102 protein-coding genes, 3 tRNA genes and 1 pseudogene (1 of these 106 only partly in view) are annotated in these 112,788 nt (G+C 72.6%); 38 read left to right on the forward strand and 68 right to left on the reverse strand.

Annotation, left to right across the window (positions count from 1 at the left end; all coding sequences use genetic code 11):
* Positions 1-1,114, reverse strand: a 1,114-nt coding sequence (locus ACZ66Z_RS08310; protein ID WP_469933207.1) for an ABC transporter permease, incomplete at its 3' end; no start/stop codon positions are given.
* A 124-nt stretch (positions 1,115-1,238) separates the two neighbouring features.
* Between ACZ66Z_RS08310 and ACZ66Z_RS08315 the strand changes: the two genes are divergently transcribed.
* From ACZ66Z_RS08315 to ACZ66Z_RS08325, 3 genes are all read left to right on the forward strand, one after another.
* Positions 1,239-2,012 carry an aminotransferase class IV gene (locus tag ACZ66Z_RS08315; RefSeq protein WP_469933208.1) on the forward strand — a complete coding sequence of 258 codons (774 nt, stop codon included), beginning with the start codon at positions 1,239-1,241 and terminating at the stop codon, positions 2,010-2,012.
* Between the two features lie 329 nt (positions 2,013-2,341).
* On the forward strand, positions 2,342-2,896 hold the full coding sequence (locus ACZ66Z_RS08320) for a hypothetical protein (protein ID WP_469933209.1): 555 nt from the start codon (positions 2,342-2,344) through the stop codon (positions 2,894-2,896).
* A 90-nt stretch (positions 2,897-2,986) separates the two neighbouring features.
* Positions 2,987-3,604, forward strand: coding sequence for a class F sortase (locus tag ACZ66Z_RS08325; protein WP_469933210.1), 618 nt, complete (start codon positions 2,987-2,989; stop codon positions 3,602-3,604).
* A 58-nt stretch (positions 3,605-3,662) separates the two neighbouring features.
* Here the strand turns inward: ACZ66Z_RS08325 and ACZ66Z_RS08330 are convergent, their stop codons facing one another.
* Entirely contained in the window at positions 3,663-4,448 is a 786-nt protein-coding gene (locus tag ACZ66Z_RS08330) for a sulfite exporter TauE/SafE family protein (protein ID WP_469933211.1), read from the reverse strand.
* Positions 4,449-4,618: 170 nt separating this feature from the next.
* Here ACZ66Z_RS08330 and ACZ66Z_RS08335 point away from each other — a divergent pair, with 170 nt between their 5' ends.
* The 5 genes from ACZ66Z_RS08335 to ACZ66Z_RS08355 all read left to right on the forward strand — a co-directional run bounded on the left by ACZ66Z_RS08335 (position 4,619) and on the right by ACZ66Z_RS08355 (position 10,374).
* Entirely contained in the window at positions 4,619-6,037 is a 1,419-nt protein-coding gene (locus ACZ66Z_RS08335) for an NAD(P)/FAD-dependent oxidoreductase (RefSeq protein ID WP_469933212.1), read from the forward strand.
* The gene (gene nirB, locus ACZ66Z_RS08340; protein WP_469933213.1) at positions 6,034-8,553 is read left to right on the forward strand and encodes a nitrite reductase large subunit NirB; all 2,520 of its coding nucleotides are present in this window, start codon (positions 6,034-6,036) and stop codon (positions 8,551-8,553) included. The genes ACZ66Z_RS08335 and nirB overlap by 4 nt, the downstream gene beginning before the upstream one ends.
* A complete protein-coding gene (gene nirD, locus ACZ66Z_RS08345) occupies positions 8,550-8,894 on the forward strand; it encodes a nitrite reductase small subunit NirD (protein WP_469933214.1) in 345 nt (114 codons plus the stop codon). The genes nirB and nirD overlap by 4 nt, the downstream gene beginning before the upstream one ends.
* A gap of 37 nt (positions 8,895-8,931) precedes the next feature.
* Positions 8,932-9,516 carry a TetR/AcrR family transcriptional regulator gene (locus ACZ66Z_RS08350; protein WP_469933215.1) on the forward strand — a complete coding sequence of 195 codons (585 nt, stop codon included), beginning with the start codon at positions 8,932-8,934 and terminating at the stop codon, positions 9,514-9,516.
* Between the two features lie 93 nt (positions 9,517-9,609).
* The gene (locus tag ACZ66Z_RS08355; protein WP_469933216.1) at positions 9,610-10,374 is read left to right on the forward strand and encodes an SDR family NAD(P)-dependent oxidoreductase; all 765 of its coding nucleotides are present in this window, start codon (positions 9,610-9,612) and stop codon (positions 10,372-10,374) included.
* Between the two features lie 75 nt (positions 10,375-10,449).
* Here the strand turns inward: ACZ66Z_RS08355 and ACZ66Z_RS08360 are convergent, their stop codons facing one another.
* Positions 10,450-10,893, reverse strand: coding sequence for a group III truncated hemoglobin (locus ACZ66Z_RS08360; protein ID WP_469933217.1), 444 nt, complete (start codon positions 10,891-10,893; stop codon positions 10,450-10,452).
* Positions 10,894-11,084: 191 nt separating this feature from the next.
* Here ACZ66Z_RS08360 and ACZ66Z_RS08365 point away from each other — a divergent pair, with 191 nt between their 5' ends.
* Positions 11,085-12,242, forward strand: a complete 1,158-nt coding sequence (locus ACZ66Z_RS08365; RefSeq protein ID WP_469933218.1) for an alkaline phosphatase PhoX — start codon at positions 11,085-11,087, stop codon at positions 12,240-12,242.
* Between the two features lie 52 nt (positions 12,243-12,294).
* On the opposite strand, the gene ACZ66Z_RS08370 is transcribed toward ACZ66Z_RS08365, so the two are convergent.
* The 3 genes from ACZ66Z_RS08370 to dusB form a co-directional block, all read right to left on the reverse strand.
* Complete coding sequence (locus tag ACZ66Z_RS08370) at positions 12,295-13,329, reverse strand: ArsR/SmtB family transcription factor (RefSeq protein WP_469933219.1); 1,035 nt, start codon at positions 13,327-13,329, stop codon at positions 12,295-12,297.
* A 488-nt stretch (positions 13,330-13,817) separates the two neighbouring features.
* The gene (gene ppdK, locus ACZ66Z_RS08375) at positions 13,818-16,529 is read right to left on the reverse strand and encodes a pyruvate, phosphate dikinase (protein ID WP_469933220.1); all 2,712 of its coding nucleotides are present in this window, start codon (positions 16,527-16,529) and stop codon (positions 13,818-13,820) included.
* A gap of 357 nt (positions 16,530-16,886) precedes the next feature.
* Positions 16,887-18,023 carry a tRNA dihydrouridine synthase DusB gene (gene dusB / locus ACZ66Z_RS08380; RefSeq protein WP_469933221.1) on the reverse strand — a complete coding sequence of 379 codons (1,137 nt, stop codon included), beginning with the start codon at positions 18,021-18,023 and terminating at the stop codon, positions 16,887-16,889.
* 52 nt (positions 18,024-18,075) lie between these two features.
* Between dusB and ACZ66Z_RS08385 the strand changes: the two genes are divergently transcribed.
* Positions 18,076-19,524, forward strand: coding sequence for an MFS transporter (locus ACZ66Z_RS08385; RefSeq protein ID WP_469933222.1), 1,449 nt, complete (start codon positions 18,076-18,078; stop codon positions 19,522-19,524).
* Positions 19,525-19,560: 36 nt separating this feature from the next.
* On the opposite strand, the gene ACZ66Z_RS08390 is transcribed toward ACZ66Z_RS08385, so the two are convergent.
* Complete coding sequence (locus ACZ66Z_RS08390; RefSeq protein WP_469933223.1) at positions 19,561-20,469, reverse strand: helix-turn-helix transcriptional regulator; 909 nt, start codon at positions 20,467-20,469, stop codon at positions 19,561-19,563.
* Positions 20,470-20,570: 101 nt separating this feature from the next.
* Between ACZ66Z_RS08390 and ACZ66Z_RS08395 the strand changes: the two genes are divergently transcribed.
* From ACZ66Z_RS08395 to ACZ66Z_RS08410, 4 genes are all read left to right on the forward strand, one after another.
* Entirely contained in the window at positions 20,571-22,016 is a 1,446-nt protein-coding gene (locus ACZ66Z_RS08395; protein WP_469933224.1) for an MFS transporter, read from the forward strand.
* 53 nt (positions 22,017-22,069) lie between these two features.
* On the forward strand, positions 22,070-23,158 hold the full coding sequence (locus ACZ66Z_RS08400; protein WP_469933225.1) for an aldo/keto reductase: 1,089 nt from the start codon (positions 22,070-22,072) through the stop codon (positions 23,156-23,158).
* 16 nt (positions 23,159-23,174) lie between these two features.
* Positions 23,175-23,765 (forward strand): TetR/AcrR family transcriptional regulator, encoded by a 591-nt coding sequence (locus tag ACZ66Z_RS08405; protein ID WP_469933226.1) that lies wholly within the window; start codon positions 23,175-23,177, stop codon positions 23,763-23,765.
* A 149-nt stretch (positions 23,766-23,914) separates the two neighbouring features.
* Entirely contained in the window at positions 23,915-24,616 is a 702-nt protein-coding gene (locus tag ACZ66Z_RS08410; RefSeq protein WP_469933227.1) for a VC0807 family protein, read from the forward strand.
* A 76-nt stretch (positions 24,617-24,692) separates the two neighbouring features.
* Here ACZ66Z_RS08410 and ACZ66Z_RS08415 read toward each other — a convergent pair whose 3' ends face one another.
* Positions 24,693-26,072 carry a glycine--tRNA ligase gene (locus ACZ66Z_RS08415; RefSeq protein ID WP_469933228.1) on the reverse strand — a complete coding sequence of 460 codons (1,380 nt, stop codon included), beginning with the start codon at positions 26,070-26,072 and terminating at the stop codon, positions 24,693-24,695.
* A gap of 154 nt (positions 26,073-26,226) precedes the next feature.
* Between ACZ66Z_RS08415 and ACZ66Z_RS08420 the strand changes: the two genes are divergently transcribed.
* The 4 genes from ACZ66Z_RS08420 (at position 26,227) to ACZ66Z_RS08435 (ending at position 29,340) form a co-directional block, all read left to right on the forward strand.
* Positions 26,227-27,183 (forward strand): metal ABC transporter substrate-binding protein, encoded by a 957-nt coding sequence (locus ACZ66Z_RS08420; protein ID WP_469933229.1) that lies wholly within the window; start codon positions 26,227-26,229, stop codon positions 27,181-27,183.
* Positions 27,184-27,194: 11 nt separating this feature from the next.
* Positions 27,195-27,962, forward strand: coding sequence for a metal ABC transporter ATP-binding protein (locus ACZ66Z_RS08425; RefSeq protein WP_469933230.1), 768 nt, complete (start codon positions 27,195-27,197; stop codon positions 27,960-27,962).
* Between the two features lie 2 nt (positions 27,963-27,964).
* Positions 27,965-28,858 (forward strand): metal ABC transporter permease, encoded by an 894-nt coding sequence (locus ACZ66Z_RS08430; RefSeq protein WP_469933231.1) that lies wholly within the window; start codon positions 27,965-27,967, stop codon positions 28,856-28,858.
* Positions 28,859-28,929: 71 nt separating this feature from the next.
* Positions 28,930-29,340, forward strand: coding sequence for a Fur family transcriptional regulator (locus ACZ66Z_RS08435; protein WP_093876193.1), 411 nt, complete (start codon positions 28,930-28,932; stop codon positions 29,338-29,340).
* A 55-nt stretch (positions 29,341-29,395) separates the two neighbouring features.
* On the opposite strand, the gene ACZ66Z_RS08440 is transcribed toward ACZ66Z_RS08435, so the two are convergent.
* The 5 genes from ACZ66Z_RS08440 to ACZ66Z_RS08460 all read right to left on the reverse strand — a co-directional run bounded on the left by ACZ66Z_RS08440 (position 29,396) and on the right by ACZ66Z_RS08460 (position 33,217).
* Positions 29,396-29,911: a YcxB family protein gene (locus ACZ66Z_RS08440; protein WP_469933232.1), complete on the reverse strand. Its 516-nt coding sequence runs from the start codon at positions 29,909-29,911 to the stop codon at positions 29,396-29,398.
* 4 nt (positions 29,912-29,915) lie between these two features.
* Positions 29,916-30,740, reverse strand: a complete 825-nt coding sequence (locus ACZ66Z_RS08445) for an isoprenyl transferase (RefSeq protein ID WP_469933233.1) — start codon at positions 30,738-30,740, stop codon at positions 29,916-29,918.
* A 12-nt stretch (positions 30,741-30,752) separates the two neighbouring features.
* On the reverse strand, positions 30,753-31,502 hold the full coding sequence (recO, locus tag ACZ66Z_RS08450; RefSeq protein ID WP_469933234.1) for a DNA repair protein RecO: 750 nt from the start codon (positions 31,500-31,502) through the stop codon (positions 30,753-30,755).
* A gap of 71 nt (positions 31,503-31,573) precedes the next feature.
* On the reverse strand, positions 31,574-32,869 hold the full coding sequence (locus ACZ66Z_RS08455; RefSeq protein WP_469933235.1) for a S8 family serine peptidase: 1,296 nt from the start codon (positions 32,867-32,869) through the stop codon (positions 31,574-31,576).
* 132 nt (positions 32,870-33,001) lie between these two features.
* The gene (locus tag ACZ66Z_RS08460; RefSeq protein WP_469933236.1) at positions 33,002-33,217 is read right to left on the reverse strand and encodes a hypothetical protein; all 216 of its coding nucleotides are present in this window, start codon (positions 33,215-33,217) and stop codon (positions 33,002-33,004) included.
* Between the two features lie 350 nt (positions 33,218-33,567).
* Between ACZ66Z_RS08460 and ACZ66Z_RS08465 the strand changes: the two are divergent.
* The 5 genes and pseudogenes from ACZ66Z_RS08465 to ACZ66Z_RS08485 all read left to right on the forward strand — a co-directional run.
* Positions 33,568-33,816, forward strand: a pseudogene (locus ACZ66Z_RS08465) (helix-turn-helix domain-containing protein); the annotation flags it as partial.
* A gap of 258 nt (positions 33,817-34,074) precedes the next feature.
* Positions 34,075-34,986 carry a nuclease gene (locus tag ACZ66Z_RS08470; RefSeq protein ID WP_469933237.1) on the forward strand — a complete coding sequence of 304 codons (912 nt, stop codon included), beginning with the start codon at positions 34,075-34,077 and terminating at the stop codon, positions 34,984-34,986.
* A gap of 99 nt (positions 34,987-35,085) precedes the next feature.
* Positions 35,086-35,919: a hypothetical protein gene (locus ACZ66Z_RS08475; protein WP_469933238.1), complete on the forward strand. Its 834-nt coding sequence runs from the start codon at positions 35,086-35,088 to the stop codon at positions 35,917-35,919.
* 138 nt (positions 35,920-36,057) lie between these two features.
* Complete coding sequence (locus ACZ66Z_RS08480) at positions 36,058-37,431, forward strand: FAD-dependent oxidoreductase (protein WP_469933239.1); 1,374 nt, start codon at positions 36,058-36,060, stop codon at positions 37,429-37,431.
* A 140-nt stretch (positions 37,432-37,571) separates the two neighbouring features.
* Positions 37,572-39,281, forward strand: a complete 1,710-nt coding sequence (locus tag ACZ66Z_RS08485; RefSeq protein ID WP_469933240.1) for a LuxR C-terminal-related transcriptional regulator — start codon at positions 37,572-37,574, stop codon at positions 39,279-39,281.
* Positions 39,282-39,383: 102 nt separating this feature from the next.
* Here ACZ66Z_RS08485 and ACZ66Z_RS08490 read toward each other — a convergent pair whose 3' ends face one another.
* Together ACZ66Z_RS08490 and leuA are read right to left on the reverse strand one after the other, a co-directional pair.
* Positions 39,384-40,076 (reverse strand): TerB family tellurite resistance protein, encoded by a 693-nt coding sequence (locus ACZ66Z_RS08490; protein WP_469933241.1) that lies wholly within the window; start codon positions 40,074-40,076, stop codon positions 39,384-39,386.
* Positions 40,077-40,445: 369 nt separating this feature from the next.
* Positions 40,446-42,218, reverse strand: coding sequence for a 2-isopropylmalate synthase (gene leuA / locus ACZ66Z_RS08495; protein WP_469933242.1), 1,773 nt, complete (start codon positions 42,216-42,218; stop codon positions 40,446-40,448).
* A 334-nt stretch (positions 42,219-42,552) separates the two neighbouring features.
* On the opposite strand from leuA, the gene ACZ66Z_RS08500 reads away from it, so the two are divergent.
* Positions 42,553-43,605: a M4 family metallopeptidase gene (locus ACZ66Z_RS08500; protein ID WP_469933243.1), complete on the forward strand. Its 1,053-nt coding sequence runs from the start codon at positions 42,553-42,555 to the stop codon at positions 43,603-43,605.
* A 20-nt stretch (positions 43,606-43,625) separates the two neighbouring features.
* A complete protein-coding gene (locus ACZ66Z_RS08505; protein ID WP_469933244.1) occupies positions 43,626-43,877 on the forward strand; it encodes a protealysin inhibitor emfourin in 252 nt (83 codons plus the stop codon).
* 12 nt (positions 43,878-43,889) lie between these two features.
* On the opposite strand, the gene era is transcribed toward ACZ66Z_RS08505, so the two are convergent.
* The 6 genes from era to ACZ66Z_RS08535 form a co-directional block, all read right to left on the reverse strand.
* Positions 43,890-44,840, reverse strand: coding sequence for a GTPase Era (gene era, locus ACZ66Z_RS08510; RefSeq protein ID WP_469933245.1), 951 nt, complete (start codon positions 44,838-44,840; stop codon positions 43,890-43,892).
* Positions 44,841-44,861: 21 nt separating this feature from the next.
* The gene (locus tag ACZ66Z_RS08515; RefSeq protein ID WP_469933246.1) at positions 44,862-45,815 is read right to left on the reverse strand and encodes a DUF916 domain-containing protein; all 954 of its coding nucleotides are present in this window, start codon (positions 45,813-45,815) and stop codon (positions 44,862-44,864) included.
* A 66-nt stretch (positions 45,816-45,881) separates the two neighbouring features.
* Complete coding sequence (locus ACZ66Z_RS08520) at positions 45,882-47,216, reverse strand: beta-xylosidase (protein ID WP_469933247.1); 1,335 nt, start codon at positions 47,214-47,216, stop codon at positions 45,882-45,884.
* A 188-nt stretch (positions 47,217-47,404) separates the two neighbouring features.
* Entirely contained in the window at positions 47,405-47,884 is a 480-nt protein-coding gene (locus ACZ66Z_RS08525; RefSeq protein WP_469933248.1) for a hypothetical protein, read from the reverse strand.
* A gap of 224 nt (positions 47,885-48,108) precedes the next feature.
* On the reverse strand, positions 48,109-48,471 hold the full coding sequence (locus ACZ66Z_RS08530; protein ID WP_469933249.1) for a cytidine deaminase: 363 nt from the start codon (positions 48,469-48,471) through the stop codon (positions 48,109-48,111).
* Between the two features lie 97 nt (positions 48,472-48,568).
* Positions 48,569-49,390, reverse strand: coding sequence for a helix-turn-helix transcriptional regulator (locus ACZ66Z_RS08535; RefSeq protein ID WP_469933550.1), 822 nt, complete (start codon positions 49,388-49,390; stop codon positions 48,569-48,571).
* A 168-nt stretch (positions 49,391-49,558) separates the two neighbouring features.
* Between ACZ66Z_RS08535 and ACZ66Z_RS08540 the strand changes: the two genes are divergently transcribed.
* Positions 49,559-50,989 carry an MFS transporter gene (locus tag ACZ66Z_RS08540; protein WP_469933250.1) on the forward strand — a complete coding sequence of 477 codons (1,431 nt, stop codon included), beginning with the start codon at positions 49,559-49,561 and terminating at the stop codon, positions 50,987-50,989.
* 21 nt (positions 50,990-51,010) lie between these two features.
* Here the strand turns inward: ACZ66Z_RS08540 and ACZ66Z_RS08545 are convergent, their stop codons facing one another.
* The 5 genes from ACZ66Z_RS08545 to ACZ66Z_RS08565 form a co-directional block, all read right to left on the reverse strand.
* Entirely contained in the window at positions 51,011-51,364 is a 354-nt protein-coding gene (locus ACZ66Z_RS08545; protein WP_469933251.1) for an MmcQ/YjbR family DNA-binding protein, read from the reverse strand.
* Positions 51,361-52,656 carry a hemolysin family protein gene (locus ACZ66Z_RS08550; protein ID WP_469933252.1) on the reverse strand — a complete coding sequence of 432 codons (1,296 nt, stop codon included), beginning with the start codon at positions 52,654-52,656 and terminating at the stop codon, positions 51,361-51,363. The genes ACZ66Z_RS08545 and ACZ66Z_RS08550 overlap by 4 nt, the downstream gene beginning before the upstream one ends.
* Positions 52,657-52,660: 4 nt before the next feature.
* Positions 52,661-53,158: an rRNA maturation RNase YbeY gene (ybeY, locus tag ACZ66Z_RS08555; RefSeq protein ID WP_041129173.1), complete on the reverse strand. Its 498-nt coding sequence runs from the start codon at positions 53,156-53,158 to the stop codon at positions 52,661-52,663.
* A 12-nt stretch (positions 53,159-53,170) separates the two neighbouring features.
* Positions 53,171-54,208, reverse strand: a complete 1,038-nt coding sequence (locus tag ACZ66Z_RS08560) for a PhoH family protein (RefSeq protein ID WP_469933253.1) — start codon at positions 54,206-54,208, stop codon at positions 53,171-53,173.
* Between the two features lie 106 nt (positions 54,209-54,314).
* Positions 54,315-55,433 (reverse strand): carbohydrate kinase family protein, encoded by a 1,119-nt coding sequence (locus ACZ66Z_RS08565; protein ID WP_469933254.1) that lies wholly within the window; start codon positions 55,431-55,433, stop codon positions 54,315-54,317.
* Positions 55,434-55,688: 255 nt separating this feature from the next.
* On the opposite strand from ACZ66Z_RS08565, the gene ACZ66Z_RS08570 reads away from it, so the two are divergent.
* Positions 55,689-57,104 carry an MFS transporter gene (locus tag ACZ66Z_RS08570; RefSeq protein WP_469933255.1) on the forward strand — a complete coding sequence of 472 codons (1,416 nt, stop codon included), beginning with the start codon at positions 55,689-55,691 and terminating at the stop codon, positions 57,102-57,104.
* A 78-nt stretch (positions 57,105-57,182) separates the two neighbouring features.
* Here the strand turns inward: ACZ66Z_RS08570 and ACZ66Z_RS08575 are convergent, their stop codons facing one another.
* The 5 genes from ACZ66Z_RS08575 to ACZ66Z_RS08595 all read right to left on the reverse strand — a co-directional run bounded on the left by ACZ66Z_RS08575 (position 57,183) and on the right by ACZ66Z_RS08595 (position 62,016).
* Positions 57,183-58,193: an adenosine deaminase gene (locus tag ACZ66Z_RS08575; protein WP_469933551.1), complete on the reverse strand. Its 1,011-nt coding sequence runs from the start codon at positions 58,191-58,193 to the stop codon at positions 57,183-57,185.
* A 2-nt stretch (positions 58,194-58,195) separates the two neighbouring features.
* Positions 58,196-59,101: a ribonuclease Z gene (locus tag ACZ66Z_RS08580; RefSeq protein WP_469933256.1), complete on the reverse strand. Its 906-nt coding sequence runs from the start codon at positions 59,099-59,101 to the stop codon at positions 58,196-58,198.
* A gap of 3 nt (positions 59,102-59,104) precedes the next feature.
* Positions 59,105-59,464: a histidine triad nucleotide-binding protein gene (locus ACZ66Z_RS08585; RefSeq protein WP_469933257.1), complete on the reverse strand. Its 360-nt coding sequence runs from the start codon at positions 59,462-59,464 to the stop codon at positions 59,105-59,107.
* 120 nt (positions 59,465-59,584) lie between these two features.
* Positions 59,585-60,682, reverse strand: a complete 1,098-nt coding sequence (locus ACZ66Z_RS08590) for a tetratricopeptide repeat protein (RefSeq protein ID WP_469933258.1) — start codon at positions 60,680-60,682, stop codon at positions 59,585-59,587.
* Positions 60,679-62,016 (reverse strand): ATP-binding protein, encoded by a 1,338-nt coding sequence (locus tag ACZ66Z_RS08595; RefSeq protein ID WP_469933259.1) that lies wholly within the window; start codon positions 62,014-62,016, stop codon positions 60,679-60,681. Before ACZ66Z_RS08595 ends, ACZ66Z_RS08590 begins: the two co-directional genes overlap by 4 nt.
* 75 nt (positions 62,017-62,091) lie before the next feature.
* Between ACZ66Z_RS08595 and ACZ66Z_RS08600 the strand changes: the two genes are divergently transcribed.
* Complete coding sequence (locus ACZ66Z_RS08600) at positions 62,092-62,445, forward strand: hypothetical protein (RefSeq protein ID WP_469933260.1); 354 nt, start codon at positions 62,092-62,094, stop codon at positions 62,443-62,445.
* On the opposite strand, the gene ACZ66Z_RS08605 is transcribed toward ACZ66Z_RS08600, so the two are convergent.
* The 4 genes from ACZ66Z_RS08605 to hrcA all read right to left on the reverse strand — a co-directional run bounded on the left by ACZ66Z_RS08605 (position 62,442) and on the right by hrcA (position 66,529).
* Positions 62,442-63,185 (reverse strand): 16S rRNA (uracil(1498)-N(3))-methyltransferase, encoded by a 744-nt coding sequence (locus ACZ66Z_RS08605; protein ID WP_469933261.1) that lies wholly within the window; start codon positions 63,183-63,185, stop codon positions 62,442-62,444. The genes ACZ66Z_RS08600 and ACZ66Z_RS08605 overlap by 4 nt on opposite strands.
* The gene (locus ACZ66Z_RS08610; protein ID WP_469933262.1) at positions 63,182-64,273 is read right to left on the reverse strand and encodes a nitronate monooxygenase; all 1,092 of its coding nucleotides are present in this window, start codon (positions 64,271-64,273) and stop codon (positions 63,182-63,184) included. The genes ACZ66Z_RS08605 and ACZ66Z_RS08610 overlap by 4 nt, the downstream gene beginning before the upstream one ends.
* A 96-nt stretch (positions 64,274-64,369) precedes the next feature.
* On the reverse strand, positions 64,370-65,509 hold the full coding sequence (dnaJ, locus tag ACZ66Z_RS08615) for a molecular chaperone DnaJ (RefSeq protein WP_093876158.1): 1,140 nt from the start codon (positions 65,507-65,509) through the stop codon (positions 64,370-64,372).
* Positions 65,510-66,529, reverse strand: a complete 1,020-nt coding sequence (gene hrcA / locus ACZ66Z_RS08620) for a heat-inducible transcriptional repressor HrcA (protein WP_352017636.1) — start codon at positions 66,527-66,529, stop codon at positions 65,510-65,512. It abuts the gene before it with no gap.
* Positions 66,530-66,677: 148 nt separating this feature from the next.
* Between hrcA and ACZ66Z_RS08625 the strand changes: the two genes are divergently transcribed.
* Positions 66,678-67,406 carry an MBL fold metallo-hydrolase gene (locus tag ACZ66Z_RS08625; RefSeq protein ID WP_469933263.1) on the forward strand — a complete coding sequence of 243 codons (729 nt, stop codon included), beginning with the start codon at positions 66,678-66,680 and terminating at the stop codon, positions 67,404-67,406.
* Positions 67,407-67,416: 10 nt separating this feature from the next.
* Entirely contained in the window at positions 67,417-68,223 is an 807-nt protein-coding gene (locus tag ACZ66Z_RS08630) for a DUF3097 domain-containing protein (RefSeq protein WP_469933264.1), read from the forward strand.
* Positions 68,224-68,699: 476 nt separating this feature from the next.
* Here ACZ66Z_RS08630 and hemW read toward each other — a convergent pair whose 3' ends face one another.
* The 3 genes from hemW to lepA form a co-directional block, all read right to left on the reverse strand.
* Positions 68,700-69,941 (reverse strand): radical SAM family heme chaperone HemW, encoded by a 1,242-nt coding sequence (hemW, locus tag ACZ66Z_RS08635; protein ID WP_469933265.1) that lies wholly within the window; start codon positions 69,939-69,941, stop codon positions 68,700-68,702.
* A 52-nt stretch (positions 69,942-69,993) separates the two neighbouring features.
* Positions 69,994-71,865, reverse strand: coding sequence for an AMP-dependent synthetase/ligase (locus tag ACZ66Z_RS08640; RefSeq protein WP_469933266.1), 1,872 nt, complete (start codon positions 71,863-71,865; stop codon positions 69,994-69,996).
* Positions 71,866-72,086: 221 nt separating this feature from the next.
* Positions 72,087-73,952, reverse strand: a complete 1,866-nt coding sequence (lepA, locus tag ACZ66Z_RS08645; RefSeq protein ID WP_093876151.1) for a translation elongation factor 4 — start codon at positions 73,950-73,952, stop codon at positions 72,087-72,089.
* Between the two features lie 185 nt (positions 73,953-74,137).
* On the opposite strand from lepA, the gene rpsT reads away from it, so the two are divergent.
* Entirely contained in the window at positions 74,138-74,404 is a 267-nt protein-coding gene (rpsT, locus tag ACZ66Z_RS08650; protein ID WP_093876150.1) for a 30S ribosomal protein S20, read from the forward strand.
* Positions 74,405-74,876: 472 nt separating this feature from the next.
* On the opposite strand, the gene holA is transcribed toward rpsT, so the two are convergent.
* A complete protein-coding gene (gene holA / locus ACZ66Z_RS08655; RefSeq protein WP_469933267.1) occupies positions 74,877-75,866 on the reverse strand; it encodes a DNA polymerase III subunit delta in 990 nt (329 codons plus the stop codon).
* Between the two features lie 62 nt (positions 75,867-75,928).
* Between holA and ACZ66Z_RS08660 the strand changes: the two genes are divergently transcribed.
* Positions 75,929-76,171 (forward strand): hypothetical protein, encoded by a 243-nt coding sequence (locus ACZ66Z_RS08660; RefSeq protein WP_030684879.1) that lies wholly within the window; start codon positions 75,929-75,931, stop codon positions 76,169-76,171.
* A gap of 54 nt (positions 76,172-76,225) precedes the next feature.
* Here ACZ66Z_RS08660 and ACZ66Z_RS08665 read toward each other — a convergent pair whose 3' ends face one another.
* The 11 genes from ACZ66Z_RS08665 to ACZ66Z_RS08715 all read right to left on the reverse strand — a co-directional run bounded on the left by ACZ66Z_RS08665 (position 76,226) and on the right by ACZ66Z_RS08715 (position 89,012).
* Positions 76,226-77,110: a YceI family protein gene (locus tag ACZ66Z_RS08665; RefSeq protein WP_469933268.1), complete on the reverse strand. Its 885-nt coding sequence runs from the start codon at positions 77,108-77,110 to the stop codon at positions 76,226-76,228.
* 98 nt (positions 77,111-77,208) lie between these two features.
* Positions 77,209-78,018: an arylamine N-acetyltransferase family protein gene (locus ACZ66Z_RS08670; RefSeq protein ID WP_469933269.1), complete on the reverse strand. Its 810-nt coding sequence runs from the start codon at positions 78,016-78,018 to the stop codon at positions 77,209-77,211.
* A gap of 49 nt (positions 78,019-78,067) precedes the next feature.
* Positions 78,068-79,342: an MFS transporter gene (locus tag ACZ66Z_RS08675; RefSeq protein ID WP_469933270.1), complete on the reverse strand. Its 1,275-nt coding sequence runs from the start codon at positions 79,340-79,342 to the stop codon at positions 78,068-78,070.
* 5 nt (positions 79,343-79,347) lie between these two features.
* Positions 79,348-79,968 (reverse strand): winged helix-turn-helix domain-containing protein, encoded by a 621-nt coding sequence (locus ACZ66Z_RS08680; RefSeq protein WP_469933271.1) that lies wholly within the window; start codon positions 79,966-79,968, stop codon positions 79,348-79,350.
* Positions 79,969-80,011: 43 nt separating this feature from the next.
* A complete protein-coding gene (locus ACZ66Z_RS08685) occupies positions 80,012-82,558 on the reverse strand; it encodes a ComEC/Rec2 family competence protein (RefSeq protein ID WP_469933272.1) in 2,547 nt (848 codons plus the stop codon).
* Positions 82,555-83,274, reverse strand: coding sequence for a ComEA family DNA-binding protein (locus tag ACZ66Z_RS08690; protein ID WP_469933273.1), 720 nt, complete (start codon positions 83,272-83,274; stop codon positions 82,555-82,557). Before ACZ66Z_RS08690 ends, ACZ66Z_RS08685 begins: the two co-directional genes overlap by 4 nt.
* A gap of 458 nt (positions 83,275-83,732) precedes the next feature.
* Complete coding sequence (locus ACZ66Z_RS08695; RefSeq protein ID WP_469933274.1) at positions 83,733-84,578, reverse strand: DegV family protein; 846 nt, start codon at positions 84,576-84,578, stop codon at positions 83,733-83,735.
* 159 nt (positions 84,579-84,737) lie between these two features.
* Positions 84,738-85,499 carry a hypothetical protein gene (locus tag ACZ66Z_RS08700; protein ID WP_469933275.1) on the reverse strand — a complete coding sequence of 254 codons (762 nt, stop codon included), beginning with the start codon at positions 85,497-85,499 and terminating at the stop codon, positions 84,738-84,740.
* Between the two features lie 123 nt (positions 85,500-85,622).
* On the reverse strand, positions 85,623-88,496 hold the full coding sequence (gene leuS, locus ACZ66Z_RS08705) for a leucine--tRNA ligase (protein WP_469933276.1): 2,874 nt from the start codon (positions 88,494-88,496) through the stop codon (positions 85,623-85,625).
* A 298-nt stretch (positions 88,497-88,794) separates the two neighbouring features.
* A tRNA-Ala gene (locus ACZ66Z_RS08710) sits at positions 88,795-88,867 on the reverse strand.
* A 72-nt stretch (positions 88,868-88,939) separates the two neighbouring features.
* Positions 88,940-89,012 (reverse strand) — tRNA-Ala (locus ACZ66Z_RS08715).
* Between the two features lie 122 nt (positions 89,013-89,134).
* Between ACZ66Z_RS08715 and ACZ66Z_RS08720 the strand changes: the two genes are divergently transcribed.
* On the forward strand, positions 89,135-90,355 hold the full coding sequence (locus tag ACZ66Z_RS08720; RefSeq protein ID WP_469933277.1) for a glycosyltransferase 87 family protein: 1,221 nt from the start codon (positions 89,135-89,137) through the stop codon (positions 90,353-90,355).
* Here ACZ66Z_RS08720 and ACZ66Z_RS08725 read toward each other — a convergent pair.
* Positions 90,334-90,567, reverse strand: a complete 234-nt coding sequence (locus tag ACZ66Z_RS08725; RefSeq protein WP_469933278.1) for a hypothetical protein — start codon at positions 90,565-90,567, stop codon at positions 90,334-90,336. The genes ACZ66Z_RS08720 and ACZ66Z_RS08725 overlap by 22 nt on opposite strands.
* Before the next feature lie 71 nt (positions 90,568-90,638).
* Positions 90,639-92,138: an MFS transporter gene (locus ACZ66Z_RS08730; RefSeq protein ID WP_469933279.1), complete on the reverse strand. Its 1,500-nt coding sequence runs from the start codon at positions 92,136-92,138 to the stop codon at positions 90,639-90,641.
* A 101-nt stretch (positions 92,139-92,239) separates the two neighbouring features.
* On the opposite strand from ACZ66Z_RS08730, the gene ACZ66Z_RS08735 reads away from it, so the two are divergent.
* On the forward strand, positions 92,240-93,121 hold the full coding sequence (locus ACZ66Z_RS08735; protein WP_469933280.1) for a helix-turn-helix transcriptional regulator: 882 nt from the start codon (positions 92,240-92,242) through the stop codon (positions 93,119-93,121).
* A 47-nt stretch (positions 93,122-93,168) separates the two neighbouring features.
* On the opposite strand, the gene ACZ66Z_RS08740 is transcribed toward ACZ66Z_RS08735, so the two are convergent.
* The 7 genes from ACZ66Z_RS08740 to ACZ66Z_RS08770 all read right to left on the reverse strand — a co-directional run bounded on the left by ACZ66Z_RS08740 (position 93,169) and on the right by ACZ66Z_RS08770 (position 97,452).
* Positions 93,169-93,241, reverse strand: a tRNA-Ala gene (locus ACZ66Z_RS08740).
* Positions 93,242-93,336: 95 nt separating this feature from the next.
* Positions 93,337-93,990, reverse strand: coding sequence for a histidine phosphatase family protein (locus tag ACZ66Z_RS08745; RefSeq protein ID WP_469933552.1), 654 nt, complete (start codon positions 93,988-93,990; stop codon positions 93,337-93,339).
* On the reverse strand, positions 93,987-94,451 hold the full coding sequence (gene rsfS, locus ACZ66Z_RS08750) for a ribosome silencing factor (RefSeq protein ID WP_469933281.1): 465 nt from the start codon (positions 94,449-94,451) through the stop codon (positions 93,987-93,989). The genes ACZ66Z_RS08745 and rsfS overlap by 4 nt, the downstream gene beginning before the upstream one ends.
* 84 nt (positions 94,452-94,535) lie before the next feature.
* On the reverse strand, positions 94,536-96,254 hold the full coding sequence (locus tag ACZ66Z_RS08755) for an LCP family protein (protein WP_469933282.1): 1,719 nt from the start codon (positions 96,252-96,254) through the stop codon (positions 94,536-94,538).
* A 19-nt stretch (positions 96,255-96,273) separates the two neighbouring features.
* Positions 96,274-96,894 carry a nicotinate-nucleotide adenylyltransferase gene (nadD, locus tag ACZ66Z_RS08760; protein ID WP_356905311.1) on the reverse strand — a complete coding sequence of 207 codons (621 nt, stop codon included), beginning with the start codon at positions 96,892-96,894 and terminating at the stop codon, positions 96,274-96,276.
* A 52-nt stretch (positions 96,895-96,946) separates the two neighbouring features.
* The gene (locus ACZ66Z_RS08765) at positions 96,947-97,108 is read right to left on the reverse strand and encodes a hypothetical protein (RefSeq protein ID WP_185893249.1); all 162 of its coding nucleotides are present in this window, start codon (positions 97,106-97,108) and stop codon (positions 96,947-96,949) included.
* 83 nt (positions 97,109-97,191) lie between these two features.
* Positions 97,192-97,452: a hypothetical protein gene (locus tag ACZ66Z_RS08770; RefSeq protein WP_469933570.1), complete on the reverse strand. Its 261-nt coding sequence runs from the start codon at positions 97,450-97,452 to the stop codon at positions 97,192-97,194.
* A gap of 128 nt (positions 97,453-97,580) precedes the next feature.
* On the opposite strand from ACZ66Z_RS08770, the gene ACZ66Z_RS08775 reads away from it, so the two are divergent.
* The gene (locus tag ACZ66Z_RS08775; RefSeq protein WP_469933283.1) at positions 97,581-98,723 is read left to right on the forward strand and encodes a M48 family metallopeptidase; all 1,143 of its coding nucleotides are present in this window, start codon (positions 97,581-97,583) and stop codon (positions 98,721-98,723) included.
* Here ACZ66Z_RS08775 and ACZ66Z_RS08780 read toward each other — a convergent pair.
* The 7 genes from ACZ66Z_RS08780 to ACZ66Z_RS08810 form a co-directional block, all read right to left on the reverse strand.
* Positions 98,708-99,790 carry an SCO2583 family membrane protein gene (locus ACZ66Z_RS08780; protein WP_469933284.1) on the reverse strand — a complete coding sequence of 361 codons (1,083 nt, stop codon included), beginning with the start codon at positions 99,788-99,790 and terminating at the stop codon, positions 98,708-98,710. The two genes, ACZ66Z_RS08775 and ACZ66Z_RS08780, sit on opposite strands and share 16 nt — an antisense overlap.
* 133 nt (positions 99,791-99,923) lie before the next feature.
* Entirely contained in the window at positions 99,924-100,496 is a 573-nt protein-coding gene (locus ACZ66Z_RS08785; protein WP_469933285.1) for an SCO2584 family spore wall biosynthesis protein, read from the reverse strand.
* An 86-nt stretch (positions 100,497-100,582) separates the two neighbouring features.
* Entirely contained in the window at positions 100,583-101,866 is a 1,284-nt protein-coding gene (locus ACZ66Z_RS08790) for a glutamate-5-semialdehyde dehydrogenase (RefSeq protein ID WP_469933286.1), read from the reverse strand.
* A 118-nt stretch (positions 101,867-101,984) separates the two neighbouring features.
* Positions 101,985-102,476: a hypothetical protein gene (locus tag ACZ66Z_RS08795; RefSeq protein WP_469933287.1), complete on the reverse strand. Its 492-nt coding sequence runs from the start codon at positions 102,474-102,476 to the stop codon at positions 101,985-101,987.
* 150 nt (positions 102,477-102,626) lie between these two features.
* A complete protein-coding gene (gene proB, locus ACZ66Z_RS08800) occupies positions 102,627-103,730 on the reverse strand; it encodes a glutamate 5-kinase (RefSeq protein ID WP_469933553.1) in 1,104 nt (367 codons plus the stop codon).
* A gap of 108 nt (positions 103,731-103,838) precedes the next feature.
* On the reverse strand, positions 103,839-104,345 hold the full coding sequence (locus ACZ66Z_RS08805; protein ID WP_469933288.1) for a GtrA family protein: 507 nt from the start codon (positions 104,343-104,345) through the stop codon (positions 103,839-103,841).
* A 68-nt stretch (positions 104,346-104,413) separates the two neighbouring features.
* On the reverse strand, positions 104,414-105,409 hold the full coding sequence (locus ACZ66Z_RS08810; RefSeq protein ID WP_469933289.1) for a glycosyltransferase family 2 protein: 996 nt from the start codon (positions 105,407-105,409) through the stop codon (positions 104,414-104,416).
* Between the two features lie 260 nt (positions 105,410-105,669).
* Here ACZ66Z_RS08810 and ACZ66Z_RS08815 point away from each other — a divergent pair, with 260 nt between their 5' ends.
* The 3 genes from ACZ66Z_RS08815 (at position 105,670) to ACZ66Z_RS08825 (ending at position 111,530) form a co-directional block, all read left to right on the forward strand.
* Complete coding sequence (locus tag ACZ66Z_RS08815) at positions 105,670-107,337, forward strand: hypothetical protein (RefSeq protein WP_469933290.1); 1,668 nt, start codon at positions 105,670-105,672, stop codon at positions 107,335-107,337.
* Between the two features lie 93 nt (positions 107,338-107,430).
* Positions 107,431-110,301 carry a bifunctional glycosyltransferase/CDP-glycerol:glycerophosphate glycerophosphotransferase gene (locus ACZ66Z_RS08820; RefSeq protein ID WP_469933291.1) on the forward strand — a complete coding sequence of 957 codons (2,871 nt, stop codon included), beginning with the start codon at positions 107,431-107,433 and terminating at the stop codon, positions 110,299-110,301.
* Between the two features lie 56 nt (positions 110,302-110,357).
* Complete coding sequence (locus ACZ66Z_RS08825; protein WP_469933292.1) at positions 110,358-111,530, forward strand: glycosyltransferase; 1,173 nt, start codon at positions 110,358-110,360, stop codon at positions 111,528-111,530.
* A gap of 108 nt (positions 111,531-111,638) precedes the next feature.
* Here ACZ66Z_RS08825 and galE read toward each other — a convergent pair whose 3' ends face one another.
* Together galE and ACZ66Z_RS08835 are read right to left on the reverse strand one after the other, a co-directional pair.
* Positions 111,639-112,625, reverse strand: coding sequence for a UDP-glucose 4-epimerase GalE (galE, locus tag ACZ66Z_RS08830; RefSeq protein WP_469933293.1), 987 nt, complete (start codon positions 112,623-112,625; stop codon positions 111,639-111,641).
* Positions 112,622-112,788, reverse strand: partial view of a glycosyltransferase family 2 protein gene (locus ACZ66Z_RS08835; RefSeq protein WP_469933294.1) — the 3' portion only. Its footprint extends 1,480 nt past the window's final position; the window shows 167 of its 1,647 coding nt (coding positions 1,481-1,647); its start codon lies off the right edge, out of view — the gene reads right to left on this strand; the stop codon is at positions 112,622-112,624. Before ACZ66Z_RS08835 ends, galE begins: the two co-directional genes overlap by 4 nt.

Here is a 112,788-nt window from a genome sequence, read left to right on the forward strand (position 1 = left end):
TGCCCGTCGAACCGATGATCGCCGTGGTCTCACCCGGACGCGCGACCAGCGCCACGTCCTTCAGGACCGACTCCTCCGCGCCCGGGTAGCGGAAGCCGACGCCGTCGAGTTCGAGGCGGCCGGGGCCGGTCGGGGTCCGGACGGGACGGGCGGGCGCGGTGACGGAGGGGCGGGTGTCGAGGACCTCGCGGACGCGCTCGGCACCGGCTTCGGCGCGGGGCATGTTCATCAGGAGGAAGAGGACCATCATCACGGACATGGAGGTCTGGAGCAGGTAGCCGAGGAAGGCGACCAGGCCGCCCGGCTGGAGGGCTCCGGCGTCGATGCGGTGGGCGCCGACGTACACGAGGGCGACGGTCGTCAGCTGCCAGACGATCAGGACCGTGGGGAACATGAGGGCCTGGAGCCGGCCGGCCCGGAGGCCGACGGCGAGGAGTTCGTCGTTGGCGGCGCCGAAGCGCTCCCGCTCGTGCCGGTCGCGGACGAAGGCGCGGACGACCCGGACGCCGGTGATCTGTTCGCGCAGGATGCGGCTCGCGCGGTCCACGCGCTCCTGCATGCCGCGGAAGAGGGGCCGCATGCGCAGGACGACGGTGCCGACGGCGCCGGTCATCGCGGGGACGAAGAAGAGCAGGACGAGCGCGAGCGGCACGTCCTGGCGCAGGGCCATGACGAGTCCGCCGGCGCAGAGGAGCGGGGCGGCGACCAGCATGGTGAGGACGAGGACGGTGAACGTCTGGATCTGCTGGACGTCGTTGGTGGTCCGGGTGACGAGGGAGGCGGCGCCGAAGCGGCCGCGCTCCCGGGCGGAGAAGTCCTGGACGCGGCGGAAGACCTCGGAGCGCAGGTCGCGGGCGACGCCCATGGCGATCTTGGCGCCGGTGAAGGTGGCGGCGGCGGCCGCGGCGGCCTGGAGGAGGGTGACGGCGATCATGGCGGCGCCGCCGCCGAGGACGCGATCGGTGTCGCCGCGCAGGACGCCCTCGTCGATGACGCCGGCGTTGAGGGCGGGCAGGGCGAGGGAGGCGAGGGTCTGGACGAGTTGGAGGGCGACGAGGAGGACGAGGAGGGGGCCGTACGGCCGGAGGCGGGGAGCGAGCAGTCGGAACAGCATGCCGGGGATCGTGGTACCTCAAGTTTGGTTGAGGTCAAGTGCCGCCCGTGCCGCGCGCCGCCGGGTACCGCCGCCTCCGCACCGGTCGAGGCAGAGAGCCGCCGGTTCGCCGTACGGTGAGGGCATGACGACACCTCCCGCGCACGTCGAGATCGACGGGACCCCCGCGGCCGATCCGCGGCTCCTCGGCGCCCTTATGGGCGGCTACGGCCACTTCACGGCGATGCAGGTGCGGGACGGACGCGCGAAGGGCCTCGACCTGCACCTCGCCCGCCTCGACCGCTCGACCCGCGAGCTCTTCGGCCGGGAGCTGGACGGCGAGCGGGTGCGCGGGCTCGTCTCCGGGGCGCTCACGACCGCCGGGCGGCGGGACGCCTCGGTCCGGGTGTACGTGTACCCGGACGTCCGCACCGTCGTGACCGTCGCCGACCCCGCCCCGGACGGCCCCGGCGCCGCGCAGCGCCTGACCGCCGTCGAGTACTGGCGGCCCGCGCCGCACATCAAGCACCTGGGCGGCTTCGGCCAGCGCTTCCACGGCGACGCCGCCCGGCGGGCCGGCTACGACGAGGCCCTGCTGACCTCTCCGCACGGCGAGATCGCCGAGGGAGCGGTCACCAACATCGCCTTCTGGGACGGCACTTCGGTGGTCTGGCCGTCGGCCCCCTGCCTCGCCGGCATCACCATGAGCCTCCTGGAGCGGCGCCTGGAGTCGGTCCGGCGACCGGTCACCCTGGCCGACCTCCCCCGCTACCGGGCCGCGTTCGTCACCAACTCCCGGACGATCGCCCCCGTGACGGCGATCGACGGGCTGACGTTCCCGGTGGACGAGGGGCTGATGGGGCGGGTGCGCGCGGCATACGACGCCGTGGAGTGGGACGGCCTCCGGACCGAGCGGTAGGGGGAACGGGAGGGGCGCGAGGCACGGCGTCCCCCCGCGCGGGGACCGCCGGTCCCGCCCCGACCCCACGTCGACCGGCGCCGGGGATCGGCGCGGGCCGCTCACCCGTTCGGCACGAGCCGTCAACCGACGACTCGCAAACCGTTCCGACCTGCGGAAACGCCGGAAATCCAGGCGACACACCGTATCGAACGGAGCAATCCTGATGCCTCATCAGGAGGCGAGGCGCGCGGCATGCCTCTTATCTCGGTCTCAGAAGGTCCGGCTCCGGGACGTCCCTCCCGGGAGGACCAGCCGGCATGACCGCTCGCGCGCCCCGGAGGACCCCCATGCGCACCACTGCCCGTCTGCTCACCGGTACCGCGCTGGCGGTCGTCGCGATCGGGGCGCTCGCCGCCCCCGCGGCGTACGCGGACGAAGACAGCTGGAACTCGAACAACGAGAGCTGGAACTCGAGCGGCGGCAGCCACGAGTCGCTGGAGATCTCCCCGTCGTCCGCGTCCCCGGGCGAGACCGTCACCGTGAACACGCTCGCCTGCGGCAAGCACGGGCACGGCGTGGGCGACGCGAACTCGCTCGGCGCGGGCGAGTTCCAGCTGAAGCCGAGCACGCACAAGGAAGTCGTGGTCGGACGGTTCACCGTGCCGGAGCACGTCAAGGCCGGTTCCTACGGGATCAGCGTGGCCTGCGACAACGGCAAGACCGCCAAGGGCGACCTGTGGGTCAAGCACCGGAGCCCGAGCGGCCACGTCCAGACCGGTGTCGGGGGCAGCGTCGGCCCCGACACCGCCCAGGTCACGGCGGGCGCGGCGGTGCTGGCCGCGGCTGCCGTCGGCGGTGTCTGGCTCCTGCGGCGCCGGGCGAGCGGCGCACAGGGCCACTGAGACCACCGCCTGTCCTGCCCCCGCCGCGCGCCCGCACACGGCCCGGCGGGGGCAGGGCCACACCCCCACGAAGCGACCGAGGGAACCCAGGTGAGCAACAGGAGCAAGGGCTGGGGCATAGCCGCGGCCGCCTGCGTCGGGATCTGGCTCGTCCACAACGGCTCGGGGGACGTCACCCCGCCCGTGCCGTCGGCCGCGCAGGCCTTCGCCGCCGGACCCAGCGTGCACACCGACGCCGCCGCCGACCCGCTGCCGCCCTCGGTGCCGGTCCGGCTCCGGATCCCCGAGACCGACGTGGACGCCCCGGTGACGCGGCTGGGCCTCACGGCCGGCGGCGCGCTCGACGTGCCGCCGGCCGCGGACCGGAACCTGGCCGGTTGGTACGGGGACGGCACCACGCCCGGCGCCAAGGGCACCGCGATCGTCGCGGGCCACGTCGACAACGCCGACGGGCCCGCCGTCTTCTACACGCTGGGCACGCTCAGGAAGGGCCACCGGATCGAGGTGGACCGGCAGGACGGGCGGACCGCCGTCTTCACGGTCGACGCGATCGAGGTGTACGACAACCAGCACTTCCCGGACCGCAAGGTGTACGACGAGGCCGACCGTGCCGAGATCCGGGTGATCACCTGCGGCGGCGGCTTCTCGAAGAAGAACGGCTACCAGGGGAACGTGGTCGCCTTCGGCCACCTCATCGGGGTGAAGTAGCCCCGGCTCCGGTTCCGCCCCCGGCCCGCCCCCGGCCCCGGTTCCGCCCCGGCCCCGGTCAGGTCCACTGGTCGAAGGCCAGCTTCGCGACCAGCGACAGGACCACCACGAGCAGCACCCCGCGGACGAACTCGGCGCCCCTGCTCAGCGCCATCCGGGCGCCGAGCATCCCGCCGACGAGGTTGAAGACGGCCATGACGGCCGCGAGCCGCCCGTACACGGTGCCCTGGTGGGCGAACATGGCGAGCGCGCCCGCGTTGGTGCAGACGTTGACGATCTTCGCGGTGGCGGAGGCGGTCACCAGGTCCAGGTGGAGCACGGCGGTCAGCGCGAGGACCAGGAAGGTGCCGGTGCCCGGCCCGAACAGACCGTCGTAGAACCCGATCCCGCCGCCGACCACCACGATCGCGGTCACGATCCGCGCCCGGGTCAGCGGTGCCCGCTCCTCCCCCTCGGCCTTCGCCCCGAAGGAGGGCCGCAGCATCACGAAGGCCGCGACGCCGAGCAGCACCACCATGATCACCGGACGCAGGACCTCGCTGCTGATCCCGGCCGCGAAGAAGGCGCCGCCCATGGAGCCGACGAGGGCCGCGAGCCCGATCCGCACCGCCGTCCACACCCGTACGGGCGCCTTGCGGAGGTAGGTGACGGCGGCCCCGGTGGTGCCCACGATCGAGACGGCCTTGTTGGTGCCGAGCACGTACGCGGCCGGGACGTGCGGAAGACCGAGCAGCAGGGCGGGCAGCTGGAGCAGCCCGCCACCTCCCACCACGGCGTCGATCCAGCCCGCCACGAGCGCGGCGAGACAGAGCAGGACAAGGGTGGTCAGCGAGATGTCGGGCATGCTCGTGAGCCTAGGGAGGCGGTCGTTGCCCCGTCCATCGATCTCCTGATCGTTGAGCCGGTTCAGAGCTCGTGGCCTCACAGCGGCCCCCGGCCCGGGCGGAGATCAGCGTTCCGTACGGGAAACAGCCGGGATCCCGACGGGTAACACCGGCCCCGCACCCTTCCGGTATGAGTACACGGATCGTGGTGGTCGGGGGCGGAACGGCGGGCGCCCGGCTCGCCCAGCGCCTGCCCGTCACCCTCCTCGGCGAGGAGCCGCACGCCCCGTACAACAGGGTGCTGCTCGCCGACGTCCTCGCCGGGCGGTACGCCCCCGAGGTGATCGCCCTGCCCGGGACCCACGAGCCGGTACGGCTCGGGGTGCGGGCGGTGCGGATCGACCGGGCGGCGCGGACCGTCGAGTGCGCCGACGGCTCGCTCGTCGGCTACGACCGGCTCGTCCTGGCCACCGGCTCCAACCCCGTGCTTCCGCCGCTGCGCGGTCTGCGCGGGACGGCGCTCCCGGTCGGCGTCCACCCCTTCCGCACCCTCGACGACTGCCTGGAGCTGCGCGCCCTGGTACGGCCCGGGGTGCGGGCCGTGGTCATCGGCGGCGGTCTCCTCGGGGTCTCCGCCGCGCGGGCCCTCGCCGAGCGGGGCGCGGACGTGGTCCTCACCCAGCAGGGCGAGCGCCTGATGGAACGACAGCTCGACGAGCACGCCTCGGCGCTGCTCCGGGAGCACGTCGAGGCCCTCGGGGTCGAGGTGCACACCGAGTGCCGGGTCAGCGGCCTGCGGCAACGGGACGGGGCGGTCACGGCGGTCGAACTCGCCGACGGCTTCGTCCTCGACGCGCAGGTCGTGGTCCTGGCGTGCGGGGTGCGGCCCCGGGTCGCGCTCGCCCGGGAGGCGGGCCTCTCCGTCGCGACGGGCATCGTCGTCGACGACGAGCTCCGCACGTCGGACCCGTACGTCCACGCGGTCGGCGACTGCGCGGAGCACGCGGGGCGCGTGTACGGCCTGGCGGGCGCGGCCCTGGACCAGGCGGACGCCTTGGCGGAACTGCTGCTGGCCGGTGCCCCCGCTCCGTGTGGGCGATCGTCCCGCGGGGCGGGACGGGTGGGCGCACGGGACGGCGCCCTCGGCGGCGCCTCCGCCCTCCGCACCGAGCCGCACCACGAGGGCAGCGCCGTCGGGGCGGGCGTCCAGGCACAGGAGCCCGCGCCCGGCAAGGGGCGCCGTTCCGTTGTGCCCACCCTCCCCCGGGCTCCCGGCTCCGCTCGAACAGGGGGCACCCCCCTCGCCCCAGCGGGCTACACCGGCACCCGCGCCCTCACCCGGCTCACCCTCGGCGGTTCGAACCCCCTCGATCTCGCCGCCTTCGGCGAAGTCACCGCACGCCCCGGTGACGACGTCGTCCAGCTCACCGACGCCACGCGCAGCGCCTACCGGAAGGTCGTCGTCCGCGGTGACCGGCTCGTCGGGGGCGTCCTCCTCGGCGACCTGGCCGCGGTCGGCGCGCTCGCGAGGGCCTGGGAGGGCGACGAGGCCCTGCCCGCCGAGGTCCCCCTGCTCCACCTGCTCACCCACGACGGAGGCTCCTCATGACCACTCCCACCATCGTCCTGGTCGGCCACGGAATGGTCGGCCAGCGGTTCCTGGAGGCGCTCGCCGACCGTGGCGTCACCGAGCGGGCCAGGATCGTGGTCCTCTGCGAGGAGCCGCGCCCGGCCTACGACCGCGTGCAGTTGACCTCGTACTTCTCCGGCAGGACCCCGGACGACCTGTCGATGGTCGGGGCCGGCTTCATGGAGAGGCACGGCATCGAGCTGTACGTCGGCGACCCGGCCGGGACGATCGACCGGGAGGCCCGGACGGTCACCGCCCGTTCGGGGCGGGTGATCGCGTACGACACCCTCGTCCTGGCCACCGGCTCGTACCCCTTCGTGCCTCCCGTCCCCGGCAGGGACGCCCGGGGCTGTTTCGTCTACCGCACGATCGAGGACCTGCTCGCGATCGAGGAGTACGCGAAGACGGCGACGACCGGCGCGGTCGTCGGCGGCGGCCTGCTCGGCCTGGAGGCGGCGGGCGCGCTGAAGGGGCTCGGCCTCGACACGCACGTCGTGGAGTTCGCGCCGCGTCTGATGCCGGTGCAGGTCGACGAGGGCGGCGGCGCGGCCCTGCTCCGCACGATCGAGAGGATGGGCCTGACCGTCCACACCGGGACGGGCACGCAGGAGGTCGTGACGACGGACGGCGCCGTGTCGGGCATGCGGCTGTCGGACGGCTCCGAACTGGCCACGGACATGGTGGTCTTCTCGGCGGGCGTACGGCCCCGCGACCAGCTGGCCCGCGACTGCGGCCTCGCGGTCGGGGAGCGCGGCGGCATCGCGGTCGACGAGCTGTGCCGTACCTCGGACCCGGCGGTCTTCGCGATCGGCGAGTGCGCGCTCGCCTCGGACGGCCGGGTCTACGGCCTGGTGGCGCCGGGCTACGAGATGGCGCAGACGGCGGCGGCGGCGATCGCCGGGGAGGAGGCCGGGGACGGCTTCACGGGCGCCGACATGTCGACGAAGCTGAAGCTGCTCGGCGTGGACGTGGCCTCGTTCGGCGACGCGCACGGGACGGCCGGGGGCTGCCTCGACGTCGTGTACTCCGACTCCCGCTCGGGCGTCTACAAGAAGCTGGTGGTCTCCGCCGACGGGGTGCTGCTCGGCGGTGTCCTGGTCGGCGACGCCGAGCAGTACGGGCTGCTCCGCCCGCTGACCGGCACCGTGCCGCCGGTCTCCCCCGAGCAGCTGGTGCTCCCGGCGGGCGCGGGCGCCCCGGCCGCCCTCGGCCCGTCGGCGCTGCCGGACGACGCGGTGATCTGCTCCTGCCACAACGTGACCAAGCACGCCATCGGTCAGTGCGAGTCGCTGGCCGAGGTGAAGAGGTGCACCAAGGCCGGCACGGGCTGCGGCAGTTGCGTGAAGGTGATCGAGAAGCTGCTGCCGGCCCCCGCGGACGAGGGGCTCTGCGGCTGCTTCCCGTACAGCCGGAGCGAGCTCTACGAGATCGCCCGCACCCTGCGGCTGACCTCCTTCGCGGCGCTGCTGGACTCGCACGGGCGGGAGGAGGCGCGGGGCGGCGAGGGCTGCGAGGTCTGCAAGCCGACCGTCGGCTCCATCCTGGCCTCCCTCAACAACGGTTACATCCTCGACGGCGAGCAGGCCTCCCTCCAGGACACCAACGACCACTTCCTCGCCAACATGCAGCGCAACGGCTCCTATTCGGTGGTGCCGCGCATCCCCGGCGGCGAGATCACCCCGGACAAACTGATCGTGATCGGCGAGGTGGCCCGTGACTTCGGGCTCTACACGAAGATCACCGGCGGCCAGCGGATCGACCTCTTCGGCGCGCGGGTGGACCAGCTGCCCTCGATCTGGACGCGGCTCGTGGACGCGGGCTTCGAGTCGGGGCACGCGTACGGCAAGGCGCTGCGCACGGTGAAGTCCTGCGTCGGGCAGACCTGGTGCCGCTACGGCGTCCAGGACTCGGTGCGGATGGCGATCCGGCTGGAGCTGCGCTACCGGGGTCTGCGCGCCCCGCACAAGCTGAAGTCGGCGGTGTCGGGCTGCGCCCGCGAGTGCGCCGAGGCGCAGTCGAAGGACTTCGGGATCATCGCGACGGCCAACGGCTGGAACCTGTACGTCGGCGGGAACGGCGGCGCGACCCCGCGCCACGCGGACCTGCTCGCGCAGGACCTCTCGGACGCCGAACTGGTCCGTCTCGTCGACCGGTTCCTGATGTTCTACATCCGGACGGCGGACCGCCTGGAGCGGACGTCGACCTGGCTGGAGCGCCTGGAGGGCGGGCTCGACCACCTCAGGGACGTGGTGGTGCACGACTCGCTCGGGCTCTGCGACGAGCTGGAGGCGCTGATGGCCGCGCACGTCGCCGGCTACCGGGACGAGTGGGCCGAGACCCTGGACGACCCGGAGCGGCTGCGGCGCTTCGTCTCCTTCGTGAACGCGCCGGGGGCGCCGGACCCGTCGGTCCGGTTCGTGCCGGAGCGGGACCAGATCAAGCCGGACCTCACGATCCTCACGATCGGAACGCTGGAAGGGGCCACCTCCCGATGACGACGACGATGACGACGACCCTCGAACTGTCCCCGTCCCCCGACTCCTGGGTGGCGGTCTGCGAGGAGGCCCGGCTGACCCCGGGCCGGGGCGTGGCGGCGCTGCTGCCGGACGGCCGGCAGGCGGCGCTCTTCCGGGACCGGTCGGGCCGGACGTACGCGATCGACAACCGCGATCCGTTCACGGGGGCGCAGGTGCTGTCCCGGGGACTGCTCGGCTCGGTGGACGGGCGGGCGTTCGTGGCCTCGCCGCTCCTGAAGCAGCGCTTCGACCTGGAGACGGGCCGATGCCTGGACGACGACGAGGTCGCGGTGACGGTGTATCCGGTGCGATCCATGTGACTTGACCGATCGTTCCAGATGATCGTACGGTCCTTCCATGGCCAGGACCAAGGAATTCGATCCGGAGGCCGCGCTCCAGTCGGCCCTCGAACTGTTCTGGGCGCGCGGCTACGAGGCGACGACGATGTCGGACCTCGTGGAGCACCTCGGCATCGGCCGCGCCAGCGTCTACGCGACCTTCGGCAACAAGCACGAGCTGTACCTGAAGGCGATGGACCGCTACCTGGAGACCCGGGACCCGCTGCTCGTCGAGGAGCTGTCCGCGCCGGGGCCGGCCCTGCCGGCCGTGCGGGCCCTCGTCCGCCGCTTCGCCGCCGAGGCGGCGGCGGACGGGGAGCGGCTGAACGGCTGCTTCGTCACCAACTCGGCGGCGGAGCTGGGGCCGCACGACGCGGCGGTCGCCCGGCGGGTCGAGCTGAGCTGGGAGCAGGTCGAGACGCTCCTGCGCGGGGCGCTCGCCCGGGCCCGGGCCGGCGGCGAGCTCCCGGCCGACCGCGACCCGCGGGCCCTCGCCCGGATGCTGCTCGTACTGCTGCAGGGGATCCGGGTGGTCGGCAAGGTGTCGAGCGAGCCGGGCCGGGTCACGGACGCGGCGGAGCAGGCGCTGGCACTGCTGGACTGAAGAGCGGGCGCCCCCGTCGGGCGCCCTTTCTTCGGCCTCCATTCTGGAACGTACGGTCAAGTTCACCACCCGCCCACCCGACAAGGAGCCCTCATGTCCGCACGCTTCACCGACCGCACCGTCCTCGTCACCGGCGCCGGTTCCGGTCTCGGCCGGGCCATCGCGCTCGCGTTCGCCGCCGAGGGCGCGAGGGTCGTCGTCGCCGGACGTACGGCGGAGCCCCTCGACGGGACGGTCGCCCTGATCGAGGCGGCCGGGGGCACCGCCGCCGCGGTCACCGCCGACGTGTCGGACGCCGGGTCCACCGGGGAGCTGGTCCGGCGCGCGGTCGAGCTGTTCGGCGGCCTGGACGTCGCCGTGAACAACGCGGGGGTCTTCCGGGGCGGCGGCCACAGCGCCGCCGACCTCCCCCTGGAGGACTGGCGGACGCTGCTCGACATCAACGTCACGGGGGTGCTGCACGCCCTCCAGGCCGAGGTAGCCCACATGCGGGCGAACGGCGGCGGGGCCATCGTGAACATCGCGTCCAACCTGGGCCCGCACGTCCGGGTCCCCGGACTCTTCGGCTACCAGGTCTCCAAGGCGGCGGTCTCGGCGATCACCCGGGCCGCGGCCCTGGACCACATCGGCGACGGGGTCCGGATCAACGCCGTCAGCCCCGGCGCGGCGGAGTCCACGATGTCGCTGCGGCCCGGCGAGACGGAGGCCGAGCGGGAGGTCCGGATGAAGGAGCAGTCGCCGCTGGGCCGCATCTCGTCCGCGGCCGAGGTGGCGGCGGCGGTGCTGTACCTGGCGTCGGACGACGCGGGCTCCGCCGTCGGCACGGACCTGGTGATCGACGGCGGCGTCTCGGCCTGACCGGGGCGATCTCGGCCCGACCCGGACGAGGGGGCTCAGCCCCGGACGGCCGCCGGGTCCGCGGGAACGCTCCGCTCAGGCCACGGAGCGCAGTTCGAGGGCCGCCAGCGGGACGAACCCGCCGCCGGTGCCCTCCGTCGACCCGTCGCCCAGCCGCCTCAGCATGGCGAGGGCGATCCGCTCGCCCTGCGCCTTGGCCCGGTCGGCCCGGGGCCCCCTGTGGAGTCCGTCGACGCTCGCGTGCCAGAGCTGCACCCAGCGGCCGAAGTGGGCGGCGGTGAGCGGCCGGGCGGCGTGGAGGGCGGCGTGCGGGGCGAAGGCGTCGCGGCCGTAGTCGGCGGTACGGAAGAGGGCGCGCTCCCAGAAGTCGGCGATGCGCGGCAGGTGGACCTCCAGGTCGGTCCCCGCGAGCTCGGTGAAGAAGGGCCCGATCAGCGGATCGGCGAAGGCGGCACCGTAGAAGCGCCGCAGCAGCACGTCGAGGTCGTGGCGGTCACCGATGTCGGAGGTCTCACGCATGCCCTCCAGTGTGCCCCGACGCCGCGCGGGACCCCAGCGGTCCGTGTCGGCGCCGCCGTCCCCGCCCGGTCCCCGCCTCCTCCCCGTCATCGTTCGTTGACGTGGAGTCAACTCCGCACTCCTAGGTTCCGGAAGCGCGCGACCCCGTCGCCGACCGTGCGGCGGGGCATCACCCTTCTCGGGAGTGAGACGTGGAGCGACGCACTTTCCTGCGTGGAGCGGTCATCGGCACCTCGGCCGCCGCCTTCGGCGGCAGCCTGTGGCAGAGCGCGGCCGTCGCCGCCCCCGCCCAGCCCGGCGCCGGCCCGTACGGGGCGCTCGGCGCGGCGGACGCGAACGGCATTCAGCTGCCGGCCGGGTTCGGCAGCCGGGTGATCGCCCGGTCCGGCCGGACCGTGGCCGGCACCTCGTACGCCTGGCACAGCGCCCCCGACGGCGGCGCCTGCTTCGCCGACGGCACCGGCTGGATCTACGTCTCGAACTCGGAGGTCAACCCGAGCGGCGGCGCGAGCGCGGTGCGGTTCGACTCGGCGGGCACGATCACCGGCGCGTACCGCATCCTCTCCGGCACCCGCCAGAACTGCGCCGGCGGCAAGACCCCGTGGAACACCTGGCTGTCCTGCGAGGAGGTGTCCCTCGGCTACGTCTACGAGACGAACCCGTGGGGCGGCACCGCCACCCGCCGGGACGCGATGGGCCGGTTCAAGCACGAGGCGGCGGCGGCCGACCCGGTGCGCCGGGCGATCTACCTGACCGAGGACGAGACGGACGGCTGCTTCTACCGCTTCCTCCCCACCACCTGGGGCGACCTCTCCTCCGGCACCCTCCAGGTGCTCACGGCCGGCACCGCGACCTCCGGCACCTTCGGCTGGCAGAACGTGCCGGACCCGGACGGCTCCCCGACCACCACCCGCACCCAGGTCTCCGCCGCCAAGCACTTCAACGGCGGCGAGGGCTGCCACTACGCGAACGACACCGTCTGGTTCACCACCAAGGGCGACAACCGGGTCTGGCAGGTCGACCTCGCCGCCGGCACGTACGAGCTGGCCTACGACGACTCGCTGGTCGTCGGCGGCGGCGCCCCGCTGACCGGCGTCGACAACATCACCGGTTCCTCCTCCGGCGACCTGTACGTGGCCGAGGACGGCGGCAACATGGAGATCTGCCTGATCACGCCGGACGACGTCGTGACGCCGTTCCTGCGGATCAACGGCCAGTCCGGCTCCGAGATCACCGGACCGGCCTTCTCCCCCGACGGCACGCGGCTGTACTTCTCCAGCCAGCGCGGCACGACCGGCAGCTCCTCGGGCGGCATCACCTACGAGGTGAAGGGCCCGTTCCGCGCGTAGCGACGGACGGGGGCCCGTTCCGCGCCCGGCTACGGGCCCTCTCCGCGCGTAGCTACGGCGTGACCTGCCCGTTCCGCGCGTAGCCGCCCGGGTGGCAGCGCAGGTCCACCGCCCGCTGGGCGCCGCCGAGCAGGGCGGCGCCCAGCGGCGTCAGCGTGTGCAGGACCGCGTTGCCGTGGCGGAGGGTCGCGATGAGCCCGGCCTCGCGCAGCACGCCCGCGTGCTGGCTGGCCGAGGCCAGCGACACCCCGGCCCTGCGGGCCAGCTCGCTGGTCGTCCCGCCGTCCCCGATGGCGTGCAGGACGGCCGAGCGGGTCTGGCCGACCAGCTTGGCCAACGAGGAGCCGCCCGGCGCGCGGACGGTCGGCGCCTCGCCGTGCGTGACGGGGTAGACGAGGACCGGCGGCAGCGCGGGGTCGCGCAGCACCACCGGGGTCCCCCGGCAGAAGAAGGAGGGCTGGAGCAGCAGCCCGCGCCCGTCGAGGCGGACGTCCCGGTCGACCGGGTAGTCCGCCTCCAGGACGGGCGCGCGCCAGCGCAGCATCGGCGGCAGCGAGGCGAGCAGCTCCTCGGCACCGCCGTCCAGGAGGGCCCGGCCGCGGCGGGCCCGGTCGGCCTCGACGCGGGCCCGGAGGTGCGGCCAGTACGGTTCGATCGCGGCCCGGTGGTAGCTCCGCAGGGCCCCCACGAGCCGGTCGAAGGGCTCCGCGCCGCCGTCGGCGAGGGCGCGCAGCGAGTGGGGCACGGTCCGGCCGCCGGAGCGGTCGGCGGCGAGCAGCGAGAGTTCGCCGCGCAGCCTGTCCGGTTCGGTGGCGCGGATCGCCTGGAGGCCCTCGTCGAGGCCGTGGACGCCTTCGGCGGGCGTCAGGAAGTCGGGAAAATAGCCGCGGCTGGGAACGAGCGCGGCGAGGAGCCGGGTCTCGCCGCCGAGCCGCATCCGGGCGTCCGAGCGCCATTCCCCGTAGACGACGGAGCCGCGGCGGTCTCTTAAACGGTGAAAGCTCAGAATCGTTTCCCACAGAACGTCCGGCCGGGCGGCCGTCCGCACTCCCGCCAAGTCGTCTCCGGTGAAATGAATCCGCAGCATGAACGTCCCCACCTGTGCACTCGCAACCACCCCCGACGACGAGTATGCACAGCATCACTGCACGTTACCAGGGTGTTTCAGCCACAGTTGAAAGGCATCGCGGCGATCGGGGGGGAACCGAAAAGCTGTACGGGTCGGGCAGGAAACCTTCAGGACCGAGGTGACGTGGTGAAGACCGTGGGGGGCTTTGCCCGTCCGGCGGCGGTCGGCGAGGTTGTGGCTCACCTGCCCGGCATCGGTAAAGGGCGTGGCCTCCGGGTGGGGATCCGGGGGCCGCGCCCGCTCCGTTCTTTGCGCTGAGGAATCCGGAAGTTCAATGGCCAATAATTCAATCGGCCGCAATTGAACATTGACTCACATCAGCTCGACAAGCAGACAAACAACGGGACGGACACCTCCGCACAAAAGGTGTCCGTCCCGTCTTCTGCGAATCCGGAGCCGCCGCCCGTCGGTGAGGGTCAAGACGTGACCGACGGCGGTCCCGGGGCTCAGCGGCTGTCGCTGCCCTTCGACTCGGCCGCGGCGCGGCCGGCCTCCAGTCGCGCCACCGGGATCCGGAAGGGCGAGCAGGAGACGTAGTCGAGGCCGACCTCGTGGAAGAAGTGCACCGACTCCGGGTCGCCGCCGTGCTCGCCGCAGACACCGAGCTTGATGTCGGGGCGGGTGGCCCGGCCGGCCTGGACGGCGCTGCGCACCAGGGAGCCGACGCCGTCCTTGTCGATGGTCTCGAAGGGGCTGACGCCGAAGATGCCCTTCTCCAGGTACGCGGTGAAGAACGAGGCCTCCACGTCGTCGCGGGAGAAGCCCCAGACCGTCTGCGTCAGGTCGTTGGTGCCGAAGGAGAAGAACTCCGCGGCCTCGGCGATCTGACCGGCGGTCACGGCGGCGCGCGGCAGCTCGATCATGGTGCCGAGCGCGAGCCTCAGATCGACGCCGGTCTGCGCCCGGACCTCGGCGATGACCTGCTCGGCCTCCTCGCGGACGATCTCCAGCTCCTGGACGGTGCCGACGAGCGGGATCATGATCTCGGCGCGCGGGTCGCCCTTGGCGTCGATGCGGTGGGCCGCGGCCTCCGCGATCGCCCGGACCTGCATGGTGAACAGGCCGGGGATGACCAGGCCGAGGCGGACGCCGCGCAGACCCAGCATCGGGTTCTGCTCGTGCAGCCGGTGCACGGCCTGGAGGAGGCGCAGGTCGTTCTCGTGCGGCTCCTTGCGGGACTCGGCGAGGGCGACGCGCACCGACAGCTCGGTGATGTCGGGCAGGAACTCGTGCAGCGGCGGGTCGAGCAGGCGGACCGTGACGGGCAGCCCGTCCATGGCCTCGAAGAGCTCGATGAAGTCCTGCTTCTGCAGCGGGAGCAGCGCCTTCAGCGACTCGTCGCGCTCGGCGTCCGTGTCGGCGAGGATGAGCCGCTCGACGTACTGGCGGCGCTCGCCGAGGAACATGTGCTCGGTGCGGCACAGGCCGATGCCCTGGGCGCCGAAGCGGCGGGCGCGCGAGGCGTCCTCGGCGTTGTCGGCGTTGGCGCGGACGCGGAGGCGGCGGACGCGGTCGGCGTAGGCCATGATCCGGTGGACGGCCTGGACCAGCTCGTCGGCGTCGTCGGCGCCGGCGTGCATGCGGCCCTCGAAGTACTCGACGACCGGGGACGGCACGACGGGCACCTCGCCGAGGTAGACCTTGCCGGTGGAGCCGTCGATGGAGACGACGTCGCCCTCCTCGACGACCCGGCCGTCGGCCGTGGTCATCCGGCGGCGCTTGGTGTCGACCTCGAGCTCCTCGGCGCCGCAGACACAGGTCTTGCCCATGCCGCGGGCGACGACGGCGGCGTGCGAGGTCTTGCCGCCGCGGGAGGTGAGGATGCCCTCGGCGGCGATCATGCCGTCCAGGTCGTCCGGGTTGGTCTCGCGGCGGATCAGGATGACCTTCTCGCCGGAGCGGGACCACTTGACGGCCGTGTAGGAGTCGAAGACGGCCTTGCCGACGGCGGCGCCCGGGGAGGCGGCGATGCCGCGCCCGATCTGCTCGACCTTCGCGTTCTCGTCGAACTTGGGGAACATCAGCTGGGCGAGCTGGGCGCCGGTGACGCGCTGGAGCGCCTCGGCCTCGTCGATCAGGCCCTGGTCCACGAGCTGCGTGGCGATGCGGAAGGCGGCACCGGCGGTGCGCTTGCCGACGCGGGTCTGGAGCATCCAGAGCTGGCCGCGCTCGATGGTGAACTCGATGTCGCAGAGGTCCTTGTAGTGGGTCTCAAGGGTCTCCATGATGTGCATGAGCTGGTCGTACGACTTCTTGTCGATCGACTCGAGGTCGGCCAGCGGCACGGTGTTGCGGATGCCGGCGACGACGTCCTCGCCCTGCGCGTTCTGCAGGTAGTCGCCGTAGACGCCCTGGTGGCCGGAGGCGGGGTCGCGGGTGAAGGCGACGCCGGTGCCGGAGTCCGGGCCGAGGTTGCCGAAGACCATCGAGCAGACGTTGACGGCGGTGCCGAGGTCGCCCGGGATGCGCTCCTGGCGGCGGTACAGCTTGGCGCGGTCCGTGTTCCAGGAGTTGAAGACGGCCTCGATGGCGAGGTCCATCTGCTCGCGCGGGTCCTGCGGGAAGTCGCGGCCGGTCTCGGTCTTCACGATCTTCTTGAAGTGCTCGACGACCTTCTTGAGGTCGGCCGCGTCGAGGTCGGTGTCGCTGGCGACCTTCTTCGCGGTCTTGGCCTCGTCGAGGGCCTCCTCGAAGAGCTCGCCGTCGACGCCGAGGACGGTCTTGCCGAACATCTGGATCAGGCGGCGGTACGAATCCCAGGCGAAGCGCTCGTTGTCGGCCTGGGCGGCGAGGCCGACCACGGACTCGTCGGAGAGGCCGATGTTGAGGACGGTGTCCATCATGCCCGGCATGGAGAACTTCGCGCCCGAGCGGACGGAGACGAGCAGCGGGTCGTCGGCCTGGCCGAGCTTCTTGCCCATCTTCTGCTCGAGGGCGTCGAGGTGCGCGGTGACCTCGTCGCGGAGCTCGACCGGCTCCGAGCCGCTCTCGAGGTAGACCTTGCACGCCTCGGTGGTGATCGTGAAGCCCGGAGGCACCGGCAGGCCGAGGTTGGTCATCTCGGCGAGGTTGGCGCCCTTGCCACCGAGCAGGTCCTTCAGGTCCCTGTTGCCCTCGGTGAAGTCGTACACGAACTTCTGATCAATGTTTCCCGACACGGGTCTCGACTCCTCGACGACTCGGTTGGCTGCCCTGACGGCGAGGAACATACCCAGATCGAAGGCTTCTAGGGAGGTACGCCTGCCGGTCACACGGTCTTAACCACCCATCCGCCACCACTTCGAAAGTTACCGATGCGAAGTATCCGGTTTCACGGCCCGAAGGCCAGTTGACCGAAACCTGAGGGGAGGCGCTCTTCTGAGCGCCCAATCGAGCATCTGCGTTCAACTCTTGAAGGCAAAAGGGGTGGCACTCTGTGTCACCCCTTCAGGCTGTACAGCTGCCCTCGTTTCGCTCATCTGAGCGCAACCCCCCTCAAGGGTGGCGAGGATCACTCCCCCGAGAGGGGCCGGATCTCAGCCGCCGGACGTGTCCAGCTCGGCGTCCTCACTCACCCCGGCACAGTCGTACGGGTCCTTCAGCCAGCCGTCCGGCAGGACGACACGGTTGTTTCCGGACGTACGGCCCCGAGGGCCGTCCGCGCCCACCGGCCACGGCTGGTCCAGGTCGAGCTCGCTCAACTGAGCGCGCAGCTCGTCCAGGGAGGAGGTGATCGCGAGCTTCTTGCGCATCTCGGAGCCCACCGCGAAGCCCTTCAGGTACCAGGCCACGTGCTTGCGGAAGTCGATGACACCGCGTGCCTCGTCGCCGAGCCACTCGCCGAGCAGCCGCGCGTGCCGCACCATCGCGTCCGCGACCTCCCGGAGCCCCGGCTGCGCGTACGCCCCCGTGCCCTCGAAGCCCGCCACCAGGTCCCCGAAGAGCCAGGGGCGGCCCAGGCAGCCGCGGCCCACGACGACGCCGTCGCAGCCCGTCTCGCGCATCATCCGCAGGGCGTCGTCGGCCGACCAGATGTCGCCGTTGCCGAGCACCGGGATCTCCGGCACGTGCTCCTTCAGGCGCGCGATCGCGTCCCAGTCGGCCGTGCCGCCGTAGTGCTGCGCCGCGGTCCGCCCGTGCAGGGCGATCGCCGTGACGCCCTCCTCGACCGCGATCCGGCCGGCGTCGAGATAGGTGATGTGGTCGTCGTCGATGCCCTTGCGCATCTTCATCGTGACCGGCAGGTCGCCCGCGTTGGCCACGGCCTCGTTCAGGATCGCCCGCAGCAGCGGCCGCTTGTAGGGCAGGGCCGAGCCGCCGCCCTTGCGCGTCACCTTGGGGACGGGGCAGCCGAAGTTCAGGTCGATGTGGTCGGCCAGGTCCTCGTCGACGATCATCCGCACGGCCTTGCCGACCGTCACCGGGTCGACTCCGTACAGCTGGATCGAGCGCGGCTTCTCCGTCTCGTCGAAGCGGATGAGCTGCATCGTCTTCTCGTTGCGCTCGACCAGGGCGCGCGTCGTGATCATCTCGCTCACGAACAGCCCCTTGCCGCCGCTGAACTCGCGGCAGAGGGTACGGAAGGGGGCGTTGGTGATGCCGGCCATGGGGGCGAGCACCACCGGGGGCTGCACGATGTGCGGGCCGATGGCGAGGGGGGTGAACGCGGTCATTCGGCCATTGTCCCGCACTGCGGGGTTTCTTAGACAGCCGTACGATCCGCACATGCCCGAGCTCACACGCGGTCGCCGCCTCGTCGTCCTCGCGATCTGCTGCATGAGCCTGCTGATCGTCAGCCTGGACAACACCGCGCTCAACGTCGCCCTGCCCGCCATGCGGCGCGACCTCGGCGCCACCGTCGCCGGCATGCAGTGGGTGATCGACGCCTACACCCTGGTCCTCGCCTCCCTGCTGATGCTCGCCGGCTCCACCGCCGACCGGATCGGCCGCCGCAAGGTCTTCGTCACGGGCCTGGCCGTCTTCGCGCTCGGCTCGCTGCTCTGCTCCCTCGCGCCGAACCTGGAGGCCCTGATCGCCTTCCGCGCGGTCCAGGCCGTGGGCGGCTCGATGCTGAACCCGGTCGCCATGTCGATCATCACCAACACCTTCACGGAGCCTGCGGCACGCGCGCGTGCCATCGGGGTGTGGGGCGGGGTCGTCGGCGTCTCCATGGCCGCCGGACCGCTGGTGGGCGGTGTGCTCGTCCAGTCGGTCGGCTGGCGGGCGATCTTCTGGGTGAACCTGCCGGTCGCCCTCCTCGCCCTGCTCCTGACCCTGCGGTACGTCCCCGAGTCCCGCGCGCCCCGGCCCCGGCGCCCCGACCCCGTCGGGCAGCTCCTGGTGACCGTGCTCCTCGGCTCGCTCACGTACGCGATCATCGAGACCGACCCGCTCTCCGCCGGGATCGCGGCCGTCGCGCTCACCGGTCTCCTCCTCTACGAGCCCCGGCGCCGCGAGCCCCTGATCGACCTGCGGTTCTTCCGCAGCGCGCCGTTCAGCGGGGCCACCGTCATCGCGGTCTGCGCCTTCGCCTCGCTCGGCGGCTTCCTCTTCCTGAACACGCTGTACCTCCAGGACGTGCGCGGGCTCTCCCCGCTGTCCGCCGGGCTCTGGATGCTGCCGATGGCCGGCATGACCTTCGTCTTCGCCCCGCTGTCGGGGCGCCTCACGGCGGTGCGGGGGCCGCGCCCCTCGCTGCTGCTCGCGGGCGCGGCGATGGCGGCCGGGCCGCTGCTCTTCGCGGCCTTCGCCGCCGAGACGAGCGACGTGCTGCTCCTCACCGGATACGTGGTCTTCGGCATCGGCTTCGGCCTGGTGAACGCGCCGATCACGAACACCGCCGTCTCCGGGATGCCCCGCGCGCAGGCCGGAGTGGCGGCGGCGGTGGCCTCGACGAGCCGCCAGGTCGGGCAGACGCTGGGGGTCGCGGTGATCGGCACCGTCCTGGCGGCGGGGATCGGCGCCGTGCCGCACGCGGACGCGTTCGTGGCGGCGGCCCGTCCCGGCTACTGGATCATCACGGGCTGCGGACTCGCCGTCCTGGCGGTCGGGGCGCTGACCAGCGGGCCGTGGGCCCGGCGCACGGCGGAGCGGACGGCCCGGTGCCTGGCGCCGGAGGAGGAGCCGCGGCCGGAGGGCGGGCCGCAGGCTGCGGCGAGGGCGCCCGCGTCCTGATCCGGGATCCGAGGTCTCGGATCCGACTCTCCCCCCTCAAACCACGGCCAGGACCTTCTCGCCCCGGGCCTCCCGCTCCCGGACCACCAGATCGAGCAGGCGGGCGACCCCGGCCTGGGTGGCGTCGTCCACGGGGACGTACGTGACGAGGTGGGTGCCGGCGTTCGGGCCGAGCCAGAGGTTGGTGTGCTCGAAGCCGAGCAGCCCGACGTGCCTGTTGCGGATGATCTTCACGCGGCTGCCGGAGGAGACGACCTCGTGCCGGGCCCAGAGCTCCCGGAACTCGGGCGAGGCCTCTTCGAGACGGCGTACGAGCTCCTTCCAGGCCGGTTCGGCCAGGTGCTCGGCCATGGCGGCGCGGAGCTTCCCGGCGAGCGCGCGCATGACCTCCGGCAGGTCGGTGACGGAGGCCCGGAAGTCCTCGTTGGTGAAGGCCAGCCAGAGGGAGTTGCGGTCCTCGCGGGGCAGCGCGTCCAGGTCGCAGAAGAGCTGCCCGAAGGTGCGGTTGTGGGCGAGGAAGTCGTAGCGGCTGTTCTGGACGGCGGCGGGCACGGGCTCCAGCTGGTCGAGCAGGCGCCGCAGGGCGGGCGTGACGACCGGGCAGGCCGCCTCCGGGTGCGGGTCGGCGTGTCCGGCCAGGGCGAAGAGGTGGCTGCGCTCGGTCGGGTCGAGCAGCAGGGCTTCGGAGAGGGCGTCCAGGACCTGCGGGGAGACCTGGATGGCGCGGGCCTGTTCGAGCCAGGTGTACCAGGTGACGCCGACGGCGGAGAGGTGCGCGACCTCCTCGCGGCGCAGGCCGGGGGTGCGGCGGCGCCGGCCCCGGGGCAGGCCGACCTGCTCGGGGGTGATGCGCTCGCGCCTGCTGCGCAGGAAGGCGGCGAGCTCGTGGCGCCGCACCTCGTTGTCGCTCGGTGCCTCGGGTCCGCTCGTCGCCATGACGGTCATGCCTCCAGGGTGCCGGCGCGGTCAGCCGGTTTCCGGGTAGTGGTTGTACCAGGATAAAGACACTCTGGTACCAGGCTGAGCGGAGGCGGAGACTCGGCCTCGTGACTCCCTCCCCTTCCGTTTCCGTCCGCACCGCGGCCCCGGCCGCCCACCAGGCGCCGCCCGCGGCGCTCGGCGCCCTCGGCCTGTTCACCGTCCTCCTCGGCGCCGCGCTCCCCCTCGTCGACTTCTTCATCGTCAACGTCGCCCTGCCGTCCATCGACCACGACCTGGCCGCGGGCCCGGCGCTCCTGGAGCTGGTCGTCGCCGGGTACGGCCTGGCGTACTCGGTGCTGCTCGTCCTCGGCGGGCGGCTCGGCGACCTCTTCGGCCGCCGGCGCCTCTTCCTCGCCGGCATGGCCGCCTTCGGAGTGACCTCGCTCGCCTGCGGGCTCGCCCCGGACGCCTGGACCCTGGTCGCGGCGCGGGTGGCCCAGGGCGCGGCGGCGGCGCTGATGCTGCCGCAGGTGCTCGCGACCATCCACTCCTCGACGGAGGGGCCGCGCCGGGCGCGGGCGCTGAGCCTGTACGGGGCGACGGCCGGTCTCGCGATGGCGGGCGGCCAGATCCTGGGCGGGGTGCTCGTGACCGCCGACATCGCGGGCTCCGGCTGGCGTGCGGTGTTCCTGGTGAACGTGCCGGTGGCGGTCGCGGGCCTGGTCCTCGCCGCCCGTGCCGTGCCGGAGACCCGCTCGGTCCGTCCGGCGCCGGTGGACGTGCCGGGCACGCTGCTCCTCGCGCTGGCGCTGCTCACCCTGCTCGCGCCGCTGACGGAGGGCCGGGCGGCGGGCTGGCCGCTGTGGACCTGGGTGTCGCTCGCGGTGTTCCCGCTCGCGGCCGGGGCCTTCTGGTGGGTGGAGCGGCGGGCGGACCGCCGGGGCGCCGTGCCGCTGGTCCCGCCGAGCCTGCTCGCCCTGGTGCCGCTGCGGCGCGGGCTCATGGTGGTGCTGCCGCTGTCGCTGGGCTTCAGCGGCTTCATGTTCGTGATCGCGGTGGCGCTCCAGCAGGGCCTGGAGATGGGCGCGGTGGCCTCGGGCACGGCGCTCGTGCCGATGGCGCTCGCGTTCTTCGGCGCCTCGCTGGCGGGGCCGCGGCTGGTACGGCGCTGGGGCACCCGGGTCGTGCCGGTGGGGGCCCTGCTCCAGGGGCTGGGCGTGGCCGCCGTCGCGTGGTCGGTGGGGCACGACTGGCAGGGGCTGTCGGTCGGGGACCTGGCGCCGGGGATGGCGGTGGCCGGTCTCGGCCAGGGGCTCCAGCTGCCGGTGCTGTTCCGGGTGGTGCTCTCCGAGGTGCCGTCGGAGCGGGCGGGCGTGGGCAGCGGGGTCATGGTGACCACGCAGCAGTCGGCGCTGACGCTGGGCGTGGCGACGCTGGGCTCGCTCTTCCTCTCGTTGGCCTCCTCACCGGCGGAGATGGGGACGGCGCTGCGGACGACGCTCCTGGTCCAGCTGGGCGTGGTGGCGCTGACGCTGCTGCTGGGCCTTCGCCTGCCGCGCACCGTGAAGTGAAGAATGGAGTGACAGATATTGAAATCTGTCATCGGTCATGTCATGGTCGTTCCATGACCACGACACAGAAGACCCCGGCACAGAAGAATTCGGCACAGGAGAACCCGGCACAGAAGACCCCGGCATCGGGAAACGCCGTCCCCACCCGTGCGCTCGGCGCCACCGGCCCCACCGTCTCCGCGCTCGGTCTCGGCTGCATGGGCATGTCCGCCCTGTACGGAGAGAGCGACCGCGCGGAGTCGATCGCGACGATCCACGCGGCCCTGGACGCCGGCGTCACCCTGCTCGACACCGGCGACTTCTACGGGATGGGCCACAACGAGCTGCTCATCGGCGAGGCCCTGCGGACGGCGCCGGCCGCCGCCCGCGAGCGGGCGCTGACCAGCGTGAAGTTCGGCGCCCTGCGCACGGTCGAGGGCGGCTTCACCGGCTACGACGGCCGTCCGGCCGCCGTGAGGAACTTCGCGGCGTACTCGCTCCAGCGCCTCGGCACCGACCACGTCGACGTCTACCGGATCGCCCGCGTCGACCCGGACGTGCCGATCGAGGAGACGGTCGGCGCCATCGCCGAGCTGGTCGAGGCGGGACACGTCCGGCACATCGGCCTCTCCGAGGTCGGCGCCGACACCCTCCGCCGGGCGGCGGCCGTCGCCCCGATCGCGGACCTCCAGATCGAGTACAGCCTGATCTCCCGGTCCATCGAGGAGGAGATCCTGCCGACCGCCCGCGAGCTGGGCATCGGCATCACCGCGTACGGAGTCCTCTCCCGCGGTCTGATCAGCGGCCACTTCACCCGGGACCGGAAGCTCGGACCCGGCGACTTCCGCGGAACGTCCCCGCGCTTCCAGGGCGAGAACCTCGGCCGGAACCTGGACCTGGTGGAGCGGCTGCGCGCGGTCGCCGAGGCCAAGGGCGTCACGGTCGCGCAGACCGCGATCGCCTGGGTCCTGGCCCAGGGCCAGGACGTCGTGCCCCTCGTCGGCGCCCGCCGTCGCGACCGGCTCGCGGAGGCGCTCGGCGCCCTGGACGTCACGCTCGACGCCGCCGACCTGGCCGCGATCGAGGAGGCCGTCCCGGCGGGCTCGGCGGTCGGCGCCCGTTACCCGGAGGCCCAGATGGCCCACCTGGACAGCGAGCGCTGACGGGTACTGTCGTCCCATGGCCGCCACCGAGACCCTGACCGCAGAGCGCATCCTCGAAGCCACCGAGGAGGTGCTCCGGCGCTACGGCCCGGCGAAGGCGACCGTCGTCGACGTGGCCCGGGTCCTCGGCGTCAGCCACGGCAGCGTCTACCGCCACTTCCGCACCAAGGCGGCGCTGCGCGAGGCGGTCACCGAGCGGTGGCTGGAGCGGACGATCGTCGCCCTCGTGCCGCACGTCGAGGCCGGAGGCCCGGCGGACGAGCGGCTGACCGGCTGGCTCACGGCCCTGTTCGGCCTGAAGCGCAGGAAGGCGGGCGGCGATCCGGAGCTGATGGCCACCTTCCAGGTGCTGATCGGCGAGAACAGCGCGGTGGTCGACCGGCACGAGGAGCACCTCGTCGAGCAGATCGCCCGCATCCTGGAGGACGGGCACCGCGACGGCCTGTTCGCGGCGCCGGAGCGGGACTTCGCGACCACGGCGCGCGCGGTCTTCCACGCCACGGACCGCTTCCACAACCCGGCGCACGCCGCCGAGTGGTCGGCTCCGGGCGCCGAGGACGCGTTCACGGCGGTCGTCTCCCTGGTGCAGCGGGCACTGCGGGCCTGAGGAACCACCCGCCCGAAGCACCCTGAAAACCCCGAGCGCATGGTGTTTTGAAGATCATTTGGCTTGGAGTTTCCCCTTCCCTGTCCGGTACATGACTAGCGTTCTCCCGCACCGCGACCGCACGACCGTGAAAGCACCCAGGGGGAGCCATGTCCACACCCGCCAAGCCGGCCCGATCAGGCGGGGCCTCCGCGATCGGGCGGGTCCTCACCATCGGCCTCAACGTCGTCGCGCCGATCGTCACGTACAACACGCTGACGGAGGACCACGGCTGGTCCGAGTTCTCCGCCCTGCTCCTCAGCAGCGCGTGGCCGGTCCTCGACACCGCGATCATGGCCGCCTGGCGGCGCAAGATCGACGAGTTCGCCATGGTCACCCTGGTGTTCCTGGTGATCACGGCCGTGGTCTCGCTGGTCGGCGCCCACACCGCCCGGGCGCTCCTGATCAAGGACTCGTCGGTCACGGGACTGTTCGGTCTGCTCTGCCTGGGGACGCTGCTCGCCCCGCGCCCGCTGATGTTCTACTTCGGCCGCAAGTTCGCGACCGACGGGACCCCGGCGAGCACGGCCTGGTGGAACGGCATGTGGCAGTACGAGGGCTTCCGCTCCACCATGCGCACCATGACGCTGGTGTGGGGCGTGGCGTACGTGACGGAGGCGCTGGTCCGCATCGCCCTCGCGTACGCGCTGCCGACGAAGACCATGGTCACGCTCAGCCCGGTCATGATCTACGGGGTCCTGGGCGCCCTCGGCGTCTGGACGGCCTGGTTCGGCAAGCGCCGCGCGGCGGAGGGGGCCCGCCGCCAGGCCGAGGCGGAGGCGGCCGCCGCCGCTGCCGCCGCGACCGCCTGACGGCAAGGGGCACGACGACGGGAAGGCCCCCGGTTCCGAGACGGAACCGGGGGCCTTCCCGTGCGCGCGATCAGGTTCAGCAGCCCAGCAGACGGCTGCCCAGGTAGCCCTGGATCTGGTCGAGGGAGACGCGCTCCTGCTTCATGGTGTCGCGCTCGCGCACGGTCACCGCGTTGTCCTCGAGGGTGTCGAAGTCGACGGTCACGCAGAACGGGGTGCCGATCTCGTCCTGACGGCGGTAGCGGCGGCCGATGGCGCCGGCGTCGTCGAACTCGATGTTCCAGTTCTGGCGCAGGTCCGCCGCGAGGCCCTTGGCCTTCGGGGAGAGCTGCGCGTTGCGGGAGAGCGGGAGGACCGCGACCTTGACCGGGGCCAGGCGGTGATCGAGGCGCAGCACGGTGCGCTTCTCCATGACGCCCTTGGCGTTCGGGGCCTCGTCCTCGACGTACGCGTCGAGCAGGAAGGCCAGCATCGTGCGGCCGACACCGGCCGCGGGCTCGATGACGTACGGCGTGTAGCGCTCGTTGGACTCCTGGTCCAGGTACGTGAGGCCGGCGCCGGAGGCCTTGGAGTGCGCGGTCAGGTCGTAGTCGGTGCGGTTGGCGACGCCCTCCAGCTCGCCCCACTCGCTGCCGCCGAAGGAGAAGCGGTACTCGATGTCGGCGGTGCGCTTGGAGTAGTGGGAGAGCTTCTCCTGCGGGTGCTCGAACCAGCGCATGTTCTCCTCACGGAGACCCAGGCCGGTGTACCAGTTCCAGCGCTGCTCCATCCAGTACTCCTGCCACTGCTCGTCCTCGCCCGGCTTGACGAAGAACTCCATCTCCATCTGCTCGAACTCGCGCGTGCGGAAGATGAAGTTGCCCGGAGTGATCTCGTTCCGGAAGGACTTGCCCATCTGCGCGATGCCGAACGGGGGCTTCTTGCGCGAGGTGGTCTGCACCTGGGCGAAGTTGGTGAAGATGCCCTGGGCGGTCTCGGGACGCAGGTACGCGACGGAGCCGGTGTCCTGGGTCGGGCCGAGGTGCGTGGAGAGCAGGCCGGAGAACTGCTTGGGCTCGGTGAAGGTGCCCTTGTTGCCGCAGTTGGGGCAGTTGAGCTCGGTGAGGCTCTCGGGGAGACGGCCGTGCTTCTCCTCGTACGCCTCCTCCAGGTGGTCGGCGCGGAAGCGCTTGTGGCAGGAGGTGCACTCGGTCAGCGGGTCGGTGAAGGTGGCGACGTGACCGGAGGCCTCCCAGACCTCGGTGGCCAGGATGACCGACGAGTCGATGCCGACGACGTCCTCGCGCGAGGTGACCATGTAACGCCACCACTGGCGCTTGATGTTCTCCTTGAGCTCGACGCCCAGGTGTCCGTAGTCCCAGGCGGCGCGCTGACCGCCGTAGATCTCACTGCAGGGGAAAACGAAGCCACGGCGCTTGCTCAGGCTGACGATGGTGTCGATCTTGTCGGCGGCCACGGTGCTCTCTTCATTACGACGACGAAGTGCGAATGCCACAGGTTACCGGCGCGCACGCCCCCCGTATCAAATCGGTTCCGCTCCGGGGCCCGGTGGCCCGGGACACAGGCAGGGCAATTGACAACCGTTTCCATCTTTGTTGAAAATGACTGTCATGAACGTACGCTGCCCGATACCCGCCCTCGCCCTCGCCGGAGCCCTCGCGCTCGGCGTCGTCTCCCTCTCCGCCTGCTCCGGGACCTCCGGCGCAGCGGACAAGGGGAACGGCGGCAAGCTGGACGTGGTGGCGTCGTTCTACCCGATGCAGTACCTGGCCGAGCAGATAGGCGGCGACCACGTCGCCGTGAACACGCTCACCAGGCCCGGCGTCGAACCCCACGACCTGGAGCTCAAGCCGCGGCAGATCGGCGAGCTCGGCGAGGCCGACGTCGTCCTCTACCTCAAGGGCATCCAGCCCGCCGTCGACGACGCCGTCGCCCAGGCCGGCGTGAAGCACACGATCGACGCCGCCGCCCTCACCGCGTTCGAGGAGCACGGCACCGAGGTCGGCCACGACCACGAGGGCGAAGAGGCCCACGGGTCCGAGGCCGGTGCCGACCCCCACGTCTGGCTCGACCCCGTGAAGTACGCCGAGGTCGCCAAGGGCGTCGGCAGCGCCCTGGAGAAGGCGGACCCCGACCACGCCGCCGACTACGAGAAGAACACCGAAGCCCTGGTGAAGAAGCTCGACGACCTGAACACCGCGTTCGAGACGGGTCTGAGGAACACCGCCACGAAGACCTTCATCACCACCCACTCCGCCTTCGGCTACCTCGCCGAGCGGTACGGCCTGGAGCAGGAGGGCATCACCGGCGTCGACCCCGAGTCCGAGCCGAGCCCCGCCCGCATCAAGGAGCTCCAGGACATCGCGGCGAAGGACAAGGTCTCCACCGTCTTCTTCGAGACCCTCGCGAGCGACAGGACCGCGAAGACCCTCGCCGGCGACACCGGGCTGCGGACCGACGTCCTCGACCCCCTCGAAGGCATCACCGACAAGTCCGAGGGCCGCGACTACATCGAGGTCATGCGGTCGAACCTGGCCGCGCTGAAGACCGCGCTCGGCGCCGAGTAGAGAGGCCGCTCATGAACGACGACCAGCCCGTCGTCTCCGTCCGCGGAGCCACGGCCGCCCTCGGCGCCCGCCCCGTCCTGCGGGGCGTCGACCTCACCGTCCGCCCCGGCGAGGTCGTCGCGCTGCTCGGCGCCAACGGCTCCGGCAAGTCCACCGCCGTCCGCTCGATCATCGGCCAGGTCCCGCTGACCGGCGGCACGATCGAGCTGTTCGGCACCGAGCGGAAGCGGTTCCGCGACTGGGCCCGCGTCGGCTACGTGCCGCAGCGCACCACCGCCGCCGGCGGCGTCCCCGCCACCATCCGCGAGGTCGTCTCCTCCGGCCGGCTCTCCCGCCGGAAGTTCGGCTGGCTGACGAAGGCCGACCGGGCCGCCGTCGAGCGGGCCATCGAGCTCGTCGGCCTCGCCGACCGCGCCGCCGACTCGGTCTCCGCGCTCTCCGGCGGCCAGCACCAGCGGGTGCTGATCGCCCGCGCGCTCGCCTCCGAGCCCGAACTCCTCATCATGGACGAGCCGATGGCCGGCGTGGACCTCGCGAGCCAGGAGGTCCTCGCCGCGACCCTGCGCGGGCAGGTCGCCGGCGGCACCTCCGTCCTCCTCGTCCTGCACGAACTGGGCCCCCTGGAGCCCCTCATCGACCGCGCGGTCGTCCTGCGCGACGGCTGCGTCGTCCACGACGGCCCGCCGCCGGAGGCCCTCGGCCAGCACGCCCTGCCCGGCCACGACCACGTTCATCCGCACGCGGCCGACGAGCCGCTCCGCACGGGACTGCTGACCTGACCATGGACTTCCTCGAACCGGCCTTCATGCAGCGGGCGCTCCTCGCCGCCCTCCTCGTCGGCGTCACCGCGCCCGCCGTCGGCGTCTACCTCGTCCAGCGCCGCCAGGCGCTGATGGGCGACGGCATCGGGCACGTCGCCATGACCGGCGTCGGCCTCGGCTTCCTGCTGAACTCCAGCCCGGTCTGGACGGCGACCCTCGTCGCCGTCGCCGGCTCCGTGGCGATGGAGCTGATCCGGGCGTACGGCAAGACCCGCGGCGACCTCACGCTCGCGCTGCTCTTCTACGGCGGCATGGCCGGCGGCGTCCTGCTGATCAACCTCTCGCCGACCGGCTCCAACGCCAACCTCACCTCGTACCTCTTCGGTTCGCTCTCCACGGTCGCGCCCGAGGACCTCACCGCGATCTCGATCCTGGCGGCCTTCGTGGTCCTCGTCACGGTCGGCCTGCGCCGGCAGCTCTTCGCCGTCAGCCAGGACGAGGAGTTCGCCCGCGTCACCGGCCTGCCGGTGCGCGCCCTGAACCTGCTGGTCGCCGTCACCGCCGCCGTGACCGTCACGGTCGCCATGCGGGTCGTGGGCCTGCTCCTGGTCAGCGCGCTGATGGTGGTGCCGGTCGCGGCGGCCCAGCAGCTGTCGAAGTCCTTCCGCGCGACCTTCGTGGGCGCGGTCGTCATCGGCGTCGTCGTGGCCCTGTCCGGCACGGTCACCACGTACTACGTGGAGGCGCCGCCCGGCGCGACGATCGTCCTGTACGCGATCGGGATCTTCGTCGTCCTGACCCTGCTCGCCACCCCGCTCGCCAAGCGGCGGGCCCGGGCGGCGGAAGCGGCCGCGCGGGACTGCGACGCGAAGGTTCCGGCCACCCGGCGGCCCGCGGACGACGTGAAGGTCTGATCCGCGACCGGTCCCGGGGGCACGGGGGGCTGGCAGAATGGCGGGGCAGACAAGCATCCAAGGAGGCCCCCGTGGCGACGGCAGGACCCCCCGTACGCGGCCGCTCGACCAAGCAGCGGGCCGCCGTGTCGGCGGCACTGAACGAGGTGGACGAGTTCCGCAGCGCCCAGGAGCTGCACGACATGCTCAAGCACCGCGGCGACTCCGTCGGCCTCACCACCGTCTACCGCACGCTCCAGTCCCTCGCGGACGCGGGCGAGGTGGACGCGCTGCGCACCAGCGACGGCGAGACGGTCTACCGCCGCTGCTCGACCGGCGACCACCACCACCACCTGGTCTGCCGCGTCTGCGGCAAGGCCGTGGAGGTGGAGGGCCCGATGGTGGAGCAGTGGGCCGAGACGATCGCGTCGGAGCACGGCTTCGTGAACGTGGCGCACACGGTCGAGATCTTCGGCACGTGCGCGGAGTGCGCCGAGAAGTGACCTGACATACGAGGGGCCCGCGCCGAAGCGATTCGGCGCGGGCCCCCCGTGCGTCTCAGACCCGGGCGGCGTTCCGGTCCAGGACGGCCCGCAGCCGCTCCTCGTCGGCCGGACCGGCGAGCCCCCGCTTGGGCAGGTACGCGAAGCCCGTGCCGGAGCCGCTGTCCGTGAAGAGCACGAAGAGCCGGGGCGTCTCCGCGTACCGGGTCAGCAGCGCCCACCGGATCGCCGTGTCGGTGTCCCGGGAGACCCACCGTCCGCCGTCCTCGTCCACCACGGCCCGGACCTCGCCCTGGGTGCCGATCAGCCGGAAGAGGCTCCGGGCGGTGGCCCACGGCACCAGCTCGGCGCAGGCCACGGCCACCGCGCCGAGGAACACGAGCCTGACGGTCACCAGGACGTCGCCCTGCCACAGGGCCACGGCGGCGACCGGGACGGCCAGGGCGCAGACACCGCGGGTGGTCCACCGGAACAGCGGCCACCAGCGGGTCGACCGCAGCCGGACCCGTACCGCTTCCCCCACCTCGGCGGACTCGGCCGAGTAGACGAGCTCCAGTCGCTCCCCCACCACCGGCTCAGGCCTTGTCGAGGACGGCCAGGTCGGCCGGGTCGACGCCGCCGAAGCGACGGTCGCGCTGGGCGTACTCGATGCACGCGCGCCACAGGTCGCGGCGGTCGAAGTCGGGCCACAGCACGTCCTGGAAGACCATCTCGGCGTACGCGCTCTGCCAGATCAGGTAGTTGGAGGTGCGCTGCTCGCCGCTGGGCCGCAGGAACAGGTCCACGTCCGGCATGTCCGGGTAGTAGAGGTACTTCTGGATGGTCTTCTCGGTGATCTTCGCCGGGTCGAGACGCCCCGCCCTCACGTCCTCGGCCATCGCCTGCGCCGCGTCCGTGAGCTCCGCGCGACCGCCGTAGTTCATGCAGAAGTACAGCGTCAGCTTCGTGTTGTCCTTGGTCTGCTCCTGGGCGACCTGGAGCTCCTTGGCGACCGACTTCCACAGCTTGGGCATCCGGCCCACCCAGCGCACGCGGATGCCGAGCTCGTCGAGCTGGTCACGCGTCTTGCGGATGAAGTCGCGGTTGAAGTTCATCAGGAAGCGCACCTCCTCGGGCGAACGCTTCCAGTTCTCGGTGGAGAAGGCGTACAGCGAGATCGCCCCCACGCCCATCTCGATCGCACCCTGGAGGACGTCGAGCACCTGCTCGGCGCCGACCTTGTGCCCCTCGGTGCGCGGCAGGCCGCGCTCCTTGGCCCAGCGGCCGTTGCCGTCCATGACGATCGCGACGTGCTCCGGGACCAGCTCGGTCTGGAGCTTCGGCGGGCGTGCGCCGGACGGGTGCGGCTCGGGGGTCCTGTACTCCCGACGCTGGCGCCCGAGGAGTCGTGCGATGGCCATGAGTGGTCTCTCCTAGCTTTTCTCTACGTACCGCAGGGAGCGCAGGCCGCGCTCCAGGTGCCAGTGCAGATAGGCGGACACGAGCCCGCTGCCCTCCCTGACGTGACGCGGCTCGCACGCGTCCGCCGTCGCCCAGTCTCCGGTGAGCAGCGCGCTGAGCAGGCCGATGGCCTCCGCAGAGGGTACGACGCTTCCGGGCACCCGGCAGTCGCCGCATGTGACCCCGCCCGCCGCGACCGAAAAGAAACGGTTCGGCCCGTGGAGTCCGCATTTCGCGCAGTCCTCGAAGCTGGGCGCGTAGCCGTTCACGGCGAGGGAGCGGAGCAGGAAGGCGTCCAGGACGAGGTGGGGCGCGTGCTCGCCCCGGGCGAGCGTCCGCAGGCCGCCGACGAGCAGCAGGTACTGCTGCACGGCGGGCTCGCCCTCGTGGTCGGTGAACCGCTCCGCCGTCTCCAGCATGGCCGTGCCGGCGGTGTACCGGGCGTAGTCGGTGACGATCCCGCCGCCGTACGCGGCGATGGTCTCGCTCTGCGTGCACAGCGGCAGGCCGCGTCCGACCAGCTCACTCCCCCGGGCGAAGAACTGCACGTCCACGTGCGAGAAGGGTTCGAGGCGTGCGCCGAACTTCGACTTCGTCCGGCGCACGCCGCGCGCGACGGCGCGTACGCGGCCGTGACCGCGCGTGAGGAGCGTGATGATGCGGTCCGCTTCGCCCAGCTTCTGGGTGCGCAGCACGATGCCGTCGTCGCGGAACAGACTCATGCCCCCATTCTCGCGCACGCCGACGGAGCCCCGGGCCGGTACCCGGGGCTCCCCCGTGGGCGGGACGCGGCTCAGTAGCCGCCGGCGTGGACGAGGTGTCCGTAGAAGCGTCCGGCGACGGGGGCGTTCGGGTCGCCCGCGAAGCCGTACGGGGCGGGCCGGGCCGCCGCGTCGGAGCGGAGCCTGTCGGCCACCTGGGCGGGGGTCATGCCCGCACACGGCCCGGTGAGGCACAGCGCGGCCGCACCGGCCACGTGCGGGGAGGCCATGGAGGTGCCGGAGAGGACGGTCGTGCCGCCGAGGGAGCGCGTGGACAGGATGCACACGCCCGGACCGGCGATGGTGTGGGCGGCGTCCGCGGCGCTGACGGCGAAGCTGGAGAAGTTCGCCGCGGTGTCGTCCTCGTCGGTCCGGCAGGTCGGGGCGGCGGCGGCGCCGGGCCGTCCGTCGAAGTCGGCCGCGGCGGTCACGGTGAGGACCTCGTCATAGGCGGCGGGCCGGTGGGCGGCCACGTCGTCGGCGTCGTTGCCGGCGGCGACCACCATCGTGACGCCGGCGTCGACCACGCGGCAGACCGCCTGGTGCCACGGGTCGGCGTTGCCGAGCCCGCAGTTCCCGTCGTCGTCGCCGTCGCCGCCGAGGCTCATGTTCGCGACCTCGATGCCGAGCGCGGCGGCGTTCCGCGCCAGCCAGTCGAGCCCGCAGACGATGTTGGAGGTGGATCCCCGGCCTCCGGCGTCGAGCACCTTCACCGCGTACAGCCGGGCGCCGGGCACGACCCCGACGACGTCGTCGCCGTCGTCCCGGGCGGCGACGGTGCCGGCCACGTGGGTGCCGTGGCCGTTGTCGTCCCGGTAGGCGGTGGGCCGCGCGGGGTTCATGCAGTTGTAGCCGCCGGCCACGTCGAGGTCGCGGTGCCCGGTGTCGATCCCGGTGTCGAGGATCGCGACCGCCGTGTCGACGGCCCCCGCCCCGTTCCCGGAGAGCGCGCTGCTCGCGTCGGCCTGGATCCGGTCCACCCCGGTCGGCAGCACCTGCTCGGTGGCGCGCACGGGCAGGTCGGGAGCGACCGTCCTCACGTTCGGATCCGCCCGCAGCGCGGCCACCTGGGACTCCGGCACCACCGCCGAGTACCCGACCAGCGCGTGCCGGTACCGGAGGCCCACCCGCACCCCGTGGTCCCGGCCGTGCGCCTGCTCGACCGAGTCGACCCGGCCGCGCGCCGAGTCGTCGAGGACGACGATGTACCGCCCCTCCGGCCCGGCGGCCTTCGCCCCCGTGAGTCCCCCCGCCAGCAGCGCCCCCGTCGCCGCGGACACCGCCGCCAGCCGGTACGCCGGTCTCGCGCCCCGGCCTCGTCCCACCATGCCGAACACCTGGTCTCCCTTCGTGGTCGGCGAACCGGAACCGGTTCGCGGCAACCACGTAACCGGGGCGGTACGGCACGTGCAGCGCGGGCGCGGCGGATGGACCAACGGACCGTGTTCACCCGGACGGGCTCACGGCACCTCGCCCCGGCTCCGGGCGTTGACGTGCGCCGTGGCCGCGCTCAGCCGCTCCCCCGAGGTGGCCTCCCGCACCCCCTCCGGCTCCACGTCCCACTCCCGGCCGCCCCCCAGCGGGCGGACCTGGACGTAAGGGCCCTCGCGCCCCATGAGCCTCCCGACCCGTCCGGTACGGATCTCGACGACGTACGACCCGATGGGCAGCGTCATGAGCGACCCTCCTCCCTCGGCAGTACGGCGGCGGCGAGGAGCCGGGCCGTTTCCACCGTGCAGCATCCCAATTCCACGAGCGGCCGCGGGGGCTCCGCCGCGAGCGTGACGACGTCGAGCCCGAGCGAGGGGAGCGTGATTCCCGCCCTCGCAAGGGCCTCGCGCAATTCCGCCACCGCCTCTTGTGCGGTTCCGACTGTCCCTGTGGTCGCCTTCATGATGTCTTCCCTCACCAACGTATGCCTTTCTGAATCCATTTCCCGCTTCGCCTCTCCAGGGTGAGGGCAGATCCGTAGAATCGGCAGACGCGCAGGCCGTACAACTGCGTCTTAGGTTTGGGAAGTTCATCCATGGCCGGAAGCAAGCAGCAGGACGCGTGGGAGTTCTTCGGCGAGTTGCCGAAGGAACGCCGGGAGGCGGCGAAACTCTCGCAGGACGAACTGGACAGACGGGTGTTCGCATCCGGGGCGCACATCGGCCCGTTCGAGCAGGGAATTCGAAAGCCGCAGCTGGATGTGGCGCGGCGAATCGACGAAGTCCTACAAACCGGCGGTATTTTCGAACGAACGTGGCGCGAACTCATCGACAAGTCACCGTACGACTCGACCCGGGACGGCACGGTCCGCGACGGCCCCGTCCTGGTCGTGGCCGTCGCCGCCTGGTCCGCCTTCGTCAGCGGCCTGAAGGGGTGACCACCCCAACCGCCCGTGGTTCTCGTCGTCCGGTGTCCGTCCGCCGTCGCCGCGGCTCCTGCCCCCAACCCCTCCCCGATGGCGCTCCGCCCTGCGCGGTCGCAGCATGGAAGGAGGAGAACCGGTTCCCTTCCCTGCCGCACGCACCCCGCCGTGGGAGCCACCATGCCCATGCTGCTGATCAAGGGATCCTTCCATCTCTCGGGCCGTACGGCCCCCGACGGGGACACCGTCCCCTTCATCCCGGACTACGTGGGCGAGTGGAAGCTCGTCCGGGGCTGCGAGAAGCCGCAGCCGGAGCGCGACGGTCACGTCGACATCCGGCTCGAAGGCATCGACGCACTGGAGACCCACTACACGGGGAACTACGGGGACGAGAAGCGCCAGCCGGCCAAGTTCGGCGACGAGGCCACGAACGCGCTGCTGACTTCTCTCGGCTTCCGCGACATCCGGCGCACCCCCGACCCCCGTCATCCGCACGACATGATCTCGGCGACCCCGGAATCGGTCCCGGGCTTCATCCTCACCAACGGCGCCGACGTCTTCGGCCGCTGCGTGGCGTTCGCCTGCGCGGGGGACCCGCCGGGGGCCAGCGGCTACGAGCTGGACGTGTCGGTGAGGCTCCTGAAGGAGAGGACGGCCAACTACCACCTGCTCCGCCTGGGTCTGGCGTATCCGACGTTCTACCAGGGACTGCCCCCCGTCCTGCGCGACGCGCTGGCCGACGGCAAGGCGGAGGCGCAGGAGGGAATCGGCGCGGGCATCTGGAACACCACGGCCGACGCGTTCGGCGACGTGACCCTCACCGGGGCGAAGATCACCGGGATGCGGTCGATCACCGACGACGTGGTGGTCCTCCCCAAGCTCTTCCGCCGCCTGAAGGAGTACTTCTCGCTCGGCAACACCGCACTCGACGCCTTCCCCGCCTACCTGGCAGGGGCCGCCGACAAGTTCCTCGACCTGACGCAGGCCAAGCCGAAGGAGCAGATCGGGCTTCAGCGGATCGTCGAGATCACCGACACCGACACCGTGAGGATGACGCTCCCTCCGGAGAAGATCCTCTTCAAGCCGAAGTGAGTCCTCGCGCGGGCCGTCGGCCGAGGGCGACGGACGGGCCGCCCGATCCCCGGGCGGCACCCCTCCCGTGAACCAGGTCCTGCCCCTACCATCCCGTCCATGTCGATCACCCCCTCCACGCCCGTCGTCCAGGGCTCCAGGAAGACCTCCCTCCGGCTCGACGGCGGCGCGGTGCTCCTGAGCACCCCGCACGAGGAGGCCCGCATCCCGCTGGCGGCGATCGAGCGGATACGGGCCGAGGGGCGGTCGGTCACGGTCGAACTGACGGCCCCGGCGGGAGAGACCCGGTACGCGCACCGGGTCGCCGGGGCGAGCGAGGCGGCGGGCGCCCTGTTCGCGGACACCGTGAACGCCGCCCTGCCCGGGGCGGCGGGCCGGGACACCACGGCCGACGGGACCCGGCTCGTCGAGACGCGCGCGCTCCCCCTGAGCCGACGGGCGAGGAAGCTGCGGCGCGTGCTGTGGCTGTCGGCCGGCGCCTTCGGCCTGGTCGTCGTCCTGTGCGTGCTCGTCGCCGTCGCCGGGCAGCCGGTCGCCATGATCGGCCTCGTCCCCGGAGGGCTCGTCCTGACGGCGGCCCTGGCCGTCGGCGCGAACGCGCTGGCCGGCTGGTACCGCGAGTGGCGTCTGGTCCGGCACGGCATCACGACCTTCGCCGCCGAGGTCCCGGAGCGGCCCGGGACGTACCTCTACACGGACCCCGCGGGCCGGATCCGCCACGTGTTCACCTGGGCGGGCGGCATCGCCGTCAAGGTCAGCTACGATCCCGCCGACCCGGCGGACGTCGTCCTCCCGAGGGCCGCCCTGTTCCGGCGCGGCGAGTTCGCCCTCGGACTGTTCCTCGCCCTCTTCACGCTGCTGGGCTTCGCGGGCCTGATCGCACTGACCGTCACCGCGTTCGTGGACCCCGGGATGATCTCCGGCACGGCCTAGTCCTGCTTATGGAAGTCATAAGTCCCTCTTATGAGGCCATAGACCGGGGGCGGGTACCTCCCCGCGCACGGGGTTATTTAGGGTGGCCTAAGTGTCGGCGGCCTCGCCGCCACGTCGCTTGCGAAGGGAAACCCCGTCATGCCCCGCCCCCTCCGGGTCGCGATCGTCGGCGCCGGCCCCGCCGGAATCTACGCCGCCGATGCGCTGCTGAAGTCCGAGGCCGCCGCCGAGCCGGGCGTGTCGATCGACCTCTTCGAGCGGATGCCCGCGCCCTTCGGCCTGATCCGCTACGGCGTCGCCCCCGACCACCCCCGCATCAAGGGCATCATCACCGCCCTCCACCAGGTCCTCGACAAGCCGCAGGTCCGCCTCTTCGGCAACGTGAACTACGGCACCGACGTCCACCTCGACGACCTGCGCTCCTTCTACGACGCGGTGGTCTTCTCCACCGGCGCCATGTTCGACCGCGAGCTCCGCGTCCCGGGCGTCGAGCTGGACGGCTCGTACGGCGCCGCCGACTTCGCCTCCTGGTACGACGGCCACCCGGACGTGCCGCGCACCTGGCCCCTGGAGGCCGAGAAGGTCGCCGTCCTCGGCGTCGGCAACGTGGCGCTCGACATCGCCCGTATCCTCGCCAAGACGGCGGACGAGCTCCTCCCGACCGAGATCCCGGCGAACGTCCACGACGGCCTCAAGGCCAACAAGGCCGTCGAGATCCACGTCTTCGGCCGCCGCGGCCCCGCGCAGGCGAAGTTCAGCCCCATGGAACTGCGCGAGCTCGACCACTCGCCGAACATCGAGGTCATCGTCAACCCCGAGGACATCGACTACGACGAGGGCTCGATCGCCGAGCGCCGCAAGAACAAGCAGACCGACATGGTCGCCAAGACCCTGGAGAACTGGGCGATCCGCGACGTCGGCGACCGCCCGCACAAGCTCTTCCTCCACTTCTTCGAGTCCCCCGTCGAGATCCTCGGCGAGGACGGCCGGGTCGTCGGCCTGCGCACCGAGCGCACCGAGCTCGACGGCACCGGCAACGTCAAGGGCACCGGCGCCACCACCGACTGGGACGTCCAGGCCGTGTACCGCGCCGTCGGCTACCTCTCCGACGAGCTGCCCAAGCTCCCCTGGGACGCCGTCTCCGGCACCATCCCGGACGAGGGCGGCCGCGTCGTCGAGGAGACCGGCGCGCACATGGCCTCCACCTACTGCACCGGCTGGATCCGGCGCGGTCCCGTCGGCCTCATCGGCCACACCAAGGGCGACGCCAACGAGACCGTGGCGAACCTCCTGGACGACTTCGCGAACGGGCGCCTGCTCACGCCGGCCACCCCGGAGGAGGACGCGGTCGTGTCCTTCCTGGAGGGCAAGGGCGTCACGTACACGACCTGGGAGGGCTGGTACGCCCTGGACGCCGCCGAGAAGGCCCTCGGCGAGGCGCAGGGCCGTGAGCGCGTGAAGATCGTCGAGCGCGAGGACATGCTCCGCGCGTCCGGCGTCGAGCTCGGCTGACGGACCCGACCCGGTCTCCCGGGCCCCCACCGGTACGCGACCGGTGGGGGCCCGGCCGTTTCCTCCCGGAGCCCCGGTCGCCGGGCCCGGGGGCACCCGCGCCCCTACCCTGGAGGGACCGGGAAGGGAAGTGAGCGGCGATGGCCGTCCCCGTCGAGCAGACCCCCGCCGTCGAGCGGGCGCGATCCGCGGCGGTCCGGGAGGCCTGGGCCGAGGCGTACGCGCTGCTGCGCGAGGCCGACCGGCACCCCACGCGCGCCCTGACCGCCGACGACCTCGACGTGCTCTCCGACGCGGCCTGGTGGTCCGGACACGTCGACGAGTCCGTCGCCGCCCGGCTGCGGGCGCACGCCGCGTACGTCGCGGCCCACGACCACCGGGGCGCCGGTCTCGCCGCGTGGTGGCTCCACCACGAGTACGCCGACCTCGGGCGGCCCGCGGCCGCGGCCGGCTGGCTGCACCGCGCCCGGCACCACCTGGAGGGCCTGCCGCCCGGCCCCGAGCACTGCTTCCTCGCCTGGACGGACGCCGAGGAGGCCACCGCGCGCGGCGACCACGCGGCGGCCCTCGCGGCGACCGACCGCATGACCCGCCTCGCCGTCCGTGCCGGCAGCGCCGACCTGCGGGCCCTCGCCCACCAGGCCACCGCCGCGGCGCTCCTCGCCCGGGGCCGCCGCGCCGAGGCCCTGGCCCACCTGGACGAGGCGATGCGCGCGGTGACGGCGGGCGAACCGAGCGGCATGTCCACGGGCTTGCTGTACTGCCTGGTCGTCGCCCGGTGCATGGAGTCCGCGGACCTCGCCCGCGCCGTGGAATGGACGAACGCTGCGATGGAGTGGTGCGCCCCGCCGTGGACGGGCCGCCGCCCCGACCGCACGGAGGGCACGCCCGCGCGCACCCGGGGCGGGGCCGGGACCGAGCCCCGGCCGCTGGGCGCCGCGCCCTCCGGCGAGAACCCCTTCCGGGGCGTGTGCCGGGCGCACCGGGTCGCGGTGCTCGACCTCCTCGGGGCGTGGGCGCTCGCGGAGGCGGAGGCCCGGCAGGCGTGCCGGGAGGTGTCGGTGGACCACCTGGAGTCGGCGGCCGCCGCGTACTGCGCCGCCGGGGACGTCCAGCGGCGCCAGGGCCGCCTGGAGGAGGCCGCCGCCTCGTACGCGCACGCCCACGAACTGGGCCGGATCCCGCAGCCGGGCCTCGCGCTGCTGCGTCTCGCCCAGGGCCGGACCGAGGCCGCGGTGGCCGGCGTCGACCTGGCGCTGGCCTGGCGGAGCGGCTCCCGGCACGACCTCCTCGGCCGGGCCCGGCTGCTCGCCGCCCGCACCGAGGTGGCCCTCGCCGTCCGTGACGTCCCCGGGGCGGCGGGCGCGGCGGCGGAGCTGGAGGTGCTGGCCGGGGACGTCCCGCTGCTCCGGGCGATGGCCGACACGGCGCGGGGCGCGGTGGCCCTGGCGGAGGCCCGGCCGGAGCCCGCGCTGCGGCTGCTGCGCCGGGCGCTCGCCGGCTGGCTGGAGCTGCGCGTGCCGTACGAGGCGGCGCGGGCGCGGATGCTGCTCGCGGCGGCCGACCGGGCGAGGGGCGACGAGGAGGCGGCCCGCCCGGAGCTGGAGGCGGCGCGGGCGGCGTTCGAGCGGCTCGGGGCCGTGCCGGACGCCTGGCGGGCGGGCGCCCTGCTGGCCGGCGGGCTGACCGCGCGGGAGGCGGAGGTGCTGCGGCTCGTCGCGTCGGGAGGGACGAACGGGGAGGTCGCGCGGGCGCTGGCGATCGGCGAGCACACGGTGGCGCGGCACCTGAACCACATCTTCGCGAAGCTGGGAGTCGGCCCCCGCACCCCGACCACCCCCCACACCTGAAGCCCCTGCCGTCACGGGCTGCGCCCGTCGCCCCCCCGTTGTGGGCCGTCGTTCCACCGGGGCGAGGGGGTCCCCCTGCCCACACGGGGCGGAGGTGCGGAGCTACGGCACCGTCCGGGCCGAGGACAAGAGCCGGACCGTGTCCTCGGGGGCGAGTGCGAGGGCGTTGCCGACGGTGCCGAGGACCTCCGTCTCGGCCGGGGTGTAGGCCCCGTCCGCGAGGGCGATCCGGGCGGCCTGGAGCAGGATCGACTCCCGCCCGGCGGGCGCCAGGTGCGGGGTGAGCGGCTCCAGGGCCTCGTGGAGCTCGATCGACAGGAGCGTCCCCTCGGGGTTCACCTCGGGCATGAAGCGCCCGGTGTCGGCCTCCAGCGCCTCGACGAGGTCGACGAGCTGGACGGCCGTGCACTCGGCGAAGCCGGCGGACCGGACGGCGGTGACGGCCCGGTCCAGCGCCTCGCGGGAGTCGGTGCCGCCGGCCGCGAGGACGGCGAGGGCGACGGTGTGCACGGCGTCCCGCAGCATCGCGGAGAAGCGGCTCGTCGTCGGGTGGTCGAGCACCTCCGTACCGAAGTGCGTGTGACAGGCCGCGCACTCGACGACGGGGCCGGTACAGCCCCGGGGCAGGACGGGGACGCCCAGGACGGCGAACCTGCGGCGGCCGGTGCGCCGCCGGTAGTTGCGGTCGCCCCCGCACTCCTCGCAGAAGAACTCGCCGTCTCCGACGGTGTTCCAGGAGGTGCGGATCCCGCAGACGCCCACTTTCCCACCACGTGAATTCCGGGCAGACCGCACACGCACCTCCTCAACGGCCCGGCTGCACTGCCGGCGTTGGCGTGATGTTAGCCACATCCTTGATGTGACGTCAGCACCCCGTCGGGACTTCGCCGTGGAGATGGCCGAGACACGTCACCGGTTCGGGAGGCCCCGGAACGCGCGGCGGCGGCGCTTCGCAAAGGCCAGGGAGCCTCCGCCGACGGCGACGGCGGCGCCGATCGCGCCGGGCCCGATGGCCGAACCGGTCGTCGCGAGATCACCCTCCGGGGTGGCGGACGCGGCCGGGACGACCCGGTGCGCGTGCGGCGGGCCGCGGCCCGCGCGTGCCGCCGCCCCGCACCCTCCGGGAGGAAGGGTGCGGGGCGGCGGACGACGGGACGACCGGGGTCAGCGGGCGGAGCGGTTGACCGCCGAGATGACCGCCTTCAGGGAGGCGCGGGTGGTGTTGGCGTCGATGCCGATGCCCCACAGGACCTTGCCGTCGATGGCGCACTCGATGTAAGAGGCGGCCTGCGCGGAGGCGCCCTCGCTCATCGTGTGCTCCTGGTAGTCCAGCAGGCGGGCGTCGACGCCGATGGACTGCAGCGCGGCGAAGAACGCGGAGATCGGACCGTTGCCGGAACCCGTCAGGACGGTGTCGACGCCGTCGACGACCGCCTCGACGGTCAGGGTGTCCGTGCCGTCGGTGTCGGAGGTGGTCTGGCCGGAGCGCAGCTGGATGCGCCCCCAACGGGCCGCGGAGTCGTCCGGGTTGGGCAGGTACTCGTCCTGGAAGACGGCCCAGATCGCGGCCGGCGTGACCTCGCCGCCCTCGCTGTCGGTCTTCTGCTGGATGATCTTCGAGAACTCGATCTGCATCCGGCGGGGCAGGTCCAGCTTGTGGTCGTTCTTCAGGACGTACGCGATGCCGCCCTTGCCGGACTGGGAGTTGACCCGGATCACGGCCTCGTAGGAGCGGCCGACGTCCTTCGGGTCGATCGGCAGGTACGGCACGGCCCACTCGATCTCGTCGACGGTCTTGCCCCGGGCGGCCGCGTCGGCCTCCATGGCGTCGAAGCCCTTCTTGATGGCGTCCTGGTGGGAGCCGGAGAAGGCCGTGTAGACCAGGTCGCCCGCGTAGGGGTGGCGCGGGTGGACCTCCATCTGGTTGCAGTACTCGGAGGTGCGGCGGATCTCGTCGATCTGGGAGAAGTCGATCTGCGGGTCGACGCCCTGCGAGAACAGGTTCATGCCCAGCGTCACCAGGTCGACGTTTCCGGTCCGCTCGCCCTGGCCGAACAGGCAGCCCTCGACGCGGTCCGCGCCCGCCATGACGGCCAGCTCGGCCGCCGCCACGGCGGTGCCGCGGTCGTTGTGCGGGTGGACGGAGATGCAGATGTGCTCGCGGCGGGTCAGGTTCCGGGCCATCCACTCGAACCGGTCCGCGTGCGTGGAAGGCGTCGAACGCTCCACGGTGGCGGGCAGGTTGAGGATGATCTCGCGGCCCGGGCCGGGCTGCCAGACGTCGCAGACCGCCTCGCAGACCTCCAGCGCGAAGTCCAGCTCGGTGTCGGTGAAGATCTCCGGGCTGTACTGGTAGCCGAAGGCGGTCTCCGGGCCCAGCAGCTTCTCCGCGTACTCCATCACCAGCCGCGTGCCGTCCACGGCGATCTGCTTGATCTGCTCCTTCGAGCCGCGGAAGACGACCCGGCGGAAGGTGGGCGCGGTCGCGTTGTACAGGTGGACGGTGGCCCGCTTGGCGCCCTTCAGGGACTCCACGGTCCGCTCGATCAGGTCCTCGCGGGCCTGGGTCAGGACGGAGATGGTGACGTCGTCCGGGATCGCGCCCTCTTCGATGATGGAGCGCACGAACGCGAAGTCGGTCTCGCCGGAGGACGGGAAGCCGACCTCGATCTCCTTGTAGCCCATGCGTACGAGCAGGTCGAACATCTCGCGCTTGCGGGCCGGGGACATCGGGTCGATCAGGGCCTGGTTGCCGTCGCGCAGGTCGGTGGACAGCCAGCGGGGCGCCTTGGTGATGCGCTTCTCGGGCCAGGTCCGGTCGGGGATGACCACGGCCTCGTACTGACCGTACTTGTGGATCGGCATCCCGGACGGTCGCTGCGTGTGGGTCGCGTTGGTGATCGGCGTGGGGCGGCTGACGAAAGGCGACTGGGACATCGCGTGGGGCTCCTCGGGGGTCCTGCGGAGAAGGGGGTCCCCCCTGCTCGGGCGAAGCCGAGAACTCGGGGGAGGCCGACTGTCGAAACGCAACACCGAAACCCGCGGGGAGGGGGTCGGCCTACGACTACAGGCCCTCGCCGCGGCAGCTAAGGAGAAGCAGCCCGAAACGCATGATGTGCGTCACCCTAGCCCAGGTCCGTGGAAGACGGACGTCCTGTTTCAGTATGCGGGACGGCGGCCGCGTCAAGCCCGAAAGGTGACCCATCACTCCATTTCACCAATCCTCGTCTCATCGCGTGACAGCTCCGTCACGGAGTGCCACATTGCGGGAATGACTCCCCAGACGTCCGTCTTCTGCTCGATCGTGCCGCCCCACCTGCTGGAGCACCTGGCCCGCTCCTCGAACCCGACCGTCGCCGGCGCCGCCCGCCGCACCCTGATCGCGGACGCCGCGGCCCGCACGTTCCGCGTGCTGCCGCTGCCCGGTGCCACGCCGACGCTCGCGCCCGCCGACGCCGGAAAGCCGCACCGCAGCGTCCACGACTGCCGGCGCGGCACCGACCTGCCGGGCGAGAAGGTCCGCGGCGAGGGCGAGGAGGCGGTCGCCGACGCCACCGTCAACCGGGCCTACGCGGGCCTCGGGGCCACCTTCGACCTCTATCTGAACGCCTTCGGGCGCGACTCGATCGACGGCTCCGGGCTGCCGCTGATCGCCTCCGTCCACTACGACGAGAACTACGGCAACGCCTTCTGGAACGGCGAGCAGATGGTGTTCGGCGACGGTGACGACGAGATCTTCCTCGACTTCACCCTGCCGGTGGACGTCATCGGCCACGAACTCACCCACGGCTTCACCCAGTACACGGCGGGCCTGGAGTACTTCGGCCAGTCCGGCGCGCTCAACGAGTCGGTCTCCGACGTCTTCGGCTCGCTCGTGAAGCAGTACGCGCACGGCCAGACCGCGGACCAGGCCGACTGGCTCATCGGCGAGGGCCTCTTCCACCCGAACGTGCAGGGGACGGCGCTGCGCTCCATGAAGGCCCCGGGCACCGCGTACGACGACGACGTCCTCGGCAAGGACCCGCAGCCCGCCCACATGGACGACTACGTCCGCACGGGCCGCGACAACGGCGGGGTGCACATCAACTCCGGCATCCCCAACCACGCCTTCTACCTGGCCGCGACCGAGCTCGGCGGGAACGCCTGGGAGCGGGCGGGACGGATCTGGTACGACGTGATGACCGGCGGCGCCCTCACCCCCGAGACCCGCTTCTCCGAGTTCGCGCGGGCCACCGCGGCGGCGGCGGAGGCGCGGTACGGCGACGGGGCGGAGATCCAGGCCGTCCTGAAGGCCTGGGCGGCGGTGGGGGTGCCCACCGAGTGACCGGCTGGTAGACAGGGCCCATGCGGATTCGAGTGCGGCGCACGGGTGGTTTCGCGGGCATCGAGCGGTCGGCGGAGGTGGAGGTCGCGGACCCCGGGTGGGAGTCCCTGGCCGCCGCCGTCCTCGCGGAGGGCGACGACGACGGCCGTGGCGTGCCGGACGGCTTCTCGTACGAGATCACCGTCGACGACGTCACGGTCCGCTGCCGCGACCCCCGTCTCACGGACGCGCAGAGGACCCTCGTCACGAGGGTCCTCAAGGAGGGCGCCTGAGCTTTTCGGTCCTCAGAACCCCAGCTTGCGCAGCTGCTTGGGGTCGCGCTGCCAGTCCTTCGCGACCTTCACGTGGAGGTCGAGGAAGACCGGGGTGCCGAGGAGCGCCTCGATGTGCTTGCGGGACTTCATGCCGACCTCCTTGAGGCGGCTGCCCTTGGGGCCGATGATGATGCCCTTCTGACTGGGGCGCTCGATGTACACGTTGGCGTGGATGTCGAGCAGCGGCCGGTCCGCCGGGCGGTTCTCGCGCGGGATCATCTCCTCGACGACCACCGCGATCGAGTGCGGCAGCTCGTCCCGTACGCCTTCGAGCGCGGCCTCGCGGATCAGTTCCGCGACCATGACCTGCTCCGGCTCGTCCGTGAGGTCGCCCTCCGGATAGAGCGGCGGGGACTCCGGCAGGAGCGGGACGAGCAGGTCGGCGACGAGCTGGACCTGCTTGTCGCCGACGGCCGAGACCGGGACGATCTGCTGCCACTCGAAGCCGAGCTCCTTGCCGAGCTGGTCGACCGCGATGAGCTGCTCGGCGAGGGTCTTGGAGTCGACCAGGTCGGTCTTGGTGATGATCGCGACCTTGGGGGTCTTCTTGATCCCGGCGAGCTCCTTGGCGATGAAGCGGTCGCCGGGGCCGAGCTTCTGGTCGGCGGGCAGGCAGAAGCCGATGACGTCGACCTCGGCCCAGGTGGTGCGCACGACGTCGTTGAGCCGCTCGCCGAGGAGGGTGCGCGGCTTGTGGAGGCCGGGGGTGTCGACCAGGATCAGCTGCGCGTCCGGGCGGTGCACGATGCCGCGGACGGTGTGCCGGGTGGTCTGCGGCCGGTTCGAGGTGATGGCCACCTTCTGGCCGACCAGAGCGTTCGTGAGGGTGGACTTGCCCGCGTTGGGGCGGCCGACGAAGCAGGCGAAGCCGGCCCGGTGGACGGCTTCGGTTTCTTGGTTGCGAGCGCTCATGGGGGCCATTGTCCCCGATGAGCGCCCGCCTCACGTACTCAGTGCCCGGCGGCGCCGCATCCGCAGGCCGTGGAGCCCGGCCGCGCCGCCCAGGACGAGGACCGCGGCGGCGAGCCAGGGCAGGGCCAGGAAGGACACGGTGCCGGTCTCCCGCACGCCCTTCGCGGTGGCGGTGAGGGTCACGTCGACCCGGTCCAGCTGCGGGGAACCGGTCCAGCGCTCGGTGAGCCGGATCTTCTGGCGGGGCAGCAGTTCGGCCGGCACCCCGGCCAGGTCGCGGTCGAGGAGGGTGCGGCCGAAGAGGCCCCGGGCCTTCAGGACGACCTTGGGGTCGAGGGTGACGTTGCCCCGGTTGTGCAGGGTGTACGAGACGAGGGCGCTGCTCGTGCGGGTGCCGGGGACCAGCGGCCGGTCCTGGTCGAGGGTGACGTCCTCGACGGCGAGGGCGGGGACGGTGGGTCCGTTGACCCGGAGGTAGACGCGGGCGCCGACCGCGCGCTGGACGCCGACGGCGACGGTGCCCTTCCCGCCGGGGGCGATCCGCTCGTCGAGGGCGACGAGGGCCCCGGGGTGGTCGCCGGGGTCGGCGTCGGCGGGGACGGTCAGGGTGTAGGGGACGGTGACGGCGGAGCGCGCCGGGACGGTGATCCGGGTCCGCCGGGGCTTGATCCAGGCTCCGGCGCCGGTCTGCTCCTCCGCCTGCGTGCGGACGGCGAAGCCGCCGTCGCGGTCGGTGTTGTAGGCGTCGGCGCCGTACAGCCGGAAGGTGAGCGGGGCGGACGTCTTGTTGGCCACGGTGACGCGGTCGGTGAGCGTCGTGCCGGGATCGGCGGAGAGGTAGAAGTACGGGCGGCCGCCGAGCCGGGAGGCGGCCGGGTAGACGGCCCACTCGCCGTTCTCGGCGGCCGTCGCGTCCGGCGCGAGGCCGAGCAGCGCGACGAGGGCGCTCAGGGTGCTCAGGAGGAGTGCGGACGGCTTGCGCACGGGTGCGGACCCCCGGGGTGCGGATCGGGGCGGGCCGACCGGGTGCGCGCCCGGCCCGCGGGACGGTCAGGACAGGGTCAGCGTGAGCACGCCCGCGTACGAACCGGGCGCGGTGAACGCCGGGACGTCGAGGGAGAGCTGCGCGTCGACGGTGAACTCGCCGCCCGTGAGGGCGCCGTTCGGGGTGGAGGCGAGGGTCGCGCCGCCGCTGCCGACCGGTCCCGCCGAGCCGGCCGCGCAGGCGCTGGGACTGCCGGCCTTGGCGGTGCAGGCGGGGGTCCAGCTGAGCCCGTCGCCGCCGATGGCGCCGCCGGGCCCGGTGAAGTCGGTGACCTTGCCGGTCAGGGACCAGCCGGCGGGGCCGCCGCGGAAGTCCTTGACGGTCACCGTCCGGAGCGCGCCGGTGGCCGCGCCGCCCGCGCCGAAGTCGACGGAGGACAGCTGGACGGCGTCGCCGGCCTGCGTCATGGACAGCTCGCCCGCCGTGACGGCCGCGGTGATCGTCTGGCTGTTCGGCGGGGCCGGGACGACGACCTTGTACGCGGCGGGTCCCGCGCCCTTCTCCGGGTCCCAGGCCGTGCCCTCGTACGCCACGATTCCGGTGGTCGCCGGGTCGTTGACCTTCAGCCGCGCGGCGAAACCGCCCTCGCTGTCGGTCGTGACGGTCATCCGGTCGGCGGTCTCCGCCGCTCCGGCGCGGCCGACGACGGTGACCTCGGTGAGCGGGGTGAACTTCGAGCCGGTGACGGTGACCCGGACGCCGGGGTCGCCGGAGGCGTTGTCGAGCTGGAGCGCACGGGTGTTGGGGCTGGTCACGGGGCTCGCGACGACCGTCTCGGAGACCGGGGCGGGCGGGTTGAGCACCGTACAGGGGGTGTCCAGCTCCATGAGGTAGCTGGTGTGGATGTTGTAGTCGCCGGGCGAGAGGGTGATCGACCCGGCCCCGGTGGCGGTGAAGGTGCCCGTCATGGAGAAGGCCGGGAAGGAGCCCTTGCCGGGGACCGGAGGGTTCTTCTTGGGGCCGGTGACGGTGACCGTGCCGGTCTGGGCGCCGCCGAGGACCACCTTGCCGCTGGGCGTCATGATGTCGACCGGGAGCGCGAGGTCGACGGGGTTGGACGCGGCGGGCTTGGTGACGGTGTAGGTCACGGTCACGGTCTCGCCGACCTTGGGGCTGGCCTTGTCGACCGTGATCTCGGCGGTGGTGGTGCCCTCGATCGGCGGGATGCCGGCGATCGGCGGCGGGACGCAGCGGGTCCGGAAGTCCACCGACTTCGAGGTGGTCGTCGCACCGGCCGGGGCGGCGAGCGCGCCCGTGCCGGCGACCGCGAGGGCGGTGACGCCGAGGACGGCGGTCCAGCGCCGTCTTCGGGTCGCCGCCCGGGATCGGGTGAATGCCATGGGGCCCCCTCCTGAGGGATGAGTGGGCGCCATTGACGGCTGCGGGCGGAGAGAAGTCAAGGGAAGCGGGTCCCATCGACTGATGACCCATCAGATACTGTCAAGATCGGCGGTTTTCCGACGTTTGCGCAGGTCACGACAGGGACCGGTGCCGCTCGGGGCGGCACCGGTCCGGGTGGGGACGGGGCTCAGCTGAAGACGAACGGGCCCGGCGACTGCGAGGTCACCGCGTCACAGTTCACCGTGACTCCGAAGATCACCATCTTGAGGGCGACCCCCGCGAAGTACGAGTTGAGGCTGTCGCCCGAGGCCACGGTGCCGCTCAGCGGACCCATGACGACGGACTGCCCGGCGGCGCGGGCGGGGTTCTTCTTCCCGGTGAAGACCCGGGTGCCGCCGCCGGCCTTGGCCAGCGTCAGGGTCGAGCTGATGGTGTCGGTGCCGACCGCGATCGGCGTGGTGACGGAGGAGCTGATGGTGACGGTCGCGGCGGTGCCGCTCTGCGTGGCCGTGAGGGTGGCGGCGCCACCGCCCCAGCTGCCGCAGTCGTACGTCGCCGTGGCCGAGCCCGGCGCGACGGCGCCGGCCGTGGGGGCGAAGGCGAGTCCGGCGGCGGCGAGCGCCGCGGTGAGCACCGCGACGGTCCCTGAGGTGCTTCTGCTTCTCATGGCGGGTTCGAACCCCTTCCGATGACGAACGCAGGGGTGCGGACACTGCGTGGACGATGGAGATCTGACGGTCCGTCGGACGAACCGCTGTCATTGACGCGCAGACCGCCGGGGAAGGCAAGAGAAGGTGCGGTGATCCTTCACGAACGCACAAGGACATGGGCCCCGGCGTGTCGCCGGGCCCTCACCGTCCTGCTCCCGCCGTTCCGTTCCCGCCGTCCGGCTCAGCCGGCGGTGACCGCCGCGCGCAGCTTGCCGTCGGGGCCCGCGAGCAGCACCGGGGTCTCCGGCCCGCCCAGGTCCCGTACGGCCGCGCGGTCCTCCTCCGAGGCGGCCTCGGCGTTCGACACCACGGCCGCCGCCTCCAGGGACTCGGCGCCGCTGGCCACGGCCATCGCGACCGCGGTCCGCAGGGCGCTCAGCCTGAGCGACTCCAGCTCCACGGTGCCGGCCACGTAGGTGCGGCCCGTCTCGTCGCGCACGGCCGCGCCCTCGGACACGCCGTTACGGGCGCGGGCGCTCCGCGCAAGGGTGATGATCTTGAGGTCCTCGGCGCCGAGGTCGCCGTGCTCGCTGCTGAGTGTCATGCCCCGAGCATAGGTCGCGCTCCCGGCGCGCCCGGTCCGGTCTCAGCCCGTGATCGCCCCGGGTCTCGTCCAGCGACCGGGGACGTCGCCCCGGGTCTCACCCCGCGACCGGATACATCGCCCCGCGGCGCCCCTCCGGTGAGACCAGCCACTCCAGCTTCTCGGCCGTGTCCGCCTCCGGGAGCGGGGTGTGCATCACGATGACCAGGTCCGGGCGGGCCGGGACCCTGAGCTGGGTGGCCTCCACGACCAGCGTGCCGACCAGCGGGTGCTCCATCTCCTTGCGGTTCTGGCCGCCGGGCAGGATGTCCCGCCGCTCCCAGAGCTCCGCGAACTCCGGGCTCGTCTCCCTGGCCTCCTCCACCACCGCCCGGAAGCCCTCGTCGTCCGGGCACTCGGAACAGGCCGAGCGGAACTGCGCGACGACCTTCGGCGCCAGCTCCTCCCAGCGCGTCGACCGCGAGCGGTACAGCGGGTCCGTGAAGAACGCGATCAGGCAGTTCTGCACGATCTCCTGGCGCATGCCGAGCACGATCGCCGCCGCGTCGTTCCACATCACGGTGTTCCAGTACTGGTCCATGATGTGCGCCGGGAACGGCATCCACGCGTCGATGAGCCGCCGCAGGCCGTGGCACATGTCCCGGTCCTCCGGGGCCGCCTCCAGGGGCGGCGGGTTCAGCGCCGCCAGGACGTACAGATGGCGCCGCTCGGCCGGACTCAGCCGCAGCACCCGCGCCACCGAGTCGAGGACCTGCGGGGAGACCGTGATGTCCCGGCCCTGCTCCAGCCACTGGTACCAGGAGACCCCGACGCCCGCGAGGACCGCGACCTCCTCGCGGCGCAGGCCCGGGGTGCGGCGGCGCGCGCCGCCGTCCGGGAGCCCCGCCTCGGCCGGGCTGACCCGGGCCCGACGGCTCATCAGGAACTCGCGCAACTCGCCGAGTCGGTGCTGCTTCGCGCTGGTGCTCTCGAGAGCGGTGGCCACGTGTGCTTCCTCCCCCTGGACGCATGGTGGATGCCTGGTGGTGCGACCAACAGGATAAGTACCCGCTCCCCGCCGTTGTTCCCGCCCGTCGAAGGTGGGGGCATGGCAACGACGACCACCCCGCCCGAGGCCCCCGCCTCCTCCTCCGCCGCCTCCGCCCCCACCGGCCCGGCCGCTCCCCCGGCCCTCACCGGCCGCGACCGCCTCGTCCTCTTCGTGCTGTGCGCCGCCCAGTTCATGGTGGCGCTCGACTTCTCCGTCCTGAACGTCGCCCTGCCCGTCCTCGGCGCCGACCTGCGCTTCGACCCGTCCGCCCTCCAATGGGCGGTCACCGCCTTCGCCCTGCCCTCCGGCGGCTTCCTGCTGCTCTTCGGCAGGATCGGCGACCTCTTCGGCCGCAAGAGGCTCTTCCTCTCCGGCCTGGTGCTCTTCGGCGCGGCCTCCCTGCTCGCCACCCTCGCCTGGAGCCCCGGGGCCTTCCTCGCCGGCCGGGCCCTCCAGGGCCTGGGAGCGGCGGCCATCGTGCCGACCGGCATGGCGCTGCTCACCACTGTCTTCCCCGAGGGCCCGCTGCGGGCCAGGGCGCTCGGCATCTCCGGCACCCTGATGTCCCTCGGCTTCACCATCGGCATGGTGCTCGGCGGCGTCATGACCGACACCCTCGGCTGGCGCTCCACGATGGCCCTGCTCGCCGTCTTCACGCTGATCGTGCTGCCGCTCGCCCCGGGTCTGCTACCCGAGTCCCGCACCCCCGAGCGGCCCCGCCTCGACGTGCCCGGCGCGATGGCCGTCACCGGCGGTCTGCTCTCCCTGATCTACGCCCTGACGACGGCGGCCGAGCGCGGCTTCGACGGCGTGGACGTCCCGGTCGCCCTCGCCCTGGGCGTGCTGCTGCTCGTGGCCTTCGGCGTGATCGAGTCCCGGCACCCGGCCCCGCTGGTCTCGCTGCCGGTGCTGCGCCGCCGTACCGTCGCCTTCGGCAACGTGGGCGGTCTGGTCACCTTCTCGATGATGTCGACGATCGTCTTCGTCCTGACCCTGTACCTGCAGGAGACCCTCGGCCTCTCGGCCTTCGCCTCCGGCATCGTCTTCGGCGTCCAGGGCGCCTTCTCGGTCCTCGCCGGCATGGTCACCCCGAAGGTGATCGGCCGGATCGGGGCCCACCGCACCCTGGTGGTCTCGCTCGTCGGTCAGGGCCTGCTCACCGCCGCGATCCTCGGCATCGGCCGGGAGTCCGGCGCGGTCCTGGCGACCGTCGCCGTCTCCCTGGCGTCGATGCTGCACCTCGGCGCGATCATCTCGTACGGCGTGACCGTCACCTCCGGCGTCCGCGACGAGGAGCAGGGGCTCGCGACCGGCCTGGTCACCACCACCCAGCAGGTCGGCCTCACCGTCGGCATCCCGCTGCTCGGGGTGCTCGCCACCACCGGCACGGACCTCTTCGCCGGTGTCCGCACGGTCGTGGCCCTGGACGCGGCGATCGTGCTGGGCGCGGCGGCCCTGGTCGCCCTCGGCCTGCGGCGCCGGTCCTGAGGCTCCGGCGCCGCCCGCGGGTCAGGGCCGGTCGAGCCGGAGCCGTACGGCCTTCGGCAGACCCGCGACCACCAGGTCGTACGAGTCCTCGACGAGCTCCCGGACCATCCGGTCCGGGAGCCCTCCGACGGTCACGGTGTTCCAGTGCCGCTTGTTCATGTGGTAGCCGGGGGCGATCGCCGGGTGCTCCTCGCGGAGCCGCACCGCCTCGTCCGGATCGCACTTGAGGTTGACCCGCAGCGGCTCGGCGTCGAGTCGTGAGAGCGCGAACATCTTCCCGGCGACCTTGAAGACGGAGGCCTCCGGACCGAACGGGAACTCCTCCGCCGCGTCGTTGAAGTCCAGGCAGAGGGCGCGCAGCTCATCGGGGGTCATGCCGGCTTCTCCTCCGGTTCCAGCGGTTCCACGAGCACGGTGACGATCTTGTTCCGTCGGCCGGCGGAGGCCTCCGCCGTCAGCCGCAGCGAACGTCCGTCCGGCAGCTCCACCACCGCCCTGGCGCCCGAGATCGGGACCCGGCCGAGGGCCTTGGCGAGCAGGCCGCCGACGGTCTCCACGTCCTCGTCGTCGTACTCGTCGGGGCCGAAGCCGTACAGCTCGCCGAGGTCGCCGATGTCGAGGCGGGCGGTGACCCGGTAGCGGGCCTCGCCGAGCTCCTCGACGGGCGGCAGCTCCCGGTCGTACTCGTCGGTGATCTCGCCGACGATCTCCTCGAGGATGTCCTCGATGGTGACGATGCCGGCCGTGCCGCCGTACTCGTCGACGACGACGGCGACGTGGTTGCGCTCCTGCTGCATCTCGCGCAGCAGGTCACCGGCGTTCTTGGTGTCGGGCACGAAGGCGGCGGGCCGCATCGCGGTGGACACCAGGTCGGCCTCGGAGTCCCGGTTGATGTGGGTCCGGCGGACCAGGTCCTTGAGGTAGACGATGCCGACGATGTCGTCCTCGTTCTCGCCGGTGACCGGTATCCGGGAGAAGCCGGAGCGCAGCGCGAGGGTGAGGGCCTGACGGATCGTCTTGTACCGCTCGATGCAGATGAGGTCGGTCCGGGGCACCATCACCTCGCGGACGAGGGTGTCGCCCAGCTCGAAGACCGAGTGCACCATCCGGCGCTCCTCGTCCTCGATCAGCGACTCCTGCTCGGCGAGGTCGACCATGGCCCGCAGCTCGGCCTCGGAGGCGAAGGGGCCCTTGCGGAAGCCCTTGCCCGGCGTCAGCGCGTTGCCGATGAGGATGAGCAGCTGCGGGATCGGACCCATGATCCGGGCCAGCGGCAGCAGCACGTACGCGGCGGCGGTCGCCGTGTTCAGCGGGTGCTGGCGGCCGATGGTGCGCGGCGAGACGCCGACGGCCACGTACGAGACGAGGACCATCACGACGATGGCGACGAGGAGGGCCTCCCAGGTCTCCGGGAAGGCCTCCAGGCAGGCGTACGTGACGAGGACGCCGGCCGCCATCTCGCAGGCGACGCGGACGAGCAGCGCCACGTTGAGGTAGCGGGTCGGGTCGGAGGCGACCTGGGCGAGCTTCTCCGAGCCGCGCCGCCCGGACCGGACGGCCTCGGCGGCGCGGAAGCTGGAGACGCGGGCGAGACCGGCCTCGGCGCAGGCGGCGAGCCAGGCGACGACGACCAGCGCGACCGCGCCGAAGATCAGCGAAGCGTCCATCGGGTCAGGAGACGGTGGGGGCCGGGGACGGGCCCGTGAGGCCCTTCTCCGCGCGCCAGCCGTCGACGATGGCCGCCTGGAGGCCGAACATCTCGGCCTTCTCGTCCGGCTCCTCGTGGTCGTACCCGAGCAGGTGCAGCACCCCGTGGACGGTGAGGAGCTGGAGCTCCTCGTCCATGGAGTGCTGCGTCGGCGCGTCCTTGCCCTGCTGGGTGGCGACCTCGGGGCAGAGCACGATGTCGCCGAGGAGCCCCTGCGGGGGCTCCTCGTCGTCCTTCGACGGCGGGCGCAGCTCGTCCATCGGGAAGGACATGACGTCCGTCGGCCCGGGCAGGTCCATCCACTGGATGTGGAGCTGCTCCATCGCCTCCGCGTCCACGACGATCACCGAGAGCTCGGAGAGCGGGTGGATGCGCATGCGCGCGAGCGCGTAGCGGGCGATGTCGAGGATCGCCTGCTCGTCGACCTCGGTGCCGGACTCGTTGTTGACGTCGATCGACATGGTGCTTGTGTACTACTTCCCGTTGCGGCTGTCGTACTGCTCGTACGCGTCGACGATACGGCCGACGAGCTTGTGCCGGACGACATCCTGCGACGTGAGCGTCGAGAAGTGGACGTCGGGGACCCCGTCGAGGATGTCCCGGACCTGTCGCAGACCGCTCTTCGTGCCGTTCGGCAGGTCGACCTGGGTGACGTCACCGGTGATGACGATCTTCGAGTCGAAGCCGAGGCGGGTGAGGAACATCTTCATCTGCTCGGGGTTCGTGTTCTGCGCCTCGTCGAGGATGATGAACGCGTCGTTCAGCGTCCGTCCGCGCATGTACGCCAGCGGCGCGACCTCGATCGTCCCGCTCGCCATGAGCTTGGGGATCGAGTCGGGGTCGAGCATGTCGTGCAGGGCGTCGTAGAGCGGCCGCAGGTACGGGTCGATCTTCTCGTAGAGCGTGCCGGGCAGGAAGCCGAGCCGCTCGCCCGCCTCGACGGCGGGCCGGGTCAGGATGATCCGGTTGACCTGCTTGGACTGCAGGGCCTGGACCGCCTTCGCCATGGCGAGATAGGTCTTTCCGGTGCCGGCGGGGCCGATGCCGAAGACGATCGTGTGCTTGTCGATCGCGTCGACGTACCGCTTCTGGTTGAGCGTCTTGGGACGGATCGTGCGTCCCCGGCTGGAGAGGATGTTCTGCGTGAGCACCTCGGCGGGGGTCTCCTCGCCGCCCTCCGCCGATCCGTTCTCGCTCGCCCTGAGCATGGCGATCGAGCGTTCCACTGCGTCCTCCGTCATCGGCTGACCGGTGCGGAGCACCAGCATCATCTCGTCGAACAGGCGCTGGATCAGGGCGACTTCCGTCGCGTCGCCGACCGCGCTGACCTGGTTGCCCCGCACGTGGATGTCGGTGGCCGGGAACGACCTCTCGATCACGCGGAGCAGGGAGTCACCGGAGCCGAGCAGAGTCACCATGGGGTGCTTGGCGGGGACGGTGAAGTGGGCGCGGGCCTGTCCGGGCGCCTCCTCGCGGGGCGCTCCGTCGTGGGCTGTGGGTGTGTGAGTCATGGGCCGGCACTGTGGCCTGCGCATACCTCCCGTCGCGGGGTTCTCGCCGCTCGACAACCTCTCGGCTACCAAGCCTACGACCAGGGGCCGACAAGCCCGTAGCGGTTTACGGGTGGGCCGCCCTGAATCCGATCGTCGGCACGGCCCTGCGCAGCGGCCACGGCCGGGCGGGGGCGGGCAGGAGCCGCTCCAGGAAGGCGTAGCGACCGCGCAGCGCCTCGGGGTCCTGCCGGGCGTGGCCCTGGACGTGCTGCCACCAGGCGGCGATCTCGTCCCAGGTCGGGGCGGAGAGGGAGCCGCCGAACTCCTGCACCGACAGCGCCGCGGTCAGGCCCGCGAAGGCGAGCCGGTCGGCGAGCGGCCAGTCGGCGAGGGTGCCGGTGACGAAACCGGCGACGAAGACGTCTCCCGCACCGGTCGGGTCGAGGGCGGAGACCTGGATGGCGGGGACCTCGGCGGTCTCGCCGGTGGCGCCGTCGACGGCGTAGGCGCCCTCGGCGCCGAGGGTGACGACGGCGTAGCGGACCTTGTCGGCGAGGGCGCGGGCGGCGGCCCGGGGGCAGTCCGTGCGGGTGTAGCGCATCGCCTCGGCGGCGTTGGGCAGGAAGGCCTCGCAGTGCTGGAGGTCGGTGAGGCCGGCCAGGTCCCAGCGGCCGGTGTCGTCCCAGCCGACGTCGGCGAAGACCTTGGCGCCGCCGCGGGCGGCCTGGGCGACCCACTCCTCGGAGCGGCCGGGCACGAGGGAGGCGACGGCGGCGCGCGCGTGCGGCGGGTAGGCGGGCAGGGCGCCGTCGAGCGGCGGGGCCTCGTGGCCGTGGGAGACCATCGTGCGCTCGTCCTCGTAGGCCATGGAGACGGTGACCGGGGAGTGCCACCCGGGCACGGTCCGGGAGAGCGAGAGGTCGATCCCCTCGCCCTGCTCCAGGGCGTCCCAGCAGTACTCGCCGTAGTGGTCGTCGCCGAAGGCGGCGGCGAGCGAGGTCCGGAGCCCGAGCCGGGCGAGGGCGGTGGCCATGTTGGCGACGCCGCCCGGGCTCGACCCCATCCCCCGGGCCCAGGACTCGGTGCCGCGGACGGGCGCGCTGTCCAGGCCGGTGAAGATGATGTCCAGGAAGACGGTGCCGGTCAGGAAGACGTCGCAGGCCGGGTCGGTGGGCTCGCGCAGGCACACCAACGGGTCGACCCCGGCGTCGTGTTGCGGCTGCTCTCCCCTTGCTGTGGTCACGGCAGACTCCCCGGTCGCGGTGCGGACCAGATCAGTGTGCCCGATGGGGGTGGGGGGACGGGCGGGACGCACAGGAAGGCGCCTCCATACCCACGAAACCGTCGACCAAACCCATGGTGACCCAGATCACACACCGAACCGACGGAAACCACCTTCTCCGGCCCCTCGCCCGCTTGATACACATGGTTCCGCGACCCCGTGCCCCGCGCACGCCCCGGGCGCTCCACCCCTCCCCTTACGTTCCTGGGAACGCCCATGTCCTCGCGGACCCGCGACGGGGCCCTCGTCGCCCTCGTCGCCCTCTTCACCGCCGGCTACCTCGCCCCGTACCTGCTGCCGACCGTCGTCGGCCGCCTCTCCGCCGGGCTGGGCCTCACGCCCGCCCAGGCGGGCCTGGTCGGCTCCGTCCTCCTCCTCGGCTCCTCGACCGCCGGCTTCGCGCTCGCCGCGCGCGGGGAGCGGGTCGCACCGCGCCGCGCCGCCCGCGCGGGCCTGCTCGCGATGGCCGTCGGATACGGCTCCGCCGCCGCGACCGGCCTCGTGCCGCTGGTGGTCGCGGGCGCGGTCCTCGGCGGCCTCGGCTCGGGCGCGGCGACGGCGGTGGCCGTGGCCGGGATCGCCGGGGAGCGCGACCCGCACCGCGCCTCGACCCTCGGCCTGCTCTCCGTCTCGGCGGCGGCCGGCGCCCTCTACCTGACCCTCCCGCACCTCGGCGGCGGCCATGCCGCGCCGCTCCTCGCGATCGCCTGCGCGGCGGCCCTGGTGTGGCCGGTCACCGGCCGTCTGCCGGGCACCGCGCACACGGCGGCACGGGAGGCCGGGGCGACGGGCGGGAGGCCGGGGAGCGCGACGGCCGCGGGCAGGAGGCCGGAAGGCCCGGCGGTCCCGGGCGGGAGGCCGGGGAGCGCGACGGCCGCGGGCCCCCTGCCGTACCGGCGGGCCGGTGCCGTGCTCGCCGGGGGCGTCCTGTGCTGGTCCCTCGCGCAGAACGCCCTCTGGGGCGTGAGCGGCCGCATCGGACTCACCCAGGCCGGCCTCTCCGAGGTCACCGTCGGCGCGGTCTTCGCGGCGGCGCTCGGCGCGGGCCTCGCCGGCGTCACGGCGGCGGGCGCGCTCGGCTCGCGCCTGGGCCGGGCGGTCCCGATCGGCGCGGGCACGGTGGTCATCGCGGGCTGCGTGTGGCTGAGCTCGTCCGCCGGGGACCTCGCCGGCTTCGCGACCGGCGAGATCCTGTGGAACGCCGTCTACCCGGTCGTCCTGTCCTACCTGCTGGGCCTGGCCGCCTCCCTCGACCCGCGCGGCCGCTGGGCCGTCACGGTCGGCTCGGCCTCCTCCCTCGGCGTGGCCTGCGGCCCGGTGACCGGCTCCCTGCTCTCCGACCGCGGAGGCTACCCGGGCATGGGCCTGGTGCTCTGCGCCCTGCTCCTGCTGGTCGCCGCCCCCATGACGGCGGTCGCCCGCCACGCCTCCGGCCGTCCCCTGGTCCCGGGCTCGATCCGCCGCCGCGGCGGGGCGCCCGCGGCGGTGCTCGCGGGGCGGGGCGCGGGGGCGGCGCTGGTGCCCCAGGTGGGCGCGCCGGAGCAGGAGGTCGCCCCGGTGGCGGTCACCTCGGGGAGCCGCCGGGCGGGGAAGTCGACGTTCGGGCTGGCGAGGCCGAGCGACCGGGGGTAGGGAGGGGGTTCTCCCCCACCCCGCCCTTCCCGGCCCGGAGGCGAGCTCCCGGGCCCCGTACGGCCTTCGGCCGCACCCCTACTCCGCGTCGAAGCGGTACGCCTCCACCTCGGCCAGGTACCGCGCCCTGCGCTCCTCGTCGTCCTCCAGGAACGACGCCCGGAAGGAGTTCCGCGCCAGCTCGCGGAGTCGTTCCGGCGACAGGCCCAGCGCGTCGCGCACCCCGTCGAAGTTGTCGCCCGCGTACCCCCCGAAGTACGCGGGGTCGTCGGAGTTGACGGTGACGAGCAGCCCCGCCGACATCATCGCGGGGAGCGGATGGTCGGCGAGGGTGTCGATGACGCGGAGCCGGACGTTCGACAGGGGGCAGAGCGTGAGCGGGATCCGCTCGCGGGCCAGCCGGTCGACGAGCTCCGGGTCCTCCATGCAGCGCAGCCCGTGGTCGATCCGCTCCACGCCAAGCACGTCGAGCGCCTCGCGGACGTAGGCCGCCGGGCCCTCCTCGCCCGCGTGGGCGACGCGGCGCAGGCCGAGCCGGGCGGCCTCCTCGTACACCTCGCGGAACTTGGCCGGCGGGTGGCCGACCTCCGCGGAGTCCAGGCCGACCCCGGTGATCCGGTGCAGGTACGGCTTCGCGGCGTCCAGGGTCGCGAGCGCCGACTCGGCGGACTCGTCCCGCAGGAAGCACAGGATGAGCCGGGTGGAGATCCCGTATCGGTCCTCGGCGCGGTCGAGGGAGGCGCCGAGGCCCTCGATCACCGTGCCGATCGGGACGCCGCGGGCGGTGTGCGCCTGCGGGTCGAAGAAGATCTCGGCGTGCCGGACGCCCTGGGCCGCGGCCCGCTCCAGGTAGGCGTCGGCGAGCTCGGTGAAGTCCTCGGCGGTGCGCAGGACCGTCATCAGGCCGTAGTAGAGGTCCAGGAAGGACTGGAGGTCGCTGAAGCGGTACGCCTCGCGGAGGGCGGTGGTGTCCGCGTACGGCAGGGTGACGCCATTGCGGGCCGCGAGCGCGAAGGCGAGCTCGGGTTCGAGGGTGCCCTCGATGTGGAGGTGCAGTTCGGCCTTGGGGAGGCCGGAGGGGAGGGGCATGTTCACGTTCGTTTCGGTACGGGGACCCTCATGAGGTCCCGGGCGATGCTCAGCTCGCCGTCGAACCCGGCCGCCCGCGCCTGCCGTTCGAAGGCCGCGGGGTCGGAGTAGCGCTGCGAGAAGTGGGTCAGGACGAGGTGCCGGACGCCCGCGTCGCGCGCGACGGCGGCGGCCTGTCCGGCCGTCAGGTGGCCGTGGTCGGTGGCGAGCCGGACGTCCTCGTCGAGGAAGGTCGACTCGATGACGAGCATGTCGGCGCCTTCGGCGAGGGCGTGCACCCCGTCGCAGAGCCGGGTATCCATGACGAAGGCGAAGCGCTGCCCGCGCCGGACCTCGCTGACGTCGTCGAGGGAGACGCCGCCGAGGTTGCCGTCGCGCTGGATCCGGCCCACGTCGGGGCCCTCGATGCCGTGCGCGGCGAGCTTCTCGGGCAGGAGGCGGCGCCCGTCGGGCTCCGTGATCCGGTAGCCGTAGGACTCGACGGGGTGGGAGAGCCGGCGGGCGTCCAGGGTGAAGGAACCGGTGACGGCGAGCGGCCCGTCGGCGGCCACCGGGACCTCCGTCAGCTTCACGGTCTCGCGGTAGGCCGTGGCGTACCGCAGCCGCTCGAAGAAGTGCTGCCCGCTCGCCGGGTAGTGGGCGGTGACCGGGTGCGGGACCCGGTCGAGGTTGATCCGCTGGATCACCCCGGCCAGGCCGAGCGAGTGGTCGCCGTGGAAGTGCGTGACGCAGATCCGGTCGAGGTCGTGCGCGGCGACCCCGGCCCGCAGCATCTGGCGCTGGGTGCCCTCGCCCGGGTCGAAGAGGATGCCCGTGCCGTCCCAGCGCAGCACGTAGCCGTTGTGGTTGCGGTGCCGGGTCGGGACCTGGCTCGCGGTCCCGAGGACGACCAGTTCGCGTACGGACACGGGTTATCCGGGGGGCCAGTTGAGGCCGCGGCCGCCGAGGACGTGCGCGTGGGCGTGGAAGACGGTCTGGCCGGCGCCGGCGCCCGTGTTGAAGACGATCCGGAAGCCGCTGCCGTCGATCTTCTCCTGCGCCGCGATCTCGCCCGCCTCGCGCAGCACGTCGGCGGCGACGGTCGGCGCGGCGGCGGCCAGCGACGCCGCGTCGGGGTGGTGCGCGCGCGGGATCACGAGGACGTGCGTGGGCGCCTGCGGATTGATGTCGCGGAACGCGACGGTGGTCTCCGTCTCGCGCACGATCGTCGCCGGCACCTCCCCTTCCACGATCTTGCAGAACAGGCAGTCGCTCTGCGGCTCTCCGGCCATGTCCCGGACCTCCTCGGTCTGATGCCGACCACTGACCACGTACGGGCCGTGACGTGACGATCAACTACCCGGTCATGCTATCCGTCGTCTCCGACGGCCGACGGGAAGGCCTCGGCGGCCTCAGTCCTTCGGTGCGCGGCGGTTGAGCGCCGAGCGGCTCACCCAGTACGTGACGATCACGCCCCAGAACAGGACCGTGCCGGACCCGCCCGTCACGCCCGCGTCGAAGGACCACAGCGCGAGCGAGACGAGGGAGTGGAGGCCGAGGAGCCCGACGGCCCCCGCCATGAACAGCACGGGCCGGCAGCCGCGGGCCACGAGGAGCAGGGGACGGCGCAGCCGTGGCGGCACCCGGCGGGCCATCCACACCCCCCACCCGGCCCAGGCGCCGAGGATCACGGCCCCGCCGACCAGGAGCGGCACGACCGCGTCCGCCCGGGCCGCGCCGTCGGGGATCGCGGCGTGGGCGACGGCGGAGGTCAGGAAGCCGACGAGGGCGACCCAGCGGGCCCCGGCGGCGGTGTTCCAGGCCATGGCCTCCAGGTTGTAGCGGGCCTTGCGGTCCTGGAGGTCGAGCGCGGCGGAGGCGACGAAGCCCTCGGCGGCCTGCGTCCAGGCCCCGCGCCGGAACCAGCGGCGGCGCAGCCGCAGCAGCGAGAGGTTGTTGTGGGCCTCGCTGCTCTGCGGGTTGAGGCGCAGGGTCGTCTCGTACGCCCGCTGCGCGGTGGCGTGGTCACCGCGCCGCTGGGCGGTGAGGCCGACCAGGAAGTGGGCCGCGTCCTCCTCGGGGGCGAGGCCGACGGCGGTCCGCGCCGCCTCGTACGCCTCGACGGCACGCGCGGGCGTGCGCGCGTGCTCGGCGTGCTCGGCGAGGGCGGTGCCGAGGGCGTAGTGGGTGCCCCAGTACTGCGGGGCGAGTTCGACGGCGTGCCGGGCGGTGGCCTCGGCCTCCTGGAACCGCCGGTCGGCGAGCAGGACGTGGACCCGCATCAGCCAGCCCCCGAGCAGCTCGGGCTCGGCCCGCAGCGCCTGGTCGACGGCGGCCAGGGCGGCGGCCCGGTCGCCGGCCCGGTGGTGGCAGCGGGCGAGCAGGACGAGCGCCTCGGCGTCCTCCGGTTCGGCCGCCAGGTGCCGGGCGACGAGCTCGCCGGCCTGTGCGTACCGCCCGGTCTCGTAGAGCGCCTCGGCGCGGGCGAGCGCGGTGGAGGAGGCGGTCACAGCTTGCGCTTCCGCTTGAGGTGGGCGAGGAGGTCGTCGTACAGGCCGCCCTCGTTGGCGAACATGGCGACGTTCCGGGCGGCCGCGAACCACGGCTCCGTGGACGGCTTGATCTGCTTGGCCGCGCCGAGCAGGTCCTTGGTGGTGATCAGGCGTACGGAGCCGGTGCGGGCGGAGTCGAGGAGGGCGGCCTCGGCCGCCGTCTCGCAGACGTGCGCGAGGTCCGCGCCGGAGAAGTCCTCGGTGGCCTTGACCAGTTTGCCGAGGTCGACGGCCTCGATGGGGCGTTCCCGCAGGTGGTAGCGGAGGATCGACTCGCGGGCGGCGGCGTCCGGCGGGAGGACGAGCAGCGTGCGGTCGAGGCGGCCCGGGCGGCGCAGCGCGATGTCCACGTCCCAGGGCACGTTGGTGGCGGCGAGGACGAAGACGCCTTCGTTGCCGGCGCCGCTCGCGATGCCGTCGAGCTCGGTGAGGAGCTGGTTGACGACGTTGCGCAGGCCGCTGTGGTGGGTGCGCGAGCGCTTGGCGCCGAGCGCGTCCAGCTCGTCGAGGAAGACCACGCAGGGCGCCTGGCGGCGGGCGGTTTCGAAGATGTCGTGGATGTTCTTCTCGGAGGCCCCGATCCACATGTCGAGGACGTCGGAGAGCGAGACGGTGAGGAAGTTCGCGCCGAGCTCGCCCGCGACGGCCCGCGCGATGAACGTCTTGCCGCAGCCGGGCGGGCCGTAGAGGAGGAGGCCGCCGCGGAGCGACTTGCCGTACAGCCTGCGCAGTTCGGGGTTGCGCATGGGGGCGAGGAAGGCGGCCTCCAGGCGCTCCTTGACCTCGTCCATGCCGCCGACGTCGGCGAGGCGTACGGTGCCGGGGGCGTCGACGTCCCAGGCGGCGGCGTCCCCGGCGGTCCCGTCGGCGCCGTCGGCCTGCGGGCCGTCCAGGAACCGGGGCCCGACGAGGTCCTGGACCTGCTGCTCGGCGGCGTCCCAGTCGAAGGAGGGGACGGCGGGCTCTTCGGGGCCGGGGGCGGGCCGTTCCTGAACCGGGGCGGGCCGCTCGGAGACCGGCGCGGGCTTTTCGGAGACCGGCGCGGCGGGCTCGACGACCCCTTCGGAGACCGGAGCGGGCGCCGGGCCCGTCCCCATCGCGCGGACCATCAGCGCGCGGGCGGCCGCGTCGCCGGGCGCGTGCTGGAGGGCGACGGCCGCCTCCGCGACGGCCGCGTCGCCCAGCCCCTCGGCGAGGAGGAGTTCGGCGAGGTGGAGGCGCAGGGGCACGTCACCGGGGGCGGCGGCCACGGCGGCGCGCAGACTGCGGATGAGGGGGGACTCGTCGGCCATGCGGGTCAGCCTAAGGAGCGTCCGGGGGCCGTTGTCCACCGGGTTCGGCAGCACGCGGGGCGTAGGGTGCGCGGCATGAGACGGGAAGGCGCGCCGCGCAGGCTGACCGTGGACGGCACCGTGTGGCTCTGGAACGTCCGGCACCGGCACCCCGACTGCCGGACCGTGCTCTCGCTGCGCCGCGAGGAGCACCGCCACGCGCAGCTCCGGCTGGTCTTCCGGGGCGGCCCGGGCCGCGTCGTGGCCGGATACCCCTTCGGCCTGGGCGACGTGGCCTCGGCCGACGGCGACGTCCTGAACCTGAACAGGCCCGGCGTCGTCCGCCGGTTCCTGGAGGAGGCCGCGGCCCGCGGCCTCCTCCCCACCGCCCACGGCGTCCGCGAGGAGAACGCCTGGCCTCTCTACGACGCCCTGACGGGAACGGTCTAGCTCCAGCGGCCCGTGCGGCCCAGGACCAGGGCCGTGGCCGCCGTACCGGCCGTGGAGGTGCGCAGGACGCTGCGGCCGAGGCGGTACGGCTTCGCCCCGGCGGCCTCGAAGGCGGCGAGCTCGTCCGGGGAGACCCCGCCCTCGGGGCCGACCACGAGCACGATCGAACCCTTGGCCGGGAGTTCGGCGGTGGCGAGCGTCCCGCTGGGGTGGTCGCGGTCCTCGTGCAGGACGGCCGCGAAGTCGGCGCCCGCGAGGAGGGCGGCGACCTGCTTGGTCGTCATGGGGTCGGCGACCTCCGGGAAGCGGGTGCGGCGCGACTGCTTGCCTGCCTCGCGCGCGGTGGAGCGCCACTTGGCGAGCGCCTTGAGGCCCCGGTCGCCCTTCCACTGGGTGATGCAGCGGGCGGCGGCCCAGGGCACGATCGCGTCCACGCCGGTCTCCGTCATGGTCTCGACGGCGAGTTCGCCCCGGTCCCCCTTGGGGAGGGCCTGGACGACCGTGACGCGCGGCTCCTCCTCGGGGTCCTCGTGGACCTCGTCGACCCGCACGGTGAGCTCGTCCTTGCCCTCGGCGGAGACCACCGCGCACTCGGCCCAGCGGCCCCGCCCGTCGGCGAGGACCAGCTCCTCGCCGGCGCGCAGCCGCTTCACGGAGACGGCGTGCCGCCCCTCGGGCCCGTCCAGGAGGAAGCTCCCGGCACCGGGGACGCTGTCGACGACGAAGACGGGGGCGGTCATGAGGCGCTCCTGGGGGCGGGCCCGGAAAGGTCGGAGAGGGCGGTGTCGAGTTCGGCGGCCAGCACCTCGACCAACCGCCCGGCGGGGAGGTCCCGGGCGAGGCGGTGGCCCTGGCCGGCCCACAGGGCCATGCCCTGGGCGTCGCCGGCGGCAGCGGCGGCCTTGCGGAGCGGGGCGGTGAGGTGGTGGATCTCGGGGTAGGCGGCGGGGGCGTACGGCCCGTGCTCGCGCACGAAGCGGTTGACGAGGCCGCGCGCCGGACGCCCGGAGAAGGCCCGGGTGAGGACGGTCCGGGTGAACAGCGGGTCCGTCAGGGCCTGCTTGTGCAGCGGGTGGGCGCCCGACTCGGGGCAGCGGAGGAAGGCGGTGCCCAGCTGGGCGGCGTCGGCCCCGGCGGCGAGGACGGCCGCGATCTGCGCGCCCCGCATGATGCCGCCGGCGGCGACGACCGGCAGCGCGACGGCCTCACGGACCTGGGTGACGAGGGTGAGGAGCCCGGTGCCGGGGGCGCCTCCGTCGGCCGGGTCGTCGCGGTGCGTGCCCTGGTGTCCGCCGGCCTCGACGCCCTGGACGCAGACGGCGTCGGCGCCGGCCCGCTGCGCGGCGAGGGCCTCGTCGACGGAGGTGACGGTGACGATCGTGTACGTACCGACGCGGTCGAAGGCGTGGAAGGTCGCCTTCGCCGGGCAGCCGAAGGTGAAGGAGACGACGGGGACCGGGTCCTCCAGGAGGATGGCCAGCTTGGCGTCGTAGCCGTCGTCGCGGGAGTCGTCGGCCTCGCCGAGCGGGGTGTCGTACCAGGTGGCCTCGCCCGCGAGCTGGTGGCGGTAGACCTCGACGGCGGCGGGGTCGGCGGGCCGCCCGTCCTGCGGCATGAAGAGGTTGACCCCGAAGGGGCGGGCGGTGAGCCCGCGCACCCGTTTGACCTCCTGGTACAGGCCTCCGGCCGTCTTGTACCCGCCGGCGAGGAAGCCGAGCGCCCCGGCCTCGCAGACGGCTCCGACGAGCTCGGGACAGGAGGCGCCACCCGCCATGGGGGCCTGCACGATCGGAAACCGAGAGAGATCGTTCAGTGCGGTGGTGGACATATGGGCATCGTGTCATGCCACCGGGGCGGGCAGGGAAAGGGGCGGCATCCATGCATGGATGCCGCCCCTTTCCCTGCCCATGGGCCTCACACGGGCCTACCGCCCGTTGAACGCGTCCTTCAGCCGCGAGAACAACCCCTGCTGACCCGGCTGGAACTGCCCCGTGGGCCGTTCCTCGCCGCGCAGCTTGGCCAGTTCGCGCAGGAGGCGCTCCTGCTCCGCGTCGAGCTTGCTCGGGGTCGTCACCTCGACGTGCACGATCAGGTCGCCCCGGCCGTTGCCCCGCAGGTGCGTGACGCCGCGCCCGTGCAGCGGGATCGACTGGCCGGACTGCGTGCCCGGGCGGATGTCGATCTCCTCGACGCCGTCGAGGGTCTGCAGCGGCACCTTGGTGCCGAGCGCGCCCGCCGTCATCGGGATGGTGACCGTGCAGTGCAGGTCGTCGCCGCGCCGCTGGAAGACCTCGTGCGGGGTCTCGTGGATCTCGACGTACAGGTCGCCGGCGGGGCCGCCGCCGGGGCCGACCTCACCCTCGCCCGCGAGCTGGATGCGGGTGCCGTTGTCGACGCCGGCCGGGATCTTGACCGTGAGCGTACGGCGGGACCGCACGCGGCCGTCGCCCGCGCACTCGGGGCACGGCGTCGGCACGACCGTGCCGAATCCCTGGCACTGCGGGCAGGGGCGGGAGGTCATGACCTGGCCGAGGAAGGACCGCGTGACCTGGGAGACCTCGCCGCGGCCGCGACACATGTCACAGGTCTGCGCGGAGGTGCCGGGCGCGGCACCCTCACCCGAACAGGTGGTGCAGACGACGGCCGTGTCGACCTGGATGTCCTTGGTGGTGCCGAAGGCCGCCTCGTTGAGGTCGATCTCCAGACGGATCATGGCGTCCTGGCCGCGGCGGGTGCGCGAGCGCGGGCCGCGCTGCGAGGCCGTGCCGAAGAAGGCGTCCATGATGTCGGAGAAGTTGCCGAAGCCGCCCGCTCCGAAGCCGCCGCCCGCGCCACCGCCGCCGGAGGCCGAGAGCGGGTCGCCGCCGAGGTCGTAGACCTGCTTCTTCTGCGGGTCCGAGAGGACCTCGTAGGCGGCGTTGATCTCCTTGAAGCGTTCCTGCGTCTTCGGATCGGGATTGACGTCCGGGTGCAGCTCGCGCGCGAGCCTCCGGAAGGCCTTCTTGATCTCGTCCTGGGAGGCGTCGCGGCGCACGCCGAGTACGGCGTAGTAGTCCGTGGCCACTTACGACTCCGCCAGGATCTGTCCGACGTAACGTGCCACTGCGCGTACCGCTCCCATCGTTCCGGGGTAGTCCATGCGGGTCGGTCCGACCACGCCGAGTTTGGCGACTGCCTCGCCGCCCGAACCGTAGCCGACCGAGACGACGGACGTGGAGCTCAGCCCCTCGTGGGCGTTCTCGTGCCCGATGCGTACGGTCATGCCCGATTCCTTGGCCTCGCCGAGCAGCTTGAGGAGCACGACCTGCTCCTCCAGGGCTTCCAGGACGGGCCTGATCATCAGGGGGAAGTCGTGTCCGAAGCGGGTGAGATTGGCGGTGCCGCCGATCATCAGCCGCTCCTCGTGCTCCTCGACGAGCGTTTCGAGGAGGGTCGCGAGCACGGTCGAGACCGTGGCGCGGTCCTCGGCCTCCTCGAAGGACTCGGGGAGGTCCTGCACCAGCTGCGGCACGTCGGCGAACCGACGGCCGACGACCCGGCTGTTGAGCCGGGCCCGGAGATCGGCGAGCGAGGTCTCGCCGAAGGGTGCGGGGCAGTCGACCACGCGCTGCTCCACCCGGCCGGTGTCCGTGATGAGGACGAGCATCAGGCGAGCGGGGGCCAGCGAGAGCAACTCCACGTGCCGGACGGTCGAGCGGGTCAGCGAGGGGTACTGGACGACGGCGACCTGGCGGGTCAGCTGGGCCAGCAGTCGTACCGTACGCCCGACGACGTCGTCGAGGTCCACGGCTCCGTCGAGGAAGTTGTGGATGGCCCGCCGCTCGGGCGTCGACAGCGGTTTGACGCCGGCGAGCCGGTCGACGAAGAGCCGGTAGCCCTTGTCGGTGGGGATGCGCCCGGCGCTCGTGTGGGGCTGGGCGATGTACCCCTCCTCCTCGAGCACGGCCATGTCGTTGCGGACGGTGGCGGGCGACACGCCGAGCTTGTGGCGCTCGGTGAGCGCCTTGGAGCCGACCGGCTCCTCCGTCCCGACGTAGTCCTGGACGATGGCGCGCAGGACCTCGAGTCTGCGTTCGCTGAGCATCGTGCGCACCTCCAGCTGGCGTCGTCGTTCCGGTTGCTCCGCTTTTGGCACTCGCCCTGCCCGAGTGCCAGCGATCCCCCGGTCAGTGTACGGCGGCGTGCAGCGCTCCTGGCAAGGAGGCGGCGTCCGCACCGGTTAGCGTCGCCCCATGGAGACGGATTGGGAAGCGCACGGATGGGAGCGGCTCGCCGACGGGGTGGGCCGACGACGGCTGCCCGGCTGGGACGCCACGGTGGGTCTCGTCCTGGGTACACGGGCGGTTCTGCTGTACGACACGGGGTCCACGCTCGCGGAGGGCGCCGAACTGCGGGCGCAGGTGACGGCGCTCACGGGCGGCCGGAAGGTGACGCACATCGCACTCAGCCACCCCCACTTCGACCACGTCCTCGGCACGGCCGCGTTCCCCGGGGCGGAGGTCTTCGGCGCGGTGGGCTCGGACGACCTCCTGCGCGGGGCGAGGGCCCGGAAGGAGCTGTACGGGGACGCGGTGCGGCAGGGGGTCGACCCGCGGGCGGCGGCGGAGGCGACGGACGCCCTGGTGGCCCCCGGCCACGTGGTCACGGGCGAGTGGACGCTCGACCTGGGCGGCCGTCAGGTCCTCCTGGCGAACGTGGGCCCCGGCCACACGGGCCACGACCTGGCGCTCTGCGTCCCGGGTCCGCGCGAGATCGTCTTCTGCGGGGACCTGGTGGAGGAGTCGGGCGAGCCGCAGGCGGGCCCGGACGCGATCCCGTCCCGCTGGCCGGACGCCCTGGACCGGCTGCTCGCCCTGGGCGGCGAGGAGGCGGCGTACGTGCCGGGGCACGGGGCCGTGGTGGACGCCACGTTCGTCCGGACACAGCGCGAGGAACTGGCACGCCGCTTCGAGGTGTCATAACGTCGCGCGAATGCGCAGCTACAACCCCGATCTGACGCCCCCTTGGAAGAGGTCGGCGCCCGTCCCGGAGGTCCCGGCGGACCACGACCTGGTCGTCGAGGAGGTCGGTACGGGCTTCTGCGGGGCGGTGATCCGCTGCGAGGCGGGCACCGTGACCCTGGAGGACCGCTTCGGCAAGCACCGGGTCTTCCCGCTGGAACCGCGCGGCTTCCTCCTGGAGGGCAAGGTCGTGACCCTGGTCCGTCCGGCGTCGGGCGGACCGGTCCGCCCCGCCCGTACGGCCTCCGGCTCGATCGCGGTCCCGGGCGCACGCGCGCGCGTGGCGCGGGCGGGCCGGATCTACGTCGAAGGCCGCCACGACGCGGAGCTCGTGGAGCGGGTCTGGGGCGACGACCTGCGGATCGAGGGCGTGGTCGTGGAGTACCTGGAGGGCGTCGACGACCTGCCGGCGATCGTCGCGGAGTTCGCCCCGGGGCCGGACGCCCGGCTCGGCGTCCTGGTGGACCACCTGGTCCCGGGCTCGAAGGAGTCGAGGATCGCCGCGCGGGTGACCTCACCGGACGTCCTGGTCGTCGGCCACCCGTACATCGACGTCTGGGAGGCGGTGAAGCCGTCCTCCCTGGGCATCCCGGCCTGGCCGGCGGTCCCCCGCGGCCAGGACTGGAAGACGGGCGTCTGCCGCGCCCTCGGCTGGCCCTCGGACAACACGGGCGCGGTCTGGCAGGCGATCCTCAAGCGCGTCCGCTCCTACAAGGACCTGGAACCGGAGCTGCTGGGCCGCGTGGAAGAACTGATCGACTTCGTGACGGCACCGTAGCCCGGCGGGACGGCACCCCGCCCACCTCCGCATGGAGCCCGCACCGGCCGGGCGGTGCCCTCCCCGCCACCCGCCGTGCGGCCCGCGCCCGGCTGGGCGGTGCCCCGGCCCACCCGCCGTGCGGGCCCGCGCGCTCCGGGGCGGCGCCCCGGCCCACCCCTCCCCGTGTGGGCAATCGTCCCGCTGGGCGAGGGGGTCAGCGGAGCCGAGAGCTTAGGGGAGGGTGGGCACAACGGACGGCGCCCCTGGCGGCGCCTCCGCGTTCCGCGCCTGGACCCGCACCACGAGTGCGCCGTACAGCCCGGTGCGGGTCAGGGCGCGGGAGCCTCTGGCGCCGGCAAGGGCGCCGTTCCGTTGTGCCCACCCGTTCCGCCCCAGCGGAACGACTGCCCACAACGGGGGCCCGGTGGGCGCGGCCCGCGACGGGATGGGCGCCGCCCCGGCGGAGCGGCCGCCCACGACGACGGGGCGCCGTCCTAGTCCACCAGGTCCCGCACCACCGCGTCCGCCAGCAACCGCCCCCGCAGCGTCAGGACCGCCCGCCCGCCCGCGTACGGCTCGGGCGCGAGGAGTCCGTCCTCCAGGGCCTTCCGGGACGCGGCCAGCCCCGCCGGCCTGAGGATCGACAGCTCGACCCCCTCCCGCAGCCGCAGTTCGAGGAGCACCCGCTCCACCCGCCGGTCCTCGTCCGACAGCAGCTCCCGCCCGGCACCCGGCGACCGGCCGTCCGCGAGCGCCGCCGCGTACGCGCCGGGGTGCTTCACGTTCCACCAGCGGACGCCGCCCACGTGCGAGTGCGCCCCGGGCCCGGCCCCCCACCAGTCGGCGCCGCGCCAGTACAGCTCGTTGTGGAGGCAGCGGCCGGCCTCGGAGGTGGCCCAGTTGGAGACCTCGTACCACTGGAAACCGGCCTCGGCCAGGACGGAGTCCGCGATCAGGTAGCGGTCGGCGTGCACGTCGTCGTCGGTCATGGGCACCTCGCCGCGCCGGATGCGCCGGGCGAGCTGCGTGCCCTCCTCGACGATCAGGGCGTAGGCGCTCACGTGGTCGGGACCGGCGCCGATCGCCGCTTCCAGCGAGGCCCGCCAGTCGTCGTCGGACTCCCCGGGCGTGCCGTAGATGAGGTCGAGGTTGACGTGCTCGAACCCGGCGGCCCGCGCCTCGCCGACGCACGCCTCGGGCCGTCCCGGGGTGTGCGTGCGGTCGAGGACCTTCAGGACGTGCCGCCGGGCGCTCTGCATGCCGAAGGAGATCCGGTTGAAGCCACCGGCGCGCAGCTCGGCGAGGTAGGCGGGGTCGACGGAGTCCGGGTTGGCCTCCGTCGTCACCTCGGCGTCGTCCGCGAGCCCGAACTCGTCCCGGACGGCGCCGAGCATCCGCACGAGGTCCCCGGCGGCGAGGAGCGTCGGGGTGCCGCCGCCGACGAAGACGGTCCGCACGGGCCGCGGGTCGTCGCCGAGGACCTTCCGGGCGAGCCGGATCTCCTCGACGACCTGGTCGGCGTAGTTGTCGCGGGAGGCGAGCACGCCGCCCGTACCGCGCAGCTCGCTCGCCGTGTACGTGTTGAAGTCGCAGTAGCCGCAGCGGGTCGCGCAGTACGGCACGTGCAGGTAGAACCCGAGCGGCCGCTCCCCGGCCCCTTCGAGGGCGTGCGGGGGCAGCGCCCCGTCGTCGGGAACGGACTCACCATCGGGCAGTACGGAAGGCATGGGCCCCATTGTCCCGTACCGCCCGGGGTGACGGCCCGGGGCGAAGGTCCCGCCCCGCCGCTCAGGCCTCGCGGGAGCCCGCGTACATGTCCTCGATGAGGTCCTTGTACTCCCGCTCGACGACCGGCCGCTTCAGCTTCAGGGACGGGGTGAGCTCGCCGTGCTCGATGTCGAGGTCGCGCGGCAGCAGGCGGAACTTCTTGATCGTCTGCCAGCGCTGGAGGCCCTCGTTGAGGCGGTCGACGTAGCCCTGGACCAGCTTCTCGGTCCGCGGGTCGGCGACGACCTCCGCGTACGACTTGCCGCCGAGGCCGTGCTCGGCGGCCCAGCCGAGGAGGGAGGGCTCGTCGAGGGCGATGAGGGCGGTGCAGAAGTTCCGGTCGGCGCCGTGGACGAGGATGTTCGAGACGAACGGGCAGACGGCCTTGAACTGGCCCTCGACCTCGGCCGGCGCGATGTACTTGCCGCCGGACGTCTTGATCAGGTCCTTCTTACGGTCGGTGATCCGGAGGTAGCCGTCGGCGGACAGCTCGCCGATGTCGCCGGTGTGGAACCAGCCGTCGGACTCCAGGACCTCGGAGGTCTTCTCCGGCAGGCCGTGGTAGCCCTCCATGATGCCGGGGCCGCGCAGCAGGATCTCGCCGTCGTCGGCGATCCGGACCTCGGTGCCGGGGAGCGGCTTGCCGACGGTGCCGGTGCGGTAGGCCTCGCCCGGGTTGACGAAGGAGGCGGCGGAGGACTCGGTGAGGCCGTAGCCCTCCAGGATGTGGATGCCCGCGCCGGCGAAGAAGTAGCCGATCTCGGGGGCGAGGGCGGCCGAGCCGGAGACGCAGGCGCGCAGGTTGCCGCCGAAGGCCTCGCGGATCTTGGCGTAGACGAGGGCGTCGGCGACCTTGTGCTTCGCGGAGAGGCCGAAGGGCGCGGAGGCGGTGCCGGTGCGGCGGAAGTTGTCCTGGGTGGCCTTGGCGTACTCGCGGGCGACGTCGGCCGCCCACTGGAAGATCTTGTACTTGGCGCCGCCGCCGGCACGGGCCTTGGCGGCGACCCCGTTGTAGACCTTCTCGAAGATGCGGGGCACGGCCGCCATGTAGGTCGGCTGGACGACGGGGAGGTTCTCGATGATCTTGTCGACGCGGCCGTCGACGGCGGTGACGTGGCCGACCTCGATCTGGCCCGAGGTGAGGACCTTGCCGAAGACGTGGGCGAGCGGCAGCCACAGGTACTGGACGTCGTCCTGGGTGACGAGACCGGTGGAGGCGATGGCCCTGGCCATGTACGACCAGTTGTCGTGCGGGAGGCGGACGCCCTTGGGGCGGCCGGTGGTGCCCGAGGTGTAGATGAGGGTGGCGAGCTGCGTGGGGGTGATCGCGGCGACCCGCTCCTTGACCGCCTCGGGGTGCTCCACCAGATGGGCCTTGCCGCGCGCCTCGAGGTCCGCGAGGGAGAGGACGAACTCGCCGTCGCTCTCCACGCCGGTGGCGTCGACGACGACCACGTGGCGGAGGTGCGGCAGCTCGGCGCGGCGCTCGACGGCCTTGGCCAGCTGGGCCGCGTCCTCGGCGATGAGGACCCTCGACTCGGAGTCGGAGAGGATGAACGCCGACTCCTCGGCGTTGGTCTGCGGATAGATCGTGGTGGTCGCGGCGCCCGCGCACATCACGCCGAGGTCGGCGAGGATCCACTCGACCCGGGTGGAGGAGGCGAGGGCGACGCGCTCCTCGGCCTGGACGCCGAGGTCGACGAGGCCCGCGGCGATCGCGTAGACCCGCTCGGCGGCCTGTCCCCAGCTGAGCGACTTCCAGTCGTCCGGGCCGGAGGCGGCGGGAACCGGGTAGCGGTAGGCTTCCGCGTCCGGGGTCCGCTCGACGCGCTCAAGGAAGAGGGTCGCCACGGAGGGCGGCCGGTTCTCGATCTGGGTCTGTGTGTCGCTCACGACGTCCTCCGGGCGGCGGCGGTGCCTGCTGGTGGTTCGTAACTAACTGGCGAGTAACCTTCGAGCCGGGATCAGAGTAAAGGCCCGAGGACCGGCGCGTAAGGCCCTGCAGGGCGTCGCTTCATAACGAACGGGCCCACTCGGGCGACGACGAACGGGCCCCCGCGCACCCGGCGCGTGGACCCGTTCGGTGTACAGGGCAGCTACTGCGGACGCCCCGACTACTTCTTCTTGCCGGAGGACTCGTCGCTCGACAGGACGGCGATGAAGGCCTCCTGCGGCACCTCCACCGAGCCGACCATCTTCATGCGCTTCTTGCCTTCCTTCTGCTTCTCCAGCAGCTTCCGCTTGCGGGAGATGTCACCGCCGTAGCACTTGGCGAGGACGTCCTTCCGGATGGCGCGGATGGTCTCTCGGGCGATGACCCGGGAGCCGATGGCGGCCTGGATGGGCACCTCGAAGGCCTGGCGCGGGATGAGCTCGCGCAGCTTGGCGACGAGCCGGACACCGTAGGCGTACGCGGCGTCCTTGTGGGTGACGGCCGAGAAGGCGTCCACCTTGTCGCCGTGCAGCAGGATGTCGACCTTGACCAGGCTGGAGGCCTGCTCGCCGGTGGGCTCGTAGTCGAGGGAGGCGTAACCGCGCGTCTTGGACTTCAGCTGGTCGAAGAAGTCGAAGACGATCTCGGCGAGGGGCAGGGTGTAGCGGATCTCGACCCGGTCCTCGGAGAGGTAGTCCATGCCGATCAGGGTGCCGCGACGGGTCTGGCAGAGCTCCATGATCGCGCCGATGAACTCGCTCGGGGCGAGGATCGTGGCGCGCACGACGGGCTCGAACACGTCGCTGATCTTGCCCTCGGGGAACTCGCTCGGGTTCGTGACCGTGTGCTCGCTGCCGTCCTCCATGACCACGCGGTAGACCACGTTGGGGGCGGTGGCGATCAGGTCGAGCCCGAACTCGCGCTCCAGGCGCTCACGGATCACGTCGAGGTGGAGGAGACCCAGGAAGCCGACGCGGAAACCGAAGCCGAGCGCGGCGGAGGTCTCCGGCTCGTAGACCAGCGCGGCGTCGTTGAGCTGCAGCTTGTCGAGGGCCTCGCGGAGGTCCGGGTACTCCGAGCCGTCCAGCGGGTAGAGGCCCGAGAAGACCATCGGCTTCGGGTCCTTGTAGCCGCCGAGGGGCTCGGTGGCGCCCTGGTTCAGGGAGGTGATCGTGTCACCGACCTTGGACTGCCGGACGTCCTTCACACCGGTGATGATGTAGCCCACCTCGCCGACGCCGAGACCGTCGGAGGAGGTCATCTCGGGCGACGAGACGCCGATCTCCAGGAGCTCGTGGGTGGCGCCGGTCGACATCATCCGGATGCGCTCGCGCTTGTTGAGCTGCCCGTCGACGACACGCACGTAGGTCACGACGCCCCGGTACGAGTCGTACACGGAGTCGAAGATCATCGCACGGGCCGGGGCGTCGGCCACGCCGACCGGCGCCGGAACGTCCCGGACCACCCGGTCGAGCAGCGCCTCGACACCCATGCCGGTCTTCGCGGAGACCTTGAGGACGTCCTCCGGCTGGCAGCCGATGAGGTTGGCGAGCTCCTCGGAGAACTTCTCCGGCTGGGCGGCCGGCAGGTCGATCTTGTTGAGCACGGGAACGATCGTGAGGTCGTTCTCCATCGCGAGGTAGAGGTTCGCGAGGGTCTGCGCCTCGATGCCCTGCGCCGCGTCCACGAGCAGGATCGTGCCCTCGCAGGCGGCCAGCGAGCGCGAGACCTCATAGGTGAAGTCGACGTGCCCGGGGGTGTCGATCATGTTCAGGATGTGCGTACTGCCCTGGGCCGGCCCCTCGGTCGGCGCCCACGGCAGCCGGACCGCCTGGGACTTGATCGTGATGCCGCGCTCCCGCTCGATGTCCATGCGGTCGAGATACTGGGCACGCATCTGCCGCTGGTCGACCACACCGGTCAGCTGGAGCATCCGGTCGGCGAGCGTGGACTTGCCGTGGTCGATGTGCGCGATGATGCAGAAGTTGCGGATCAGAGCCGGGTCGGTACGGCTCGGCTCGGGCACGTGGGTAGGAGTCGCGGGCACGCAGGGATCTCGTCTCGGGCGATGTTCAGAACGGATACGTAGAGACCATGGTCCCATGCCCGGCGCCCGACGCCCGGTTTGGGCGGCCCCGAGGGCGACTGATAGTGTGGACAGCCGTGTCTCGCATGCCCTCTCAGCTGCGAGGCGCATCCAGAAGGAACATCGAACCTGTAAAGGCTCTTTTCGTGGCGAACATCAAGTCCCAGATCAAGCGGAACAAGACGAACGAGAAGGCGCGCCTGCGCAACAAGGCCGTCAAGTCCTCGCTCAAGACCGCGATCCGCAAGGCCCGTGAGGCTGTCGCCGCCGGCGACCTCGAGAAGGCCACCGTTGCCACTCGCGCCGCCTCGCGTCAGCTCGACAAGGCTGTCTCGAAGGGTGTCATCCACAAGAACGCCGCCGCCAACAAGAAGTCGGCGCTGGCGATCAAGGTTGCCTCCCTCCAGGGCTGAGCTCTGATGTGATCGGCCGTACGGGATCCAGCGGGCCCTCTACCCCGCTCCCGCCCGGCCACCCCGGGATTCGCACGCGGACGCGTTCGCCACGCGTGTGCGAGCCCACCGGCTACAACGCCGAAGGCCCCGTCGCCTCCTTCCCCAGGACCCGACGGGGCCTTCGCCGTACCCGGACCAGGACCGGCGCGAAGCCGCCGAACGGCTACGGGGGCCTGGGGGTCCGGGGGTCCGGGGTCCGGGGGTCCGGGGTCCGGGGGTCCGGGGGGAGCTTCCGGAGGACGAACCCGCCTCAGCTCCCGCCGGTCCCCGGCAGGGTTTCGGGAAGGGCCGGGGTGGGGGATCCGCTCGGACACCGGCCACGCACCGCCCCGCGGAACACGACACGGCCGGCCCCCCGCGGAACACGAGACGGCCCGGCTTCCCATCGGCCGCACCGACCACGACGCGCCCCGCACGGCACGGAGCCCGTTCAGCCCCGCCGCAGCCTCGCCGCCCGCGCCACCGCGACCACCGCCTTCTCCAGGGCGTACTCGGGGTCGTCGCCCCCGCCCTTCACCCCCGCGTCCGCCTCCGCGATCGCCCGGAGGGCCAACGACACCCCGTCCGGGGTCCAGCCGCGCATCTGCTGCCGCACGCGGTCGATCTTCCAGGGCGGCATGCCCAGCTCCCGCGCCAGGTCGGCCGGCCGGCCGCCCCGCGCCGAGGAGAGCTTGCCGATCGCCCGCACCCCCTGCGCCAGCGCGCTGGTGATGAGCACGGGCGCGACCCCGGTCGAGAGCGACCAGCGCAGGGCCTCCAGGGCCTCGGCCGCCCGCCCCTCGACGGCACGGTCCGCGACGTTGAAGGAGGAGGCCTCGGCGCGACCCGTGTAGTACCGCCCGACGACCGCCTCGTCGATCGTCCCGTCCACGTCGGACGTGAGCTGCGAGACGGCGGACGCGAGCTCCCGCAGATCGCTGCCGATCGAGTCCACGAGCGCCTGGCAGGCCTCGGGCGTGGCCGAACGCCCCAGCGCCCGGAACTCCTGCCGCACGAACGTCAGCCGCTCCGCCGGCTTCGTCGTCTTCGGGCAGGCGACCTCCCGGGCCCCCGCCTTGCGCGCCGCGTCGAGCAACCCCTTGCCCTTGGCGCCGCCGGCGTGGAGCAGGACGAGCGAGATGTCCTCGATCGGGTCGTCCAGGTACGCCTTGACGTCCTTGATCGTGTCGGCGGAGAGGTCCTGCGCGTTCCGCACGACCAGCACCTTGCGCTCGGCGAAGAGCGAGGGGCTGGTGAGCTCCGCCAGCGCCCCGGGCTGGAGCTGGTCGGGGGCGAGGTCACGCACGTCCGTGTCGGCGTCGGCGGCCCGCGCGGCCGCCACCACCTCCTGGACGACGCGGTCGAGGAGCAGGTCCTCCTGTCCCACGGCGAGCGTCACGGGGCCGAGGAGGTCGTCGGGGGAAGTCTTTCTGGTGGCCATCGCGACCCAGCATCCCACGGGCCACTGACACCGCCCTCCGGCAAGGGGACGAGAATGGCGGGGTGAGTGAACGACACGTACTCGTACTGCCCGACCGCGACGCCGCCGAAGAGGTCGCCGGTGAGCTTCCCGACCGTTTCGGCGTGGCCGAGGAGCCGCAGCTCGTACGGGACGCCCTGGCCGGGGAGGACGACGCCGAGGACGCCCAGTGGCTGGTGGTCGTCGAGGATCCGGACGCCCGCCTCGACCCGGCGGCCCTGGACGCGTTGGCCGCCGAGTACGAGGGCTGGCTCGAAGCCCCGTAGGTCCGACGGGGCCGACGGGGCCGCCGGGGTCGGGCGGACCTGCGGGACCGCCCGTCAGCCCTTCTTCGGGACGATCTGGACGTCCAGGTCGATGCTGATGCTGGATCCGACCGCCGCGATGCCCCGCGCGAGCAGCGTCTGCCAGGTGAGGGTGAAGTCCTCCCGGTGCAGCTCGGTGGTGGCCCGGCAGGCACCCCGGGTCTCGCCCTCCAGGCCGTTCCCGAGGCCCAGGTACTGGGTGTCGAGGGTCACCGTGCGGCTCACCCCGTGGAGGGTGAGCGCTCCGGTGACGGCCCAGCGGCTGCCGCCCCGGTGGACGAAGCGCTCGCTGAAGAACTCCAGCGTCGGGTGGGCGCCGACGTCGAGGAAGTCGCCGGAGCGCAGGTGGTCGTCGCGCATCTGCACCCCGGTGTCGATGGAGGCCGCGTCGATGACGACGTGCATCGCGGAGTGCTCCATGCGTTCGGCGATCCGGACCGCGCCCGCGAAGCCGTTGAACCGTCCGTGAATCCGGGCGAGGCCGATGTGGCGCGCCGTGAAGCCGATCTGCGAGTGCGCGGGGTCGATCTCCCAGTCGCCCGGCGCCGGGAGCTGGGGCTGGGGCGCGACCTGGAGCAGGACGTCGCCGAGGCCCCGGTGTTCGCCCTCGGCGACGACGGTGCTGGCGTGGTGGGGCGTGTAGCCCTCGGAGGTGACGGCGACCCGGTACTCGCCCGCCGGCACGGTCGCGAGGACCGTGCCGTACGGGTCGGTCTCACCGGCCAGGACCTTGCGGCCCGCCGTGTCACTGACGACGAACTCCGCCCGTCGGACGGGTTCGTGCACGGGGTCGAGCACCCGGCAGCTGAGCACGCCCGCCGAGGAGGGGACGGAGAGGCCGGCGAGCGGGCCACCGCGCGAGGCTCCCGCCGCCCGGTTCCCGAAGAGACGATCGAACATTCTTCACGCACCCCCGTGCGACTCATTCACTATGCAACGAAGTCGCATTCGATCACCGTTGGGGTGTTCGAGGCAAACGGGGCGAGTGGGGGCAAGTGTTACTCGGGGTCCGAATTGAGGATCCCGCTTCGCACGGTCGGCAGCACGTCGAGCTCGATGCCGAACAGCTCCCGGTACGCGCTCCTCACCTCGTCCTCGCCGTCGAGGACCCGCTCCTCGCGTTCGTCGCCGACGCGGGTGATCAGCTTCGGGTCGCTGAGCGTGATCCGGCCGTCCTCGGTGAGCCGGGAGCAGATGAGGGACCGCGGAAAGTGGGAGTCGGGTGAGGTCTGGTGGTACCAGGCGCCCGCCGTGAAGTCGGCGAGCTCCCGCGGCCGCCGCTCCAGCCGGTACTGCGGCTTCCCGTCCCGCAGCACGTCCAGGTCGCCTTCCGCGACCTCCACGATCCGGAAGACCCCGCCCGGGTCCTGCTGGTCGTCGCGCGCGTCGAAGGCCAGCGGGTAGTGACTGTGGTCGCCGAACCCGACGTCGGCCAGCCACCGCTCCCCCTCCACCGTCTCCACCAGCAGCGCCATGTGGTCGTACGGGATGCCCGGCTTCCCGTCCGGTCCGATGAACCGCCCCTGGAGCAGCTCGACCCCGTACCCGAGCCCCCGCAGCAGGACGGCGAACGCCGCGTTGACCTCGTAGCAGAACCCGCCCCTGCGGGCGCCGACCACCTTGTCGAGAAGCGCCTTCTCGTCGAGGACGACGGGCTCGCCGAGGTGGATCGAGAGGTTCTCGAAGGGCACGGTCCGCAGATGGAGCAGATGCAGCTCGCGCAGCGCGGCGGCGTCCGCGCGCGCCGGCCGCTCCGCACCGATGCGGCGCAGGTAGGCGTCGATGGCGGCAGGTTCGTGTGTGGTCATACCGGCAGTCTGCCCTTCCCTCGGCTCCTCTCCTGTTCTCTGTCCTTCTCTATCCGACGGACACTGATCTCCCGTCCTCGACGGTTTCCTTGACGGGCAGTTCCCGCATCTTCGGCAGGGGCGAGGGCAGCAGCCAGAGCACGGCGAGGACGGCCCCGGCGGTGGCGATCCACAGCGTGGGGCGCAGTCCGATCGCGGTGCCGAGCAGGCCCCCGACGAGTGCGCCGAGCGGACGGAAGCCGTGGTTGAGCGTCCGGTACGCGCCCATGACCCTGGCCCGTACGGCGTCGGGTATCAGCGCCATCTGGAACGATCCCGCGGCGATGTCGGCGAACATCACCCCGAGGCAGGAGAGGAACTCCGCGACGAACAGCACGCCCGCCACCCACGGAAGCGGTCCGCCCGCCAGGGGCACCAGGAGCAGGGGGAGGGTGAATCCGAGGAAGCCGGCGACGAGCGAGGCGCCGACGCCGATCCGCCGGACGACCGCCCCGCACCACACCGCCCCGAGGAGACCGCCCACGGCCCCGGCCGCGAGCACGAGGCCGAGCAGGCCCGCGCCGAGGCCGAGCTCTGCGGTCGCGTAGAGCACGAAGATCGTGCTGAACATGTAGGTGAAGAACTGGATCGTGCCGGAGGCCGCGAACAGCGCGCGCATCGAACGCTCCCGCACCACCCAGCGCAGCCCCTCGGTGAAGTGCCCCTTGGCCACGGGCGCCGGCGCGGGCTCGACCGGTTCGATCCGGGCCAGGTACCCGGCCGACACCAGATAGGTGAGCGCGTCCGCGACGAGCGCGAAGGGTGCGGTGAGGAACTGCACGAGCAGTCCTCCGACCCCCGGCCCGGCGAGCCAGGCCGCCGAACGGCTCCCGTTCACCAACGAGTTCGCCTGGACGTAGCGCTCGGCGGGGACGAGTGCGACGAACAGCGTGACGTTGCAGACCTCGAAGAGCACGGTGAGCGCGCCGATCCCGAAGGCCACCGCGTACAACTGGCCGAGCGTGAGCGCGTCCAGCGCGTAGGCGACGGGCAGGGTGAGGATGAGCGCCGCCCGTCCGAGGTCGGCCGCGATCATGGCGCGCCGGCGACGGGCCTGCCGGTCGGCCCAGGCGCCGAGCGGCAGGTTGAGCAGGAGGGCGGGCAGGAGCTCGGCGGCCTTGAGGAGGCCCATCGCCGTGGCGTCGGCGCCGAGCACCAGGACGGCCGCGAGCGGGATCGCGATGAGGGAGATCTGGTCGCCGGCGAGGGAGACGGTCTGCCCGGTCCAGTAACGGCGGAAGGTCCGCTCGCGCAACAGCGCCGGTATGCGTTCCACGAGGGCCATCTCGTTCATTCCTCTTCGTCGTCGGGGATTTCCTGGTCCAGGTGGGCGATTCGCAGGATGCTGACGGGCCGGGCGCCCTCGGGCCTGAGGGACGGGTCGGAGGTGCGGGCCTCGTAGGGCCGGAGCAGCTCGTCGATCCGTTCGCCGAGGCCGGTCAGCTCCTCGGGGGTGAGGTGGAGCAGGGAGTCGCCGAACCCCTCCGCCTCCCGCCACTCCTTCGGCAACCGGTGCCGGTTCTCCAGCGCTCGGGTGACCCGCTCGAAGTAGCGCTCGATGACAGCGGCGCTCAGCGCGTCGGCCGCCTCGGCGACCGTCGCGTCCTCGCTGTGGTCCGGCCACTCCGTGTACCGGGCCGTGGCCCGCCAGGGCTTCTCCCGCCCCCGTCCGCCGGGCGCCTCCTCCACCAGTCCGTACTTGGCGAGCATCCGCAGGTGGTAGGAGCAGCTGGCCACGGATTCGCCCGTCAGCTCGGCGGCCCGGGTCGCGGTGAACGGCCCGCTGCTGCGCAGCAGCCCCACCAACGACATTCGCAGCGGATGGGCGTAGGCCCGCAGGGCGCGCGGGTCGGTGAGTCGGATGCTGCGGGGCTGCTCGCCCCCGGTCTGAGCCTCTCTGTTCTCCGGCATGATGAAAAGATATCTTTAGAAAGATTCCTTTACAAGGATTTCTTCACAAGCCCCCGACCGCCTCACCCCCTCCCGGCACGGCCACGAGGCCGCGCCCCGCCCCCACCACCGCGACGGCCCCGTCCCGGTCGGTCCGCAGCACCCGCGCGCCGCCCGCCCTCAGCGCTTCCAGCGTCCGGGGCGAGGGATGGCCGTACGGGTTGTCGCGCCCCACCGAGACGAGCGCCAGCCTCGGCCGCACCACCCGCATCAGACCGGGGTCCTGGTGCGCGGAACCGTGATGGGCGACCTTGAGCACGTCCACCGACCCGAGCCCCGGATGCACCCCCGCCAGCGCCCGCTGGGCCGGCGGTTCGAGATCCCCGAGGAGCAGCAGGCTCAGCCCTCCGGCGGCACGGACGAGCAGCGTGACGCTGGCGTCGTTGGGCCCCTCGACGTTCGCCCCGGCGGCATCGCCCCCTACGGCCCCGGTCCACGGCCAGAGCACCCGCCACTCCAGGGCACCGATCCTCCGCCGCTCACCCGGCCCCGCACGGATCAGCGGCACTCCCGCCGCGGCCGCGGTCCGCCGCACGAACGCCGCCTGCCCCGGCGGCTCTTCGAGCCCCGTGACCTGGATCGCGCCCACCGCCCTGCCCCTCAGCACGCCGGGGAGACCGGCCACATGGTCGGCGTGGAAGTGGGTGAGCACCACCAACGGCACTCTCCGCACCCCGAGTTCGCGCAGGCAGCGGTCCACCGGCACGGGGTCGGGGCCCGCGTCCACCACGACGGCGGAATCCCCGCCCGCCGCGAGCACCGTCGCGTCCCCCTGCCCGACCTGGCACATCGCGAACACCCAGCCCGGCGGCGGCCACCCCGTGACCCACCGGGCCAACGGCGCCGGCCGCACCACCACGAGCAGGAGCAGCCCGGCGACGAGCGCGCCGACCACGCCCCGGTACGGCAGCCTCCGCATCCCGAGCACCACCAGCGCCGTGAGCAACGCCAGCACGAGGCCGCCCCACCACCCGCCGGGCCAGGCCAGCTCGGCCCCCGGCAGCGCGGCGCCCGTACGGGCCACCCCCGCGAGCCACCCGGCCGGCCATCCCGCCACCCACGCCAGTCCCTCCGCCGCGGGCATCCAGACCGCAGCCAGGGCGAGCGTGGCGAACCCGCACACCGTCGCCAGTGCCACCGCGAGCTCGGCGAGGAGGTTCGCCGGCACGGCGACCAGGCTCACCCGGGCGGCGAACACCACCACGACCGGCGCGCACACCGCCTGCGCCGCCAGGGCCGCGCCCAGCGCCTCCGCCACCCGCCCGGGCACCCCGCGCCGCCGCAGCGCCTCGCTCCAGCGCGGGGCGATCGTCAGCAGCGCCCCGGTCGCCAGGACCGAGAGGAGAAAGCCGTAACTCCGGGCGAGCCAGGGGTCGTAGAGCACCAGGACGAGGACGGCGGCGGCCAGCGCGGGGATCAGCGACCTCCGGCGTCCGGTGCCGATCGCGAGCAGCGCGACCAGACCGCAGGCCGCGGCGCGCAGCACGCTCGGGTCCGGCCTGCAGACGACCACGAACGCGAGCGTCAGTCCTCCCCCGGCCAGCGCCGTGACCCGCAGCGACAGCCCGATCCGTGGCGCGAGCCCGCCCCTCTCCACCTGGTGCGCCCGCCCGGGCCGTCCGATGAGCAGCAGCAACACCACTGTGAGGTTGCTGCCGGAGACAGCCAAAAGGTGGGTGAGGTCGGTCGCCTCGAACGCGTCCCTCAGCTCGGGACCGATCCTGGAGGTGTCCCCCACGACGAGCCCGGGCAACAGGGCCCTTGCGTCCGGATCGAGCTTGGCGGTCGCCTCCCGCAACCCGGCGCGCAGGTCCCCCGCCGTCCGCTGCAGGACGCTCGGCGGACCGACGACCCTCGGGGGGCCGGCCCCGTCGACCTTGACCACCGCCGCGAAGGGCTCACCGGGTCGCAGCGGCGGCGCGAGCCGGCCCCCGACCCGCAGCCGGGTGGTGGGGAGGAGGCGCAGCCACTCCTCCCGCCCCTCCCCCGACGGCACGATCAGCAGGACCGGCGTCCGGGTCCGGTGGACCGAGCCGTCCGACCGCTCGACCCGGATCACCTCGCCGTCCAGGACGATCGAGACCGGCGCCATCGCGTTGCCCCGGACCTTGGGCCGGGTGAGGCGTGGGTCGGAGGTCACCGCCACCTCCAGCCGCGCCCGCGCGTACTCCCGCGCCAGCTCCGGCACGGGGCCCCGCCGCAGATCCGCCGCGTGCAGCCCTGCCGAGGCGGTTCCGGCCGCCGCGCAGAGCAACACCCCGGCCCACGCGGTCGCCCGTAACCGCCGCCCCGACGCGGTCCCCGGCACGGCAACCCCACGACCACCACCCGGGCCCCCGCGCCGGCCCCTCCCCCGCACCAGCAGGATCAGGGCTCCCACCAGGCAGACCGTGACGCCGGCCACCGCCCACCACCCGGTGGCGCCCACGGCCCAGGCCGCCGCCGCCCAGGCCGCGCCCGCGAGGGGAACGAGGCGGAGATCGGCCGGCCCCTCCTGCCACGACGACCGTCCCGCGTCGCGCTCCCCACCGGTTTCCTCGTCCGGCTTCACGGCCGGACCAACGGCTCGAGGTCGGCGAACCGACGTTCGCCGATGCCGTTGACCTCCCGCAGTTCCGCGACCGACCGGAAGCCGCCGTGCTCCGTCCGGTGGTCGACGATGTGCCGGGCGAGCACGGGCCCCACGCCCGGGAGGCCGTCGAGTTGTTCCGCCGTGGCCGTGTTGAGGCTCAACGGCACCCCCGGCGCACCGCCTCCGGCGCCACCGCCCAGATCGGCCCCGGCCGCCGGCGCCCCCGGCAGGCCGACCAGGATCTGCTCGCCGTCGAACAGGACGCGCGCCCGGTTGACCCCGGTGAGATCCGCGCCGGGCTCCGCCCCTCCCGCCGCCCGCAGGGCGTCCGCCACGCGCGAGCCGGCCGGCAGTGTCAGCACCCCCGGCCTGCGCACCTTGCCGCCGACGTCGACGACGACCCGCGTCCCGGAAGCCCCGGCTCCCCGCCCCGGCCCCGGTGCCGATCCGGCCCCTGGTGCGGCTCCCGGCTCCTCCCCCGAACCGCCCCTCGGCACGGGCACGGCTGTCATGGGAGCGGCGGCCCGGACGAGTTCGGGCGCCCGCACCGGCTCCGGCCGCCCGGTCCAGAAGTACCCGCCCGCGAGACCGGCGGCCACGAGCAGAACCGCCGTCAGCGCGGCCAGCGCCCTCGGTTCGAGCCCGCACCTGGTCTGCACCCACACCGGGGTCCGGTCACGGAGCAGCGCGGCCACCCGCTCGCGTACCCCTGGTGGAGACCCGCGCTCCGGAGCCTCCGGCGTTTCCGGCACCTCCTGAACTCCCGGCACCGACGCCGGCGGTGCGACCGTCGGTGCCACCGACGGGAACAGGGCGTCTGCCCGCCGCCGCACGGCTCCCCCGGCCGCCGCGGGGGCCTGACCGGCCCGGACGCGCCTCCGGGCACGCCCGGCGGGCGAACCACGCCCTCCGGGGCGACTGCGCCCGTCCGAACCGGGCGCCCGTCCGGGCCCGCTCGTCGGAGCGCCCGCCGAGCCCGAGGCCCTGGAAGTGGTCGATGCGATGTGTGTACGAAGAGTCATGTCCGTGACGGTAGAGATCACGGCCGGCCCGTGCGGAGATCGGCCGTCTTCCGTGGACAGGCGCTTCGCTGGGGAAAACTCCGTCACCCCTGCGAGGGACGAACGAAACCCGACCGTCGGAACGGCCGGACTCAGCGCGGCGAGACGACGACCGCGAGGAGGCCGGGGCCCGTGTGGGCGCCGATGACCGCCCCCACCTCGCTGACCTGGAGTTCCTCGATTCCCGGTACGCGCCCTTCCAGCCGGTCCGCGAGCGCGGTGGCTCGCTCCGGTGCGGAGAGGTGGTGCACGGCGATGTCGACGGCGCCGGAGCCGGCCCGCTCCACGGCGATCTCCTCCAGGCGCGCGATGGCCTTCGAGGCCGTCCGTACCTTCTCCCGCAGTTCGATCCGTCCGCCGTCGAGTTCGAGGAGCGGCTTCACCGCGAGCGCCGAGCCCAGCAGGGCCTGCGCGGTGCCGATGCGCCCGCCCCTGCGCAGATAGTCCAGGGTGTCGACGTAGAAGTAGGCGGACGTCCCCGCGGCCCGCTTCTCGGCCGCCGCGACCGCCTCGTCGGGGGAACCGCCGGCCTCCACGACCTGCGCCGCCGCGAGGGCGCAGAAGCCCAGCGCCATGCCGACCATGCGGGTGTCCACCACCCTTACGGGCACGGGGGCGTTCTTGGCCGCGAGCACGGCGGCGTCGTAGGTCCCGGAGACCTCGGCGGACAGGTGGAGCGAGACGACGCCCTGCGCACCCGCCTCGGCGGCCTTGCGGTAGGCCTCGGCGAAGACCTCGGGGCTCGGCCGCGAGGTGGTGACGGACCGGCGCTTCTGCAAGGCCTCGGCCAGCGCCTTCGCCGAGATCTCGGTGCCCTCCTCGAAGGCGCGGTCGCCGATGACGACGGTCAACGGGACCATGGTGATGGCGTGCCGCTCCCTCGTCTGGCGTGGCAGGTAGGCCGTGGAATCGGTGACGATCGCGACATGCCGGGACATGAGCGGGAGGTTACCCGCCGAGGCTCCCGCACGGCAGCCCGACCCCCCTCACCACCCCGTCCGCGTCTGGCACGGCACCGCCCGGGCCGTCCGGCCCCTCACCCGGCGCCACCCGACGTCCGGCCTCCCACCGGCGCGGCGCCCCTCGGGGCCGTACCGTCAGGTGGTGGTCTCCGGGCGGGTCGACTTCTCCCAGGGATGGGCGGTCCGGCGGGGATCGGGCGCCGTGATCGCGGACTGTTCTCCGCCGGCCCGGGGACCCGTCTCGCGAGCGGGCCGGGCGGGCTGCCCCCATCCACCGGCCGTCGCCTCGTCCACCGCTCCGGTCCCCGTCCCGGAACCGGCCGCCCTGGCCGTCCCCGGCGTGGCGTCCGGGCCCGTCCAGTGGCGCAGGGCACCCGCCTCCACGTCGATCTGGGCGCTGAGCGACGACAGGTCGTCCTCGGCGAACTTCAGCGCCCGCTCCCGGGCGGCTCGGCGCAGCGCGTCGGCCGAGCCCGTGATCCGCTCGGTCCGCGCGGCGAGTTCGGGCAGCTGGCCGGCCACCCATGCCCGGTCGGGCTCCCGCTCCAGGCGCTTGAGGTCCGTGTCCAGTTCGAGTCCATGGGCGCTGAGGCGGTGGAACAGGTCGAGCGACTCCTTCAGCGAGGCGTCCTCGTCGACCCCCGCCTGCAGCGCCTCCTGGGTGGCGCGCATCGAGGTGCGCAGCGAGAGCCGGAGCCTGGCGAGCTCGCTCGCGGTTCCGGCCTGGCCGAAGCTCTTGGCGCGCAGCGTGGTGTCCTCGACCGTGCGCCGGGCCTGGTCGATGGTGCGGTCGACCCCGCGCTTGGCGGCCTTCGCGACCTTCACGGTGACGTACACCCCGAGCGCCACGAAGGACAAGAAGAGCAGCGCCATGATCGTGATAATCGTGGCTTCCATGTGCGCCCCTCCGGCGTCCGTCGATTTCCCACGGCTGTGGTTCCTCCACGGTAAACGGAACGGGCAGGCCGAGGGTTCCATCGGAACCCCCAACCTGCCCGTAGGGGAAACCCCTGGGTGCCGCTAGCCGGCGACGATGTTGACCAGCTTCGGCGCGCGCACGATGACCTTGCGGATCTGCGCGCCGCCCAGTGCCGCGACCACGTGCGGGTCGGCCAGGGCCAGCGTCTCCAGCTCCGCGTCCGTGATCGACGGGGAGACCTCCAGGCGCGCCTTGACCTTGCCCTTGATCTGCACGACGCAGGTCACGGTCTCGTCCACGACGTACGCCGGGTCGGCGACCGGGAAGTCCTGGTGGACCACCGAGTCGGTGTGGCCCAGCTTGCGCCACAGCTCCTCGGCGATGTGCGGGGCCAGCGGGGCGACCAGCAGCACCAGCTGCTCGGCGACCGGCCGGGAGACCGCGCCACCGGACTTGGTCAGGTGGTTGTTCAGCTCGGTGATCTTGGCGATGGCCGTGTTGAAGCGCATCGCGGCCATGTCCTGCGCGACACCGTCGATCGCCTTGTGCAGGGCGCGCAGCGTGTCCTCGTCGGGCGCGGTGTCGACGACCGTGACCTCACCGGTCGCCTCGTCGACGATGTTGCGCCACAGTCGCTGCAGCAGTCGGTACTGGCCGACCACCGCGCGCGTGTCCCAGGGCCGCGACACGTCCAGCGGGCCCATCGCCATCTCGTACAGGCGCAGGGTGTCGGCGCCGTACTCGGAGCAGATCTCGTCCGGCGTGACCGCGTTCTTCAGGGACTTGCCCATCTTGCCCAGGACGCGGCTGACCTTCTCGCCCTGGTAGAAGAACGCGCCGTCCCGCTCCTCGACCTCGGCCGCCGGCACGGCGATCCCGCGCGCGTCCCGGTAGACGAAGGCCTGGATCATGCCCTGGTTGTAGAGCTTGTGGAACGGCTCGGCCGAGGAGATGTGCCCCAGGTCGAACAGCATCTTGGACCAGAAGCGCGCGTACAGCAGGTGCAGCACGGCGTGCTCGGCGCCGCCGACGTACAGGTCGACGCCGCCGGTCGGCATGCCCTCGCGCGGACCCATCCAGTACTGCTCGACGGCGGGGTCGACCAGCTTCTCGGAGTTGTTCGGGTCCAGGTAGCGCAGCTCGTACCAGCAGGAGCCGGCCCAGTTGGGCATGGTGTTGGTCTCGCGCCGGTAGCGGCGCGGACCGCGGCCGTCGCCCAGGTCCAGGGTGACGTTGACCCAGTCCTCGTTGCGGGACAGCGGGGTCTCCGGCTGGGTGTCCGCGTCGTCCGGGTCGAAGGTGCGCGGCGAGTAGTCCTCGACCTCCGGCAGCTCCAGGGGCAGCATCGACTCGGGCAGCGAGTGGGCGACGCCGTCCTCGTCGTAGACGATCGGGAAGGGCTCGCCCCAGTACCGCTGGCGGCTGAACAGCCAGTCGCGCAGGCGGAAGTTGACGGTGCCCTCGCCGATGCCCCGGTCGGCCAGCCAGGCGGTGATCTTCGCCTTGGCGTCGACGACGCCCAAGCCGTCCAGGGAGATCTCGTCGTTGGCCGAGTTGACCAGCTTCGCCTCGTACGAGGAGAAGGCGTCCTCCCAGGTCGACGGGTCGGTGCCGCGGTCGTCGCTCGGTTCCACGACGCAGCGCATCGGCAGCTCGAAGGCGCGCGCGAAGGCGAAGTCGCGGCTGTCGTGCGCCGGGACGGCCATGATCGCGCCGGTGCCGTAGCCCATCAGGACGTAGTCGGCGATGAAGACCGGGACCTGCTGCCCGCTGACCGGGTTGGTCGCGTACGCGCCGGTGAAGACGCCGGTCTTGTCCTTGGCCTCGGCCTGGCGCTCGACGTCGGACTTGGAGGCGGCCTGCTTGCGGTAGGCGTCGACGGCCTCGGAGGGGGTGGCGTGACCGCCGGTCCACACCTCGTGGGTGCCCTCGGGCCAGGCGGCCGGGACGATCTTCTCGACCAGGTCGTGCTCGGGTGCCAGGACCATGTAGGTGGCGCCGAACAGGGTGTCCTGGCGGGTGGTGAAGACGGTGATGGCTCCGGCGTCGCCGACCTGGAAGTCGACGCGGGCGCCCTCGGAGCGGCCGATCCAGTTCCGCTGCTGCAGCTTGATGGCCTCGGGCCAGTCCAGCGCGTCCAGGTCGTCCAGCAGGCGGTCCGCGTAGGCGGTGATCCGCATGTTCCACTGGCGCAGCTTGGCCTTGAAGACGGGGAAGTTGCCGCGCTCGGAGCGGCCGTCGGCGGTGACCTCCTCGTTGGCCAGGACGGTGCCCAGGCCGGGGCACCAGTTGACCGGGGCGTCGGAGGCGTACGCCAGGCGGTACTCGCCCAGGACGTCGGAGCGCTCGGCGGCGCTCAGCTCGCTCCACGCGCGCGTGCCGGGGACCTCACGGGTGCCGTTCTCGAACTGCTCGATCAGTTCGGCGATCGGCCGGGCCTTCTCGGCCTCGTCGTCGTACCAGGAGTTGAAGATCTGCAGGAAGATCCACTGGGTCCACTTGTAGTACTCCGGGTCGATCGTGGCGAACGACCGGCGCTTGTCGTGGCCCAGGCCCAGCCGGCGCAGCTGGACCTTCATGTTCTCCATGTTGGCCTCGGTGGACACACGCGGGTGCGTGCCCGTCTGCACGGCGTACTGCTCGGCCGGCAGGCCGAAGGCGTCGAAGCCCAGGGTGTGCAGCACGTTGTGGCCGGTCATGCGCGCGTGGCGGGCGAAGACGTCCGTGGCGATGTAGCCCAGCGGGTGGCCGACGTGCAGGCCCGCACCCGAGGGGTACGGGAACATGTCCATGATGAACTTCTTGGGCAGGGCGGCGACGGCGGGGTCGCCCGCCAGGTCACCGGTGGGGTTCGGCGCCTCGTAGGTTCCCTCGGCGTCCCAGAAGTCCTGCCAGCGTGCCTCGATGTCGGCGGCCATGGCCGCCGTGTAGCGATGAGGGGCCGCCGTCTCGGCGGCCGTCGTGATCTCGGTCATGGTCCTTGATGCTCCATCGATCGTCTCTGCCCACTGCCACGAACTGCCCGAAATGAAAAATCCCCTCGCACAGGAGGGGATGCCGCGCCGACTCCGACAGGGCGTCTGTCGCCCGTCGGGACTGGTCAGCGCGGCTCGGTAAGCAGGAGGCGTACGGCACGCATGGCGCCAGGGTACCGCAGGGCCCGAGCGGGCCGCACCGGCGTTCCACGGAGCGGCGGGCGAAGGACCGGGGGGGAAGAGGGACCCGCTCACGAAGAAGCGGGCCACCCGATCCGGGTGGCCCGCTTCTCTTCTGTGGAGCTAAGGAGAATTGAACTCCTGACCTCCTGCATGCCATGCAGGCGCTCTACCAACTGAGCTATAGCCCCGCGCGCGGGAATTTTCAGATCACCGCAGAACCGGTGCGAGCCATCCGGTCCGGATGGCTCGCTTCCGTTCTGTGGAGCTAAGGAGAATTGAACTCCTGACCTCCTGCATGCCATGCAGGCGCTCTACCAACTGAGCTATAGCCCCTTGTTCCGCCGTCTCCGCTTCCGTGTTCCTCGCGGCGACGGACAGAACATTAACGGCCCGCCCGGCAGATCGCCAAATCCGTTTCTCCGGCCTCTCCGGGGGCCCGGGTAGGGTCGCCGACTGTGTCCGTCTCCGTGCTCTCCCGAACCCGCGCCCGGTCGTGGCCCCTGGCCACCGCCGCGGCGGTCTGTCTGCTCTCGTTCACGGCGTTCTGGGTGGCGCAACGCCTCGCCCACGTGAACATGCTCGACGTGATGGTCTACCGGGCCGAGGGCGAGACGGTCCGGGCCGGCGGCGACCTGTACGCGATGCGCGCGACCTCGGCGAACCTCGGCATGACCTACCCGCCCTTCGCGGCGCTCCTGTTCGTCCCGCTCACCCTGGTGGGCGTCCCGCTGATGCGGACGCTCACCACGGCGGGGAACCTGCTCCTGGTGGTCGCCCTGGTGCGGCTGTCGCTCCAGCTGGTCCGCCCCTCGCTGTCGCGTACGGACCTGTGGCGCACGACGCTGTGGGCCGCCGCCGTCCTGGTCTGGTGCGAGCCGGTGTGGACGACCCTGCGGTACGGCCAGATCAACCTGCTCATAGCGGTGGCGGTGCTCTGGGACCTGACCCGCCGCGAGGGCGGGCGCCGGGCCGGCCTGGGCATCGGCCTGGCGACCGCGGTGAAGCTCACCCCGGGGCTCTTCGTGGTCCTCCTGCTCGCCGCGGGCCTGCTGCTGTGGCGCCGGGACCGGGTCATGAACCAGTGGCTGCGCACGGCGCTGACGGCGACCGGGGCGTTCCTCGGGACGACGCTGGCCGTGGCGCTCGTCCTGCCCGCGGACTCGAAGCGGTTCTGGACGGAGACCCTGTTCGAGACAGGCCGGGTCGGCTTCGCCGAGGAGACCGCCAACCAGTCGATCCGCGGGGTCCTGGCCCGGCTGATGCACACGGACGACCCGGGCATGTGGTGGGCGGTGTCGGCGGCCGTCCTGGGCGGCGCGGCGATGGTGCTCGCGGTACGGGCGGCGGTGCGCGGCGACAAGGCGGTGGCCGTGGTCGTCTGCGCGTTCACGGCGCTGATGGTCAGCCCGATCTCGTGGTCCCATCACTGGGTCTGGTGCGTGCCCCTGCTGATCCTGCTCGCGGACCGCGCCACGCGCGCGTGGCCGGTGACGGGGGCGGTGGCGCTGGCCTTCGCCTCGTTCGCGCTGTGGTGGGTCCCGCACGACCCGGGCCGCCCCGAACTGGACCAGAACGCGGGACAGATGCTGCTGTCGGCGATCTACCCCCTGACGGCGACGGCGCTGCTCGTGGGATACGCGCTGACGCTGCGGCGTCAGGCCGTCGCGAAGGAGTAGAACCGCTTGAGGGTGCAGTGCTCGTCGAGGAGCCGGCCGTAGATCGGCTCCCCCTCCAGCTCGCGATAGGTCTCGATGGGGTCGCCTTTTATGATCAGCGCCCGCGCGCACTCCTCGCACCAGTACTGGAAATCGGAATTGACGGGGTCCATGTCGCGCACGATGGGCGTACCGCTGCCGCACCAGTCGCACTTCCGCCTGTGTGCACCCATCAATCAGCTCCAGCTGTGGCCGCAGGCCGTGCACCCATAGGACACCCCGCCGTTGTCGCCGAGCACTTGGGTCACCCTCCCGTCCGGATCCTCGTCCCCCTCCGGCCGTCCGATTCTGCCATGGCCCCGCAAGAGGGTCGGCGTGATCGTCGCCGCGGTCCCGCGACGGCGCCCGCGACGGAGGCTGCGGCCAGGGCCAGGGCGGTCGCCCACAGCGCGTCGGCGGAGTCCTGAGCTCCGGAACCGGCGTACCGGCCGAGGAAGAGGGTGCCGAACGTGGCGACGCCCACGAGCTGCCCGAGCTGGGTGACGGTGGCGAGCAGCCCGCTGGCGTCGGCCGCGTCCTCGGGCCGTACGGTGGCCAGGGCGCCGGTCAGGGCCGGGCTGAAGGCCGACGAGATCCCCGCGCCGAACGCGCCCAGGGCCGGGTAGAGCTCCCAGCCGCCGGCGCCGCCCTCCGCGAGCAGCCCCCCGACGGCCAGGAGCGCCGCGGCCGCGAGCAGGAATCCGGCCGGAACCAGCGCGCGGTGCAGCCGAGCGGGCCAGCGCCGCCAGGTCAGGCCGACGGCGCCGAAGACGACGGCGGCTGGTCCGAAGGTCAGCCCGGCGCGCAGGGCGCTGTGGCCGAGCCCGCCCTGCAGGTGCAGGGTCAGGGTGAACAGGAAGCCGGCGTTGACGCCCATCGCCACGGAGATCCAGAGGACGGCCCGCCCCATCCCCGGGACGCGCAGCACGCGCGGGGCGATCAGCGGCGTGCCGCCGCGCCGGGCGAGCCGGGACTCGTGAACAGCGAAGACGACGGCGAGCAGCAGCGAACCGCCGAGGGAGAGCCAGGACCACAGCGGCCAGTCCTGTTCCTGGCCGAGCACCAGGGGGACGGTCAGCAGGGACACGGCGGCGGCGAGCAGGAGCAGACCCGGCAGGTCGAGGGCACGCGCCCGCGTGGACCCGGCGCGGGCGTCACGGGGCAGCACCCGGGCGCCGAGCGCGAGCAGGGCGATCCCGAGGGGAACGTTGACCAGGAAGACCGGCCGCCAGCCGGTGCCGAAGAGGTCGGCGCTGACCAGGACGCCGCCGACGACCTGCCCGGCGGCCGCGCCGACGGCCAGGACGGCGGAATAGGCGCTGAGCGCCCGTACCCGGCGCTCCCCCGTGAAGTTGCGCTGGATGAGGCTCAGCACCTGAGGGATCATCAGGGCCGATCCCGCGCCCTGCACCAGCCGGAAGGCGATCAACTGGCCCGTGTCCGCGGCGAGTCCGCAGGCGAGCGAGGCGGTGGTGAACAGGGCGAGGCCGCCGAGGTACGCCCGCCGGTGGCCGACCAGGTCTCCGAGGCGGGCCCCGGTGATCAGCAACACGGCGTAGGCGATGGTGTATCCGGCGATGACGAGCTGGAGCGCGCCTCCGGACGCGGAGAGCTCGGCCCGGACGGTGGGGGCGGCGACGTTGACGATGAAGACGTCGAGGAGCGCCATGAACTGGGCGGCGAGCACCACTCCGAGCAGCAGTCCGGGGCGGTTGTCGGTGGCACGGTCTTTACTGGGTGCGGGACGTGTTGCGGTCGAGGTCATGCGTCGAGCGTGACCTCGACCGGATACGGGTAACGAGAGCCCGCCGATGCTGGTACCGACACCACCTGGCAGCGGCGGCACGGGGACTCGACCATGGGGGTGTGACGATTGTGGCAGCGCTACCGACGCAGCGTCGGCGACGACCGGAACTGGCCGCGTTCCTGCGCAGCCGCCGGGCCAGGGTGACCCCGGAGGACGTGGGCATGCCGCCGGGACTCCGCCGGCGCACACCGGGGCTGCGCCGCGAGGAGGTCGCCCAGCTCTCCGGCGTCGGCGTCACCTGGTACACCTGGCTGGAGCAGGGTCGGCCGATCAACGCCTCCGCGCAGGTCCTCGACGCGGTGGCCCGCACGCTCCGGCTCGACCGGCCGGAGCGCGAGCACCTCTACCACCTGGCCGGGGTGCCGTACGCCCCGGACCGGTCGGACGCGGACGTCGCGGTGGTCAGCCCGGAGATCCAGGGGATCCTCGACGCCCTGGACCCGCTCCCCGCGGTGCTCTACAACGCGCGGTACGACGTGCTCGCGACCAACGTCCTGTACGAGCGGCTCCTGATGCGGGACGGTGAGGGCCTGGACACCGGCCCCTTCGGCATACGCAACGTCCTCTGGGCGCTCTTCACCGTGCAGGCCCCCAAGTGCCCGGTGGTCGACCGGGAGCGGGAGCTGCCGCTGATGGTGGCCCAGCTGCGGGGCGCGTACGGCCGCCACGTGGGCGAGCCCGACTGGGAGGAGTTCGTACGGCGTCTCGCGGAGACCAGTCCGGAGTTCGCCCGGCTGTGGCGCAGCGGTGACGTGGTCCCGCCGGGGACGAGGGTGAAGACCTTCCGGCACGAGCTGGCGGGCGAGGTCCGGCTGACCTCGGTCTCGCTCTCGGTCAACGGGATGCCGGAGTGCCGGATCGTGACGTACACGCCGAGCGACGAGGAGAGCCGCCGGGGGATCGAGGTCCTGCGGACCGTGGGAGGAGCGCGGGCCATGTGACGGAACGACGAATCCCGCCCCCTGGCGGGGACGGGATCCGGTGACTGTGGAGCTAAGGAGAATTGAACTCCTGACCTCCTGCATGCCATGCAGGCGCTCTACCAACTGAGCTATAGCCCCTCGTGTTCTTCGCGCTCCGCGCTGCGAACAAGAAGAACTTTAGCCTGTGACCTGCCGGAAAGCGAAATCCGGGTCCGGCAGGCCGGTCGTGGGGCTCAGTCGTCGTCGCCGAGGACCGGCTCGGGCAGCGTGCCGGCGTTGTGTTCCATCAGGCGCCAGCCGCGCGCGCCCTCGCCGAGGACCGACCAGCAGCAGTTGGAGAGCCCGCCCAGGCTCTCCCAGTGCCGGGCCTCCAGGCCCAGGAGCCGGCCGATGGTGGTGCGGATGGTGCCGCCGTGGCTGACCACGACGAGCGTGCCGTCCTCGGGGAGCTTGTCGGCGTGCTCCAGGACCACCGGGGCGGCCCGGTCGGCCACCTCGGTCTCGAGCTCGCCGCCGCCCCGGCGCACGGGCTCGCCGCGCTTCCAGGCGGCGTACTGCTCGCCGTACCGCGCGACGATCTCGTCGTGGGTCAGCCCCTGCCACTCCCCCGCGTACGTCTCGCGCAGGGCGGAGTCGTGGGCGACGGCGTGGCCGGTGAGCGACGCGAGCTCCGCGGCGGTGGCCGCCGCCCGCTTCAGGTCGGAGGCCACGATGGCGTCCGGCTTGAGCGCGGCGAGCAGCCGTGCGGCCCGGCGCGCCTGGGCGACGCCGGTCTCCGTCAGCTCGATGTCGGTCGAGCCCTGGAAGCGGCGCTCCAGGTTCCAGGAGGTCTGGCCGTGACGCCAGAGGACGATGCGGCGGCCGCTGCCGCCCTTGGTGGTGCTCAGCTCAGCTCACCGTCCGGTCCCTCGGGAAGACCGGAGCCGGCCTCGATGTCGGCGCCGGTCAGGGCGGCGTGCTCGGCGGCCTTGCCGCGGGTGCTCACGGCGTCCTCGGGCAGGTCGAGCTCGGGGCAGTCCTTCCACAGCCGCTCCAGGGCGTAGAAGACCCGCTCCTCGCTGTGCTGGACGTGGACGACGATGTCGACGTAGTCCAGGAGGATCCAGCGCGCGTCGCGGTCGCCCTCACGGCGGACCGGCTTGGCGCCGAGCTCCTTGAGCAGCCGCTCCTCGATCTCGTCGACGATCGACTTGACCTGGCGGTCGTTGGGCGCGGAGGCGAGCAGGAAGGCGTCGGTGATCGACAGCACGTCGCTGACGTCGTACGCGATGATGTCGTGCGCGAGCCGGTCGGCGGCCGCCTGGGCGGCGGTCTTGACGAGCTCGATGGAACGGTCCGTAGCGGTCACAAGCAGGCTTTCGTCGGCGGTCCAGTACCCCTCCAGGGTCTCACGGACCGCCGACGGGCCCGTCGGCGTTTTCCGGAGCGCCCCTTACCGGGGCCCCGGGACCTTGTAGTCCCGGCCCAGGACCACGGTGACCGCGATCGTCCCCGAGGGCTTGCCCTTCTCGACGGAGGAGGCGGGCAGCCCCAGCGTCTTGGCCACCTCGGTGGCCGTCGCCTTCTGGGCGTCGTCGCCGTAGAGGACCTGCGATTCCTCCCTGGCCTCCGCGTCGGCGCCGCCCACGAAGGTGAAGCCGCCGTTGATCAGGACGATCCGGGCCGCCTCGGCCGCCTTCTTGCCGGAACCGTCCCGCACCGAGACCCGGGGCACCTCGCCCGCCTCGGGGGCGGTGACCTTGCCGCCCAGGATGTCCTTCACGACGCTGTCGCTCGCGGCCTCGGTCAGCGCGCCGTCCTGCCCCACCGGGAGCAGGGCCGTCTTGTAGTCGCCGACCTTGGCGTGGTCGGCGAGCTTGGCCAGGGAGGCGGCGAGGTCCTTCTCCGGGAGCGAGGGGTCGAGGATCTGCTGGAGGGTCTCGATGGTGACCGTGGCCGCCTCGGGGTCGCTGGAGAACTTGCGCAGCACCCCGTACATGACCGCGCCGAAGCGCTGGAGCTGCTCGGCCTCGGCCTCGCCGGGCGCCCGGTAGGTGGCGTAGGCGACGGCGGCGCGGCCGTTGAGCGTCTGCTTCTCGCCCTTCCGGACCAGCGGATCGGCGCCCTTCTTGGTGTCGGGGACGTCCGTGTCGGTGTCGATCTCGATGCCGCTGACGGACTCGACGAGGTTCTCCAGGTAGGGGGTGTCCAGTCGCCAGGTGCCGGTGATCTTCGTCCCGAGGAGGTTGCCGATCGCCTCCCGGGTACCGCCGGAGCCGTCCTCGTCGACGGACTTCCCCAGGGTGGTCCCGGCTCCCTCGGCGTCGGCGACGACGACGGAGTTGGGCAGGAGGATCGTGGTGCCCTGGCGGGTGGTGGCGTTGTCCACGAGCAGGGCGGTGGAGGTGGTGCCGTTCTTGAGGTCGTGGAGGTGGACGACGATCGTGTCGCGCTGCTGCGGGCCGGTCGCGGCGCTCCCGCCCTTGCCCTCCGGGTCGGACGAACCGGGGAACAGACCCGCGGACCAGAGGTAGCCGACGCCGCCGGCGACGGCGAGCACGAGGACGACGACGAGCGCGACGATCCGGTTGCGGCCGCGCCGCCTGGCCTCCTCGCGTCGCTCCGAGCGGCTCTCGGTGAACTTGAGCCAGTCGATGACGTCCTCGGAGTCCTCGTCGGGCTCCTCGATGAACGAGAACTGTTCCGTGCGGTACGCGCGGTCGTCCTCGTCCCGCCGCGGGGCGGACCGCTCGGACGCGGGGCGCTGGCCGGGGACCCCGGCAGGCGCGGCGACGGGGGCGAAGGGCTCCGCGGGGGCCGTCGGCGCCGCCTGGACGGGCGCCTGGACGGGCGCGGGGTTCTGGACGGGCGCGGGCTCGGCCTGCGCGGCCCACTGCTGCCCGGTCCCGGTGTCGTACGACGGGTAGGCGTAGCCCTGCTGCCCGTAGGGGTCGTACTGCGGGGGCAGCCCCGGGTCCTGGACGGGCGGCTGCTGGGCGTACGGGTCGTAGCCGTACGCCTGTTGCGGCTGCTGCTGGCCGGCGTACGGGTCGTAGTGCTGTGCGGGCTGCTGCTGTGCCTGCTGCTGGTACACCGGCTGCCCGTACTCGTCGTAGCCGATGATCTGCGGCTGCGGATAGTACGGGTCGTACGGGTGCTGCTGATCGTTCACCGGTGCCCCTCCCCGAAGCTCACTCGCCGCGGTACAGCTGGCGCTTGTCGATGTAGCGCACCACGCCGTCCGGGACCAGGTACCAGACGGGATCGCCCTGCGCGACCCTCACCCGGCAGTCGGTGGAGGAGATGGCGAGTGCGGGGATCTCGACGAGCGAGACCCCGCCCTTGGGCAGTCCGTCGTCGGTGAGGTCGTGACCCGGTCGGGTGACGCCGATGAAGTGGGCGAGCGAGAAGAGCTCCTCGGCGTCGCGCCAGGTGAGGATCTGCGACAGCGCGTCGGCCCCCGTGATGAAGAACAGGTCCGAGTCGCTGTTGAGAGACCGCAGGTCCCGCAGGGTGTCGATGGTGTAGGTCGCGCCGCCGCGGTCGATGTCGATCCGGCTCACGGAGAACTGCGGGTTGGACGCCGTGGCGATGACCGTCATCAGATAGCGGTCCTCGGCCGCGGACACGACCTTGTGGCTCTTCTGCCACGGCTCCCCGGTCGGTACGAACACCACCTCGTCCAGGTGGAACAGGGCGGCGACCTCGCTGGCCGCCACCAGGTGTCCGTGGTGGATCGGGTCGAAGGTTCCGCCCATCACGCCGAGTCGGCGCTTGCCGCGCCCGCCAGTAGGCACTTCCTGCTCTCCCATGCGTGCAGAGCCTACTGGCACGGCGGCGGACGCCGGATCAGCGGTCTCCGGTTCAGCGGTCGCGGTTGAAGCGGGTCGTGATCCACAGCAGCAGGAGCAGGGCGCCGAAGGCACCGAAGCCGGTGAGGTAGGGGCTGAGGCTTTCGTGGTTGCCGCCGTGCTCGGCGCCCTCGGCGAGGGTGACCAGGTGGGCGGCGGTGCTGTGGAGGCTCATCTTCGGCAGACCTATCGATCGGGAATGGGAGCGGAGACTTCGCGCACATCGTATGCGGGCGGTCGCGGCGCGCTCACGCCGACTCAGGCGTTGGCGTCGCGGCCCGTACGGTCGTCGTCGGCGGCGGTGGTGGCGGTGGTGGCGGCAGTGCCGGCGGCGTCGTGGGCGCCGGCGGTGTCGTCGGTGTCGTCGGTGTCGTCGGTGCGATACCCGCGCAGCAGGAACCAGGCGAGCAGGGCCGCACCCACGATCGAGGCGAGCAGCAGGATCCGGAGCGTGTCGCCCGGCCCCTCCTGCGCGGCGGCCGCGAGCAGCGCGGCTGCGGCGTCGGCGGTGTCCGGCATGTCGGTCGTGCCCTTCGGTCGTCCTCGGTGTCCTGGTTATCCACAGGCTCCGGCACACGGTAGCGCCACCGCCTACGCTGGGCTCAGTCAGGGGGACGAGCACCGACTCGTACGAACAGGGGGCATCCATGACCGAGAACGACCAGGGGAACGTGCCGAACAGGCAGCGGAAGCGGTTCCCCGGCATTTCCTCGCGGGCCTACGAGCATCCGGCCGACCGCTCGGCCCTCGTGGCGCTGCGGAAGCTCAGCGGCTTCGACACGGCCTTCAAGGCGCTCAGCGGACTGCTGCCGGAGCGCAGTCTGCGACTCCTCTACCTCTCGGACTCCGTCCGGGTGAGCGACGCCCAGTTCAGCCACCTCAACGACATGCTGAGGGACGCCTGTTACATCCTGGACCTGGAGAAGGTCCCGCCGATGTACGTCACCCAGGAACCGAAGCCCAACGCGATGTGCATCGGTCTGGACGAGCCGATCATCGTGGTCACCACCGGTCTGGTGGAGCTCCTCGACGAGGAGGAGATGCGGGCGGTCGTCGGCCATGAGGTCGGGCACGCGCTCTCCGGCCACTCCGTGTACCGCACGGTCCTGCTCTTCCTCACCAACCTCGCGCTCAAGATCGCCTGGATCCCGCTGGGCACGGTCGCGATCACGGCCATCGTGACGGCGCTGCGCGAGTGGTTCCGCAAGTCGGAGCTCTCCGCCGACCGGGCCGGCCTCCTCGTCGGCCAGGACGTGCGGGCCTCGATGCGCGGCCTGATGAAGATCGCCGGCGGCAACCACCTGCACGAGATGAACGTGGACGCGTTCCTCGCCCAGGCCGACGAGTACGAGAAGGCCGGGGACCTGCGGGACTCGGTCCTGAAGATCCTCAACGTGCTGCCGCGCTCGCACCCCTTCACCACCGTCCGGGCGTCGGAGCTGAAGAAGTGGTCGGAGAGCCGCGACTTCCAGCGGATCATGGACGGGCACTACCCGAAGCGCTCGGAGGACAAGGACACCTCGGTCACGGACTCCTTCCGCGAGTCGGCCGGGCACTACGCCGACACGGTGCGGACCAGCAAGGATCCCCTGATGAAGCTGGTCGGGGACATAGCCGGCGGCGCCGGTGACCTGGCGGGCGACCTGGGCGGACGGCTGCGCAACCGGTTCGGCGGCGGCCCGGGCCAGAAGCCGGACGGCGGACCCGCCGGGGACGGCAAGGGCGCCGGAGGCGAGGCCGGGAACGGGACGGCGGGCGACGGGGCCGGGGACGGTCAGAGCGAGGGCTGAGCGCTCGGCGCCAGGGCTCCGCACAGGGCGGGGGCGGCGGGCCGGGCGGTGGCGTACGGATCGGTGACCGCCGGGCCGTCACCCGCGTCCGGGGTCCGCGCTCCCGCCAGGAGCGGCTTCAGGGAGCCCGTGGTGTCGGCGCCGCACGCCTGCGGACCCGCCTCGACCGTGCTGGTCATCAGCTCGGCGCGGTGCATCCGCAGGTCCTCGCGGTCGAAGCGGAAGTGCACCACGCGGTGGACCGTGAAGAGGGACGCCGCCACGACCGGACCCGCGCCCCGGACGGCCGGGCGGAGGGCGTAGGTGTACGTGTGGTCCGCGGTGACGTCCAGCGTGTCGGGACCGGTCTCCTCGAAGCGGAGGGTGCCCTGCACGCGGGCGGCGGGATCCGCGAGGGCCACCTGCCGGGGGTCGAAGCGGACCAGCCAGCCCGCGAGGGCGTGCCGGCCGTCGTCGGCGGGGGACTCGACGCTCCGGTCGAACTGCTCCAACTGGTCCGGGTCGAGCAGCAGGCGCGCGGGCCGGACGGTCGCCCCGGACAGGACGTCCGGCTCCAGGGCGGAGGCCACCAGGTAGTCCTTGGCGATGCTGAGCCCGGTGACGACCTGGCTCTCGGCGAAGTGGGAGGTGCGTCCGGCGACGGGCAGGTTGATGCCGGCGGCCCCTGTGCGGTACTGGGCGGCCGGGCTGTGGGCGAAGAGCTGGGCGGGCGTGCCGCCCGGGACGGGGCCCCGGGGGGCGAGCGGGACCACGGTGGTCCGCAGGGGCTCCGCCCGCTGGTCGACGGGGGGCAGGTACGGGTTGCGGACGCCCAGGTAGATGGCGGTGCCGAAGGCGAGGAGGACCAGCAGGACCAGCAGGACCGCCTGGCGGGAGCCGCTCCGGCTCTCCCAGGAGGAGCGGCTCCGGACGGCCTGGGCGTGCCCGCCCATCCGCTCCTGCGCGGAGAACTCCTGGAGGTGGGCAGCACGGATGAACGCCTCGTCGAAGACGACGGATCGGTACTCGTCCTCACCGCCGGGGAACCCCTCGGGCGTCCCCTCAGGCGGGTCGCCACGCCCTGCCATACCTTCAGGGTAGGTCCGCGCGGGCTTCGGTAAACGCCCAGGTACACGACAAGTTCGGAAGAATTCCGCCGTCAGGGTGGATCGGGGGCCGCGGAACGCCCGACGGACCGAGACAGGTGGGGCCTCGGGACGCCTAGCGGGCCGAGACCGGTCGGGCCTCGGGAGCGGAGACGGGGGCCTGGGCGGCCGGAGGGGCCGGGTTGGGGTTCGGCGTGTCGACACCGGTGGTGGCCGGCGGCGGCACCTGGTCCTCGTGGTTGGCGGCGGCGCCCCGGTAGACGGCGCTGAAGGCGAGGGCGACCATGCCGACGCCCATGACGAGGGCGAGGACCCAGGCGACGGGCCGGAGCCAGCGGGCGCGGCCCCGGTAGGGGCGCAGGGCCCCGCCGTGGCGGCCGTAGGGGCTGGCGTCGTCACCGATGTCGTCGGGCTCGTAGGTGAGGCCGAAGGGGCCGTGGCCGTCCTCGTGGGGGTCGTCCTCGACGGATCCGCCGCCGGCGCGGGCGCGGGCCGCCTCGGCCTCGGCACGGGCCTGGGCTGCGGCGAGGAGCCGCTCGACCGCCGTGGGCTCGTGGATGGCGGCGGACCTGACGAAGTCCTCGTCGAAGACCACGTCGGCCCAGACCTCGTCGGCGCCTCCGCGGTCGACAGCGTCCTCGGGGTCCCCGCCGTCCTGGAACGGCTTGCCCCCCACGTCGTCCGGCACGGATTCAGAGTAGACCCGCGAGGTGGTTTTGGGCAGGGAGAGTGCGAAGCCTCCCCGCCCGTCCCTCACGTACCGACAAAGGGGTGTTACCGCACGTGGCCGTCACCGGTGACGATGTACTTGGTCGAGGTCAGCTCCGGAAGGCCCATGGGGCCCCGGGCGTGGAGCTTCTGGGTGGAGATGCCGATCTCGGCGCCGAAGCCGAACTGGCCGCCGTCCGTGAAGCGGGTGGAGGCGTTCACGGCGACCGTGGTGGAGTCGACCAGCTGGGTGAAGCGGCGGGCCGCGGCCTGCGAGGTGGTGACGATGGCCTCGGTGTGGCCGGAGGACCACATCCGGATGTGCTCGACGGCCTTGTCGAGGGAGTCGACGACGGCGGCGGCGATGTCGTACGAGAGGTACTCGGTCTCCCAGTCCTCGGGCGTGGCCGGGACGACGGTGGCCTTGGAGCCCTCGGCGAGGGCGAGGACCCGCTCGTCGGCGTGGACGGTGACGCCGGCCTCGGCGAGGGCGGCGAGGGCCTTGGGCACGAAGGCCTCGGCGACGTCCTGGTGGACGAGGAGGGTCTCGGCGGCGTTGCAGACGCTGACCCGGTGGGCCTTGGAGTTGAGCAGGATGTCGACGGCCATGTCGAGGTCGGTCCGGGCGTCGACGTAGACGTGGCAGTTTCCGGTGCCGGTCTCGATGACCGGGACGGTGGACTCCTCGACGACGGTCTTGATGAGGGAGGCGCCGCCGCGCGGGATGAGGACGTCGACGAGGCCGCGGGCGCGCATCAGCTCGCGGACCGACTCGCGGGACTCGCCGGGGACGAGCTGGATCGCGTCGGCGGGGAGCCCGGCGCCGCCGACGGCGTCGCGCAGGACGGTCACCAGGGCGTTGTTGGAGGCGTACGCGGAGGAGGAGCCGCGGAGCAGGACGGCGTTGCCGGACTTGAGGCAGAGGGCGGCGGCGTCGACGGTGACGTTGGGGCGGGCCTCGTAGATGATGCCGACGACGCCGAGCGGGACGCGGACCTGGCGGAGGTCGATGCCGTTGGGGAGGGTCGAGCCGCGGACGACCTCGCCGACGGGGTCGGGCAGCGCGGCGACGTCGCGGACGTCGGCGGCGATGGCCCGGACGCGCTCCGGGGTGAGGGTCAGGCGGTCGATGATGGCCTCGCTGGTCCCGGCTTCGCGGGCCTTGGCGATGTCCACGGCATTGGCTTCGACGATCTCGGCGGTGCGGACTTCGAGGGCGTCCGCGATCGCGAGGAGCGCGTCGTCCTTGGCCGCGCGCGGGAGTGGCGCGATTTCGGCGGCGGCGCCACGGGCCCGGTAGGCGGCCCGGGTGACCGGGGAGAGGTTGTCGAGGGGCGTGAGCGAGGTCATGTCCGCAGGGTACTGGCACCGCTGCGGACATCCCTCACGTATCGCGCCCGTATCCCGCACTCCGAGACGTACCCCCCTCGTGATGGCGCGTCTCCGCCCGTCTGCGGGGGTCCGCCCGTCAGTACGGGTGGACGCCGACCGGGGCGGCGGGAGGCGGGCCGTAGCCCTCCGCGATCCGCTGGTGGTAGGTCTCGCGGTCGATGACCTCGAGCCCCACGATCTCCCAGGGCGGCAGCTTGGCGGTCTGCCGGTGCTCGCCCCACAGGCGCAGGGCGACGGCCGCCGCGTCGTGCAGGTCGCGGGCCTCCTCCCAGTACCGGATCTCGGCGTGGTCGTTGGCGTAGCGGCTGGTCAGCAGGAAGGGGTGGTCGTGGGCCAGCTGTTCGAGCCCGCGTCGCACCTCCTTCAGCGGTGACTCCACGCCCGACACACTGAGGGTGATGTGCCAGAGCTTGGACACCGGCCGTTCCTCATGTGTCTCGGTGGTGGTCTCGGTCTTCCTGTCCGTGGACCTGTGCCGTGCCTCGTCGAAGTCGGCTCCGGCCTCGACACTGGTCAGGGCGCGTTCGGCAGTCCCGCGGGGCGGTGCCCCTGGGCGCGCTCGTCTCACCGGCGGCCTCCTGTGTGATGCGTGTGGTGCTGTACCCCGCCTTGTCGTACCCCCGAGACAAAGTTGACCAGTCCGAGGCGGTACGTGGGGCGGTTTTGGTGAACGTCCCTTCCGGATGGCCAGACTTTCAGCCGTTTCGGCGTCGGGCCGTCAGCGGATGACGACCAGGTCGTCGCGGTGGACGACCTCTCGCTCGTACTCGGGTCCGAGTTCCTTGGCGAGTTCGTGGGTGGAGCGGCCGAGCATCCGGGGCAGCTCCTTGGCGTCGAAGTTGACGAGGCCGCGGGCGACGGGCCGGCCGGAGGCGTCGCGGAGCTCGACGGGGTCGCCGGCCACGAAGTCGCCCTCGACGGCCGCGACACCGGCCGCGAGCAGGGACTTCTTGCCCTCGACGACGGCTCGTACGGCCCCGTCGTCGAGGCTGAGGGCGCCCTGCGGGGTGGAGGCGTGGGCGAGCCAGAGCAGCCGGTCGGCGGAGCGGCGGCCGGTGCGGTGGAAGTACGTGCCGGTGTCCCGTCCGGCGAGGGCGTCGGCGGCGCGGCTCGCGGAGGTGAGGACCACGGGGATGCCGGCGGCGGCGGCGATCCGGGCGGCCTCGACCTTGGTGACCATGCCACCGGTGCCGACGCCCGCCTTGCCGGCCGAGCCGATCTCGACGTGGGCGATGTCCGAGGGGCCGGTGACCTGCGCGATCCGCGAGGTGCCGGGCTTGGAGGGGTCTCCGTCGTACAGCCCGTCGACGTCGGAGAGCAGCACGAGCAGGTCGGCGCGGACGAGGTGGGCGACGAGGGCGGCGAGCCGGTCGTTGTCGCCGAAGCGGATCTCGTCCGTGGCGACGGTGTCGTTCTCGTTGACGACGGGCAGCGCGCCCATGGCGAGGAGCTGGTCCAGGGTCCGGTACGCGTTGCGGTAGTGGGCGCGCCGGCTGGTGTCGTCGGTGGTGAGGAGGACCTGGCCGACGCGGACGCCGTAGCGGGCGAAGGAGGCGGTGTAGCGGGCGACGAGGAGGCCCTGGCCGACGCTGGCGGCGGCCTGCTGGCGGGCGAGGTCCTTGGGGCGGCGGGTGAGGCCGAGCGGTGCGAGCCCCGCGGCGATGGCACCGGAGGAGACGAGGACGATCTCCTTCTCGCCGCCGCTGCGGACCTTGGCGAGGACGTCGACGAGGGCGTCGACGCGGTCGGCGTCGAGGCCCCCGGAGGCGGTGGTGAGGGAGGAGGAGCCGACCTTGACGACGATCCTGCGGGCCTCCGTCACGTACTGCCTCGCCACGTCCGTCTGTCCCGTCACCTGCGTCGCCACCTGCGTCGTCCTCACTCGGCTGTCCCACGCGCCGCACGCTCCCCGCCGCGGCTTCCAGGCAATCTACGCGAGCCGGGAGGGCTGCCGCTCGTCCGTTTCGCTCCCTGGACCGGAGGCGGCGGGCCGGCCGGTGCCGCGGGGCACCAGGATCCGCTGGGAGATCAGGTAGGTGAACGGGATCGCGACGACGGCCGCGACGAGTGGCGCGATCCTGTCGTCCATTCCGGCCCAGGTGACGAGGGCGTAGAGACCGACGCTCTGCACGAGGTAGTTGGTGACGTTGGTGAGCGGGAAGAGGGCGAACTTCTTCCATGTCGGCCGGGTGCGGTAGGTGAAGTAGGTGTTGAGGAAGAAGGAGCCGATCATGCTGAGGAGGAAGGCGAGGGAGTACGCGGCGAAGTACGGCATCCAGGGGTGCAGGAGCAGGTAACAGCCGAAGAAGGTCCCGGTGTTGACACCGCCGACCAGCGCGAAGCGGAAGATCTCCGCGAGCCGGGCGCGCCGCCCGCTCCCGGCACCCCCCGCGCCTCCCGTGCCCTCCGGGCCCCCCGACCCCTCCGGGTCGCTCATGCTCCCCGTGCCTCCCGTGCTCCCCGCGTCCCTCGCGGCCCCTGCGCCTCCCCCGTTCTCCGGGTGCATCAGTGCTCCCGCTCGGCGGTCACGACGCGGATCCGTTCGGCGGCGGCGCGCTCGGCGGCCGCGCGGCCGAAGGAGCGGTGCGTCTCCTTCACGAGGAAGTGCGGCCGGCGCTTGGTCTCGTAGTAGATGCGGCCGATGTACTCGCCGATCAGCCCCAGCATCACCATCTGCACGCCCCCGAGCCCCACGATGATGGCGACCAGGGTGACGTAGCCGGGGGCGGTGACGCCCTGCGTGATCGCGGCGGCGGTCACCCAGACGGCATAGAGGGCGGCGAGGCCGGTGAGCATCATGCCGAGCCAGAGGGCGATGCGCAGCGGACGGTTGTTGAAGGAGATCAGCCCGTCCATGCCGTAGTTGAGCAGGGAGCTGAACTTCCACTTCGTCTCGCCGCCCTCGCGCGCGGCGTTCCGGTAGTCGAAGGTGACGGTGTCGAAGCCGATCCAGGAGAAGAGGCCCTTGGAGAAGCGGTTGTACTCGGGCAGCGACAGCAGGGCGTCGACGGCGGGCCGGGAGAGCAGACGGAAGTCGCCGACGCCGTCCGTGAGTTCGACGTCCACCCAACGGTTCACGGCCCGGTAGTACACACGGCTGAGTGCCGTACGGACCTTCCTGTCGCCCTCGCGGGTGCGTCGCGCCATCACCTGGTCGTGACCCTGGTGGTAGAGGTCGAGCATGCGCCCGAGCAGCTCGGGCGGGTGCTGGAGGTCGGCGTCCATGATGACGACGGCGTCACCGGTGGATTTGCGCAGGCCGGCGAGCATGGCGGCCTCCTTGCCGAAGTTGCGGCTGAAGGAGGCGTACTGGGTGCGCTGCGGGTGGCGGGCGGCGATCTCGCGCAGTCTGCCGAGCGTTCCGTCGGAGCTTCCGTCGTCGACGTAGCAGATCTCGTATCCGACCGGGAGTGCGTCGAGCACTTGTCGCATCCGCGTGTCGAATCGCTCGATGACGTCCTCCTCGTTGAAGCAGGGGACGACGACGGAAAGCCTGGTCATGAAACGGTCACTCCAGAGGGATGGGCGAGAGTGCGTCCTGAAGGACTGGAAGGACCGCCACCGGACTCTCCTTCGAGCAGCGCGGCCACGGTACGGCGGGGCGGTGGCCGCCCGGCGTCGTCCGAGTGACCGCCCCTGGTCGGCATGTCGTCCATGGAGCAAAGCATGTGGGGAAGATATTGGTATACGTGGCGTTTTCGCCCGTTCGTCACTCGTAGGGGCGACACGCCACGGACCTCGGCCGGCTGGAGCGATGACCGTTGAGCAGGACCACCATCTCGGAGCACGGTGACGCGGGGATGCCGAACGACCGGCAGAACGGCGCCGACGGACAGCGTGCCGACGGACAGGACGGCGACGGACCGCAGACCGGCGACGAGCCACAGACCGGCGACGGGCCGCAGACCGGCGACGAGGAGCCGGACGGCGACCAGGAGCAGGAGACCGGCGGCGCCGAAGCGGCGGGAGACGCCGCCGCGCACCGGGAGGGCCTGCGGCGGGTGCTGCCCTGGATCGCACTCGTCGTCGCCGCCGGGGCCGGGGCGCTGCTCTCGGTCGGCGCCTTCCTGGGCGTCTACGTGCGTCCGACCTCGGACGACTGGTGCGCCCTCTGGAAGTCCCGCGACATGGGGGTCCTGGGGATCACCTCGGACTTCTACCGCACCCAGAACGGGCGCGTCACCAACGCCTTCCTCACCGGCCTCCTCTACTCCGACGGCATGCGGGGCCCGAAGCTGCTGCCCGCCTTCCTGGTCCTCGCGCTGGGCGCGGGACTGTTCCTCCTCGCCCGGGAGGTGCTGCGCGCCCTGCGCCTGCCGTTCCCGGTGGTGGCGACCGCGACGGCGGTCCTGGTGCTCGAAGCGCTGCTGTTCCTCGCGGGGACCCGCTCGTACCAGGTGCTGCTCTGGGCTCCGGCCACCCTGTCCCACACCCTCCCGACCGTCATCGGGGTCTGGGCGGCCCTCTCCGGGGTGTGGGCGGCCCGCAGCCACCGGTCCTGGGCCCGGTCGGTCGCCGTCGGCTCGGCGGTCCTGCTCGGCACGGCGGTCGGCACCCTCAGCGAGCCCTTCGTCGCCATGTCCGGGCTGATCGCGGCGACGGCCGGCGTGCTCTGCCTCCCCCGGCTGCGCCTCGTCCACGACCGCTTCGCGTCGACGTGGTGCGCCGCCTGGTGCCTGGGCCTCCTGGCCGGCTCGGTGCTGCTCTTCACCTCCCCCGGGGCCCGTTGGCGGCGGGCGCAGCAGCCGAAGCGGCCGCTGTCCCTGTCGGAGCTCGGGGCGACGTTCCAGGACTGGTCGCGCGTCTGGGAGACGATCGGCGGCCAGTGGGCGTACGCGGCCGCCCTCGCCGTCGGGGTGCTGCTCGGTCTGGCGGTCGCCCTCCCGGCCCGCCGCCCCTTCCACCGCGCCGTCCGCCCGGCGCGCGGCGCGGTGCTGGTGATCGCCGTCCTGCCGGTGCCCCTGATCGCGCTGGGGAGCCTGGTGGCCGCGTACGGCCTGCGCGGCGGTTACGGGGCGGGCGGGTGGACGTACGCGCGCACGTGGACCAGCTTCCTCGTGCCGTTCCTGGTCGCGCTCTGCGGTTACGGGGCCTGGCTCGGCCACCGGATCGGGCGGCGGCTCGGGGCCCGGGGCGCCCTCGCGGCGGCGGTGGCGGGAATCGCGGGGGTCGTCGCCGTGGCGGGTACGGCCGCCCTGGTGCCGCCGACGCGGACGCTGACCACGAAGACGGTGGAGCGCAGCCTGGCCTGGGACCGGCAGGACGCCCGGATCCGCGCGGAGGCGGCGGCCGGCCGCACGGCCGTGACGTACCGTCCGCTGCTCGTCGGCGGCCTCGCGGAGCCGTTCTTCACGCGTGCGTACGCGCGGGACTGGGCCGCGCAGTGCGCCGCCCGGTACTACGGGGTGGAACGACTGAACCGACCCTGACTCGCACACTCCTGCGAAGGGTGACAGGCCGTAACGGATGGTGAACGCCGGGTAGTTTGAGTTGCGGGTGCAGCCAAAGACAAATGAATCGAGGTGCACGTGCCTGACGTCTCCGTGGTCGTCATCGCCTACAACGACGCAGAGCGTCTGCCGACGGCCGTACGGTCGGTCCTGGAGCAGACCCTGCACGGCGTCGAAGTCGTGATCGTCGACGACTGCAGCAAGGACGACACCTTCGCGGTCGCCCAGGCGCTCGCCGCCGCACACCCGGACCGGGTCAGGGCCTTCCAGCTGCCGCGCAACAGCGGCGGCTGCGGAGCGCCGCGCAACCACGGCATCCAGCAGGCCACCGGCACGTACGTCATGTTCCTCGACAGCGACGACGTCCTGGAGCGCAACGCCTGCCGCAACATGCTCGGCGCCGCCGAGAGCACCGGCGCCGACCTCGTCTCCGGCCTGTGCGTCCGCGTCCACCTGGACAGCCGCAACCGGAAGACCACCGAGTGGTACCCCTGGCTCTACTCCCGGACGCGGACGATCGACTCCATCACCGAGCTGTCCGACCTCCTGGTCTTCGACACGCTGTCGACGAACAAGTGCTACCGGCGCGCCTTCCTGCTCGAACAGGGGCTGGAGTTCCCCGTCGGCATCCACTACGAGGACCTGCTCTTCTCGGCCCGGGCCTACGTCGCCGCGCGCCGCATCACCCTCATCCCGAACCGCGTCTACCACTGGAACGTGCAGGAGAGCGCCGCCGCCAAGTCGATCAGCAACCGGCGCCACGAGATCGCCAACTTCGTCCACCGCATGGAGATCCACCGCCGCGTGGACGCCCTCCTGGAGAGCAAGGGGTACGACGAGCTCAAGTTCCGCAAGGACATCAAGTTCCTCAAGCACGACCTCGTCCTCCACCTGCGCGACCTGCCGCTGCTCGGCGACGACTACCGGCGCGAGTTCGCCGCACTGGCCAACGGCTACCTCGCGGAGATCGACCCGCGGGCGTACGAGGAGGTGCAGCCCCTGCACGCCGTCTGCGCGTACCTCCTGAGCAAGGAGGACTGGGCCAACCTCCTCCCCGCCACCGACGCGCTCACCAACCCCGGCCGCCTCACCGTCCCGCTCGCCGAGCGGGACGGGCGCGTCTACTGGTGCGCCGAGCACCTGGACACCGAACGGGGCCGCCGGATCCTGGACGTCACCGCCGCCGGCTACGACACCCGCCCGCTGGCCTCGCTCGCCCTCGGCAACCGGCTGACCTCGTACACGGGCTCCGGCGGCGTCGTCGAACTCGCCGGGCACGTCGTCAACCCGCTGGGCCGGATCGGCCCCGACGCGGACATCGGCGCCGTCCTGGAGATCTCGGCCCGTCGCGGCGTCAGCGGCGGGACCGCGCGCATCCCGGTCGCCTCGGTCCGCCACGCCGGGGACCGGATCGAGTGGGAGGGCCGGGTGGACGTCGCCCGCGCGGTCCGTCCGCTCGGCATCATCGACGCGGTCTGGGACGTCCGGCTGGTCCTCACGGTCGACGGCCGGAAGCTCAGGACCCGGGTCTCCGTCGGCGGCACCCCCGTCGAGGAGGCGGGCCCCGTCCGCGTCCGCCCCCGGCTGACCCGGCTGGTCTCCGACCGCTTCGTCCCCGAGGTCACCAGGAAGGGCAACCTGTCGTACGTCCTCGGGGCCGAGAGCAGGGCGGCCGTGCGCACCTCGGCGATGATCGAGGGCGCCATGCACGGGCGCGCGGCCGGCCTGGCGAAGACCGGCCTGAGGCGGCTGCTCCACACGAAGCGCAACCTGAACTCGGGCGAGACCAAGCTCCGCCTCTACCACCGGCTCTACAGCAGGCTGCCGATCCGCAAGGGGCTCGTCGTCTTCGAGAGCCACCTCGGCAAGCAGTACAGCGACAGCCCCAAGGCGATCTACGAGGAGATGCGGCGCCAGGGCATCGCCTTCGAGGGCGTCTGGTCCTACGCCGGGGCCCGGCCGACCGGCTTCCCCGAGGACGCCGTCCTCGTCAAGCGCTGGAGCCGGCAGTACCTCCGGGCGCTGGCGCAGGCCGAGTTCTGGATCGACAACCAGGGGTTCCCGCTGCGCCTCGCCAAGCGCCCCGGCACCACCTACATCCAGACCTGGCACGGCACGGCGCTCAAGCGCATGGGCTTCGACGAGCCGCACACCAAGTCCCGCGGGTCCGCGTCACAGCAGACCTTCCAGAAGGCGCTGGACCGCTTCGACCACTTCCTGATCCGCGGCGAGCACGACCGGCGGACCCTCGCCAAGGCCTTCCGGCTCCGCGAGGAGGTGCTGCTGCCCGTCGGCTACCCACGCAACGACGAACTCGTCGCGGCGCACCGGCGGGAGGCCGAGACCGGCCGCCGGGAACGCGGTCCGCTCGCGGCCGAACTGGGCATCGACCCGCAGAGGACCGTGCTGCTGTACGCGCCGACCTTCCGCGCCACGCCCGGCGGCAAGGTGCGCCCCTTCCTGCTCCCCTTCGACGTCGAGGAGTTCGCCGAACGCTTCGGCGCCACCCACACGCTGCTGATCAGGACGCACTACCTGAACAGCGTGTCGCTCCCGCCGTCGGTCCGGGGCCGGGTCGTGGACGTCTCCCGCCGCCATGACGTCACCCCGCTCCTCGCCCTCGCGGACGGGCTGATCACCGACTACTCCTCCGTGATGTTCGACTACGGGCTCCTCGACCGCCCGATGGTCTTCCTCACCCCCGACTACGAGGAGTACGCCAGGGAGAACCGCGGCACCTACTTCGACCTGAAGGAGCGCGCCCCCGGGCCCGTCGTGGCCACGGAGGAGGAGTTCTTCGGGGTGATCGAGAACTTCGGGGACGAGGCCGACATCAAGTACGCGGCGGCCCGCCAGCGGTTCAACGCGGAGTTCAGCGAGTACGACCGGGGCGACGCGGCCCGGCGGATCGTGGCCAGGTTCTTCACCGGGGGCGGGAAGTGACCGAACTGCTTCGAAGGGAACGGGAAGTGGCCGAACTGCTTCGAGAAGGACGGGAAGTGACCGGTCGGAGCGCCGTCTCCGGTGGCCGTGACGTCTTCATCGTCTCCAACAGCGTGGCCGAGACGGGCGGAGTGACCACCTGGACGCACCAGATGGCCCGGGAGTTCACCGGCCGGGGCCACCGCGTCCACGTCATCGGCATCACCCCCGCCCCCGCGGGGCGGGAGCACGAGTTCCCCGAGCCCCTGCCGTACGCCACGACCACCCTGTACGACGCGCATCCGCCGCAGCTCCGGCCGCTGCGCGGCGTCAGGGGCAGGCTCAACGCCGTCGAGCGGCGGCGGCACGCGGCACGCGCCGCCGGCATGCGCGAGCGGGCCGACCGGATGACGGCGCTGTTCGCCGCCGCCCGGCCCGGTGCCGTCCTGATCGTGACCCAGGTGTGGGCGATGGAGTGGGTGTCCCTCGCGGACACCGCGGGGCTCCTGGTCATCGGCATGAGCCACGAGTCGTACGCCGCCAGCGCCGCCACCTCCCGGCTCTCCCGGGTGAAGCGGCACTACAAGGACGTCGACCGGCTGCTCATCCTCACCCCGGGCGACGCGGACCGCTGGATCCGGGCCGGAATGGACAACGTCGGCCACATGCCCAACCCCCTGCCCTTCATGCCCGAGGCCCCGGCGCCCCGCGACGAGAAGGTCGTCGTCTCCATCGGCCGGCTCTCGCACGAGAAGGGCATGGACATGCTGCTCGACAGCTGGGCCGAGATCGCTCCCCGCCACCCCTCCTGGAAGCTGCGGATCTACGGCACCGGGGACGAGGAGCAGTCGCTGCGCGCCCGGACGACCGAGCTCGGCCTCGACGGGTCCGTGGAGTGGCGGGGCCGTACCAACGACGTCCTCGGGGCGCTCTCCGGGGCCTCCGTCTTCGCGCAGGCCTCGCGTGCCGAGGGCTTTCCGATCACCCTGCTCGAAGCGATGGCCACGGGCCTGCCCTGTGCCGCGTTCGACTGCGCACCGGGAGTCCGGGAGATCATCCGGGACGGCGAGGACGGCCTGCTCGCCCGGCTGGGCAACACCGTCGAGCTCGGCGACCACATCAGCGCCCTCATCACCGACGAGGAGCTGCGGAACCGCATGGGCGACGCCGCCTTCGAGAACGTGAGGCGGTACGCCGCCGACGAGATCACCGACCGCTGGGAGGCGCTCTTCGCCTTCCTGGAGCGCTGAGGGGCACGGAAGGGGGAAGGGCCGGGGAGTCGCGCTCCCCGGCCCTTCCCTCCGCTGTTCCCGCGGTCTTCCCGCGGTTGATGCGGTGTTGCTGCGGTCTTCCCGCGGTCAGACCGCCGCGCCGCGGCGCGCGACCCAGCCGGCCCAGGCCGACTCGATCATGTCGCGCACGTCGTGCCGGGCCTTCCAGCCCAGCTCCGTCGCGATGCGGTCGGCGGCGGCGACGACCCGGGCGGGGTCGCCGGGACGGCGCGGGGTGACCAGGGGCTCGGCGGAGTGGCCGGTGACCTCGTTGATCAGCCGGACCATCTCGGTGACGGAGACGCCCTCGCCACGGCCGATGTTGACCGTCAGGTCACGCGGCTCGCCCGCCGCGGCCCACTCCGCGAGCTTCCGCGCGGCGACGAGGTGCGCGTCGGCCAGGTCCTCGACGTGGATGTAGTCACGGATGCAGGTGCCGTCGGGCGTGTCGTAGTCGTCGCCGAAGATCCGCGGGGCCTCCCCCGCGTCGAGGCGCTCGAAGACCATCGGGACCAGGTTGAAGACCCCCGTGTCGGCCAGCTCGGGGGCGGCCGCGCCGGCCACGTTGAAGTAGCGCAGGCAGGCCGTCGAGATGCCGTGCGCGGCGCCCGCGGCGCGCACCAGCCACTCGCCCGCCAGCTTGGTCTCGCCGTACGGGCTCATCGGCAGGCAGGGGGTCTCCTCGGTGACGAGGTCGACGTCCGGCATGCCGTAGACGGCGGCGGAGGAGGAGAAGAGGAAGTTGCGCACGCCGGCGGCGGCGACGGCCTCCAGGAGGACGGTGAGGCCGACGACGTTCTCGCGGTAGTAGTGCAGCGGCAGCTCGACGGACTCGCCGACCTGCTTCTTCGCGGCGAGGTGGACGACGCCCGTCACCCCGTGCTCGGCGATCGTCCGGTCGAGGACCTCGCGGTCGAGGGTGGAGCCGACCACCAGGGGCACGCCCCCGGGCACCCGCGCCTCGTACCCCGTGGACAGGTCGTCGAGGACGACGACCTTCTCGCCCGCCTGCGTCATGGCACGGACCACATGGGAGCCGATGTAGCCGGCACCACCGGTGATCAGGTAAGTCATGCCCCAAACCCCTTTCGCTGTGATCTACGGGCGAGCCTGTGGAGCCTGGCTCCGACCGCCTGGAGCCCGTCGCGGGCACCGGGTGCGAGCCGTACCGCCAGCGAGCCGTTCGCCGTCGTGTACTGCCGCACCAGCAGTACACCGTACCGGCTGCTCGGCACGA

The sequence above is a fragment of the Streptomyces sp. NPDC107498 genome (genome assembly GCF_055582805.1).

Bases quoted from the DNA above. Each gene is read 5' to 3' on its own strand.
- ACZ66Z_RS08525 (WP_469933248.1), bottom strand. From the start codon at position 47,884: ATGAGAAGCAGAAGCACCTCAGGGACCGTCGCGGTGCTCACCGCGGCG.
- ACZ66Z_RS08390 (WP_469933223.1), bottom strand. From the start codon at position 20,469: ATGACCGTCATGGCGACGAGCGGACCCGAGGCACCGAGCGACAACGAG.
- ACZ66Z_RS08475 (WP_469933238.1), top strand. From the start codon at position 35,086: ATGTCGATCACCCCCTCCACGCCCGTCGTCCAGGGCTCCAGGAAGACC.
- dusB (WP_469933221.1), bottom strand. From the start codon at position 18,023: ATGACCGCGTTCACCCCCCTCGCCATCGGCCCGCACATCGTGCAGCCC.
- ACZ66Z_RS08480 (WP_469933239.1), top strand. From the start codon at position 36,058: ATGCCCCGCCCCCTCCGGGTCGCGATCGTCGGCGCCGGCCCCGCCGGA.
- ACZ66Z_RS08775 (WP_469933283.1), top strand. From the start codon at position 97,581: ATGACCGAGAACGACCAGGGGAACGTGCCGAACAGGCAGCGGAAGCGG.
- ACZ66Z_RS08330 (WP_469933211.1), bottom strand. From the start codon at position 4,448: ATGCCCGACATCTCGCTGACCACCCTTGTCCTGCTCTGTCTCGCCGCG.
- ACZ66Z_RS08430 (WP_469933231.1), top strand. From the start codon at position 27,965: ATGGACTTCCTCGAACCGGCCTTCATGCAGCGGGCGCTCCTCGCCGCC.
- ACZ66Z_RS08790 (WP_469933286.1), bottom strand. From the start codon at position 101,866: ATGACCTCGCTCACGCCCCTCGACAACCTCTCCCCGGTCACCCGGGCC.
- era (WP_469933245.1), bottom strand. From the start codon at position 44,840: ATGGCCCCCATGAGCGCTCGCAACCAAGAAACCGAAGCCGTCCACCGG.
- ACZ66Z_RS08605 (WP_469933261.1), bottom strand. From the start codon at position 63,185: ATGACCGCCCCCGTCTTCGTCGTCGACAGCGTCCCCGGTGCCGGGAGC.
- ACZ66Z_RS08610 (WP_469933262.1), bottom strand. From the start codon at position 64,273: ATGTCCACCACCGCACTGAACGATCTCTCTCGGTTTCCGATCGTGCAG.
- hemW (WP_469933265.1), bottom strand. From the start codon at position 69,941: ATGGGGCCCATGCCTTCCGTACTGCCCGATGGTGAGTCCGTTCCCGAC.
- ACZ66Z_RS08385 (WP_469933222.1), top strand. From the start codon at position 18,076: ATGCCCGAGCTCACACGCGGTCGCCGCCTCGTCGTCCTCGCGATCTGC.
- ACZ66Z_RS08780 (WP_469933284.1), bottom strand. From the start codon at position 99,790: ATGGCAGGGCGTGGCGACCCGCCTGAGGGGACGCCCGAGGGGTTCCCC.
- ACZ66Z_RS08500 (WP_469933243.1), top strand. From the start codon at position 42,553: ATGACTCCCCAGACGTCCGTCTTCTGCTCGATCGTGCCGCCCCACCTG.
- ACZ66Z_RS08445 (WP_469933233.1), bottom strand. From the start codon at position 30,740: ATGGCCATCGCACGACTCCTCGGGCGCCAGCGTCGGGAGTACAGGACC.
- ACZ66Z_RS08400 (WP_469933225.1), top strand. From the start codon at position 22,070: ATGACCACGACACAGAAGACCCCGGCACAGAAGAATTCGGCACAGGAG.
- ACZ66Z_RS08545 (WP_469933251.1), bottom strand. From the start codon at position 51,364: ATGACCCCCGATGAGCTGCGCGCCCTCTGCCTGGACTTCAACGACGCG.
- ACZ66Z_RS08625 (WP_469933263.1), top strand. From the start codon at position 66,678: ATGGAGACGGATTGGGAAGCGCACGGATGGGAGCGGCTCGCCGACGGG.
- ACZ66Z_RS08520 (WP_469933247.1), bottom strand. From the start codon at position 47,216: ATGGCATTCACCCGATCCCGGGCGGCGACCCGAAGACGGCGCTGGACC.
- ACZ66Z_RS08630 (WP_469933264.1), top strand. From the start codon at position 67,417: ATGCGCAGCTACAACCCCGATCTGACGCCCCCTTGGAAGAGGTCGGCG.
- ACZ66Z_RS08420 (WP_469933229.1), top strand. From the start codon at position 26,227: ATGAACGTACGCTGCCCGATACCCGCCCTCGCCCTCGCCGGAGCCCTC.
- ACZ66Z_RS08670 (WP_469933269.1), bottom strand. From the start codon at position 78,018: ATGACCACACACGAACCTGCCGCCATCGACGCCTACCTGCGCCGCATC.
- hrcA (WP_352017636.1), bottom strand. From the start codon at position 66,529: ATGCTCAGCGAACGCAGACTCGAGGTCCTGCGCGCCATCGTCCAGGAC.
- holA (WP_469933267.1), bottom strand. From the start codon at position 75,866: ATGGCCACCAGAAAGACTTCCCCCGACGACCTCCTCGGCCCCGTGACG.
- ACZ66Z_RS08805 (WP_469933288.1), bottom strand. From the start codon at position 104,345: ATGAGCGACCCGGAGGGGTCGGGGGGCCCGGAGGGCACGGGAGGCGCG.
- ACZ66Z_RS08530 (WP_469933249.1), bottom strand. From the start codon at position 48,471: ATGACACTCAGCAGCGAGCACGGCGACCTCGGCGCCGAGGACCTCAAG.
- ACZ66Z_RS08425 (WP_469933230.1), top strand. From the start codon at position 27,195: ATGAACGACGACCAGCCCGTCGTCTCCGTCCGCGGAGCCACGGCCGCC.
- ACZ66Z_RS08665 (WP_469933268.1), bottom strand. From the start codon at position 77,110: ATGTTCGATCGTCTCTTCGGGAACCGGGCGGCGGGAGCCTCGCGCGGT.
- ACZ66Z_RS08810 (WP_469933289.1), bottom strand. From the start codon at position 105,409: ATGACCAGGCTTTCCGTCGTCGTCCCCTGCTTCAACGAGGAGGACGTC.
- nirD (WP_469933214.1), top strand. From the start codon at position 8,550: ATGACGACGACGATGACGACGACCCTCGAACTGTCCCCGTCCCCCGAC.
- ACZ66Z_RS08585 (WP_469933257.1), bottom strand. From the start codon at position 59,464: ATGGCCGGAGAGCCGCAGAGCGACTGCCTGTTCTGCAAGATCGTGGAA.
- ACZ66Z_RS08370 (WP_469933219.1), bottom strand. From the start codon at position 13,329: ATGCTGCGGATTCATTTCACCGGAGACGACTTGGCGGGAGTGCGGACG.
- ACZ66Z_RS08505 (WP_469933244.1), top strand. From the start codon at position 43,626: ATGCGGATTCGAGTGCGGCGCACGGGTGGTTTCGCGGGCATCGAGCGG.
- ACZ66Z_RS08350 (WP_469933215.1), top strand. From the start codon at position 8,932: ATGGCCAGGACCAAGGAATTCGATCCGGAGGCCGCGCTCCAGTCGGCC.
- ACZ66Z_RS08680 (WP_469933271.1), bottom strand. From the start codon at position 79,968: ATGCCGGAGAACAGAGAGGCTCAGACCGGGGGCGAGCAGCCCCGCAGC.
- galE (WP_469933293.1), bottom strand. From the start codon at position 112,625: ATGACTTACCTGATCACCGGTGGTGCCGGCTACATCGGCTCCCATGTG.
- ACZ66Z_RS08550 (WP_469933252.1), bottom strand. From the start codon at position 52,656: ATGGACGCTTCGCTGATCTTCGGCGCGGTCGCGCTGGTCGTCGTCGCC.
- ACZ66Z_RS08315 (WP_469933208.1), top strand. From the start codon at position 1,239: ATGACGACACCTCCCGCGCACGTCGAGATCGACGGGACCCCCGCGGCC.
- ACZ66Z_RS08485 (WP_469933240.1), top strand. From the start codon at position 37,572: ATGGCCGTCCCCGTCGAGCAGACCCCCGCCGTCGAGCGGGCGCGATCC.
- nirB (WP_469933213.1), top strand. From the start codon at position 6,034: ATGACCACTCCCACCATCGTCCTGGTCGGCCACGGAATGGTCGGCCAG.
- ACZ66Z_RS08765 (WP_185893249.1), bottom strand. From the start codon at position 97,108: ATGAGCCTCCACAGCACCGCCGCCCACCTGGTCACCCTCGCCGAGGGC.
- ACZ66Z_RS08725 (WP_469933278.1), bottom strand. From the start codon at position 90,567: ATGGGTGCACACAGGCGGAAGTGCGACTGGTGCGGCAGCGGTACGCCC.
- ACZ66Z_RS08320 (WP_469933209.1), top strand. From the start codon at position 2,342: ATGCGCACCACTGCCCGTCTGCTCACCGGTACCGCGCTGGCGGTCGTC.
- ACZ66Z_RS08675 (WP_469933270.1), bottom strand. From the start codon at position 79,342: ATGGCCCTCGTGGAACGCATACCGGCGCTGTTGCGCGAGCGGACCTTC.
- leuS (WP_469933276.1), bottom strand. From the start codon at position 88,496: ATGACCGAGATCACGACGGCCGCCGAGACGGCGGCCCCTCATCGCTAC.
- ACZ66Z_RS08460 (WP_469933236.1), bottom strand. From the start codon at position 33,217: ATGACGCTGCCCATCGGGTCGTACGTCGTCGAGATCCGTACCGGACGG.
- recO (WP_469933234.1), bottom strand. From the start codon at position 31,502: ATGAGTCTGTTCCGCGACGACGGCATCGTGCTGCGCACCCAGAAGCTG.
- ACZ66Z_RS08600 (WP_469933260.1), top strand. From the start codon at position 62,092: ATGAGACGGGAAGGCGCGCCGCGCAGGCTGACCGTGGACGGCACCGTG.
- ACZ66Z_RS08360 (WP_469933217.1), bottom strand. From the start codon at position 10,893: ATGCGTGAGACCTCCGACATCGGTGACCGCCACGACCTCGACGTGCTG.
- ACZ66Z_RS08470 (WP_469933237.1), top strand. From the start codon at position 34,075: ATGCCCATGCTGCTGATCAAGGGATCCTTCCATCTCTCGGGCCGTACG.
- ACZ66Z_RS08570 (WP_469933255.1), top strand. From the start codon at position 55,689: ATGTCCTCGCGGACCCGCGACGGGGCCCTCGTCGCCCTCGTCGCCCTC.
- leuA (WP_469933242.1), bottom strand. From the start codon at position 42,218: ATGTCCCAGTCGCCTTTCGTCAGCCGCCCCACGCCGATCACCAACGCG.
- ybeY (WP_041129173.1), bottom strand. From the start codon at position 53,158: ATGTCGATCGACGTCAACAACGAGTCCGGCACCGAGGTCGACGAGCAG.
- ACZ66Z_RS08695 (WP_469933274.1), bottom strand. From the start codon at position 84,578: ATGTCCCGGCATGTCGCGATCGTCACCGATTCCACGGCCTACCTGCCA.
- ACZ66Z_RS08410 (WP_469933227.1), top strand. From the start codon at position 23,915: ATGTCCACACCCGCCAAGCCGGCCCGATCAGGCGGGGCCTCCGCGATC.
- nadD (WP_356905311.1), bottom strand. From the start codon at position 96,894: ATGGGAGAGCAGGAAGTGCCTACTGGCGGGCGCGGCAAGCGCCGACTC.
- ACZ66Z_RS08535 (WP_469933550.1), bottom strand. From the start codon at position 49,390: ATGAGCCGTCGGGCCCGGGTCAGCCCGGCCGAGGCGGGGCTCCCGGAC.
- ACZ66Z_RS08770 (WP_469933570.1), bottom strand. From the start codon at position 97,452: ATGCCGGACACCGCCGACGCCGCAGCCGCGCTGCTCGCGGCCGCCGCG.
- ACZ66Z_RS08560 (WP_469933253.1), bottom strand. From the start codon at position 54,208: ATGACTCACACACCCACAGCCCACGACGGAGCGCCCCGCGAGGAGGCG.
- ACZ66Z_RS08730 (WP_469933279.1), bottom strand. From the start codon at position 92,138: ATGACCTCGACCGCAACACGTCCCGCACCCAGTAAAGACCGTGCCACC.
- ACZ66Z_RS08405 (WP_469933226.1), top strand. From the start codon at position 23,175: ATGGCCGCCACCGAGACCCTGACCGCAGAGCGCATCCTCGAAGCCACC.
- ACZ66Z_RS08455 (WP_469933235.1), bottom strand. From the start codon at position 32,869: ATGGTGGGACGAGGCCGGGGCGCGAGACCGGCGTACCGGCTGGCGGCG.
- ACZ66Z_RS08575 (WP_469933551.1), bottom strand. From the start codon at position 58,193: ATGCCCCTCCCCTCCGGCCTCCCCAAGGCCGAACTGCACCTCCACATC.
- ACZ66Z_RS08540 (WP_469933250.1), top strand. From the start codon at position 49,559: ATGGCAACGACGACCACCCCGCCCGAGGCCCCCGCCTCCTCCTCCGCC.
- ACZ66Z_RS08355 (WP_469933216.1), top strand. From the start codon at position 9,610: ATGTCCGCACGCTTCACCGACCGCACCGTCCTCGTCACCGGCGCCGGT.
- ACZ66Z_RS08335 (WP_469933212.1), top strand. From the start codon at position 4,619: ATGAGTACACGGATCGTGGTGGTCGGGGGCGGAACGGCGGGCGCCCGG.
- ACZ66Z_RS08595 (WP_469933259.1), bottom strand. From the start codon at position 62,016: ATGGCCGACGAGTCCCCCCTCATCCGCAGTCTGCGCGCCGCCGTGGCC.
- ACZ66Z_RS08700 (WP_469933275.1), bottom strand. From the start codon at position 85,499: ATGGAAGCCACGATTATCACGATCATGGCGCTGCTCTTCTTGTCCTTC.